Raw genomic sequence first — 113991 nt, 5'->3', positions numbered from 1 at the left:
CGGGTCTGCCCGACCCGCGAGCAGGTGCGCCGTGCCGAGGCCCTGTATGCACGCTTGCGCCAGGGCCAGTCGGCGCTGCCGAAGGGGCGCCGCCTGGCCCTGCTGGCCCAGGCCTTGGCCTTGCCACTGCTGGGTGGGTTGTTGGCGGTTGGCGCCAATCAGCTCTGGTCAGGCTGGCCCGGCCATGCGGTAACCTTGGGGTTGTTCGCGGCCTATGGGCTGTGGATGCGCAACGACCTGGGCCGCCAGTTGCGGCGGGTCATACAGGGCGCCGAAGGCACCTTCGCCGACCCGATCGCCGCCCTGACCTACAGCGACTTGCCGGGTGCGGCCGGGCAACTAGAGCTGATTTTGATCGGGGAAGAGGCGCGCCTGAAAACCGCGTTGACCCGCCTCAGTGACCTCGCCACGCAGATGGCAGTGGCGGCTCATGATGCCGGGCGTTTATCGCGCGGTACCGAAACGGCATTGCTGGAACAGCGCGCGGAAACCGACCTGAGCGCAACGGCCATGACCGAGATGACCGCATCGATCGGCGAAGTGGTCAACCATGTGCAGCTCACCGCAGCCGAGGCGCATACCGCGCACCTGCTGGCCGAGCAGGGCAGCCGGGTTGCCGATGCCAGCGGCACGGCGATCCGCGCCTTGGCCGGCACGGTGGACCAGATCAACCAGGCGGTCACCCACCTGGCCGGTCAGACCGGTGCCATCGCCGAGGCTGCCGGGATGATCCGTGGCATTGCCGAACAGACCAACCTGCTGGCCCTCAATGCGGCCATCGAGGCCGCCCGTGCCGGCGAGCAGGGGCGTGGCTTTGCCGTGGTCGCCGACGAGGTGCGGGCACTGGCCGACAAGACCCGGCAATCGACCTTGCATATCCAGGCCATCATCGATGGCCTGCGCAGCGGTGCCGAGGAAGCCGTGGCCATTGCCAGCCAAGGTATCCAGGGTGCCGAGCAGGGCGTTGCGCAGGTACAAGAGGCACAACAGGCACTGCATGGTATTCGTGCGGCGGTGCAACGTATCAGCGACATGAGCCAGCAGATGGCCACGGCCTCGCAGCAGCAGTCCGCAGTGGCCGAAGAGGTGTCGCGGCAAATCAACGGTGTGGCGGGCATTGCTCAGCACAGCGCCCAGAGCGCCAATGCCGCCGCATCGCGCGGTGCCGAGCTGGAAGAGGTGTGCGCCGGATTGCGCGCCCTCGTGGAGCGCTTCAACCGCTAGGGCAGGATGCTTATGGACGATAACTATCGCGCGGCCGTGGACGCGGCCGCGATCTTTTCCGAAACCGATCTGCAGGGTTGCATCACCTATGTCAACCAGCAGTTCTGCAGTATCTCCGGCTACAGCCGTGACGAATTGCTCGGCGCCAACCACCGTATTCTCAATTCCGGCCTGCACGAGCCGGAGTTTTTCGTCGGCATGTGGCGGGCCCTGGCTGCCGGCAAGGTGTGGAAGGGCGAGATCTGCAACCGCGCCAAGGACGGATCGTTGTACTGGGTCGACAGCACCATGGTGCCGCTGGTCGACCCACTGACTGGCAAGGTGCGCAAGTATGTGTCGATTCGCTTCGATGTCACTGAGAAACGTCAGCTGTTGCACACCCTGCAATGGCGGGTGGGGCACGATGTGCTGACGGGCCTGCCGAACCGTGCCTACCTGTCCGACCTGCTCAACCAGGCGTTGGCGTTTTCACGCCGCGAGGACATTCCGCTGGCGGTGTGCATGCTCGACCTGGATGGCTTCAAGGCGGTCAACGATGGTTACGGGCATGCCACCGGCGACCTGCTGCTGGTCGAAGTGGCGCAGCGCCTAAAGGGCATCTTGCGCGGCGGCGATGCAGTGGCGCGCTTGTCGGGTGACGAGTTCGTGCTGATTTTGCGCAATGTCAGCGACGACCGTCAGCTACACGCGGCCCTGCGCCGGGTGCTGCGCGCGCTTGCGGCCACGTATGTGGTGCGCGAGCACACCCTCTCGCTGAGCGCCAGTATCGGCGTCACGCTCTATCCGCTCGACGATGAGGACGCCGATACCCTGGTGCGCCACGCCGACCAGGCCATGTATGTGGCCAAGCAGCGTGGGCGCAACCGTTATCACCTGTTCGATGTGTCTCAGGAGCAGGAGCTCAAGGCTACCCACCAGACCGTGGCACGCGTGCGCCGGGCGCTGCGCAATCACGAGCTGTGCCTTTACTACCAGCCCAAGGTCAACTTGCGCAGCGGCCAGGTCCTGGGTTTCGAGGGGTTGTTGCGCTGGCAACGACCGGGCCGCGGCCTGGTGCCCCCCGGCGAGTTCCTGCCCTGGGTGGAGCAGACCGACCTGATCATCGAGATTGGCGAATGGGTGATCGACCAGGCCCTGAGCCAGCTGCAGGCCTGGCAACGGCTGGGGCAGCCCTGGTCGCTGAGTGTCAACATTGCGGCGCGCCATTTGCAGCGCGGTGATTTCGTCGAGCGCCTGGAGCAGTTGCTGGCGGAGCATCCGGGGGTTGACCCGACGCGGCTGGACCTGGAAATCGTCGAGTCGGTGGCGATCGACAACCTGCAGCATGTCAGCCGCTGCCTGGATGCCTGCCGGGCCTTGGGCGTGCGCTTCTCGCTGGACGACTTCGGTACGGGTTATTCATCGCTGAGCTACCTCAAGCGGTTGCCGACCCAGACGATCAAGATCGACAAGTCGTTTGTGCGCGACATCCTCCATGATCAGGACGACCTGGCCCTGACCGGGGCGGTGATCGGGCTGGCCCGTGCGTTTGGCCGAGAGGTGATTGCCGAAGGCCTGGAAAGTGTCGAGCACGGGCGGGTGCTGATGGGGCTGGGTTGCGAGTTGGCGCAGGGGTATTACATTGCCCGACCGATGCCAGCGAGCGAGGTGGTGGCCTGGGCGCAGGGCTATCGGCAGCCCGAGGAATGGCGCGGCGGGTGATGTATCAGGGCCGCGGCACGGCCCATCCCCACCGCAGAGTCCTGTGGGAGCGGGCTTGCCCCGCGAATGAGGCCATGCGGAGCATGGCACCGGCTTCGCCGGTGTTCGCGGGGCAAGCCCGCTCCCACAAAACCAATGCGTTAACTTTTGCTCTGTGGGAATTGCCTGCGAAGGGCTGCAGGCAGCCCCCGGTATTTCATGCACCAAGGCCTGCCGCCCTCGGCGCATCAGGCAACGTGGAACAGTGCCTGGGTCAATTGCCTGTAGAGCAGGTCTTGTGCCTGCTGGCGGGTACTGAGCAGCAGGCGGCCGGCGAGTGCGTAAACCTCGCTTTCTCCACGGTACCGCCCCGACACCAGGTCGATGCGCTGCAAGGTGCCTTGCACCCGCCACACCAGCCCCGGTACCGCGCGGGTTTCCTGTTCCAGCGCGGTGATGAACGCTGACGGAACAGCAGGGCCACCGTAGGCCCCAGGCGTTGAGGTGGGCTCACTCAACTCGGTGTAATACTCCGAGGCGGCCTCCCAGTCCCGTGCAAGTGTCTCGAAAGGCTCGGGCCGTAGCCGGCGAACCCAGGCGCGCCAGAAGCGCTGCTCGCTCGCCCAGCGAGTCATGAAGGCCGCATCTACCTCCCCCTCGACTGCCAGGGCAAGGCGTTGCAAGGTGGCCTCGCTTAATTGCGCAAGGTAACCGAAGGCGATCTGCCCGGGTTGTTCGGGCAGGCCCAGGCGCTCGCGCAGGGTGATGCGGGCGATGAGGGCTATTTCAATTTCGTCGGGTGGGGTTTGCGGGTCGCTCAGGTGCGCATCGCTCAAATCATCTTCTGCCACCAAGGCAGGTGCGGCCTGGCGTTCGGCGTCGTTCTGCGCAGCGCTCAAGGCCTGCCGGCGTGCACGGCGAGCGTTGTACAGTGCGCCTATGCGTTCATCCAACCGGCCTTGACGGGCCAGGCCACGGGCGACGGAAACTGCGACAGCCTCGTCCGAGGCGCCTGCCTGGGCGGTGGCCACGCTACGCCACACCGACACCTGCGTTTCAACCCGTTGGAACAGCAGGCTGGCCTGATCCACGCAGGCTTCGGCCGCGTCGTTGATGTCGGTGAGCACCTGCTCACGCAGATCGGCCAGGCCCCAGCCCGCGTCATCGACGCCTTCGTCGGTCAGCGTGCGCAGTACATGCGCGATGCGCTCGCGTGTGCGCTGCGGGTTCACCTGGTAATCCGGCGTCTGCGCCATGCGTTCGAACAGGCGGTACACAGGCGCCCACTCGGCGGCTTCGGCGTTGGCCTGCCGGTGTGCCTCAAGGTCGGCGGGCAATTCGATTAGCCAACGCTCGTCCTCCAACGCTTCCATGTCCGGGATGGCCGCCAGCCCGGCACCGAACAGGCTGCGCTGGGCGCGCTCATTGAAGGGGTTGTCATCGAAGTCGTAATAGGTGCCTTCTTCACCATTGCGTATGGCTTCGGCGAACGCTGTATCGTGAAATTCGGGGGCATTGACCAAGTGGTTACCGCTGAGATCGAGTGAGCGCAACACCAGAGGGCGTTGGTTCATCAGGCCTTGAAGGCCCTCGGGCCACTGGGCGATATCGGCGCGGTCGAGGTCAAGGGTTTGCAGGTGCTGCCAGCCGCTCACGTCAGGTGCCAGCTGCAGCGGGTTCTCCCCCAGGCGCAGGGACTGCAACCGATTGAGGCCGGCCAGGGCGGTGCGGCTTTCTACGGTAAGGGTGATCTGGCATCCGCCCAGGCTCAGATCGGTCAGCGCGGGCCAGCCTTGTAAAGCTTCGAAGTGTGCGGCCTGCAGTGCCAGGTTGTTCAAGTCGGCCTGCAGTGCATACAGGTGCTGCAACTGGCCGAGACGCTGCAGGGCGGCGACGGGCAGATTCTCCAGGGCCCCAGACAAATTGAGCCGGCGCAGGCGGGGAAGGCGTGCCAGTACCTCCAGGTTGCGGGCCTCCTCCATGGGCAGGAAGTTGTCAGCAAGGTCCAGGTGCTCCAGCTCGCTCATCGCGGCCAGCGAATCAGGCAGCCAGCGTAGCTGGTTGTTCGACAGGTCCAGATTGCGTACCCCAGGGAAGGCCTGCAGGAAGCTGTCCAGGTTGGACGCTTCGCCACTGCGTGAGTCCACCACCGTCAGCCAGCTGACGTGTTGCAGGCGTGTGGGCAGCGTTGGCAAGGCACCCAGGTGCTGTGCTTCCAGGGTCAAGTCCACCAGATCATCCTGCAAGCTCTCCCTGCGCCAGGCTTGGCGTATGCGCCGTGCGGCGTCCGTACGCGCCGCACGGCGCTGTTCGATCGCGCCCACAGCCAGGCCGTCCGGGTCGTTGACCCAGGCGTCCAGCGTCGTGTTCAAGCGTTGGTATTCTTCGCGCAAGCGTTCAAGCAGCCGGGTAAACGCGCCTGGGCTTTCCCCCGCCTCCAGGCGCAAGCGCTGGCGCAACCCTTCACGGTCACCCGGTTGTCGGCTGGGGAACAGCGTGTCGAACAGCTCGTTGTCATTCTGCCAGCCCCGGCCTCGGCCACTGAGCGGGTAGCCGATACGGCCGCTCTGCGTAACACGCGTTGGCAGCCGATAGAGTGCGCGCACAGGGGCCATGCCCAGTTGGCTGGCAGTGTGCGTGCGGTTGCCGGCGGCGTGTTCGAACAGTGCATCACGCAGGGGCAGAGGGTCATGAATCTGCAGGCCCAGTGCGTTGCGTTCGCTGTCAGGCAGGGCGTTGAGAATGGCCTGGTAGAGTGTCGTGTGGCCGGCCAGCGGTTGGCCCTGTTCGTCGTGGGGTTGGTAGCCTCGGTTATCGCGCACCACGGTCTTGCTGGGGTGCCCCTGCGCACCGGTCCCTTTGAGCCGTGGGCCAGTCAGGCTGCCCTCACGCAGTTCGATGTGCGCCTCACCTGTCCAGCCGGGTAACCGGTCCAGCAACCCCAGGGCCAGTGCGTCGCGATCCTGTACAGGGCCGCTGTCCTGATAAAAGCGCAACAGTGCGCGGTTGATGCGGGCCTCGCGCAGGTAGATGCGGGCTGTTTCGTTGATCGACAGTGGCAAGCGGCCGTTGCCTTGGCCAAGGGCCAGGCCTTGGGTGCTGGCATGGGCGATAATCTCGGCATTGGCTCTGCGGCTGAGGGCCGGGAAGTCTCGTTCAAGCAATCGCGTGGCCGCGTCGGTCGAGGCCGTCGCGGTTTTATCGGTGGCGCCCAGCGCCTGCAGGCAGTCGAGCAGCAGGGCAGGGGCGGCTTCCTGATCGACCACTACACGGCGCACGGCCGCTTCGCTCCAGCCACTGCAGCGCAGCGCTCTGAGCAGGGTCTGATCAGCGACCGCCGGGCTGCTGTTGGCGAGGCGCCGTACCAGTTTGGCCGCGTCCCATGCCAAGGGTTGTTCGTGCTCAAGCAGCCACGGCGTCTGGCCATTGCCAAACAGACGAGGTGAATACTCATGGCCTTTGGCTGGCGCCAGTTGCCAGCGGCTTTGCGAAGTTTTTTCCAGGGGCATGGCCTTGCCCTCCAGGTTGATCCAGGCTTGGCCCGGCCGGGCGTGCAAGCCTGCTGGCGCAGCCGGCCAGAGGGCTTCACGGGTGAAGGGGCGCAGGTCGCCATGCCACAGGCGCTGGCCCGCGCTACCGGGGATGCGTGTCCAGCTTTCCAGGGGGCCGGCCAGGGCGAACGCGCCGTGCAGGGCGCCCAGTGCGGCGAACTGCAGCACGCTGTCGAACACACCGAACAGATGGTCGATGGCAGCGTCGGTTTCGCCTTCGTTCAGCGCATGGATGCCTTCCAGGAACTCGCCCACGATCTGTGCACCGCCGACCACCAGCATCAGCTCGCCCAGGGCCGGCACCAAGAAACTGGCCACATTCAGCACCGTCAGGCCGACACTCAGCCAACCGAGCACGCGTGCGCGTTGCGCGGCGGCGTCCAGCTGTGCGGTGGGCACGGCAAGGGTCACGGCATCGGCCAGGGTGGTTTGCACCTGCATGCTGGCCCTGGCGTTGAAGCAGTCGCCGGTCCACGCGGTAAAATCCAGCGGCACGCGGGCGTTCTTGTCGAGGGTTTCCTGCCACAGGTCATGAGGGGAGGGGAACAGCCGCTTGATCCAGCTGAATGACTCGCCCTTTTCCAGCGTCGGCGCAGTGGGGTACAGCAACGCGTAGGGATAGCGTGGATACAGTGTTTGCCGAAGCTTTGCGGCAAAGGCGGGCTGTTGCGCATGGCTGACAAAACGTTTGAAGAACAGCCGGAACTGTTCATCCCACAACCGGCGTGTGAGCGCTGTGCCCACAGCCTGCAAGGACGAATATTGGCGTATGGCGCCTTGCGGGTCCCCAGGAAGGTAAAGCAGGCAAGGTTCGGTGTGCGCGCGCGGTTCCAGTCGCACCAGCAGAGCGCCACTCAGCGGGAAGCCGAGGACGCTCAGGTAGCCACATTGAAGCCTTCGGGCGCCACTGAGCGTCGGCACCTCCAGCGCACCGGCAAGCGCGGCCGCGCCCAGGTTTTCGCCGCGGCTGTCGATGTGCCCTTGCAGTTGGGCTGAGGCCAGTTCGGCAGAGAAGGCGGCGCTGTCCTGCTCGCGCAGCAACAGGCGAAAAGCAGCGGTGTCGATGTGTTCGTGCAGGTGGTCCAGGTAGCGCTGGCCAAGGTCGAGCCGGCGCACGCCTTTGACGAATCGCTCAGGGTCGAGGGGCTCGGGTTCGAGCGCATCCTGGTTGGCGTAGAGGTGTACCGGCGTGTCCGCTTGCAGGTTTTGCATGGCCGCTTCGAGCCAGGTCATCCGATGCGGTTGTTCAGAGGTGCGGTCCACCAGCAGCGTCGTGTCCAGTGGCGGCATCGCAACGCCGGGGTACCAGTGCGCGAGCGCGTCGTTCAAGAGCGGCCGGCAGAACGTCTCTACCGATTGCAGGGGGGCAAGCGCCTTCTGCAGTGCGCGGGTGGCCCGACGGCTCTGGCGCATCTGGGCTCTCAGGGTCTGGCGCTGGTGCTGGGTGGTCTGGCGAAGCCAGTCGGGCATACGTTGCTGAATCAGGGCTACGTGATGGGGTTGCAAATGCGTCATGGGCTGCTCCTGATGGGGTGGAGCAGTGAGGGTAATGACGAGCGGTGGCCCTGTTTGAGTACGCTGATAGCACCTTTAGTGGCCACCCTGCGGGTGCGAGGGTTCCAGCCCCTGCTCGCGCAGGCGTTTGTACAAGGTGGTACGGCTGATACCCAGCAAGCGTGCCATCGAAGAAATGTTGCCGCCGCAGGTGTGCAGCAGGTTGGCCAAATCTGTGGGGGGCGGTTGCACCGGGGTTGGTGGCGGTGTCGGGGCTGCGCCGGCTTGAGCAAGGAAACACGCTGAAAAGTGCTCGATGCCGATTGGCTGGGTGCCGGCCAGGGCCAGGGCCACCTGCAGTACGCTGTTGAGTTGGCGCAGGTTGCCCGGCCATGGGTGATGCCACAGCAGTTCGAGTGTGTCTGGGGGTAGTTGCCGGGGTTGCCCAGGGGCACGATGCCGGGCGTGTGTCTGCTCGATCAACTCGCGCCGATCACTGCGTTCACGCAATGCTGGCAAGACCAGGGTCAACCCGGCCACACGGTAGTAGAGGTCTTCGCGAAATTGACCGGTGCGCACCGCTTCGGCCAGGTCGCGATTGCTCGCCGACACCACGCGGATGTCCACTGGCACCGGCTCGCCGCTGCCCAGCGGCTGGATGCTGCGCGACTGCAGCACGCGCAGTAGCCGGGCTTGGGTCGCCAGCGGCATGTCGCCGATTTCGTCAAGAAACAGGATGCCGTGATCGGCCTTGCGGATCAGCCCCGGGTTGCCCTTGTGATGAGCCCCGGTGAAGGCCCCTTTGTCATAGCCGAACAACTCCGACTCGACCAACTCGGCGGGGATCGCCGCGCAGTTGACCGCGATCAGCGGTTGCCCGGCGCGGCTGCTGGCGCGGTGCAGGGCCTCGACGAAGACTTCCTTGCCAACCCCGGTTTCACCTTGGACCAATACCGGGATGTCTTTCTCCAGTAACAGGCTGGCTTGGGCCAAGGCTTTGCCCAGGCGTGGGTCGCCGTGAAAGGGCGCCGGGTGGGTGGGGCCGTGGCGGGGCGGTTGCCACTGGCAGTGGAAGCGGTGACGCCCGGCCGCCTGCAGGGCAAACGGCTGTTGCTGGGGCTGGGCAAGCAACTGCTGCAACGGGATCTGGAACAGGTGCTCAAGGTTTTGCCCAAGCAGGTTGTCACCGAGCAGGCTGTCGGCGCGGTGATTGGCTGCGACCACCTGGCCGCGCTCATCGAATACCAACAAGCCTGCCCAGGGGCTGTCGAGGTTGTCGCAGGCGCTGTTGAACAGCAGTTGGGCGTGGTGGTCGGCATGCTCCGCCACTATCAACCGGTTCTCCAGGCTCTGGCCCATCATCCGAACCAGGCCGAGCGTTTGGCTGGCGGGCAGGTACCCGTCGCTGGCCACATCGAGCGCGCCGACCAGTTGCCGTTCGGCATCGAACACCGGCGCTGCGGCGCTGCACAGGTAGCGGTTCTGGCGCAGGAAGTGTTCATCCGGGCCAACATGAATCGCCTCGGCGCAGACCAGGGCCGTGCCGAGAGCGTTGGTGCCCACGCCGCGTTCGTGCCAGTGGGCGCCGGCGCTAAAGCCATGGCGCTGGCGCGGGTCGACGAAGCGCCGCGACCCCCAGGTGTCGAGCAGGCAGCCACTGGCGTCAGCCAGCATCACCAGGTAGCTGGCGTTGCCCAGCAGGTGTGCGTATTGCGGCAGGACCTCATCGCGGGTCAGGCGCAGCAAGGCCTGGCGGCGTTCCAGTAGCGCGTTCAGTTCGGTTGGGGTCAGGCAATCGAAGTCGGGTGCGCTTTGCGGTTGCAGGCCATGATCGCGACAACGCGCCCAGGATGCCTGGATCAGTTGGGCATGCGGCGAAGTGGATGCGGCCATGGGCCTGTCCTGTGTGATTGTTGTTATCAGCCGACCGCTGTTCAGTGTTGTCCACGGTTGTTCATTGTCAAACCCGCGAGTGTTCAGTTGTGAACGGTCAATGGCTAACCGTGGGCGGTGAGGGCGCGCGCCAGAGCGATCAGGCCGGTGTGGCACGAAACTGGCTGTGCCCAGAGGACAACCATCACAAAAGGCCACGCCATGTCCCTGGTGCTGGAGCAGGTCAGCCGCAGTGTCGATAACCAGGCTTGCATCGTCGATGCATCCCTGCGTTTCGAACCGGGTTCGTTCAACGTGTTGTTGGGCCGCACCCTGGCCGGCAAGACCAGCCTGATGCGCCTGATGGCCGGGCTCGACCGACCGGACCAAGGCCGCGTGCTGATGGCCGACAGCGATGTCACCGGCGTACCGGTGCGCCAGCGCAATGTATCGATGGTGTATCAGCAGTTCATCAACTACCCGACCCTGAGCGTGTACGAAAACATCGCCTCACCCCTGCGCCAGGCACGCCTGGCCGAGGCGCAGATCCGCCGACGGGTGCAGGAAACCGCCGAGATGCTGCGCATCGAAGCGTACTTGCAGCGCTTGCCGTTGGAGTTGTCCGGTGGCCAGCAGCAACGTACGGCGATGGCCCGGGCGCTGGTCAAGGATGCCTCGTTGATCCTGTTCGACGAGCCGCTGGTCAACCTCGACTACAAGCTGCGCGAGGGCCTGCGCCAGGAACTGCGGGCGCTGTTTGCGGCGCGCAACTGCATTGCCGTCTACGCCACCACCGAGCCCAATGAAGCACTGGCGCTGGGCGGTACCACGACAATCCTGCATGAGGGGCGCATCGTACAGAGCGGCCCGACCGCTGCGGTCTATCAGCAGCCCAGCAGCGTGCTGGCCGCCGAGTTGTTTTCCGAGCCGCCGATCAACCTGATACCCGGACGCATCGCGGGCAATGAGGTAAGCCTTGCCCAGGCGGTGCACTTCGCCCGCAATGCCGACCTGCAACGCCTGGGCGATGGTAACTACCGCTTTGGTGTGCGCCCCAGCCACCTCACCCTGGTGCCGACCCACGACGATGACCTGGAGCTGGCGGTGCTGGTGGAGTTGGCCGAAATCAGTGGCTCGGAAACCTTCCTCCATGTGCGCAACGAGCATTGGCGGATGATTTTGCACCTGCCGGGCGTGCACGAGTACCAGGTGGACACGCTGATCCGTGTGTTCATCCCTACGCACAAGTTGTTTGTCTTCGATAATGCCGGGGCCTTGGTACAGGCCCCAGGTCTGCGTCAGGCGAGGAGTCGCTGATGGCCGAGATCCGCCTGCGCCAGCTGGCGCACAGTTACAGCCGTCAGCCGACCTCGGAGGCGGATTACGCACTGCATGCGCTGGAGCACGTCTGGGAGCAAGGAGGCGCTTATGCGTTGCTCGGGCCTTCGGGGTGCGGCAAGTCGACGTTGCTCAACATCATCTCGGGGCTGCTCACGCCTTCGCACGGCGAGGTGCTGTTCGACGGCAAGCCGGTCAACGCGCTGTCGCCGCAGGCGCGCAACATCGCCCAGGTGTTTCAGTTTCCGGTGGTGTACGACACCATGACGGTGTTCGACAACCTGGCCTTCCCCCTGCGCAACCAGGGGATGGACGAGGGCAGGGTGCGGGCACGGGTGGAAGAGATCGCCGAGGTGCTCGACCTGTCCGCTGTGCTGAAAAAGAAGGCGCGCAACCTCAGTGCCGACGAGAAGCAGAAAGTTTCGATGGGCCGTGGCCTGGTGCGCGATGACGTTTCGGCGATCCTCTTCGATGAGCCGTTGACAGTGATCGACCCGCACCTGAAGTGGAAGCTGCGGCGCAAGCTCAAGCAGATCCATGAGCAGTTCAACATCACCATGATCTACGTCACCCACGACCAGTTGGAGGCCTCGACCTTCGCCGACAAGATCGCGGTGATGCACGGTGGGCGCATCGTCCAGTTCGGCACCCCGCGCGAGCTATTCGAGCGCCCACGGCACACGTTTGTCGGCTACTTCATTGGCAGCCCCGGCATGAACTTCATCGATGTGCGCGCTGAAGCCGACGGCGTGAGTTTTGGCGGCTTGCACCTGGCCTTGCCCGAGGGCCTGCGCGAACGCTTGGCGGCAACTGCGGTGGGGCGCCTGCAAGTGGGCATCCGGCCAGAGTTCGTGCAGCTCTGGGACAGCCCGCTCGACCACGCCTTTGCGGCGCAGGTGCTGGATGTCGAAGACCTGGGCACCTACCGCATCGTCACCTTCGAGCTTGGCGGCGCCACGCTCAAGGCGCGTCTGGGCGAGGATCGGCCGCTGCCGGTGGGCCAGGCCTGGGTGAATCTACCGACCCAGTGGCTGATGCTTTACGTCGACGATGTGCTGCTGGAGGCCGGGCCATGAACAAGGTGCCCAACAACAAGGCCTGGTGGCTGGTGCTGCCGGTGTTCGTGCTGGTGGCGTTCAGTGCGGTGGTGCCGATGATGACTGTGGTCAACTATTCGGTGCAGGACATCTTCGACCAGTCCAATCGCTATTTCGTCGGCGCCGACTGGTATCGCCAGGTGCTACGCGACCCGGCCTTGCACGATGCCTTGCTGCGCCAGTTCATCTATTCGGGCTGCGTGCTGTTGATCGAGATCCCGCTGGGCATCGCCATCGCCCTGACCATGCCGACCAAAGGGCGCATGGCCTCGGTCTGCCTGATCGTGATGGCCATCCCGCTGCTGATCCCCTGGAATGTGGTCGGCACCATCTGGCAGATCTTCGGCCGCGCCGACATTGGCCTGCTCGGCGCCACGCTGGCCAAGCTTGGGGTCAACTACAACTATGCCGGCGACCCCTTCGACGCCTGGCTCACCGTGCTGGTGATGGACGTGTGGCACTGGACGTCGTTGGTGGCGCTGCTGTGCTATTCGGGCCTGCGCGCCATACCCGATGTCTATTACCAGGCCGCCCGCATCGACCGGGCTTCGGCCTGGGCGGTGTTCCGCCATATCCAGCTGCCGAAGTTGAAGAACGTGCTGCTGATCGCAGTGATGCTGCGTTTCATGGACAGCTTCATGATCTACACCGAGCCGTTCGTGCTGACCGGTGGCGGGCCCGGCAATGCCACCACGTTCCTTAGCCAGACCCTGACGCGCATGGCGGTAGGGCAGTTCGACCTGGGGCCGGCCGCAGCGTTTTCGCTGGTGTACTTCCTGATCATCCTGCTGGTGTCGTGGGTGTTCTACACCGCCATGACGCACGCCGACAAGGACTAGGCCATGAGCACGCGCAAGGCATTGCCACTGCTGCTGTATTTCTTCTTCCTGCTGGTGCCGATCTACTGGCTGCTGAACATGTCGTTCAAGAGCAACAGCGAGATCCTCGGCGGCCTGACCCTGTGGCCGCAGGCATTCACGCTGGACAACTACCGGGTGATCTTTACCGATGCCAGCTGGTACAACGGCTATATCAACTCGCTGTACTACGTGTGCCTGAACACGCTCATTTCGCTGACGGTGGCGTTGCCGGCGGCCTATGCCTTCTCGCGCTATCGCTTCCTCGGCGACCGCCATCTGTTCTTCTGGTTGTTGACCAACCGCATGGCGCCGCCGGCGGTGTTCCTGTTGCCGTTTTTCCAGCTGTATTCCTCGATTGGCCTGTTTGATACGCACATTGCCGTGGCGCTGGCCCATTGCCTGTTCAACGTGCCGCTGGCGGTGTGGATCCTTGAAGGCTTCATGTCGGGGGTGCCGAAGGAAATCGACGAAACAGCCTACATTGACGGTTACAGCTTCCCGCGCTTCTTCGTGAAGATCTTCATTCCGCTGATTGGCTCCGGTATCGGCGTGACGGCGTTTTTCTGCTTCATGTTTTCGTGGGTCGAACTGCTGCTGGCGCGCACCCTCACCTCGGTTAACGCCAAGCCTATCGCTGCGGTGATGACCCGAACGGTGTCCGCTTCGGGGATCGACTGGGGCGTGCTGGCTGCTGCCGGGGTGTTGACCATCCTGCCGGGCATGCTGGTGATCTGGTTTGTCCGCAACCATGTGGCCAAGGGCTTTGCCCTCGGCCGGGTGTGAGGAGGGTAATGCATGGAATGGATGGCCTGGACCCTGCCCACGGCGCTGTTCTTCGCGGCCGTCGGCGTGCTTCTGGTGTGCATGACCCTGCTTGAACTGCGCCGCCCCTGCGTGGAGCGGCGCGGCTTCCTGCCGATCGTCACCAGCCGTGGCGACCGGTTGTTCATCGGCCTGCTGGTCAGCGCCTACCTGCACTTGTTGGTAGTCGGGATCAGCGACTGGCCTTTGTGGGTGGCCTCGCTGCTGTCGCTGGGCTGGCTCGTGGTGGTGCTGCGCTGGGGCTGAGCGACGGCCCCGGGAATAACTCAATCGGGAGATCACAATGTTCCACAACAATGACAAACGGCGACATTTGACCCTGGCCGCGTTGCTGGTGTTGGCCAGCGTACAGGGGGTTGCATGGGCCGACCAGTACGAAGACGCGGCATCGAAGTGGATCGGCAGCGAGTTCAAACCTTCGACCCTGACGCCTGAGCAGCAGTTGGCCGAGCTCAAGTGGTTCATCAAGGCCGCTGAGCCTTTTCGTGGGATGAAGATCAACGTGGTGTCGGAAACCATCACCACCCACGAGTACGAGTCCAAGGTGTTGGCCAAGGCCTTCAGCGAGATCACCGGCATCCAACTGACCCACGACCTGCTGCAGGAAGGCGACGTGGTGGAGAAGCTGCAGACACAAATGCAATCGGACAAGAACATCTATGACGGATGGGTCAATGACTCGGACCTGATCGGTACGCACTTTCGCTATGGCAAGGTCGAGTCGATCACCGACCTGATGGCCAACGAGGGCAAGGCCTACACCTCGCCGACCCTCGACCTCAAGGATTTCATCGGCATTTCCTTCACCACCGCGCCGGATGGCAAGGTCTACCAGCTACCTGATCAGCAGTTTGCCAACCTTTACTGGTTCCGTGCCGACTGGTTCGAGCGGCCTGAGCTAAAAGCCAGGTTCAAAGAAAAGTACGGCTATGAACTGGGCGTGCCGGTGAACTGGTCGGCCTACGAGGACATCGCCCAATTCTTCACCGAAGACGTGAAGGAAATCGACGGCAAGCGCGTCTATGGCCACATGGACTACGGTAAGAAGGACCCGTCGCTGGGGTGGCGCTTCACCGATGCCTGGTTCTCGATGGCCGGTGGTGGTGACAAAGGCCTGCCTAATGGCCTGCCGGTGGACGAATGGGGGATCCGCGTGGAGGACTGCCATCCGGTGGGTTCAAGCGTCACCCGTGGGGGGGATACCAACGGCCCGGCGGCGGTGTACGCGACGCAGAAGTACGTGGACTGGATGCGTGCCTATGCGCCCAAGGAAGCCCAGGGCATGACCTTCTCCGAGGCGGGCCCGGTGCCGGCGCAGGGCAACATTGCCCAGCAGATTTTCTGGTACACCGCCTTCACCGCCGACATGACCAAGCCCGGCTTGCCGGTGGTAAACGCTGATGGTACGCCGAAGTGGCGCATGGCACCGTCGCCCAAAGGGCCGTACTGGGAGGAGGGGATGAAGCTGGGGTATCAGGACACCGGGTCCTGGACCTTCTTCAAGTCCACCCCCGAGAAGCAACGCCTGGCTGCTTGGTTGTATGCTCAGTTCGTGACCTCCAAGACGGTGTCGCTGAAAAAGACCATCGTCGGCCTGACGCCGATTCGTGAGTCGGACATCAACTCCCAGGCCATGACCGACCTGGCGCCCAAGCTGGGTGGGCTGGTGGAGTTCTACCGCAGCCCGGCGCGGGTGCAATGGACGCCCACCGGCACCAACGTGCCGGATTACCCGCGGCTGGCGCAATTGTGGTGGAGCCATATCGCCGAAGTGGCCAGTGGCGAAAAGACCCCGCAGCAAGCGCTGGATGGCCTGGCCCGCGATCAGGATCGCATGATGGAACGGTTGCAGCGTTCCAATGCCCAGGCGACCTGCGCACCGAAGCTCAACCCGGAAAAGGATGCCCAGTACTGGTACGACCAGCCGGGGGCGCCAAAACCGAAGTTGGCCAACGAGAAGCCAAAGGGCGAGACGGTGAGCTACAGCGAGTTGCTGAAGTCGTGGGAGGCGGCGCGCAAGTGATCGATTCGCGGGGCAAGCCCGCTCCCACACGTTCGGCAGCGATGAACCTGTGGGAGCGGGCTTGCCCCGCGAAGAGGCCGGTGCAGCCAAGGCGATAAACCTCAGGCAAAAAAAACGGCACCTGTAGGAGGTGCCGTTTTCATTTCACGCCATCTTACTTATGCAGCTCTTCGGCCGCATACAGCGTGTTTTCCAGCAGACACGCCCGGGTCATCGGCCCGACACCACCCGGCACCGGCGTGATCCAGCCCGCGCGCGGCAGGGCTGTCTCGTAGACCACATCGCCGACCAGCTTGCCGTCGTCCTGGCGGTTGATGCCCACGTCGATGACGATGGCGCCTTCTTTGACCCACTCACCCTTGACCAGCCCCGGTTTGCCGGCAGCCACGACCACCAGGTCGGCCCGGCCGACGTGGCCGGCCAGGTCCTTGGTGAAGCGGTGGCAGACGGTCACGGTGCAACCGGCCAGCAGCAGTTCCATGGCCATGGGGCGGCCAACGATATTGGACGCGCCGACGATTACCGCATTCATGCCGTACAGGTCCTGACCGGTGCTTTCGAGCAGGGTCATGATGCCTTTTGGCGTGCACGGACGCAGCAGCGGGATGCGCTGGGCCAGGCGGCCGATGTTGTAGGGGTGGAAGCCATCGACATCCTTGTCCGGGCGAATGCGCTCCAGCAGCAGCGAGGCGTCAAGGTGTGCTGGCAGCGGCAGCTGCAGCAAGATACCGTCGACGGCCGGGTCATCATTGAGGCGGTCGATCAGATCGGTCAGGGTTTGCTGCGTGGTTTCGCTGGGCAGGTCGAACGCCTGGGAAATGAAGCCGACCTCTTCACAGTCCTTGCGCTTGTGCGAGACATAGACTTGGGAGGCGGGGTCGGTGCCGACCAGGATCACAGCCAGGCCCGGGGTGCGCAGGCCTTGCTGGCGACGCTCCACGACACGTTGAGCGATCTGCTGGCGCAGGCTGGCGGCGATCGCCTTGCCATCGATTAGGTGTGCAGTCATAGACGCGTGATTAACCATCGAGAAGGAAACAATAAAGAAGGCACATTCTCGCACGACACGACGCGAGGGCAAAGGCGGGTGGTCGGGCAAATCCCCTAACCCCTTAAATAATTTAAATTTTTTTGAGAAAGATGTTGACGACCTAGGAGCTCGGCTATAACATTCGCCGCACTTGTCGGGCACTGCCTAGCACTGGTTGGCAAAGTCGGGCAGAATGAGTGGTTTAGCGGTTCACTGCTAAAGCATCGTTCGGTTAGGCTGATCGCTTATGCGCCCGTAGCTCAGCTGGATAGAGCATCCGCCTTCTAAGCGGATGGTCGCAGGTTCGAGTCCTGCCGGGTGCGCCATCAGGCAGCTTAGGCAAGCAAGTAGATGTACCGCAATATGGTGGGCGTAGCTCAGTTGGTAGAGCGCCGGATTGTGATTCCGGTTGTCGTGGGTTCGATTCCCATCGTCCACCCCATATTCTGCAGAGGCGCCTTGATAGTATCTGGCGCCTTTGTTTTAAGCGTTACGCGGACGTGGTGAAATTGGTAGACACACTGGATTTAGGTTCCAGCGGCGCAAGCTGTAAGAGTTCGAGTCTCTTCGTCCGCACCATGCTTCTGTAAAGTTGTACCGCAACACCGCAATATGGTGGGCGTAGCTCAGTTGGTAGAGCGCCGGATTGTGATTCCGGTTGTCGTGGGTTCGATTCCCATCGTCCACCCCATATTTTTCGAAGGCGCCTTGATCGTGAGATCGGGCGCCTTTGTTTTTTTGTGCTGCGAAAAAGCCGCTGATTGCGGCTTTTTTTGTGTTTGCTGCGATGCGCCGCGCGGGCGGCGCTCGATCTCAAAGGCGCTACAGGGCTCAAATCGAATACTTCACACTCCCGCCCCTTGCAATCCTCTGGTGACACCCCAATAAAAGCTGATAGATTTCAGCCGGTTGAAACACCGGCCCCACGGTCGGCAGAGGAAAAACGCCATGATTGCAAAAGAAGCCCGTCAGGCCCTGGCGCTGCAGCGCTTCGCCGAAGCCAATCCGCAATTGCTCGAAGAAATCCGCGAGCTGGATGCGCGTGAGCAAGCCCAGCAGATCGAATGGGCATTCGAAGATGCGGCGCAGGAGCAGGGTGTCGAGCCTTGGGAGCTGGCGCTGCAACTGATTGCCGAAAGCCCCGAGCAGCTACAGGCCATGCGCCTGGAGACGCAGCGCGAGGTTGCCGAGGCCCTGGGTATGTCGTGGGAAGAGTACTGCCAGTTCAACGAGATCGACCCTCAATAAAGGAGGCGATTTTGTAGGCTGCAGTTGTTTGACAAGTTATTACGGCTGCGCGTCGCCAGCGGTGGCGCGCAGCCTCAATTGAAAGGGGCTCGGCGCTAAGCCGTGCGGGCCTTGCAAGTTAATCGACCGGCGTGGTTTCCCGTCGTCCCGAGTGGGGTGACTTCTGCTGCGCGACTCACTAGAATGCTTGCCCTTGATTCTGGAGTCGGGCTAACGCCGGCTAACGTCTGTGCAACGAGGAATATCCATGCAAGTTTCTGTTGAAAACACTTCCGCTCTCGAGCGCCGCATGACCATCGCCGTCCCGGCCGAGCGCGTCGAGACCGAAGTCAACAAGCGTCTGCAGCAGACTGCCCGTCGCGCCAAGGTTGCAGGTTTCCGTCCTGGCAAGGTGCCGATGAGCGTGATCCGTCAGCGTTTCGAAGCTGACGCTCGCCAGGAAGTGTTCGGTGATCTGGTCCAGTCTTCGTTCTACGAAGCTGTGGTCGAGCAGAAGCTGAACCCGGCCGGCGCTCCAGCCGTCGAGCCGAAGTCCTTCGAGAAAGGCAAGGACCTGGAATTCGTCGCTATCTTCGAAGTGTTCCCAGAGTTCACCGTTGCCGGCCTTGAGTCGATCAACGTCGAGCGCCTGAGCGCCGAAGTGGCTGATGCCGACCTGGACAAGATGCTGGAAGTCCTGCGCAAGCAGAACACCCGCTTCGAAGAAGTTGACCGCGCTGCGCAGAACGACGACCAGGTCAATATCGACTTCGTCGGCAAGGTCGACGGTGAAGTGTTCGCTGGCGGTTCGGCCAAGGGCACTCCGCTGGTACTGGGCTCCGGCCGCATGATCCCGGGCTTCGAAGAAGGCCTGGTAGGCGCCAAGGCTGGCGAAGAGCGCGTTGTCAACGTGACCTTCCCAGAGGACTATCAGAACCTGGACCTGGCCGGCAAGGCCGCCGAGTTCACTATCACCGTCAACAGTGTTTCGGCACCTGTGCTGCCTGAGCTGAACGAAGCCTTCTTCGCTCAGTTCGGTATCAAGGAATCGACCCTGGAAGGTTTCCGCGCCGAAGTTCGCAAGAACATGGAGCGTGAGCTGCGTCAGGCGATCAAGGCCAAGGTCAAGAACCAGGTCATGGACGGTCTGCTGGCCGCCAACCCGATCGAAGTGCCAAAAGCCCTGCTGGAAAACGAAGTCAACCGTCTGCGCGTGCAGGCTGTTCAGCAGTTCGGTGGCAACATCAAGCCTGAGCAACTGCCAGCCGAGCTGTTCGAAGAACAAGCCAAGCGCCGTGTGGTCCTGGGCCTGATCGTCGCTGAGGTGGTCAAGCAGTTCGAACTGAAGCCGGACGAAGGCAAGGTTCGTGAAATGATCGAAGAAATGGCTTCTGCCTACCAAGAGCCAGAGCAGGTCATCTCCTGGTACTACAAGAACGACCAGCAACTGAACGAAGTCCGTTCGGTTGTGCTGGAAGAGCAAGTTGTAGATACTGTTCTGCAGAAAGCGACTGTGACCGACAAGTCGGTCTCGTACGAAGAAGCCGTAAAGCCAGCTGAGGCACCTGCCGAAGCCGAGTAATACGCTACTCTCGTAGGAAACCCCCACAAGCCAGCCTTCGCGCTGGCTTGTGCGTATTCAAGCCATGACTATTTGGGAGTGAGCGCAGGACATGTCCCGCAATTCTTATATTCAGCAGAGCTCTGACATCCAGGCCGCAGGCGGCCTGGTCCCGATGGTTATCGAGCAGTCCGCCCGTGGCGAACGCGCCTACGACATCTACTCGCGCCTGTTGAAGGAGCGAGTGATTTTCCTGGTGGGTCCTGTAGAAGACTACATGGCCAACCTCGTCGTAGCGCAGATGCTGTTCCTCGAAGCGGAAAACCCGGACAAGGATATCCATCTGTACATCAACTCGCCGGGTGGTTCGGTCACCGCTGGCATGTCGATCTACGACACCATGCAGTTCATCAAGCCGGACGTTTCGACCATCTGCATCGGCCAGGCCTGCAGCATGGGCGCCTTCCTGTTGACCGCCGGTGCCAAGGGCAAGCGTCACTGCCTGCCGAACTCGCGCGTCATGATTCACCAGCCGCTCGGCGGCTTCCAGGGCCAGGCTACCGACATCCAGATCCACGCCCAGGAAATCCTCAGTATCAAGGCGCGTCTCAACGAGTTGCTGGCCTACCACACCGGCCAGGACCTCGAGACCATCCAGCGTGATACTGAGCGTGACAACTTCATGAGCGCCTCGCGCGCGGCCGAGTACGGCCTCATCGACTCGGTATACGACAAGCGGCAACTGGCCTCCTGATCCCAGGGGCCAGAGCAGGTAGGTGCCGAAAGCGCCTACCTGCGGACTTGAAAAAGCCCGCAATTGCCTTCATCTTGTGTTGCAAGCCTACCGGATTGGATCGATCGAATGACTGACACCCGTAACGGCGAGGACAGCGGCAAATTGCTCTATTGCTCCTTCTGCGGCAAAAGCCAGCACGAAGTGCGCAAATTGATTGCCGGGCCCTCGGTATTTATCTGCGACGAGTGCGTCGACCTGTGCAATGACATCATCCGTGAGGAGGTGCAGGAAGCCCAGGCCGAGAGCAGCGCGCACAAATTGCCTTCGCCGAAAGAAATCAGCGGCATCCTGGACCAGTACGTGATTGGTCAGGAGCGCGCGAAGAAGGTGCTGGCCGTAGCGGTGTACAACCACTACAAGCGCCTTAACCAGCGTGACAAGAAGGGCGACGAAGTCGAACTTGGCAAGAGCAACATCCTGCTCATCGGGCCTACTGGCTCGGGCAAGACCCTGCTCGCCGAAACCCTTGCGCGTCTGCTGAACGTACCGTTCACCATTGCCGATGCCACCACCCTGACCGAAGCCGGTTATGTGGGTGAGGACGTCGAGAACATCATTCAAAAGCTGCTGCAAAAGTGCGACTACGACGTGGAAAAAGCCCAGATGGGCATTGTCTACATCGACGAGATCGACAAGATTTCGCGCAAGTCGGACAACCCGTCCATCACCCGTGACGTCTCGGGCGAAGGCGTGCAGCAGGCGCTGTTGAAACTGATCGAAGGCACCGTTGCTTCGGTTCCACCGCAAGGTGGGCGCAAGCACCCGCAACAGGAATTCCTGCAGGTTGATACCCGCAACATCCTGTTCATTTGCGGTGGCGCGTTCTCTGGCCTGGAAAAGGTCATCCAGAACCGCTCCACCAAGGGTGGCATCGGTTTCAGCGCGGAAGTACGCAGCAAGGAAGAAGGCAAGAAAGTTGGCGAGTCCTTGCGTGAAGTCGAGCCGGACGATCTGGTCAAGTTTGGCCTGATCCCTGAGTTCGTTGGCCGTCTGCCAGTACTGGCGACGCTCGATGAGCTGGATGAGGCTGCTTTGATGCAGATCCTCACCGAGCCGAAGAACGCGCTGACCAAGCAGTATGCCAAGCTGTTCGAGATGGAAAGCGTTGACCTCGAGTTCCGCAGCGATGCACTCAAGGCCGTTGCTCGCAAGGCGTTGGAGCGCAAGACCGGCGCCCGTGGCCTGCGTTCGATCCTCGAAGGCGTGCTGCTCGACACCATGTACGAGATCCCTTCGCAGAAGGATGTCAGCAAGGTGGTGATCGATGAGAGTGTCATCGAGGGTACTTCGCAGCCGCTGATGATCTACGAGAACAGCGAGCCGCAAGCCAAGGCCGCACCTGACGCCTGATTCAGGTGAACGTCAGTTGTTGGTTGCAAGCAAGAAAGGGGCCTACGGGCCCCTTTCTGCTTTTCCTGCGCAAGCGCTTGTAATTTCCCAGGCGTGCCCCCACATTAGGTCCAAGCATCATTTCCACCGGTTTCCGGCCATAAAGGCCGCTGTTAGAGGCGAAATCATGAAGACCACCCTCGACTTGCCTCTTTTGCCATTGCGCGATGTCGTTGTTTACCCGCACATGGTCATCCCGCTGTTTGTGGGGCGCGAAAAATCCATTGAAGCCCTAGAGGCCGCGATGACGGGCGAGAAGCAGATTCTGCTGCTGGCCCAGAAAAACCCGGCCGATGACGATCCAGGCGAAGATGCCCTGTACCGCGTCGGCACCGTTGCCACCGTACTGCAATTGCTCAAGCTGCCCGATGGCACCGTCAAGGTGTTGGTCGAAGGCGAGCAGCGTGGCGCGGTAGAGCGCTTCACGGAAGTGGAAGGGCACATCCGTGCCGAAGTCTCCCTGATCGACGAAGTCGACGCCGCCGAGCGCGAGTCTGAGGTCTTCGTGCGCACGTTGCTGTCGCAGTTCGAACAGTACGTGCAACTGGGCAAAAAAGTCCCTGCCGAAGTGCTGTCCTCGTTGAACAGCATCGAAGAGCCTGGCCGCCTGGTCGATACCATGGCCGCGCACATGGCGCTGAAGATCGAACAGAAGCAGGAAATCCTCGAGATCGTCGACCTGGCGACCCGCGTCGAGCACGTGCTGGCGCTGCTGGATGCCGAGATCGACCTGTTGCAGGTCGAGAAGCGCATCCGTGGTCGGGTCAAGAAACAAATGGAGCGCAGCCAGCGCGAGTACTACCTGAATGAGCAGATGAAGGCCATTCAGAAGGAGCTCGGTGATGGCGACGAAGGCCACAACGAAGTCGAAGAGCTGAAAAAGCGCATCGAAGCGGCTGGCCTGCCCAAAGATGCCCTGACCAAAGCCCAGGCCGAGCTGAACAAGCTCAAGCAGATGTCGCCGATGTCGGCCGAGGCCACGGTGGTTCGCTCTTACCTCGACTGGCTTGTGCAGGTGCCGTGGAAGGCCCAGAGCAAGGTGCGCCTGGACCTGGCCAAGGCTGAAGAAATCCTCGATGCCGACCACTATGGCCTCGAAGAGGTCAAGGAACGTATCCTCGAATACCTTGCCGTGCAAAAGCGCGTCAAGAAAATCCGCGGCCCGGTGCTGTGCCTGGTTGGCCCGCCTGGCGTGGGCAAGACCTCGCTGGCCGAGTCGATCGCTGCCGCCACCAACCGCAAGTTCGTACGCATGGCCTTGGGCGGCGTGCGTGACGAGGCCGAGATCCGTGGCCATCGTCGCACCTACATTGGCTCCATGCCGGGTCGTCTGATTCAGAAGATGACCAAGGTAGGGGTGCGTAACCCGCTGTTCCTGCTCGACGAAATCGACAAGATGGGCAGCGACATGCGTGGCGACCCTGCCTCCGCATTGCTCGAGGTGCTCGACCCCGAGCAGAACCACAACTTCAACGACCACTACCTGGAAGTCGATTACGACCTCTCGGATGTGATGTTCCTGTGCACCTCGAACTCGATGAACATCCCGCCGGCACTGCTGGACCGGATGGAAGTCATCCGTCTGCCGGGCTACACCGAAGACGAGAAGATCAACATCGCGGTCAAGTACCTGGTGCCCAAGCAGGTCAAGGCCAACGGTTTGAAGAAGGAAGAGCTCGAGATCGACGTCTCGGCGATCCGCGACATCATCCGCTACTACACCCGCGAAGCCGGTGTGCGGGGCCTGGAGCGGCAGATTGCCAAGGTCTGCCGCAAGGTGGTCAAGGAACATACCGGGCAGAAGCAGGTCAAGGTCAAGGTGGCCAGCGAGCAGCTCGAACACCTGTTGGGCGTGCGCAAGTTCCGCTACGGCCTTGCCGAGCAGCAGGACCAGATCGGCCAGGTGACCGGCTTGGCATGGACCCAGGTGGGTGGCGAACTGCTGACCATCGAGGCTGTGGTCATTCCCGGCAAGGGCCAACTGATCAAGACCGGCTCTCTGGGCGATGTCATGGTCGAGTCGATCACTGCCGCGCAGACCGTGGTGCGCAGCCGCGCCCGCAGCCTGGGCATTGCAGCCGACTTCCATGAGAAGCACGATGTGCACATCCACATGCCAGAAGGTGCCACGCCCAAGGATGGCCCGAGTGCCGGCGTTGGCATGTGCACTGCGCTGGTTTCGGCGCTGACGCAGATTCCGGTGCGTGCCGACGTGGCCATGACCGGTGAAATCACCCTGCGTGGCCAGGTGTTGGCCATTGGCGGTTTGAAGGAAAAACTGCTGGCGGCACACCGTGGCGGCATCAAGACGGTGATCATTCCCGAGGAGAATGTTCGCGATCTGAAGGAGATTCCGGAAAATATCAAACAGGATCTTCAGATCAAACCGGTCAAATGGATTGACGAAGTCCTGCAAATTGCGCTGCAATACGCCCCGGAGCCCTTGCCAGATGTGGCTCCGGAGATTGTCGCGAAGGATGAGAAGCGCGACAGCGATGCTAAGGAAAGAATCAGCACGCATTAGTAGTTTTTGGCTGGGGGGCTTTCCTTGACAGTTTTTTCGGGGCCTTGCTATAAAGCGGCACGCTATTGTTATCAGGCCACCCAGCGCTCGTTTCATACGCTTTTCATTACATACTTAGAAACAAACTCAATAGAGAAATAAGGGGACTTAGAGTGAACAAGTCGGAACTGATTGACGCTATCGCCGCTTCTGCAGACATCCCGAAAGCTGTAGCCGGCCGCGCGCTGGACGCAGTAATTGACTCCGTGACCGGTGCCCTGAAAGCAGGTGACGACGTGGTACTGGTAGGTTTCGGTACCTTCTCGGTCAAGGATCGCGCCGAGCGCACCGGCCGCAACCCGCAAACTGGTAAGGCAATCAAGATTGAAGCTGCCAAGGTTCCAGGCTTCAAGGCTGGCAAAGGCCTGAAAGACGCCGTCAACTAAGTCGTCTCTTTCAGCCGGACCCGGCCTGGCCAGGTCCGAGCACGTGAGGCGGGTCGCAAACGTTCCCGCCTGACACGTTTGCTAAGAAAAGGCGCATCCTCGGATGCGCCTTTCTTTTATCAGGATTCTACCCACGCTCCGCGGTTGTCGACGCAGTGGTACAGCCGTTTCTGGGGGACGCATGCTGCAAAATATCAGGGACAATTCACAAGGTTGGATTGCCAAGACCATCATCGGCCTTATCGTCGTGTTGATGGCGTTGACCGGCTTCGAGGCCATTTTCCAGGCAGCCAGCCATAGCCAGGACGCCGCCAAGGTGAACGGCCAGACCATCAGCCAGAACGAGCTGAGCCAGGCGGCCGACATGCAGCGCCGCCAGCTGGTGCAACAGTTGGGCAAGGATTTTGACCCTGCGCTGCTGGATGACAAGCTGCTGCGAGATGAGGCGCTCAAGGGCCTGGTCACGCGCAAGCTGCTGTTGCAAGGTGCCGAAGATGCCAAGTTCGCCTTCTCCGAAGCCGCGCTGGATCAAGTGATCCTGCAGACTCCGGAGTTCCAGGTTGACGGCAAGTTCAACGCCGATCGTTTCGACCAGGTCATTCGCCAGATGGGCTACGGCCGCCTGCAATTCCGCGACATGCTCGCCGAAGAAATGCTCATCGGCCAGCTGCGCACCGGCCTTGCCGGCAGCAGCTTCGTCACTGACAAGCAGGTCGAAGCGTTCGCCCGTTTGGAGAAGCAGACCCGTGCTTTCGCCTCCCTGACCTTCAAGGCCGACCCGGCCGCGGTGAACGTCAGCGATGACGAGGTCAAGGCGCACTACGACAAGCATGCCAAGGAGTTCATGTCGCCTGACCAGGTGGTGATCGACTACATCGAGCTGAAGAAGTCGGTGTTCTTCGACCAGGTCAAGGTTAGCGACGACGAGCTCAAGGCCCAGTACGAGAAAGAGATCGCCAACCTCGCCGAGCAGCGCCATGCCGCGCACATTCTCATCGAGGTCAACGACAAGGTCACCGACGCCCAGGCCAAAGCCCGTGCCGAAGAGATCGAGCAGCGCCTGGCCAAGGGTGAAGACTTCGCCGCACTGGCCAAGGAGTTCTCCCAGGACCCAGGTTCGGCCAACAGCGGTGGTGACCTCGGCTTCGCCGGCCCAGGCGTGTACGACCCGGCCTTCGAGGATGCGTTGTACCAGCTGAAGGATGGCCAGGTATCGGCCCCGGTTCGCACCGAGTTCGGTTATCACCTGATCAAGCTGCTGGGTGTTGAAGCGCCGGAAGTGCCAAGCTTCGCCAGCCTCAAGGACAAGCTCACCCGTGACCTGAAGATCCCGCTGGTCGAACAGCGCTACGTCGACGCCAGCAAGCAGCTGCAGGATGCGGCCTACGAGGCGTCTGACCTGGGTCAGCCAGCACAGGACCTGAACCTGAAGGTGCAAACCTCCGCAGCGTTCGGTCGTGAGGGCGGCGAAGGCATCACTGCCAACCGTGCTGTGGTTCAGGCGGCGTTCTCCGAGGAAGTGCTGGAGGAGGGTGCCAACAGCACCGCCATCGAGCTCGATCCGGAAACCACCGTCGTGCTGCGCGTCAAGGAGCACCGCAAGCCGGAGCAACTGCCGCTGGAAGCGGTGGCCAAGACCATCAGCGAACACCTGGCCAAAGAGAAGGCGACTGCCGAGCTCAAGACCAAGGCGGACAAGCTGATTGCCGGCCTGCGTGATGGCTCCATCGCCGCTGACAGCGTCCATGAAGGCCAGGGCTGGAAAGCCTATGAGGCGGTGACCCGTGGTGAGGACGGTATCGACCCGGCCGAGCTGCAGGCCGTGTTCCGCCTGGGCAAGCCGCAAGCCAAGGACAAGCCGGTGTACGGCAGTGTGGTCCTGGGCGATGGCAGCCTGGTCGTCTTGCAGCTTAAAGGTGTCAACGAAGGCGCCGCCGCCACCGATGAAGAGAAGCAGCAGATCCGCCGCTACCTCGCTTCGCGTGCTGGCCAGCAGGACTTCGCTGCCTATCGCAAGCAGTTGGAAGCCAATGCTGATATCACCCGTTACTGAGTGATCGTTGCATGACAAGACAGGCCGCGTAATGCGGCCTGTCTTGTTTTTGGCCCTTTGTAGGAGCGGCCTCCTAACGCTTCGCCCCTTCATAGTTGTCCAGCGTATCCCGCGCAATCTCCCGCCCCAGGGCAATCAGTTCTGGTGCCTTGTAGAACTCGAAAAACCGGCAAACCCGCTTGGGCACGTTGATCAGCACGTCGGGTGGATACCCTGCGATCTTGTACTGCGCCAATGAGGTCTGCATGACCTCGAAGCTCTGGTTGATCAGGTCCAGCAGTGAGGCAGGCCCGACGTTGTCGATGATGAATGAGCCGGTGGCTGACTTGGGCGCACCTTCGCGTTCGGGCGCCGCCGCCGGCTGCTGGCCTTCCGGGTCTGCGGTGCCCGCCAGCCAAGGGCTGGGCGGCGCCAGCCCTTCGGCAACGATCTCCTGTTCGATACGTATCAGTTCTTCTGCAGGCTTGCGCCGGAAGGGCAGGCGTGAACCCAGGGAGCTGAGCAGCGCATCGAAGCGCATCTTGAAGGCTGCCGGGCGTTCGATCACGGGCAAGTGGTACTGCTTCTGGTTGGTGGCGTTGAGGTTGACGGCGATGATCAGGTCGCAGTGGCTGGACACCACCGGCACAATCGGCAGCGGGTTGAGAATGCCGCCATCGACCAGCATGCGGTTGCCCTGCATCACCGGCGTGAACAGGCTGGGGATTGCCGCCGAAGCGCGCATGGCCTGGTGCAGGCAGCCCTCCTGAAACCAGATTTCCTGCTGGTTGGTAAGGTCGGTGGCCACTGCGGTGTAAGGGATACGCAACTGCTCGATATTGATTTCGCCGACGATCTTGCGGATCTGGCCGAATACCTTGTCACCACGGATTGCACCGAGGCGAAAGCTGACGTCCACCAGGCGCAGCACATCCAGGTAGTCGAGGCTTTCGATCCAGTTGCGATACTCCTCAAGCTTGCCAGCAGCGTAGATGCCGCCAATCACCGCCCCCATGGAGCAGCCGGCGATGCAGGCGATGTCGTAACCGCGCCGCTCTATTTCTTCGATCACACCGATGTGCGCATACCCTCTTGCACCACCCGATCCCAGTACCAGCGCCACTCGTTTGCTCATGATTTTCCCTCGGCCTGTGCAACCATGGTTTAACAATGCACCCATTGCTGCCTGTGCTTCAATGTAGACCGCGCTGATCTACGCTAAGCAAAGCCCCGCGCGGGCACTTTTTGATTGCCCGTGCGTCGAACAGCCACTCTTTTCACTTTGAGGAATTACCGATGAAAGCCTGGATCTACCTTCCACTGATTGCCCTGGCCCTTGCTGGCTGTGCGGGCAAGACGGCCTACCGTGACAGCTGCGCGACCCAGCTGGATGCCGCCTGGAAGGAGCTCGACCTGGCCAAGGCCGAAGGTTTTGCCGGTACTGTGAGTTATTCGAAGGCCTTGTCGCTGCTGACCGGCGCCAAGACCCAACAGCAGTTCGAAGGTTTTGAAGGTTGTACCAAAAAGGCCGAGAAGGCGCGTTTCTACATTCGTGAGTCGCGCGCTGGCCGCTGACCGAGGAGCGTTCCATGTCTGCCATGCTCGATCATGTGGTGTCACAGATTCTGGCCTTGCAGGTGCGCCTGCTGGCCTGCCGCGAGCGCCTTGCCGCCGACACCGACAGTGAGGCACTGCACGACCTGCGCATCGCTGTACGGCGCTTGCGCAGCCTGCTGCGGCCGCTGCAAGGGTTACCGGGTGTCGAGCAACTGGAGGACGCCGCCAAGGCCCTGGGCACGTTGACAACGCCGTTACGTGACCGTGAAGTGCTGGCGGCCGAGTTGCTCGGGCGGGGCATGACCGAGGCGGGGCTGCAACGGCTGGCGGGGCGTGGCAAGGCCTTTGCCAGTGTGGCAGGCAGCGCGCAACTGACCCGTCTGCTGGTGATCGTGGATGCGTTCCCGTTGTTCCTGCGCGCCGCTGATCGCGAGGGCCTGGTCGATGCGCTGGACAAGCGCATCGACAAGCGCCTGGACAAGCAATGGCGCAAGCTGCGCAAGGCGCTGGCTGACCCTGCCCATGATCGGCATCGGCTGCGGTTGTTGATCAAGCGTGCACGCTATGGCGATGAGGCCTATCCGCAACTTGAGCATGCCGGAAAAAAACTGCAAGGCTTGTTGAAAAAGGCTCAGGGTGATCTGGGTACGTGGCATGACCGTCTGCAATGGTTGCTGCAGGCCCGCGAGCATGCCGAGCTGGCCGCGTGCACACTCGACTGGGAGCAGCAGCTGCATGAGGCCGAAGGCAAATCCGATGTCACGCTGGATGCCTTGCAGGCAGCGTTGAAGCAGCGATAGCCCGGCAAATGACCGATTCAGGGCCTGATCGGTGCGCACTGGCTGGTTAGTATGATTCGATGCAGGGCGCGTGAACGGCGTGGCCCGGATCGACACGGTGCAGGAGCCCACTTGCCATGAATTTCACCCAATTGCTCGACGCCGTTCGAGCCAATCCTCAATCGGTTTCGGTGCCTGCTTCGTGGGCCCAGGGCCGCGCAGCCTTCGGTGGATTGATGGCCGCCATGGTCTACGAGGCGATGCGCCTGAAACTGGCCGATGACCGCCCGGTGCGTTCCTTGGCCATCAGCTTCGTCGCGCCTGCGGCGGCGGATGTGCCTATTCGTTTCGAAGTCGAAGTGCTGCGTGAGGGCAAGGCAGTCAGTACCTTGCTCGGCCGTGCGGTGCAGGACGGGCAGGTCGTAACGCTGGTGCAGGGCAATTTCGGTGCTGGCCGCCCCTCGGTGGTGGACGTCCCGGCGCAGCCTGCTTTCGCCATGAAACCGTTGGCGCAAGCCGGCCCTGAGCTTCCCTATATCAAAGGGCTGACACCGGAGTTCATGCGCCATATAGCCCTGCGTTGGGCCGTGGGTGGGCTGCCGTTCAGTGGCAACGATTCACGGCATACGGGCGGTTGGGTGAGGCTGCGGGACATCGCTGACGAGCCGCTGAACGTGTCTCACCTGCTGGCCCTGGTCGACGCCTGGCCGCCTAGCCTGTTGCCTTACCTGAAGCAACCGGCAGCGGGTAGTACGCTGACCTGGACCATCGAATTCATCCAGCCAACGCCCACGCTCTCGACACTGGACTGGTGCCGCTACTGCGTCGAGACCGAGCACGCGCGTGATGGTTATGGGCATGCCGCAGCGGCCCTGTGGTCGGCAGAAGGCGAGCTACTGGCGTTGAGCCGGCAGACGGTCACGGTTTTTGCGTAGCCCACAAGCCGGTGACAGTGTTCAGTGGCGGTGCTTGTGCCGTTCGCGCCAGGCGCGCCACCAAGCGCCGCTCAGCACAAAGCGTGGGAAGGTGATGAACTGTTCGGTCAGCAAGCGCTGCACAGCGTCCTTGCGGTTGGCGAACGGCTCGGGTTGCTCGGCCTCCAGGCGATGCCCCTGGCGCTGCAGGCCCAGGCCTGCAATCACGCAAATGACGCCCACGGCAATCTGACCCAGGTCCAGGGCGAACAGGCCGGACAGCATCAGCAGCGCGCCGAGAGCGAACAGCGGCACGGCGATCAAGTGCAGCACCAGGTTGGCCGGGTGGCGATGATTATGGTGATAGCCACGCCATTGCCAGGCGGGCAGGTTGGGCAGGCGTTTGCTCATGGGCAGTTCCTCTCGGTCATGCCCAAAGCTTAGTGCGGCCCCCGGGAGGAGGCCAATCGAGGCTGGCTATCGTGACGGGTAATGCTGACTATAGCTTGAGCTGGCCAATCGCCTTGTTCAGCTCGCCGGCCAGGGTCGCCAGTTCGTTGCTGGTGGTGGCCGAACCAACGGTCTGTTGCACGGTGTGTTCGGTGACATCGCGGATGCTGACCACGGCCCGGTTCATTTCTTCGGCCACCTGGCTCTGCTGCTCTGCCGCCACGGCGATCTGGGTGTTGCTTTCGCGCATCTGCGCGACCGCACCGGTAATCTCGGCCAGCGCCTCGCCAGCGGCCTGGGCCTGCCTGACGCAATCGTCGGCTTTGTACGAGCTCTCCTGCATGAACTCAACCGCATCGCGGGTGCCGGATTGAAGCGCAGAGACCATGGCGGTGATCTCGTCAGTGGAGGTCTGCACGCGCTTTGCCAGGTTGCGTACCTCGTCGGCGACCACCGCGAAGCCGCGGCCAAGATCACCGGCACGGGCTGCCTCGATGGCAGCATTGAGTGCCAGCAAGTTGGTTTGTTCGGCAATGCTGTGAATCACCCCGACCACGCCATTGATTTTCTGGCTGTCCTCGGCCAGTTGGCGAATCATCTCGGCGGTCTGTTGCACGCCGCTGGACAGCCCGGAAATCGAATCTTGAACGCGGCTGACCACCTCTTGGCCACTGCCAGCGAGGGTATCTGCGGTCTGCGACAGATCGCGAGTGGCACCGGCATGCTGGGCGATGTGGTGCACAGTGGCGGACATCTCGTTGATGGCGGTGGCGGCCTGGTCGGTCTCGCTCTGCTGGCCGAGCATGCCGTGGCGTACGTCGTTCATGCTCGCCGCCAGGCGCGCGGCGCCGGAGTCGAGTTGCGCGGCGGTGAGGGCCACGGTGCTGACCACGCGGTGGTAGGTGGCCTGCATGGCGTTGAAGGCGCCCGCCATCTGGCCGACTTCGTCGCCACACGCCAGGGGGACGCGCCCCGACAAATCGCCGGTCTTCTCCACGTGCAGCATGACGTCTTTGAGGGTGTTGAGCTGGCTGAGCAGAAAGCGGATCAGCAACTGCGAGGCGCCGAGCATGGCCAGCATCAGTATCAGCACACAGACGGCATAGTTGGTGAAGCGGTCGATGAACACCTGACGCACGCTCGGTGACTGGGCCAGCACGGCCACCTGCTGGTCGCCGTTGTGCAGCACCTGGGCGCCGCGCAGCGGGTTATCGCCCAGCAGCCATGCGGCGGGCAGATCGACCCAGCCCTGGGCGTTGCGCAGGGCTTCGAGCGGTTCGCCGGCAAAGCTTGGTGTCTGGCCCGGCAACCAGCTGATGACATTGGCTTGCCGGGGCAGTGCTTGCCCGGCGGGCCAGGCTGACAACAACTGGGCCTGTGCCGCGGCCTGGGCTTGAGCGGCGTCCGCGCGGGCGCGCTGCTCAAGATGCACGGCGTAGAGCACCAGCAAGAGGGTCGTGACAAAGGCCACCGCATTGACGGCCCAAAATTTGTACTTCAGGGAAACATTGCTAAGCCAGGCACCCATGGGCAGGTCTTCTCTGAGTTGAGCGGAAACAATATTGGCAAGGTGCCATCATTGTGCCTGCTCACGCTAGAAGCCCTTTTGATGTGTATCAAGAAAAATCAGAGCATGGAGCGGCTTGGCCAAGCCGAAAGAATGCCCGTGCCGCTGCGGTTGTATGGGCTGCCGTGTGTTCCACGGACTCGCCTCGGTGTAGCGCCACCTCCCTTAGCACCTGGGGCAGAAACGCTGGCTCGTTACGGCCGTTTTTCGGCTTGGGCCTCAGGCTGCGCGGCAGCAGGTACGGCGCATCGCTCTCCAGCATCAGGCGTCCCTCAGGGATGTTGCCGACCAGGGGGTGCAGGTGCGTGCCACGGCGTTCGTCACAAATCCAGCCGGTAATGCCAATGTGCAGGTCCAGGTCCAGATACGCGAACAGTGCTTCGCGTTCGCCGGTAAAGCAATGCACCACGGCGCCGGTCAAGTGGTCCCGATAATCCTTGAGGATGGCCAGCAATCGCTCGCTGGCGTCTCGTTCGTGCAGAAACACCGGCAAGCCCAGTTCGGCGGCCAGCGCCAGTTGGGCCTCCAGGGCCTTTTCCTGTAGTGGGCGAGGGGAGAAGTCGCGGTTGAAGTCCAGGCCGCACTCACCGACTGCGCGCACGCGTTGCTCATTCAGCAACTGACGCAGTTGTCGCTCGCTGCCGGCGTCCCAAGACTTGGCATCGTGGGGGTGTACGCCAGCGGTGGCGAACAGGTGTTCGGCGGCCGCGTCCAACTGCTGGCACAGCTCCAGTGCCTGCTCGCTGACCGCAAGGCTGGTACCGGTCAGGATCATCTGTGCCACGCCGGCTTCGATGGCGCGCTCGACGATGGCGGCCTGTTGGTCGTGGAAACTGCTGTTGGTCAGGTTGACGCCGATATCGATCAGTTGCATGGTGCTACCTCGTGCCGCGGGCCGGCCAGCATAACAAAATCCGCGTTTTTCGGAAAAAACCAAGAACTTCATGCTGTTGCTGTGGTCTTCTGCCGTCATTTATCACCAGGCGGCCATGCCACATGAGCGCCGCCCACCGACCTCGGACACGTTTTCGCATGCTGCGATACCTGCTGACCTTCCTGCTGATGCTTGGGCTGACCTCTGCCGGTGCCGCCCACGCACGCCTGCCAGGGCCGCAGCAGAATATCCCGCCCAGCAAGTTGCGTGACCTGCAGCAGATTCGTGCGAGCAAAGTGTTGCGGGTGTTGGTCAATCAAAGCCGCAACAGCTCTGGCGAGGTCAAGGGCGAGCCCGTCGGCATCGAATACTACCGCCTGCGTGCGCTTGAGCATTACCTGAATGCGCGCGCCGCTGACGGGCAGCAGATCCAGCTGAAACTCATCCCTCGGGCCAAGGAGCAGTTGCTCGGTGCCTTGCAGCGCGGCGAGGGTGATCTGGCTGCGCCAGGCGAACTGCTCGACCCTGTGGTGGTGCGGGGCGTCAGCAGCAGCGCGCCGGTGCTGGACCAGGTGCCGTTGTTGCTGGTCGGGCGCAAAGGCGAGCGCAGCTTCAGCCATGTCGAGCAGTTGTCCGGCCGTACAGTGGCCCTGACCAGCGCCAGTGCTGCGGGCCCTTTGATCCAGCAGGTGAACCAGCAGCTGGCACTGCGCAAGCGTGCGCCGATCAAGGTGGAGTGGGTGGACTCCACCCTGGCAGTGGAGGATGTGCTGGAGATGGTCCAGGCCGGCATCTACCACCTGACGGTGGTAGAGCGCCCGATTGCCCAGCGATGGGCCAGGGTCATGCCGCGTCTGCGCTTGGACACGCGTGTGCACCTGGGTGCGCCGCAAGCCATGCGCTGGTATGTGGGGCGCGACGCGCCGCAGTTGCTGGCCACCGTCGATCGCTTTCTTCAGGGCTATCGCGCGCCAGATAACCAGGATGCCGCGTTCGAGCGTATCTACCGCCGCCAGTACCGTGTGCACAACCCCTTGGCCAGCAAGGATCGCCAACGCCTGAGCGCGGTGCGTGCGGTACTGCAGAAGCATGGCCAGGCTCAGCAGATCGACTGGCTCAATCTGGCCGCGCTGGGCTTCAAGGAATCGACACTCAACCCTTCGGCACGCGGCACCGGTGGTGCCCATGGCCTGATGCAGATCACGCCATCGGCCGCCCAGCGGGTAGGGGTGAGCAATACCGCCACGGTTGACGGCAATGTCCAGGCCAGTGCCCGCTACCTGGCGTTGATCCGGCGCAAGTTCTTCGCCAGCCCCCAGATCAACGAGCGAGAGCGCATGGCGTTCGTGCTGGCGGCCTACAACCTGGGGCCCGAGCGCGTCCAGGCCATGCGTGCCGAAGCGCGCCGGCGTGGGCTCAACGGCAACCAGTGGTTCTTCCAGACCGAGCGCATTGCGATGGAGCAGGTGGGCATGGGGCCGGTCAATTTCGTTAACAGTGTCAACAAGTACTTCCTGGCGTTCAACCGTGAACGTGCGGTGCTGGAGCGGGTAGCCAAGCGCTGATAAATCGATTTTATCGATTGTTATCTTGGGTTTTTTGCGATTTTTATATTCATTCAATTGATTATGATGGCGCCCATTCCAACACATCTTCCCGCTTTCAAGGACGCCTCAACATGAACACCACCACCCTCAACGCAGTAATCGCTACCCGTGCAGGCGCTGGCCTCAGCGTGATCCGTATCCTGGTCGGCCTCATCTTCATGGCGCATGGCGCGCAGAAGCTGTTCGGCCTGTTTGGCGGCTATGGCCTGGAGGGCACCGGCCAGTGGATGGAAAGCATCGGGCTGGCACCGGGTTACCTGATGGCCTTGCTGTCCGGCAGTGCCGAGTTCTTCGGCGGACTGGCCCTGGTGATCGGACTGCTGGCTCGCCCGGCCGCCCTGGCACTGTCGGTGACCTTGGTGGTGGCGATCTTCTCGGTGCACATCGGCAATGGCCTGTTCATGTCCAACAATGGCTATGAGTTTGCCTTGGCCCTGCTGGCCGGCACCCTGGCCGTGATGATCGAAGGTGCGGGCCGCTTCTCCCTCGACCGCCTGATCGCCCGCTGACAAGCGCTTGGCCTCAAGCTGCAACGTGCAGCTTGAGGCTTGAATCTTTGCGCGTGTAGCTCTAGCATACCGACTGCGCCGATTTAAACAGCTACTTGCGGGGCGCAGGAGAGGCCCCTCCAGGTCATCCGAAATACCGCTAAAGCGCTGGTTCGGTGACGCCTCCCACCGCTGCCCAGCGGGATTCGCGAGGCGGAGAGAAGCACCATGAGTTGCCCACGTAGCCCACGTACTAGTGTCTGCTTAAGCCCGTTGCCTGCCAGCCAGGCTTCACGCACACCGCGCATCCTGCTCGGTGGCCAGCATCAGCCCACCCTTTTGCGTCATCTCGAAGGCCTTTCACGTCGCAAGGGCCAGGCGCGTGCCTTTCTTATTCAGTTCACCGAAGCCTGCTGCCATCTCGCGCAGTACGGCAACGACCGTTTCGATCTGGCAGTGATCCAGGCCCCGGCCTCGGCCGAGGCTGCTGAAGTCATTGGCCACCTCACCCGCATCGCTCGTCAAGGCCTGATTACCCGCCGCTGAGGCGAACGCTATTGTGCGCAACCCATGTGCTTTTCAGTATCGGCCATCGCTGCAGTCTGAAGCTTGACGTGGCGGTGGCTGGTTTGGAGGCGTTTCAGGGTTTTGAGAATCGGGGGGTGTCTTCCACCGCACTGTATTCAATTGCGGTGATTTCCCAAAAGGCATCGCCCGTTGGCGTACGTACCACAATCTCATCCCCTACTACCTTGCCAATGCACGCACGTGCCATGGGTGAGTCGATAGAAATAAAATCGTTTCTATCGTAAATTTCATCGCCGCCTACAATGCGGAATTTCTTGCTCTCATCTGCCTCGTTGACAATAGTTACCCAGGCCCCAAAGAAAATCTTACCTTCTTGAGTGGGGGAGTAAGGCACGACACGAAGGTCTTCGATCCGCTTGCGGAGGTACCGTACACGGCGATCTATTTCCCTTAGCCTTTTTTTGTTGTACTGATAGTCCGCATTTTCACTTCGGTCGCCCAAAGACGCAGCCCAGGTTACTTTTCTAGTAATCTCCGGTCGCTCTTCACGCCACAGCCAATCCAGCTCATCTTTCAAGGATTGATAGCCAGCTTCAGTAATCAGATTAGTAGCCATGCTTTGCCTGTTATCGATTCAATGTCTGGTCACAATGCACGGGCTTGCGCCATGCACAGCGTCAGGAAGATCATTTACCCCTCACAGCTTTGCCAGCAGTTGCTGAAGTTTTTGTGTGGCATCACGCCCTGAGTAGGCGCGGCTCAGCAAATCGGTGGACATCGATTTGTACATGTCTACCGCTTGAGCCGAGGAGGTCACGCTGGCAATGCCCACATGGAGATTAGGCAGTTCGCCTAGGCGGTAGGGACTGACCGCCACGTAGCGCGTGGTGGGCTGTTCGAAGATCTGGAATGTGGCGCTGGGCAGTGCTTCATCGATCAGATAAATATTTGGATGATCGCTGTTCGAATCCACAACACTGATCAGGTTCTCGATTTCTCGTCGTGCCAGCAGCGCTCGCTCCATTCGCACGCTAGGCGGCAAATCCAAACGGCCTACCAAGCCAATGTGCAGATAGCGTTCGATCTGGCGCAAGCTGACGATGGACTTTACTTGGAATTTTTGTCGGGAAAAGGTGGATTTCCGTTCGTCGAGAATACTCAGTATCTGGTCCTCCATTGCCGCTTGCGCAGCACTGAAACCCTGAGGCCTGGCTTCGTAGAGCATCGTTTTGAACAGCTCAGAATACCCCGGCGTTGTCAGCAGGTACGAGAACGGGTCGAAGTAGGAGATGATACTGCTGGACCTGGCTTCAAGCTGCCGCATGCGCTCGAAGTACCCCAACGCATTGTCGAAGTATTCCGTGTCAGAGCCAAGCAGGCTAGTTAGCGACACTTTCAACAGTTCTGCCAAGCGTTCCAGCGTTTCGAGCTTTACGATTTTGCCGAGCTCAAGACGGTAGACGGCGGCACGCGAGATGCCGAGCTTCTCTGCGACCTGATCGGCGTTCAGCTGGCGGCCTATTCGAAATGCCCGAAGACGCTCGCCGATCGCTTCGTAATCAATCTGGTTCACTGAGAATCCTTATCATTTTTGGGTGAGTGCGCGTGTCCGACCAGATCGGCTTGACGAAGCCATGCTGCAAGTGTATCAATATTTAGACAGGCAAGGTTGTTCGTCTAAAAAATACAAAAAAGGCCGGCTCATGTCTACCCAACCCACTTCGCGCCGTTCTGCGGGTATGTGTCATAGAACCCAGCTCGCACCCTGTTGTAGCACTTCCTTGCCTGATTGCTTGGCTTTGGTCATCGAACCTTACAGCTAGGCAACATTCTTCTGCCCATTCGTAACCCAACAACCTGATTGGAGCTTCGGTAATGAAGACCAGCATCGGCGTGCCCGTGTTCGCGTTTTTTTTGACCCCCGTTGTCATGGCAGGCCAACCCCCAGCCTTCAGCGACACCTTCATCGGATATCGCTACAGCAGCCATTTCTCAGACCCTGGCAAGAAGAAGGACGTGGCGAAGCACATTGCCCAGCTCACCCATGTCAGCACCTACGCATTGGGCCAGCAATTTGCGAACCTGGACGTGTTCAAGTCGGATCACAATGACCCCAAAAAGGACAGCGACAGTGGCGCCACCGAGATTTATCTGACCTACCGCAATCAACTGCAGTACGGCCGGATTTTCGATAAACCTCTAGCCTTCGGCCCGGTTAGGGATGTTGCGTTGACCATGGGGTTGGATTGGAACACCAAGAACAACGCGTTCCAGTCGCGCAAGCGAATGGTGGTGATCGGTCCAACGCTCAAGTTCGCACTGCCGGCGGGTTTTCTCGACCTCAGCCTTTACTACGCACGGGAATGGAACCACTGCGGCCTCGACATCTGTGACTTACCTGGCAACCACTCATCGATGCTGTTCGATCCGTTCTATCAGTTGAACCTGACGTGGGGTGTCCCGTTTGCGGTCGGCAGCGTGCCGATGAAATTCCAGGGCTTTTACAGCTACAACACCGAGAAAGGTGATGACTACCGGAGCAACCCCACCGCTGATGAGCAACTGATGCGTACGTCCTTGATGATCGATGCAGGACAGCTGGTCGGGGCACGGAAAAACGTGTTCTGGATCGGGCCAGGATACGAATACTGGCGTAACAAGTTCGGCAATCGAAAGGGGGAGGGTATCGATGTGGACGCGCTTTCCATCAACCTGGAATGGCACCTTTAATGCTTATATCGCTTTGGTATGACTGAATAATCTAAATATTTAGACAGTCTCACGCACTAGCTGTACCCTGAAGAAAGCCCTTTGAAGGACCGGCAGGCGTAGTCCCTGGCGATCAAAGGCGCTGGGGCGTCTAAAAAACAATACAAAAAACAAGAGGTAGGCACGATGGCTTCGTCTGACAAGGTTCAAAAAAAGGATGCGTCACCGCACAAAGCGTTGATTGCGAGCGTGACGGGTTATGCCATGGACGGCTTCGACTTACTGATTCTCGGATTCATGCTGCCTGCGATCACCATCGGCCTTGCGCTGACCTCATCGGAGGCGGGCTCGCTGGTGACCTGGACGTTGCTGGGAGCGGTGGCAGGTGGACTGATTTTCGGCCAACTGAGCGATCGCTACGGCCGGGTTCGAATGCTGACCTTGTGTATCCTTACCTTTTCTATTTTCACCGGTCTCTGTGCGGTCGCCCAAGGCTATTGGGACTTGTTGATTTATAGAACCCTCGCAGGTTTCGGATTGGGAGGTGAATTCGGCATTGGCATGGCGCTGATTGCTGAGACCTGGCCAGCTCACCGGCGCAACCGAGCGTCTTCGTACGTGGGCATGGGATGGCAAGCGGGTGTTCTTGCCGCTGCTCTTCTCACCCCATTGCTTCTGCCTTACATCGGCTGGCGTGGCATGTTCCTGGTCGGCTTGCTGCCTGCTTTCGTTTCGCTCATTGTCCGCCACACGATGAGTGAGCCGGCTGAGTTCGTGAAGGCTGCGGCTGATCCTGTTCCATTTGCCCGGCGATTCACTGACCTGTTCAAAGATCGGCAGACCACCAAGGCCAGTATCGGGGTGATGGTACTGACTTCGGTACAGAACTTTGGCTACTACGGCCTGATGATCTGGATGCCCAGCTACCTGTCCAAAAAATTCGGCTTCTCGCTCATGGCGTCTGGTACCTGGACTGCAGTAACGGTGGTGGGCATGGCATTTGGGATCTGGTTGTTTGGTCAGCTGGCGGACCGCTTCGGCCGCAAAAAGATGTTCCTCCTTTACCAAGCCGGTGCAGCCTTAATGGTCATCGCCTATGCAAACCTTGATAACCCGACGGTGATGCTGTTCGCCGGCGCACTCATGGGGGTTTTCGTAAACGGCATGATCGGCGGCTATGGCGCTTTGATTTCAGACCTCTACCCGGCGCAGATTCGGGCCACAGCGCAGAACGTACTCTTTAACATTGGACGGGCCGCAGGCGGCTTCGGTCCTCTGGTGGTGGGGGCTGTGGCGCTCCATTACTCGTTCTCTGCCGCGATCATGCTGCTCTCGTCGCTTTACGTTGTGGCGATGGCCGCTACGGTCTTTCTGCTTCCTGCCTGTCAAAGCGAACAGCTGAAAAAGCCTCAGCCGGCTTAACTATCGAAGCCGACTATCAGGATGGCTTGTCTTATTTGTATCAAAAATTAGACATGGCGGTTTGGCTTCAGTACATTAACCCCAGGTAATCCCTGGAAAATCGCTTTATCTGCCGCCTCTACGTCGAGGCGGCAATTTCTATTGACCGTGCTGTATAAAAAATTAGACAAATGCGAGGCCACTTAAATGAATGTGATTTCCGGTTGCTGCCAGGCCACTGCCATCACCCCACCTAACGACACGTTGGCAGTCGTCATCTCCAACGAATGGGTCAACGATGAGTACAAGCGCCTAGTGCTTCAAGCCGACGGCGCTGCATGCCAGTCGCTGCCGGGGCAGTTCTTCAACCTGCTGTGCCCAAACGAAGGGGAGAACAAGCCGTACTTCCGTCGACCGATGAGCACCTACAAGGCTGACCCCAGCAATGGCCAAGTCGAGTTCTTGTACAAGGTGACAGGCAAAGGCACTTACGGTCTGGAAACGCTCCGCAAATCGCAGACGTTGGAGATTCTGGGGCCACTGGGTAAGGGTTTCGAGCTGGACCCTTCCTGGGGGCACATGATCATCGTGGCTCGCGGTGTTGGCTTAGCCACGCTCGCACCACTGGCTGAGGCTGCGCATCAGATGGGTATCCGACTGACCGCCGTGCTGAGTGCCCGCAGTGAGAAAAGCCTGCTTTCACGTGACCGATTCGCCTCGCTCGGCGCTGATGTACAGGCAGTGCTGGACGAAAACGGCAGCAGCGCACCAGAGCAACTGGAGCCGCTGCTGAGACAAATCATCGCGCGAGAGAAAACCAACGCGCTCTTTACCTGCGGTTCGAAGCGGCTGACCCGTCTGCTCAAGAAACTCAGCGCCGAGCTTGGCTTGGTAGGCCAAGTGGCACTTGAACAGCAGATGGTCTGCGGTCTGGGCATGTGTCAGTGCTGCGTCGAAGTGTTCGAGGTCGATGGGCTGATGGTGGGGAAGCGGGTGTGTCTTGAAGGCCCGGTGTTTGACCTGGCGGAGGTGGTGTGATGATTGATCTCAGCGTACAAGTCGGCGGACTGCGCCTGAAAAACCCGGTAATGCCAGCGTCGGGCACCTTCGCAGAGGAGCTGACTCACCTGCTGGATTTCAACCAGCTCGGTGCCCTGGTCACCAAGACCATCACATCAGAAAAGCGAACCGGAAACCCGATGCCACGCGTCTGTGAGTTGGCGGACGGGATGATGAACGCGATCGGCATCCCAAGTAAGGGTGCTGATCTGTTCATTGACAAGGTCGTTCCGTTCTACCGGGATTTCGATTCGCCGCTGATCGTGAGCATCTCGGCCCCAACGGCTCAAGGCTTTGCCGAGCTAGCTGCCCGGCTGAGTGATGTGCCTGGTGTAGCAGGTATCGAAGCAAACATCTCTTGCCCTAACTTGGAGGCTCATGGCCAGTCGTTTGGCATGCAGGCTGAAAGTACCCGAAACGTAGTCGCACTGATGCGCCAGGTCACCTCGCTCCCGCTGTGGGTCAAGCTGACCCCTAACGCTGGAGACGTCGTTTCGGTTGCACGGGCTGCGCAAGACGCCGGTGCAGATGCCGTGGTGGTGGGTAATACGTTGCTCGGGCTCTGCATCGATATCGAGCAGGGTCGTGCAAGGCTCGGGAATTTCATGGGAGGTATCTCGGGGGCGGCTATTCGACCGCTGATGGTTCGCTTGACCTACCAATGCGCTCAGGCTCTGGAAATCCCGGTCATTGGCTGCGGCGGCATCTCCACGGCTGATGATGCGTTGGAATTCATCTATGCCGGCGCATCGGCTGTCCAGGTGGGGACGGCAACCTTCCTTCACCCCAAGACCATGAACACGATGGTGGGTGAGTTGGCGGCCTTCTGTCAGCGTAAAGGTGTTTCTTCTATTAGCGCGCTGATCGGGGCTCTGGATGACTCGCCCGCAGAACCGTTCGGAGCACTGCCATGACTGCCCAATGGCGTGAGCAGGCCGAAAAGCTGTTCAACGATGTCGCATCGCTGTCCCGCGATGCCCACGAAGGCATCACTCGGGAAAGCTATGGCCCGGGCGAAAACGACACCATTGCTTACCTGACCGATTTCGCTTTGACGCAGGGTCTTGATGTGGTGCCTGACCGCGCTGGCAATGTGATCTTCAAACGCAAAAGCGACAATGGTCAGCCTGCTTTGTGGTACGGCTCGCATCTTGATTCAGTCCCCCAAGGCGGCAATTACGATGGACTGGCCGGCGTTGTCGCAGGTCTGCTTTGCCTGTGCCGACTGGACCAGGAAAAAGTAGAAACGGCGCAACCCATTCGCGTCATTGGCCTGCGGGGCGAAGAGAGCGCCTGGTACGGCAAGTCGTACATCGGGTCGCGAGCGCTGCTTGGCGGGCTGACTGATCAGGACCTTCGCCTGACCAACCGCTTCAGTAAACGTACGCTTGCTGAAGCGATGGAGGCGGCGGGTGCAGATCTTGAGGCCATTCGGCGCCAAGAGTGGCTTATCGATCGCTCGCAGTTTGCCGGCTACCTCGAAATCCACATTGAGCAAGCCGAGTCGCTGGAGCGTATGGGGGAAGCCCTGGGTGTCGTTCCCGGCATCCGCGGGAATGTCCGTCATAACCAGGTCCGTTGCCTGGGTGAAGACGGCCACTCAGGTGCTGTCGCTCGCGAAGACCGCCACGACGCCGTGTTTGCCGTGAGTGAGCTCGTTGCTCGAATCGACGAGCTGTGGAGAGCATTCATCGCGGCCGAACGCGATCTGGTGGTTACCGTCGGTACTCTCGGAACCAATGCCGCCCACCACGCTGTCTCGCGCATCCCCGGCGAAGTCAGCTTCAGCCTCGAAATGCGCAGCCTGCATCATGAAACGCTTGAGGCGTTTTATGCGGCGGCGCTGGCCGAGACCAAAGCAATCGAAGCGTCTCGCCAGGTTCGCTTCGAATTCGACAAGCGAATCGATACGGCCCCCGCAGCTATGCATGCCCCCTGGACAGACGTTCTCGTTCGACACGCCCGTGAGAAAGGCTGGAAAGGCGTGCTCATCCCTAGCGGTGCTGGTCATGACGCAGCGGTTTTCGCGAACGTCGGCATCCCTAGCGCAATGATCTTCATCCGTAATCAGCATGGGTCTCACAACCCTCATGAAGCAATGGGGTTGGACGATTTCCTGGCGGCGACGCAGGTGCTGTATCTGTCTACATTGGAGCTGAAACCATGACCGTGCGAGATAACGCTTGGCTGATCCGTAATGCAACTTTGGTCAACGAAGGACGCAGTTGGGTCGGGGATCTTCGAGTGCGAAATGGTCGCATCGATGCCATCGGCGAAGCCTTCGAACAGCGGCCTGGAGAGGCACTGATCGACGCGACTGGCCTGTGGCTGCTGCCGGGGATGATCGATGATCAAGTGCACTTCCGGGAGCCTGGCCTGACCCATAAGGCTGACATCGCCAGTGAGTCTCGGGCCTGTGCAGCGGGTGGTATCACCAGCTTCATGGAAATGCCCAATACCAAGCCCGCCGCGCTGGATCGTGCAAGCCTGGAAGCGAAGTACGCTATTGCTGCTGAGTCGAGTGTCGTGAACTACGCCTTCTACATGGGCGCAAGCAACGACAACCTGGAAGCGATTCGTGAGATTGATCCGGCCAGCACGCCAGGTTTGAAGGTGTTCATGGGGGCATCGACCGGCAACATGCTGGTCGACAACCCAGCAGTGTTGAACGAGATCTTCCGTGTCTGCCCGGTGCCGATCATCACGCACTGTGAAGATACGCCAATGATCAACGCGGCGTTGGAGAAAGCCAAAGCGCGCTTCGGCGACGACATTCCAGCCCGTGAACACCCGCTGATTCGTTCACGCGAGGCATGCATCAAATCTACTCGTCTGGCCATTGAGTTGGCACGCAAGCACGGTACTCGACTCCATGTGCTGCACATCTCCACCGCAGAGGAGCTTGAGCTGTTTGAACCAGGGCCAATCGCAGGCAAGCGCATTACCGCTGAGACCTGTGTGCATTTCCTACACTTCACCGATCACGACTATGACCGACTGGGCTTTTTGATCAAGTGCAACCCGGCCATCAAGTCTGCGCATGACCGAGATGCCATCGTGAAGGCGCTGGCTGAAGGCCGCCTCGACGTTTTGGCTACAGACCACGCGCCGCATCTGCTTGACGAGAAGCAAGGCAATTACAGCCAGGCGCCATCAGGCATTCCGCTCGTCCAGTATGCACTGCAAAGCGCCTTGGAGCGTGTATTCCAAGGCGAGCTGACCCTCGAACGACTGGTTGAAGTCGTGAGTCATGCGCCGGCTGAACTGTTCCAGGTGAGCCGCCGCGGCTATCTGCGCGAAGGCTACGCAGCTGACCTGGTTCTTGTTGATCCTCAGCGTCCGCACTACGTGACCAACGATGAGGTGCTTTCCAAGTGCGGCTGGACGCCTTTCGATGACACCGCATTTTCTTCGAGCATCGTCGCCACCTTTGTGAATGGCGAACGAGTGTGGGATGGGGCAGCGGTAGACGGTTCGGTACGTGGCCAGCGCCTTTCTTTCACCGCCCGCGCTGAGCGTGCTTAGTGCCCAACAAGAGGTTTAGGTAAGTATGAACTTTTCAGAAATGGTGCAACGTTTCGCCGCCGCTCTCCCTGGCACCGACTCGTTCAAGCACGCCAACACGCACTGCGAAACCATCATCCAGAATGAGCCCTTCCAAGCCTGTGCAGCGTTCTTGATTGCCGGGTTCTGCCGAACCTACGTACTCATTTATGAGGACCAAGCACTGGAGGTTGATTTCGCCAGGCGTAACCACCGCCAGTTGCTGGAATACATGAATAAGCTGGACATGGCGTTGGCCACCCAAGACCACACTGTTGTTCACCAGGCGTTGATAGACGTGGTTGAAGACTACGCAAAAAGCGATCGAATTTTTTAAGCGCCTCGTTCGCTGCGTAAGGATGAAAGGGGTGCCACGCACACCCGTAACATCCTTGCGCGGCAATACCTGATAAAAACAAGTCCGCCCAGCCGTAAGCTCGGGGCCAGACCCTTGTAGGATGCCGCAATGAGTCTCAAAAACGATGCTCTCGAATACCATGCCCAGCCACGTCCTGGGAAACTCAGCGTAGAGCTCTCGAAGCCTACCGCCACCGCCCGCGACCTCTCTTTAGCCTACAGCCCGGGTGTTGCCGAACCCGTGCGCGAAATTGCCCGTGAGCCTGAGCTGGCCTACTCGTACACCGGCAAGGGCAACCTGGTCGCGGTGATTTCCGATGGCACCGCCATCCTGGGCCTGGGTGACCTTGGCCCACTGGCCTCGAAACCGGTCATGGAAGGCAAGGGTGTTCTGTTCAAGCGTTTCGCTGGCATCGACGTGTTCGACATCGAAGTCGAGTCACAAAGCCCGCAAGCTTTCATCGACACCGTTCGCCGCATTTCGATCACCTTCGGTGGCATCAACCTCGAAGACATCAAGGCCCCAGAGTGCTTCGAGATCGAACGCACCCTGATCGAGCAGTGCGACATCCCGGTCTTCCACGATGACCAGCACGGCACCGCGATCGTCACCGCCGCCGGCATGATCAACGCCCTGGAAATTGCCGGCAAGAAGCTGGAAGACGCCAAGATCGTCTGCCTGGGGGCCGGCGCTGCCGCCATCTCGTGCATGAAGCTGCTGATCAGCATGGGCGCGAGCGCTATCAATATCCTCATGGTCGACCGCAGCGGCGTGATTCACGCTGGTCGCGACGACCTGAACCGGTACAAGGCCCAATTCGCGCAGGCGACCGACAAGCGTACCCTGGCTGATGCCCTGAACGGTGCCGACGTGTTCGTTGGCCTGTCGGGCCCGAACCTGCTGAGCGCAGAAGGCCTGAAGTCGATGGCGGCCAACCCGATCGTGTTCGCCTGCTCGAACCCCGATCCGGAAATCGCCCCAGAGCTGGCTCATGCCACCCGTAACGATGTGATCATGGCCACCGGTCGTTCCGACTACCCGAACCAGGTCAACAACGTGCTGGGGTTCCCGTTCATCTTCCGTGGCGCCCTGGATGTTCGCGCCAAGCGCATCAACGAAGAAATGAAGATTGCCGCCGCCATTGCCTTGAAAGACCTGGCCAAACTGCCAGTGCCGAAGGAAGTCTGCGAAGCCTACGGCGTCGAGGGCTTGGAATTCGGCCGTGAGTACATCATTCCGAAGCCGCTGGATGCTCGTCTGATCACCGTGGTGGCCGATGCGGTAGCACGCGCTGCGATTGAGTCGGGTGTGGCCACCCTCCCGTACCCAACGCATTACCCGCTCTCATCCGTTTCTGAGGTGTTCGACGGCCTGTAAATCTCGACTTTCCAGTACTTGCGCCAAGGGCGCCTGCGTTATCGCCGGCGCCTTTTTTCTGCACGGCTTTTCACCCCTCCCGTAACACCGTCAACGGGCTGGCATTGAGCGCCCGCCTTGTGCCGAGCACCCCTGCGCCACCCACCAGCACTGCCCCTGCCAGCGGTAGCACGAGCAGCCACGGGTGTGGGGTCCACTGCAGGTCGAAGGCATAGCGGTACAACACCAGCGTGATCAGTTCGCAACCCAGTGCCGCAAGCAGCCCGCTGGCGGCACCCAGCAGGCCGAACTCGATACGCCGTGCCTTGACCAGCAATGGCCGCGCCGCGCCCAGTGCGCGCAGCAGGGCGCCTTGGCGAATCCGTTCGTCCAGCGTTGCCTGCAAGCCCGCGAACAGCACCGCTAACCCTGCCGCCAGGACAAACAACAGCACGTATTCGACCGCCAGGGTGACTTGGGCGAGGATGCTGCGCAGCTGATCAAGCAAAGCGTCTACTTGCAAGATGGTCACCGCCGGGAAAGCCCGCGACAGGGCGACCACATCCAGGTCATGGCCCGGGGCGAGGTAGAAGCTGGTGAGGTAAGTCGTTGGCAACCCTTGCAGGGTTCCAGGCTGGAAGATCATGTAGAAATTCGGCTGGAAACTGTCCCAATGCACGCTGCGCAGGCTGCTGACCCGGGCCTGGCGTTGCTGGCCGCCAATGTCGAAGGTGAGCAGATCGCCCAGTTGCAGCTTCAGGCTGGTGGCCAACTCCGTCTCCACCGATACACCGGGGATCTCGTTGCCCGAAGGCAGGGCTTGCCACCAGTTGCCTGCCGTCAGTTGGTTGCCATCGGGCAGCTCGGCGGCCCAGGTCAGGCTGAGGTCGCGTTGCACGGCCCGCTCGCCTGCGGAGTCCTTGCTGACGATTTGCTGCACCGGCTGCTGGTTTATCTGGATCAGGCGGCCGGGTGTCACTGGATAAAGCGGTGCGGAGCTTGCGTTGACCTGCTGCAGGCGTTGGGCGAAGGGCTCGCGATCATCCGGCAGGATATTCAGGGCAAAGTGGTTGGGGGCGTCCTTGGGTAGTTGCGCTTGCCAGGTGTCGAGCAGTTCGGCGCGCAGTAGCGCCACCAGCGCCATGGCCAGCAGGATCAGGCCAAAAGCCAGGGCCTGGCCCGCAGCCGCCAAGGGATGGCGCAACAGTTGCCCCAGCCCGAGGCGCCAGGCCAGTGGTGCGCCGACCAACAATTGGCGCAGGCTACGCAGGCCCAGTAGCAGCAGGCCGCCAAGTACCACCGCGGCGACCAGGCCGCCGCCCAGCAATGCAAAGGTCAGCAGCAGGTCGAGGCTCAGGCGCCACATGATCAGGCCCAGGGTCAGCAGGGCGGCGCCATACACCAGCCAACTGCTGGGCGGCACGGGCAGCAGGTCACGGCGTAGCACCCGTAGCGGGGGCACCTGGCCGAGGGCGGCAATTGGCGGCAGGGCGAAACCGGCCAGGGCCACCAGCCCAGTGCCGATGCCGGCCAGCGCCGGTACGATTCCGCCTGGTGGTACCACGCTCGGCAGCAGGCCGTGCAACAAGCGGAACAGGCCCAATTGCGCCAGCCAGCCGAGCAGGGCGCCTGCCACGGCGGCCACCAGGCCAAGCATGGCCAGTTGTAGGCAGTACAGGCCCAGTGCCTGCCGACGGGAGAGGCCCAGGCAGCGAAGTAGCGCACTGGCATCCAGGCGTCGGGCGGCGTAGCGGCTGGCCGACATGGCCACGGCGACGCCGGCCAGCAGTACCGCCACCAGGCTTGCCATGTTCAGATAGCGCTCGGCCTTGCTCAGGGCGCCACCGATCTGCTGGTTGCCGTCGCGGGTGTCGCGCAGTCGCTGGCTGGCTGCCAGGTCTTTCTCCACGGCCTGGCGATACTGGGCCAGCGCTTCGACGTCGCCGCGCCACAGGTCGCGGTAGGACACCCGGCTACCGGGCTGGATTACCCCGGTCGCCTGCAGGTCCGCCAGGTTCATCATCACCCGCGGGGTGAGGCTATAGAAGTTATTGGCGCGGTCCGGCTCGTAGGTCAGCACGCGGCTCATGCGCAAGGTTTTCATGCCCACATCGATGCTGTCGCCGATCGACAGCCCCAGTGCGGCCAGCAGCCTCGGTTCGACCCAGGCCTCGCCTGGTGCCGGGCCGCCACCGGGGGCTTCCTCGGCATAGGGTGCTGCGGCGCTGCGTACCTGGCCGCGCAAGGGGTAGGCACCGTCGGCTGCCTTGACGCTGGACAGCTGGATACCGCTATCGCCGCCCACCACACTGGTGAACTCGACCACCTGTGCGTGGCGCAAGCCGAGTGATGTGCCGGCAGTGATCTGCTCGTCGCGGGCCGGCGAGCTGCCTTGCAGCACCAGGTCGGCGCCGAGGAACTCGCTGGCGCGCAGCTGCATGGCGCCGTTGAGGCGGGCACCGAAGTAACCGATGGCGGTGCTGGCGGCAACGGCCACCAGCAGGGCGAAGAACAGCACGCGCACTTCGCTGGCGCGGATGTCGCGCAGCAATTGGCGTAGCGCCAGGCCGCACAGTCGGGAGAAGGGCATGCTGGTCATCGGGCTTAGACCTCCACCGGGGCCACCAGGCGCCCGGCGTCCAGGCGGATCAGGCGTCGGCAGCGTCTGGCCAGGCGTTCGTCATGGGTGACCAGCACCAGGGTCGTGCCGCGTTCCTTGTTCAATTCGAACAACAGGTCGCTGATGCGCTCGCCGGTATGGCTGTCCAGGTTGCCGGTGGGCTCGTCGGCGAACAGCACGGCAGGATGCGCGGCGAAGGCGCGGGCGATGGCCACCCGTTGCTGCTCGCCGCCGGACAACTGGCGCGGCGTGTGGCTCAGGCGCTTGCCCAGGCCGACCCGTTCGAGCAGGGTGCGGGCGTGCTCGCGGGCATCGCGACGGCCGTCCAGCTCAAGTGGCAGCATGACGTTCTCCAGGGCATTGAGGCTGTCGAGCAGTTGGAACGACTGGAACACGAACCCGACATGCTCGGCGCGCACGCGGGCGCGCTGGTCCTCGTCCAATGGCCCCAGGTCGTGCCCGGCGAGGATGACCTTGCCGGCGCTGGGCCGGTCGAGGCCGGCAAGCAGGCCGAGCAGGGTCGACTTGCCCGAGCCCGAAGCGCCGACGATGGCCAGGCTGTCGCCCTGGGCGAGGTCTAGGGAAAGTGCGTGGAGGATGGTCAGGTCGCCTTCCGCGCTGGGGACCACTTTGCTAAGGTTCTGCGCAACGAGAATGCTGGGGCCCATGGAGAATCCAATGCGAATGTGGTGGTTGAGTGCCGGTCTGGCCTTGTGTTGCCTGGCCCAGAGCGCCACGGCGGGAACGGTGCTGGTGGTGGGCGATAGTATCAGCGCCGGTTTTGGCCTGGATAGCCGCCAAGGGTGGGTCTCTTTGTTGCAGACCCGGCTCAAGGACGAAGGTTTCGATGATCAGGTGGTCAATGCCTCGATCAGCGGCGACACCAGTGCAGGGGGGCAGGCGCGGCTACCGGCGCTGCTTGCAGCGCACAAACCGGCAGTGGTGGTGCTGGAGTTGGGGGGGAATGATGGGCTGCGCGGGCAGCCGCCGGAGCAATTGCAACAAAATCTTGCTTCGATGATCGAGCGTGCCCGGCAAGCTGGCGCCAAGGTGCTGCTGCTTGGGATGCGCCTGCCGCCCAACTATGGCGTGCGTTACACCACGGCGTTCGCCCAGGTGTATGAGCAGTTGGCGGTGGAAAAACAGGTACCGTTGGTGCCGTTTTTCCTGGAGGGCGTAGGGGGTGTGCCGGAGTTGATGCAGGCCGATGGCATCCACCCGACGCAAGGTGCCCAGCAGCGCTTGTTGGAAAATGCCTGGCCGGCGATAAAACCCTTGCTGTGACGCTTTAAACGGGGCCGGCTTTCGGCTAAGGTTGCGCCCCCCGTTTCGAGAGCCCCCGATGCCGCGCCCTGCCTGGTCCCTTTATGCCTACCAACTGATCGAGCCTGACGAACAGCTCGACCTGTTTGCCTGCCAGGAAATCCGCGTCCACCTGGCGGCTCGCCAGCTTGAGCTGGGCGTGCCGGTCGACCGTACCCTGTGCGGCGGCCTGCTGCCCGCACAGCCGCGGTGGTCGGGTGTGCAACGCTCGATCTACCGGGACAACCGGCTGTGCACGCTTTGCCGCGCCATTCTAGACGCACAGCGGCGCGGCATGCGCCCGGTGTGGCCGCAGCTTTGACGCGTAACCTGACACACCTTTCATCATCTGAAACGCTTGCATGATGCCAATGCCTCCCGCTTGCATCGAGGCGGGTGTACAATCGATCCTCTTGACCCACCTTTCGAAGGATTTACCGGATGTTGCCGCGCTTTCCTGCCGTCACCCGTAGCCTGTCCCTGGCCACCCTGCTGGTAGCGGGCCCCGCTGCTGCGCTGGAACTGCCACTGCCACCCCCCGGTGAAGACATCGTCGGCCAGGTGCAGGTGATCAAGGCTAAGTACGAGGACACGTTCGCCGACATTGGCACTGCCAACGACCTCGGCTACCTGGAAATGATCGCCGCCAACCCGGGCGTCGACCCCTGGTTGCCCGGCGCCGGTACCGAGATCATCCTGCCGACCCGCTATGTGCTGCCGCCAGGCCCGCGCGAAGGCGTCGTCATCAACCTTGCCGAATACCGCCTGTACTACTTCCCGAAAGGGCAGAACGTGGTGCATACCTACCCGTTGGGCATCGGTCGTGAAGGGTGGGGGTCGCCGATTGCCAACACCAAGATCACCGCCAAGACCCCGAACCCGACCTGGACGCCGCCGGCCTCCATCCGTGCAGAGCACGCCGCCGATGGCGACATCCTGCCGACAGTGGTACCGGCGGGGCCCGACAACCCGTTGGGGCCTTTCAAGTTCACGCTGGGTGTACCGGGTTACCTGATCCACGGTTCGAACAAGAAGTTCGGCATTGGCATGCGTACCAGTCATGGTTGCTTCCGCATGCTCAACAACAACGTACTGGAGCTTTCGAAGATGGTCCCGGTCGGTACACCGGTGCGCATCATCAACGAGCCTTACAAGTTCGGCATCAGTGCCGGCAAGGTCTATCTCGAAGCGCACACTCCGCTGGACGATCAGGGCAACCCGTCAGTGGTGGATAAACACACGGCGGTCATCAATGCCTTGCTCAAGCGTGAAGACCTGGCGAACAACCTGCGGATGAACTGGGACATGGTGCGTGATGTGGTCGCTGCTGAAGATGGCATGCCCGTCGAGATTGCCGTGCCGGTCGAAAATCAGGGTACCGCACCGATGGTTACGAGCATCCCGCCCGAACTGCAATAAGGGTTTGCGAGCTGCCCAGGGCCTGCCGTAGTGCAGGCCTTTTCGTTTGTGCGCTGCCTGTTGAGCGGCAATAAAAAAGCCGACCCACAAGTGGGTCGGCTTCATAACAATCCGTGAGGACTATTACTTGCGGCTGGCTTTGTCCAGCATACGCAGAGCGCGCTCGTTGGCTTCGTCAGCGGTCTGCTGAGCCTTCTGAGCGGCTGCCAGTGCGTCGTCAGCCTTACGGTAGGCTTCGTCAGCACGAGCTTGAGCGCGAGCTGCTGCGTCTTCAGTCGCAGTCAGACGAGCTTCGGTTTCTTTGGATACGCTGCTGCAACCGGTAGCCAGAACTGCGGCCAGAGCCAGAGCAGAGAATTTCAGAACGTTGTTCATCGTGTTCCCCTTCAAGGACTTTCTATTAAAGAGCCATCTCTCGGAAAAGAGAAACTGGCCGGCGTACATAGTACCCATTACTTGTAGTAAGTAAACTGACTGAGCGCAAGAACTGCAAAAAAAATGTTGCTCCAGGTCACGCCGACAAGAATTGCGACGCGTTTGTGAAAAAAACGTACAGGGAGCGCAAGCGATTGTAGTGCTGAAACTTTTTTGTTGAACTAACGGTGACTTTGACTGTCCTTGAGCGTCTTAAGGCCTAGAACATCCGGCGGCTGTTGGCGTACCGGGAAGAGTCGGTTGAACCACGGTTCTCGCCAATTTTAACCGCTGCCACCTTGAGCAATCCTGCGTGCCGCGCCTACTATCTTGTGAGTGCCGGAGGCAGAACGTTTGCAATCGCCTTGCGGTCCAAGGGGCAACAGGTGGCGTAGAGGATTCTGTGCCGGATAAACCACCATCGGTTAAGGTATGGGTCTGCCGAGAAGACCTGCGAGGAGTAGTGATGAGCGAAGCGCTGACCATCCACCATGACCAGGCCGGTCATCAGTTCGAGACCAACGTGGACGGTCATCGTGCCTATCTGACGTACATGGATCTGGGCAAGCAGACGCTGGACATCTATCGCACCTTCGTGCCTAACGCCCTGCGCGGGCGTGGTATTGCCGCAGCACTGACCGAGCGGGCCCTGGAGTATGCCGAGCAGATGGGCTACACGGTGATCCCGTCGTGCTCTTATGTAGAACGCTACATGGAGCGTCAGCAGCGTCACTCGAGCAAGGTTTGATCGACTAAAAAGAAGGGGCCGTTCGCGGCCCCTTTTTTATTGCTCTTCAGCCGCGCTGGCGCTGCGGCAGTACATCCTTGAGCTTGGCGTGCATGCTGCGCAGGGTCTTCTCGGTGGCGGACCAGTCGATGCAGGCGTCGGTCACCGAAACACCATATTGCAGTTCGTTCAGGTCTTTGGGGATCGACTGGCAGCCCCAGTTCAGATGGCTCTCGACCATCAGGCCAATGATCGACTGGTTGCCTTCAAGGATCTGGTTGGCGACGTTTTCCATCACCAGTGGCTGCAGGGCCGGGTCCTTGTTGGAGTTGGCGTGGCTGCAGTCGACCATGATGTTGGCCTTGATCTTGGCCTTGGCCAGGTCCTGTTCGCACAGCGCGACGCTGACCGAATCGTAGTTCGGCTTGCCATTGCCGCCGCGCAGTACCACGTGACCGTAAGGGTTACCCTTGGTGGTGACGATGGATACGCCGCCTTCCTGGTTGATGCCGAGGAAGCGGTGCGGTTTGGATACCGACTGCAGGGCGTTGATCGCAACGGTCAGGCCGCCATCGGTGCCGTTCTTGAAACCGACTGCCGAAGACAGGCCCGAAGCCATTTCCCGGTGGGTCTGGGATTCGGTGGTACGGGCGCCAATCGCCGACCAGCTGATCAGGTCCTGCAGGTACTGCGGGGAAATCGGGTCGAGTGCTTCGGTGGCTGTCGGCAGGCCCATTTCAGCCAGGTCCAGCAGCAGTTGGCGACCGATGTGCAGGCCATCCTGAATCTTGAACGAGTCATCCAGGTACGGGTCGTTGATCAGGCCTTTCCAGCCAATGGTGGTGCGCGGTTTCTCGAAGTACACGCGCATGACCAGGTACAGGGTGTCGGACACCTCCGCCGCCAATACCTTCAGGCGTTCGGCGTACTCGTGGGCAGCCTTGATATCGTGGATGGAGCAGGGGCCGACCACGACGAACAGGCGATGGTCCTTGCCGTCGAGAATATTGCGCACCACTTCGCGGCCGGCAGTCACGGTCTGCAGGGCCTTGGCGCTGAGGGGGATTTCCTTCTTGAGCTGATCGGGGGTGATCAGGGTCTCGTTGGAGGCAACGTTTAAGTCGTCGATCGGTAAATCAGCCATCGTGTTACTCGTCAGGTCACGGGTGCCGGCCGCCAGCAATCCCCGTGCGGCCCAGCAGCAAGAATGTTCGCAGCGGGGAGCCGAACCTTAGCGCGTTACAGGGGGGCGCGACAATGGGCTTGACCCCGTCAACCCAGGGATTTTCCCTACGCTGGCGGTGCTGTGGCGCAATTGGGGTGCGCAGGGGGCACGAACCGGTGTAAAAAAGCCCACTGACATTTACCTGGAGATTGGCATGCATCCGCGCAAACCCCGTATCGGTATCATCGGCAGTGGTGCAATCGGTGGCTTTTATGGATTGATGCTGGCGCGGGCCGGTTTCGATGTGCATTTTCTCCTGCGCAGTGAGTATGACGTGGTGCGCGATCAGGGACTGGTGCTTGAAAGTGCTGTGCACGGCGCGTTGCGGATGAAGGTACAGGCGTATGCCAGTGCTGCCGACATGCCGCAATGCGACTGGTTGCTGGTGGGGGCCAAAGCCACCAGTAACGACCAGTTGGCGCCGTTGATCGTGCAGGCTGCCGCGCCCGATGCGCGGGTGGTGCTGTTGCAGAATGGCCTGGGGGTGGAGGCGCAGTTGCGTCCGGCATTGCGCGATGACATGCACCTGCTTGGCGGCTTGTGCTTCATTTGCGTCAACCGCCAGGCGCCCGGTGTTATTCGGCATCAGGCACTGGGCGCAGTCAATCTCGGCTATCACAGCGGGCCTGCCGGCGATGGCGGCGTTGCGCTGGTGCAGGAGGGGGCGGAGCTGTTCCAGGCGGCGGGGATCGAGTCGCGGGCCATGGCTAACCTGGAGCAGGCGCGTTGGCAGAAGCTTGTGTGGAACGTGCCTTATAACGGGCTTTCGGTGTTGCTTGGCGCCAGCACCACGCCGTTGATGGCCGACCCGCACAGCCGGGCACTGATCCAGGCCTTGATGGCGGAGGTGGTAGAGGGTGCCGCTGCCTGTGGGCATGTGCTGCCCGAGGGGTATGCCGAGCATTTGTTCCAGATTACCGAGCGGATGCCCGACTACTGGCCAAGCATGTACCACGATCACGCCCAGCAGCGCCCGCTGGAGTTTCATGCCATCTATGGCGAGCCGTTGGCGCAGGCTCGGGCGGCAGGTTGCAGCTTGCCGCGCATGGAGATGCTGCATCAGGCGCTGTCGTTCATCGACCGTGCGACTCGCCCCACCTGAAGGCCCCACAGCCCGCGCTGGCAGCACGCCGGACGGCAAAGCGTGCGTGCGGCGCGCTGCTAAGCTGAAGCTTGCTCTGCCGCAGCGGCAGTCGAGGAGGTCGAATGATCCGCTCCATGCTGTACGCCACCGACCTCGGTGTCTACGCCCCTTTTGTCATGCAGCACGCCTTGGCCTTGGCGCGGACGTTCAATGCAGAGCTGTATGTGATCCACGCGGTGGAACCCATGGGGCAGTTTGCCGAATCGCTCCTGCAAAGCTATCTGGATGAACAGACGCTGGACCAGTTGCACAGCCAGGGCGTCAACACGGTCATGGCCAATATTGAACAACGTGTACTTGAAAACTTTCGCGATGAACTGGGTGAGGAGGCGGACCTGGCGGTGATCAAGGCAGTACGTGTGCGCCAGGGTGACCCTGCCCAGGTGATCCTCGACCAGGCGCAGCGCTTGAGCGTCGATCTGTTGATTTTCGGAAGCCACAGCGCAGGTGCGGGCGTTGATGTACCGCTTGGGCGAACGGCAGTGCGGTTGCTGCAGCTATCGCCTGTGCCGGTGTATATGGTGCCGCTTGCACAGCATCTGGGGCGTAGGAAAACGTGAAGCTGGCTGTAGGCTATTACTGGGGCGCGTGTAACAAAATAGTTCTAGATTTATTTCCAGAACCACTAATATAGTTATATATCGTCGCTGCCTGCTGCCGCTGACTCTCCGCTGAACCGAGGGAAACCTATGAAGCTTCAACAACTGCGCTACATCTGGGAAGTGGCGCACCACGACCTCAACGTCTCCGCGACGGCGCAGAGCCTGTATACCTCCCAGCCAGGTATCAGCAAGCAGATCCGCCTGCTCGAAGATGAGCTGGGTGTTGAAGTCTTTGCCCGCAGCGGCAAGCACCTGACCCGCGTCACCCCGGCAGGTGAACGTATCATCAATACCGCTGGCGAGATCCTGCGCAAGGTCGAGAGCATCAAGCAGATCGCCCAGGAATTCTCCAACGAGAAGAAGGGCACCCTGTCCATCGCCACTACCCATACTCAGGCGCGCTATGCGCTGCCGCCGGTGATCAGCAGTTTCATCAAGCAGTACCCGGAAGTGGCCTTGCACATGCACCAGGGGTCGCCGATGCAAATTGCCGAGATGGCCGCTGATGGCACTGTCGACTTCGCCATTGCCACCGAGGCACTGGAGCTGTTCGGCGACCTGATCATGATGCCGTGCTACAAGTGGAACCGTTGCGTGGTGGTGCCGCAGGGCCACCCGCTGACCAAGCTGCCGAAACTGACCCTGGAAGCGGTCGCCGAATACCCCATCGTCACCTACGTGTTTGGTTTCACTGGCCGTTCGAAGCTGGACGAGGCCTTCAACCACCGCGGCCTGACGCCGAAGGTGGTGTTCACTGCGGCGGATGCTGACGTGATCAAGACTTATGTGCGCCTGGGGCTGGGCGTGGGTATCGTGGCCAAGATGGCGGTCGATACCAAGCTCGACAGTGACCTGGTGGCCTTGGATGCCAGCGAGTTGTTCGAGGCCAGCATCACCAAGATCGGCTTCCGCCGTGGCACCTTCCTGCGCGGTTTCATGTGCGACTTCATCGAGAAGTTTGCCCCGCACCTGACCCGTGAAGTGATGGCAAAAGCCATTCAGTGCCATAACAAGCAGGAACTCGAAGAGCTGTTCGAGGGCGTCGAGCTGCCGGTGCACTGAGCCGTTCGCGCATAAAAAAACCGGCCCTTGGGCCGGTTTTTTTGTTTGTCGATCAGCCCTTGCTGATCAGGTTGCCGGCGTGCAGGCCGCATTCCTTCTGGGTTGACTCTTCCCACCACCAGCGGCCTTCGCGCTCGTGCTGATTCGGCAGCACCGGGCGTGTGCATGGCTCGCAACCGATGCTGATGAAGCCGCGCTCGTGCAGGCTGTTGTACGGTAACTCGAGCATGCGAATGTAGCCCCAGACTTCTTCGCTGCTCATCTGTGCCAGCGGGTTGAACTTGTACAGGGTACGCTCGGGGGTGGAGAAGGCGCTGTCGATTTCCAGTGCCGCCACCTGGCTACGGGTGCCTGGGCTCTGGTCGCGGCGCTGGCCAGTGGCCCAGGCGCTTACCGTGGACAGTTTGCGGCGCAGTGGCTCGATCTTGCGGATGCCGCAGCACTCGCCATGGCCGTCCTTGTAGAAGCTGAACAGGCCCTTTTCCTTGACGAAGGGGTCGAGCTTGCTGCGATCGGGGCTGAGGATTTCGATCGGCAGGTTGTACTGTTCGCGGACCTGGTCGATGAACCGGTAAGTCTCCGGATGCAGGCGCCCGGTATCGAGGCTGAAGACCTTGACCTGCTTGTTCAGCTTCCAGGCCATGTCGACCAGCACCACGTCCTCGGCGCCGCTGAAAGAGATCCACAGGTCGTCGCCGAAGTGCTCGAAGGCGAGTTTGAGGATGTCTTGCGGGGACTTGTTGGCATAGGTCGCGGCGAGGGCGGCGACGTCAAAGGCTTGGCTCATCAGGCGGTTTCCATCTTGGCTGTGGCGCTGTGCGCTCGTAATGGTGTGATGGTAACAAAAAATGTTGGTTTAGACGCCTGGCGCCGAATCAGAGCTGCTGCAAGGTCTCCATCAAGACCCGCACCTTGGCGATCGATTCTTCATACTCTGCCTGCCAGTTCGAGTCCGCCACTACCGCGCCGCCGCCCCAGCAACTGGCCTGCCCATCCTTGATCAGCAGGCTGCGAATGGCGATGGAGCTGTCCATTTCGCCACGTACGTCGACATACAGCAGCGAGCCGCAATACAAGGCGCGGCGGGTGGGCTCCAGCTCATCGATGATCTGCATGGCGCGGATTTTCGGCGCGCCGGTGATCGAGCCACCGGGGAAGCTGTCGCCGATCAGGTCCAGGGCATCTTTGTCGGTGGCCAGTTGCCCGGTGATGCTGCTGACCAGGTGATGAACGTTGGGGTAGCTTTCCAGGCTGAACAGCTCTGGCACCTTGACCGAGCCAGTCTGGCAGGTGCGGCCCAGGTCGTTGCGCAGCAGGTCGACGATCATCAGGTTTTCCGAGCGGTCCTTGGGGCTGTGCAGCAGCTCTTCGGCATTGCGGGCATCTTCGTCGGGGTTGCTTGAGCGCGGCCGGGTGCCCTTGATTGGGCGGGTCTCGACCAGCCCTTGGCTGACGCGGATGAAGCGCTCTGGCGAGAAGCTCAGTAGTGCGCTGCCATCGGCCAGTTGCTGGTAGCCAGAGAACGGTGTCGGGCACGCCTTGCGCAGGGCCTGATAGGCGCGCCAGGGGTCGCCCTGGCAGGGCGCGCGGAAGCGCTGGGTCAGGTTGATCTGGTAGCAATCGCCGGCCTGGATGTAGCGTTGCACCTGGTCGAACGCCGCCTGGTAGTGCTCGGGTTTCAGGTCACCGGTCATGGCGGTCAGCAAGTGGAAGTCGCCATGACTGGCGTAGTCGGGCGTTTCGAACAGGGCGATCAGGCGCTCGCGCTCATCGCTTGCCAGGCTTGGGTGGAACACCAGCTGGCTGGTTGCCAGCGTGTGGTCGGTTACCAATGCCCAGTTGTACAGGCCAAGCTGCGCATCGGGTAGGCCCAGGTCATCGACCGCCAGGCTTGGCAGCTGTTCCAGGCGTCGGCCGAAGTCGTAACTGAGGTAGCCGATCAGGCCGCCGGCAAACGGCAGCGCCATCCCATCGGGCACGTCGGCGTGGCCGAGTTGCGCCAGCCCGGCTCGCAGGCGTTTGAGGAAGGCGCGGCCGTCCTCGTCTGCGTGGGCGTGCAGGTGTTGCACGGGCCAGGCGCTGAGCAGGTCGAAGCGGCCGCGTTCGGCACCGGGGCGGGCGCTGTCGAGCAGGATCGCCCCGGGCGCCTGGCGCAGGCGGGCGAAATAGGCGGCAGGGTCGGGCTGGTAGGGCAGAGGGTGGAGCGTACAGGTCGGCATCAGTGTGGACGGCGATGTAAAAGCGAGGAGGGCGATTGTAGACCTGTGTAGGAAATGCGCCTAGCGCTGGAACGACATTCAAACGTTGTGTTGAGGCCGAGGGCTGCTTTGCAGCCCATTCGCGGGGCAAGCCCGCTCCCACAGATACGGTGTTGCGCTCAAGGTGCACGCTGTACCTGTGGGGGCGGGCTTGCCCCGCGAATGGCTCGCGAAGCGGCCCCGTCGTTACTGACTCAGCGCGGATGCACGTGCCCGAACAACCCTTGTGATACACGAACGCGCTGTTCGGCATCTTCGGTCACGCCATCTTTGGCCAGCGCCTCGATGTGCGCCTCGATGGCATGGGTGCGCTGGGTCAGCCCGCAGTCGTTGGCAATCTGGATGTTCAGGCCAGGGCGGGCATTGAGTTCCAGGATCAGCGGGCCCTTTTCCTGGTCCAGTACCATGTCCACACCGATGTAGCCCAAGCCGCACAGCTCGTAGCAGCCGGCCGCGAGCTTCATGAAGCCGTCCCAGTTCGGCAGTTGCACGCCGTCCACGGCGTTGGTGGTGTCCGGGTGCTTGCTGATGATGTTGTTCAGCCAGGTACCACGCAGCGTCACCCCGGTGGCCAGGTCGACACCCACACCGATGGCGCCTTGGTGCAGGTTGGCCTTGCCGCCCGACTGGCGGGTCGGCAGGCGCAGCATGGCCATGACCGGGTAGCCCATCAGCACGATGATGCGGATGTCCGGCACGCCTTCGTAGCTGATGCTCTTGAAGATCTGGTCCGGTGTCACCCGGTACTCGATCAGCGCCCGGTCGCGGTGGCCGCCCAGCGAGTACAGACCGGTAAGGATGCTCGAGATCTGGTGCTCGATCTCTTCGTGGCTGATGATCTTGCCCGACACCGTACGGTAGCGGTCCTCGAAACGGTCGGCGATCACCAGGATGCCGTCACCGCCAGCGCCTTGCGCCGGCTTGATGACGAAATCACTGCGCCCGCCAATGATCTGGTGGAGCTTCTCGATCTGCTTCTCGGTCTCGATGATGCCGTACATTTCCGGCACATGGATGCCGGCTGCGAGCGCACGCTCCTTGGTGATGATCTTGTCGTCGACGATCGGGTACAGGTGGCGCTTGTTGTACTTCAGGACATAGTCCGCATTACGCCGGTTGATACCCATGATGCCCCGGGCCTCCAGGGCTTTCCAGGTCTTGATCAGTCCGAACATCAGGCATCAGCCTTCTTCAGGAACGCCTTGAAGCGAACGAGCTCGGTCAGGCGGTAGCCGCGGTAGCGACCCATCGCCAGCATGAAGCCCACCAGAATCAGCAGCACCGCCGGGAAGGTAAACACGAAGTACACCAGCTCCGGCACCATCATCAGCAGGTGCGCCACGGACGCTGCGAACAGGGTGCCGATGGCCACTTTCATGGCATGGCCACCGCCACGCTCTTCCCAGGTGATCGACAGGCGTTCGATGGTCATGGTCAGGATCACCATCGGGAACAGCGCCACCGACAGCCCGCGCTCCAGGCCCAGTTTGTGGCTGAACAGGCTGATGGCGGCGATCAGCACCACCACGAAGGTCAGCACCACCGACAGGCGTGGCAGCATCTGCAGCTTGAGGTGTTCGAGGTAGGAGCGCAGTGACAGGCCAAGCGCCGTGATCACCGTGAACAGCACGATGCCGAAGCCTAGCTGGGTCTCACGGAAGGCCAGGGCGATCAGTACCGGGGTGAAGGTGCCCAGGGTCTGCAGGCCGATCAGGTTGCGCAGGACCAGGATCACCAGCACGCCAATCGGGATCATCACCATGATCATGAAGGTCTGCTGGGTCTGCAGCGGCAGCCCGTACAGGGAGTATTCGAGGAAGTCGGCGTCGGTGTTCTCGTCGGTCAGCTTGGCCAGGCGGATGGCGTTCATCTCGCTGTTGTTCATGCTGAAGGTGACATTGGCTTTCTTGCCGCCATCGACGGTGATCAGGTTGTCGTCACCGGTCCACCACAGCAGGCGGTCGCTGGGCAGGCCCTGCTCGCCGGTGTCCGGGTTGAAGTACAGCCAGTCGTTGCCGTTGAAGCTGCGCAGCCACAATTCTGGGGTCTGCGGGGTATCGGCGACCAGGCGGATGGTGTGGACCTTCTCCATCGGCACGTGCGCGATGGACAGCAGCAGGTCGATGACCTGGGCCTTTTTCATGGCCGAGGTGTCACCGGCCAGCAGCAGCTTGACGTTGTCGTCGTTGAGGTTGTTGACCCGCTTGATGGTCTCGCTGACGAAGGTCTCGACGTCGGCCGAATGCTGGCGGATCGGCGCCATCAGGGCTTCGGCGGCGATTTTCTCGGGGCCTTCGACCGCCAGGCTGTCACGGAAGGTCGGGCCCTTGATGGTGGTCTTTTCGTTGCTGTAGCGCTTGGTCAGCACCAGACGGTAGTAGAGGGTCTGGTTACCGCTGGCGCGGCGTGCCGACCAGGTTACCTTGCGGTTGCCGTCGGCACGGTTGACGCTCACCCCGTAGTTGTTGGAGATGAAGCTCTCGTTGAGGCTGACGTAGTCGCGGTTCAGCGGCGGCACGAACATCTGCACCTTGACCGGGTCCTTGGTGCTGGCCACGAACTCGACCTTGGCGTCGATATTCCACAGGTCGTCGGTTTCATCCTCGGTCACCGGGATGCCGAGGAAGAAGATCTGATAAGCCGTGACCGCCACGCCCAGCAGCACCAGGACGGTGATCAGGACTTTCAGATGGAGGGTAAGAGAGCGCATCGGGATTACTCTGCTTTAGGAGCGTCGGTGGCACAGGCAGGTTTGCCGGCCGCGTATTTAAGGCTTGGGTCGACCAGCGCGTCGAAGTGCTTGAGCGCCTCGGAACCGATCAGCAGCGGGAACTGGAACGCGCTGCGGTCGGTGAGGTTGACTTCGATGGTGCGCAGGGCTTGGCCCATGCAGATTTCGAGTTCGATGACTGGGCGTGCGGTGTAGGCCTTGCCCGATTCGGCATCATAGTCGCCTGCCCGTCGCTTGATCTTGCTGACGCGCGCGAGGGGGCGCTCGATCGGGTGCGAGTGGGCGGCATCGATGGCCAGGTAGAAGCGCACCCAGCTCTCGCCGTTGCGCTTGAAGCGTTTGATGTCGCGGGCGCTGAGCGAGGCGGTCTTGGCGCCGGTGTCGAGCTTGGCGGCCACCTCAAGGTCAAGATCGCCCAGCTTTGCGTATTCGTTGAGACCGTACACGGTCTTGCCCGCCGCTTGGCCGATGGCCGGCAGCAGGGTGAGGCATAGCAGCAATAAAACGGGTGTAAGTCTCATAATCCTGGCGCGGTACTGTGCAGGGTTCGGGGCAAGGCGACTGGCAACGACTGCGCAAGCTTCCTCGTTCATCTGTCAACAACATGAATAGATGACAGACACGCTATCCATACTCCGTCGGAGGCGCGGCATTCTATCACGCCGACGTCTTGACGCCAGCGCGTCGCGATCTGACAGCGGCAGGGCGGGGTTAGTTCGTTATTAGACGATTGTCGACAATATTGATTTTGTCTTTGACTGATGGCGCTTAATTAGCTAATTTCTGGCCATGTGAATATCAGGGTGTCGACAATATGCTGGACCTTTCCACTCCCAGCCCTGCGTTGGCAGACGAAACGGAAACCTTGTCCGAAAACGTCTTTCGGCGTATCCAGGCGGCCATCGTCAAGGGCGATATCGCCCCAGGCAGCAAGATCTCCGAGCCGGAGCTGGCGCGTACCTACGGCATCAGCCGTGGGCCGCTGCGTGAAGCCATCCACCGCCTCGAGGGCCAGCGCCTGCTGGTGCGCGTGCCGCATGTCGGGGCGCGGGTGGTGTCGCTCAACCACGCCGAGCTGATCGAGCTGTACGAAATCCGCGAGTCGCTCGAAGGCATGGCCTGCCGCCTGGCCGCCGAGCGTATGAGCCAGGCCGATATCGACGAGCTGCGCCGGGTGCTCGACACCCATGAACGCGATGCGGCGTTCCAGGCCGGTGTCGGTTACTACCAGCAGGAAGGCGACTACGACTTCCACTACCGGATCATCCAGGGCAGCGGCAACCAGACCCTGGTCAAGATGCTCTGCGGCGAGCTGTACCAATTGGTGCGCATGTACCGCATCCAGTTCTCCGCCACGCCCAATCGGCCGCGCCAGGCGTTTGCCGAGCACCACCGGATTCTCGATGCCATCGCCGACCGTGATGGTGAATTGGCCGAACTCCTGATGCGCCGCCACATCGGCGCGTCCAAACGCAACATCGAGCGTCACTACCTGGACGCCAACGACAACAGCCCACGAGGTGATTCATGACTGTGAAGAGCACGCCCGGCCAACGTTTCCGCGACGCGGTTGCCGCCGAACATCCCTTGCAGGTAGTCGGCGCCATCAACGCCAACCATGCCCTGCTGGCCAAGCGCGCCGGCTTCAAGGCCATCTACCTGTCCGGTGGCGGCGTTGCCGCCGGCTCCCTGGGCTTGCCGGACCTGGGTATCAGCGGCCTGGATGATGTGCTCACCGACGTGCGCCGCATCACCGACGTCTGCGACCTGCCGCTGCTGGTGGATGTCGACACCGGGTTTGGCGCCTCGGCGTTCAACGTGGCGCGTACCGTGCGCTCGATGAGCAAGTTCGGCGCTGCCGCCATCCACATCGAAGACCAGGTCGGTGCCAAGCGTTGCGGCCATCGCCCGAACAAGGAAATCGTCACCCAGCAGGAAATGGTTGACCGCATCAAGGCGGCCGTCGATGCCCGTACCGATGACAGCTTCGTGATCATGGCGCGTACCGACGCGCTGGCCGTCGAAGGCCTGAATGCTGCCCTGGACCGTGCCGCGGCCTGCGTCGAGGCCGGCGCCGACATGATCTTCCCGGAGGCCATCACCGAGCTTTCGATGTACAAGACCTTCGCCGATCGGGTGAAAGCGCCGATCCTGGCCAACATCACCGAATTCGGCGCCACGCCGCTGTACACCACCGAAGAGCTGGCGTCGGTCGATGTGTCGCTGGTGCTGTACCCGCTGTCGGCGTTCCGCGCCATGAACAAGGCGGCCGAGAATGTCTACACCGCGCTGCGTCGTGACGGCACCCAGAAAAACGTGGTCGATACCATGCAGACCCGTATGGAGCTCTACGATGCCATTGGGTACCACGCCTTCGAGCAGAGCCTCGATGCGTTGTTTGCCCAGAAGAAAGGGTGAGTGATTGCCTGTGCTGGCCTCTTCGCGGGGCAAGCCCGCTCCCACAGGGATAGCGCAGGTTCAAGGCACCCCTGTGGGAGCGGGCTTGCCCCGCGAAGAGGCCAGCACAGGCAAACCGAATTAGCCAGCAAGAAATCCATAACAAATTCAAGAAAGGAGAAACACCATGGCCGAAGCAAAAGTACTCAGTGGCGCAGGCCTGCGTGGCCAGGTGGCCGGCCAGACTGCGCTGTCGACCGTTGGCCAGGCCGGTGCCGGCCTGACCTACCGTGGTTATGACGTCCGTGACCTGGCGGCCGGCGCTGAATTTGAAGAAGTGGCCTACCTGCTGTTGTACGGCGAGCTGCCAAACAAAGCACAGCTGGCCGAGTACAAGCATAAGCTCAAGGGCCTGCGTGACCTGCCGCAAGCCCTTAAGGAAGTGCTCGAGCGCATCCCGCGCGACGCCCACCCGATGGACGTGATGCGTACCGGCTGTTCGGTGCTGGGTACCCTGGAGCCTGAGCTGACGTTCGACGCCCAGCACGACAAGACCGACCGCCTGCTGGCGCTGTTCCCGGCCGTGATGTGCTACTGGTACCGCTTCACCCACCATGGCGTGCGCATCGACTGCACCGGCGATGAAGACACCCTCGGCGGGCATTTCCTGCACCTGCTGCACGGCAAGAAACCGAGCGAATTGCACGTCAAGGTGATGAACGTGTCGCTGATCCTCTATGCCGAGCACGAATTCAACGCCTCGACCTTCACCGCCCGTGTTTGCGCTTCGACCCTGTCGGACCTGTACTCCTGCGTCACCGCCGCCATCGGCTCGCTGCGCGGCCCGCTGCACGGCGGTGCCAACGAAGCGGCGATGGAGCTGATCGAACGCTTCCAGAACCCGCAGGAAGCCACGGCCGAACTGCTCAGGATGCTGGAGCGCAAGGACAAGATCATGGGCTTTGGCCATGCCATCTATAAAGAGTCCGACCCGCGCAACGAGGTGATCAAGGGCTGGTCGAAGCAGCTGGCTGACGAGGTGGGCGACAAGGTCCTGTACCCGGTTTCCGAAGCCATCGACAAGACCATGTGGGAGCAGAAACGCCTGTTCCCCAACGCGGACTTCTACCACGCGTCGGCGTACCACTTCATGGGCATCCCGACCAAGCTGTTCACCCCGATCTTTGTCTGCTCGCGCCTGACCGGCTGGGCGGCGCACGTGTTCGAACAGCGTGCCAACAACCGCATCATCCGCCCGAGCGCCGAGTATGTCGGCGTCGAACAGCGCCAGTTCGTGCCGATCGAACAGCGCTGAATAGATCTAGAGAGGCAACCCGTTTCCCTTGTGGGAGCGGGCTTGCCCGCGAAGGCGTCCGACCGGGCAACCGATGTGTACCTGCTGACGCCTTCGCGGGCAAGCCTGCTCCCACTGGGGCGGAGCAACCTTCCGAATCCTGTGACCGAGCCTGATTCCATGATGAACACCGCATTCCGCAAGCACCTGCCAGGCACCGACCTGGACTACTTCGATGCCCGCGCGGCAGTCGAGGCGATCAAGCCCGGCGCCTACGACGGCCTGCCCTACACCTCCCGCGTGCTCGCCGAAAACCTGGTGCGCCGCTGCGACCCGAGCACCCTCGACGCCTCCCTTGGCCAGCTGATCGAACGCAAGCGCGATCTCGATTTCCCCTGGTTTCCGGCGCGTGTGGTGTGCCACGACATCCTCGGCCAGACCGCCCTGGTTGACCTCGCCGGCCTGCGTGACGCCATTGCCGACAAAGGCGGCGATCCGGCCCAGGTCAACCCAGTGGTGCCGGTGCAGTTGATCGTCGACCACTCCCTGGCCGTCGAGTGCGGCGGTTTCGACCCGCAGGCGTTCGAGAAGAACCGTGCCATCGAAGATCGCCGCAACGAAGACCGTTTCCATTTCATCAACTGGACCAAGAAGGCGTTCAAGAACGTCGATGTGATCCAGCCGGGCAACGGCATCATGCACCAGATCAACCTGGAGAAGATGTCACCGGTGATCTACAGCGAGCGCGGCGTGGCCTATCCGGACACCTGTGTCGGCACCGACAGCCACACTCCGCACGTTGATGCACTGGGCGTGATCGCCATCGGTGTTGGCGGCCTGGAAGCCGAAAACGTGATGCTCGGCCGTGCCTCATGGATGCGCCTGCCGGAAATTGTCGGCGTCGAGCTGACCGGCAAGCTGGCGCCGAACATCACCGCCACCGACCTGGTGCTGGCCCTGACCGAATTCTTGCGTAAACAGAAAGTCGTCGGCGCCTACCTGGAGTTCCACGGCGAGGGCGCCCGCGCCCTGACCCTGGGCGACCGTGCGACCATCTCCAACATGGCCCCTGAATATGGCGCCACTGCGGCGATGTTCGCCATCGACCAGCAGACCATCGACTACCTCAAGCTGACCGGTCGTGAAGAGCAGCAGGTCAAGCTGGTAGAAACCTACGCCAAGGCCACCGGCCTGTGGGCCGACAGCCTGAGCAGTGCGGTCTATGAGCGCACCCTGAGCTTCGACCTGACGAGCGTGGTGCGCAACATGGCCGGCCCGTCCAACCCGCACGCCCGCGTGGCCACCAGCGACCTGGCGGCCAAGGGGATCGCCGGGGCCTGGGAAGACGTCCCGGGGCAAATGCCGGACGGCGCAGTCATCATCGCTGCCATCACCAGCTGCACCAACACCAGCAACCCGCGCAACGTGATCGCCGCAGGCCTGCTGGCGCGCAATGCCAACAAGCTTGGCCTGGCACGCAAACCCTGGGTCAAGTCCTCGCTCGCGCCAGGTTCCAAGGCCGTGCAGCTGTACCTGGAAGAAGCAGGGCTGGAGGCAGAGCTGGAGCAATTGGGCTTTGGCATCGTCGCCTTCGCCTGCACCACCTGCAACGGCATGTCCGGTGCGCTGGACCCGGTGATTCAGCAAGAGATCGTCGACCGTGACCTGTATGCCACTGCCGTGTTGTCGGGTAACCGCAACTTCGACGGGCGCATCCATCCTTACGCCAAGCAGGCCTTCCTGGCCTCGCCACCGCTGGTGGTGGCCTACGCCATCGCCGGGACCATCCGTTTCGATATCGAAAAAGACGTGCTAGGCGTGGTTGACGGCAAGGAGATCCGCCTCAAGGATATCTGGCCGAGCGATGAAGAGATTGACGCCGTAGTGCGTGCCTCGGTCAAACCGGAGCAGTTCCGTAAGGTCTACATCCCGATGTTCGCCATCGAGGAGGACCGCGGGCCGAAGGTCGCGCCGCTGTACGAATGGCGCCCGATGAGCACCTACATCCGCCGTCCGCCGTACTGGGAAGGTGCCCTGGCCGGCGAGCGCACCCTGCGTGGCATGCGCCCGCTGGCGGTGCTGCCGGACAACATCACCACTGATCATCTGTCGCCTTCCAACGCCATCATGATGGACAGCGCGGCGGGTGAGTACCTGGCAAAAATGGGCCTGCCGGAAGAGGACTTCAACTCCTACGCCACCCACCGTGGCGACCACCTGACCGCCCAGCGCGCCACGTTCGCCAACCCCAAGCTGTTCAACGAAATGGTGCGCAAGGAAGATGGCAGCGTGCAGCAGGGCTCGCTGGCGCGCATTGAGCCGGAAGGCAAAGTGACCCGCATGTGGGAGGCGATCGAGACCTACATGGAGCGCAAGCAGCCACTGATCATCGTCGCCGGTGCCGACTACGGCCAGGGCTCGTCGCGTGACTGGGCGGCCAAGGGCGTGCGCCTGGCGGGTGTCGAGGCGATCGTCGCGGAAGGCTTCGAGCGGATTCACCGCACCAACCTGGTGGGCATGGGTGTGCTGCCGCTTGAGTTCAAGCCGGGTACGGACCGCAACACGTTGGCGCTCGATGGCAGTGAAACCTACGATGTGCTGGGCCAGCGCACGCCACGTGCAACCCTGACCCTGGTGGTGACGCGCCGTAACGGTGAGCGGCTGGAAGTGCCCGTGACGTGCCGCCTGGATACCGCCGAGGAAGTGTCGATTTACGAGGCAGGCGGGGTGCTGCAGCGCTTTGCCCAGGATTTCCTCGAAGCATCCGCTTAACGGCTGGGGCTGCTGCGCAGCCCATTCGCGGGGCAAGCCCGCTCCCACAGGTTTGCTGTTGTATTGCATCCCTGTGCTGCATCTGTGGGAGGTTTGCTGTTGTATTGCAGGCCTGCGCTGCATCTGTGGGAGCGGGCTTGCCCCGCGAATGGGCCGCGCAGCGGCCCCAAGGGTTGGTGTATTTTCAGACAGGACAGCACAGCTATGGCACACGCACCACAAATCAAGATCCCCGCCACCTACATCCGCGGCGGTACCAGCAAAGGCGTATTCTTCCGCCTCGACGACCTGCCCGAGCAGGCGCAGATCCCTGGCCCCGCCCGCGATGCGCTGCTGCTGCGGGTCATCGGCAGTCCCGACCCTTACGGCAAGCAGATCGACGGCATGGGCGGCGCCACCTCAAGCACCAGCAAGACGGTGATCCTCTCGCGCAGCATCAAGCCCGAGCACGATGTCGACTACCTCTTCGGTCAGGTCAGCATCGACAAGGCCTTTGTCGACTGGAGCGGTAACTGCGGCAACCTCTCCGCCGCAGTTGGCTCGTTCGCCATCAGCAGCGGCCTGGTCGACCCTTCGCGTCTGCCGCGCAATGGCATCGCCACCGTGCGTATCTGGCAGGCCAACATCGGCAAGACCATCATCGCCCATGTGCCGATCACAGAGGGCGAAGTCCAGGAAACCGGTGATTTCGAACTCGACGGCGTCACCTTCCCGGCCGCCGAGGTTCAGCTGGAGTTTCTCGACCCGGCGGCCGATGAAGAGGGCGACGGCGGGTCGATGTTCCCCACCGGTAACCTGGTGGATGACCTGGAAGTGCCCGGCGTTGGCACCTTCAAGGCGACCCTGATCAATGCAGGGATCCCGACCATCTTCATCAATGCCAGCGACATCGGCTACACCGGTACCGAACTGCAGGACGCGATCAACGGCGATCCGCAAGCGTTGCTGCGGTTCGAGACCATTCGCGCCTATGGCGCCGTGCGCATGGGGCTGATCGAGCATGTCGATCAGGCGGCCGGGCGTCAGCACACACCGAAAGTGGCCTTCGTCGCGCCGCCGAGCGCCTACACTGCGTCCAGTGGCAAAGCTGTCGCGGCGGCTGACATCGACCTGCTGGTGCGTGCGCTGTCCATGGGCAAGCTGCACCACGCAATGATGGGCACTGCCGCAGTGGCCATCGGTACCGCTGCCGCCGTTCCGGGCACGCTGGTCAACCTCGCCGCAGGCGGGGGCGAGCGCAGTGCCGTGCGCTTCGGTCATCCTTCCGGCACCTTGCGGGTTGGCGCCGAGGCGCGTCTGGCGAAGGGCGAATGGACGGTGACCAAGGCAATCATGAGCCGCAGTGCTCGCGTGTTGATGGAAGGCTGGGTGAGGGTGCCTGGCGATAGCTTCTGACGCACCACTGGCGCTCGGCTTCAAGAGGGGGCTGCAAAGCAGCCCCAGTACTTCTGAAGGGAGCAGATGATGAGCGCCAACGTGGACCTGAACGACCGCCCGGATTACGACCGGGTGCTGCAAACCCTCGCCGACTATGTCCTCAGCTACCGGGTTGAATCATCCGAGGCGCTGGACACCGCGCGCAACTGCCTGATGGACACCCTTGGCTGCGGCCTGCTGGCCCTGCGCTTCCCCGAATGCACCAAACACCTCGGCCCGCTGGTGGAAGGCACCGTGGTGCCCAACGGCGCCCGTGTGCCCGGCACCGCCTACCGCCTGGACCCGGTCAAGGCTGCCTGGGATATCGGTTGCACCGTGCGCTGGCTGGACTACAACGACACCTGGTTGGCCGCCGAGTGGGCCCACCCCTCGGATAACCTGGGCGGCATTCTGGCCGTGGCCGATCACCTGTCACAAAAACACGTGGCAAGAGGTGAAAGCCCACTGCTGATGCGCGAAGTGCTCGAAGCCATGATCATGGCTCACGAGATTCAGGGTGTGCTGGCGCTGGAGAACTCCTTCAATCGCGTCGGCCTGGACCACGTGATACTGGTCAAGGTGGCGTCCACGGCGGTGTGCGCCAAGCTGATGGGCGCCAACCGCGAGCAACTGCTCTCGGCGTTGTCCCATGCCTTCGTCGATGGCCAGGCGCTGCGCACTTACCGCCATGCGCCCAATGCGGGCTCGCGCAAGTCCTGGGCTGCCGGTGATGCGTCGAGCCGGGGTGTGCGCCTGGCCGATATCGCGCTGCGTGGCGAGATGGGTGTGCCCGGTGTGCTGACTGCACCACAGTGGGGTTTTTACGACGTGTCATTCAGCCATACCAACAAGGATCTGGCGCTTAAACCCTCCGCCCAGCAGGAGTTGCGTCTGCCGCAGCCTCTGGCCAGCTATGTGATGGAGAACGTGCTGTTCAAGGTCAGTTTTGCGGCCGAGTTTCATGCCCAGACTGCCTGTGAGGCGGCCGTCCTGCTGCACCCGCAGGTGCGCAATCGCCTGCACGAGGTGGACCGTATTGTCATCACCACCCAGGAGTCGGCCATTCGCATCATCTCCAAGGTCGGCCCGCTGGCCAATGCTGCCGACCGCGATCATTGCCTGCAATACATGGTGGCGGTGCCGCTGATTTTTGGCCACCTGGTGGCCGAGCATTACGAGGACGTTTTTCACGCTGCCCATCCGAGCATCGACCGCTTGCGCGACAAGATGGAGGTGGTCGAGGACCCGCGCTTCACCCGTGAATACCTGGAGGCCGACAAACGCTCGATTGCCAACGGTCTGCAGGTGTTCTTCAAAGATGGCGGCAGTACCGAGCAGGTGGTGGTGGAGTACCCAGTCGGGCACCGGCGCCGGCGGGGGGAGGGCATACCGTTGCTGGAGGCGAAGTTCAGGGAGAACCTGGCGACACGGTTTGCACGGCAGCGGTGTGTGGAGATTTTCGAGCTGTGCGAGGATCAGCAAAAGCTGGAATCGACGGCGGTGCACAGGTTTGTGGATTTGTTCGTGATTTGAGGTTAATGCGCTTCTCTTCGCGGTCCGACTTGCCCGCGAAAAGGCCCGAAAGAACATAAAAAAACCCCGGCATTTCTGCCGGGGTTTTTTCTTACAGCTTACTGCTGATTACGCCTGAACAACCGGGATCTTGGCGTTGGCCGCAGCCTCGCGGAACTCGGCGATCTGGTCGAAGCTCAGGTAGCGGTAGACGTCGGCAGCCATGCTGTCGATGTCCTGCGCGTACTGCATGTACTCTTCGACAGTCGGCAGTTTGCCGATGATCGAAGCGACAGCGGCCAGCTCGGCCGATGCCAGGTACACGTTGGTTGCGTCGCCCAGACGGTTCGGGAAGTTACGGGTCGAGGTGGAAACCACGGTCGAACCGGTCTGCACACGTGCCTGGTTACCCATGCACAGCGAGCAGCCTGGCATTTCCATGCGCGCACCGGCCTTGCCGTAGATGCCGTAGTAGCCTTCTTCGGTCAGTTGGTGAGCGTCCATCTTGGTTGGCGGAGCCAGCCACAGACGGGTTGGGATACCGCCCTTGACCTTCTCCAGCAGCTTACCGGCAGCGCGGAAGTGACCGATGTTGGTCATGCACGAACCGATGAACACTTCGTCGATCTTCTCGCCCTGTACCGAAGACAGCAGGCGGGCATCGTCCGGGTCGTTCGGCGCGCAGAGCACAGGCTCTTTGACGTCGGCCAGGTCGATTTCGATGATTTCGGCGTATTCGGCATCGGCGTCGGCCGACAGCAGCTCAGGCTTGGCCAGCCAGGCTTCCATGGCCTGGGCGCGACGCTCCAGGGTACGGGCATCGCCGTAGCCTTCGCCGATCATCCAGCGCAGCAGGGTGATGTTGGAAGTCAGGTACTCGGCGATGGCCTTTTCCGGCAGCTTGATGGTGCAGCCGGCAGCGGAACGCTCGGCCGAGGCGTCGGACAGTTCGAACGCTTGCTCGACAGTCAGTTCGTCCAGGCCTTCGATTTCCAGGATGCGGCCGGAGAAGGCGTTTTTCTTGCCCTTCTTCTCGACGGTCAGCAAGCCCTTCTGGATGGCGTAGTAAGGGATGGCATGAACCAGGTCACGCAGGGTGATACCAGGTTGCAGTTTGCCCTTGAAGCGCACCAGGATCGACTCTGGCATGTCCAGCGGCATGACGCCGGTGGCGGCGGCGAAGGCCACCAGGCCGGAACCGGCCGGGAACGAGATGCCGATCGGGAAGCGGGTGTGCGAGTCGCCACCGGTGCCGACGGTGTCAGGCATCAGCATGCGGTTCAGCCAGCTGTGGATGATGCCGTCGCCTGGGCGCAGCGACACGCCGCCACGGGTGCGGATGAAGTCTGGCAGGGTGTGGTGGGTGGTGACGTCGATCGGCTTCGGATAAGCCGCGGTGTGGCAGAACGACTGCATCACCAGGTCAGCGGAGAAGCCCAGGCACGCCAGGTCTTTCAGCTCGTCACGGGTCATCGGGCCAGTGGTGTCCTGGGAACCGACGGTGGTCATCTTCGGCTCGCAGTAGGCACCTGGGCGTACGCCCTGGCCTTCTGGCAGACCGCAAGCACGGCCGACCATCTTCTGCGCCAGGGTGAAGCCCTTGTCGGACTCAGCTGGCTGCTCTGGTTTTTTGAACAGGTCGGAAGCACCCAGGCCCAGTTCGGCACGGGCTTTTTCGGTCAGGCCACGGCCGACGATCAGCGGGATACGGCCGCCAGCGCGGACTTCGTCCAGCAGTACTTCGGTTTTCAGCGCGAAGTTGGTGACCAGCTCGTCGCTGCCGTGACGGCGCACTTCACCTTTGTACGGGTACACGTCGATGACGTCGCCCATGCCCAGGTTGGTGCAGTCGAATTCGATCGGCAGGGCGCCGGCGTCTTCCATGGTGTTGTAGAAGATCGGGGCGATCTTGGTGCCGAAGCAGAAACCGCCGGCGCGCTTGTTCGGCACGTACGGAATGTCGTCACCGAAGAACCACAGCACCGAGTTGGTGGCGGATTTACGCGACGAACCGGTACCGACCACGTCACCGACGTAGGCGACCGGGAAGCCTTTGGCCTTGACCGCTTCGATCTGGGCCAGTGGGCCGACCGAACCTGGCTGCTGTGGCTCGATGCCGTCGCGGGCCATTTTCAGCATGGCCAGGGCGTGCAGCGGGATGTCAGGGCGCGACCAGGCGTCCGGGGCAGGGGACAGGTCGTCGGTGTTGGTTTCGCCAGGCACCTTGAACACGGTCAGGGTGTACTTGTCGGCGATGGCCGGACGCGAGGTGAACCACTCACCGGCAGCCCAGGACTCCAGCACGGCCTTGGCGTGGACGTTGCCCGCCTTGGCTTTTTCGGCCACGTCGTGGAAGGCATCGAACATCAGCAGGGTGTGCTTGAGCTTTTCGGCCGCGACGGCGCCCAGTTCGGCGTCATCCAGCAGCGCGACCAGCGTCTCGATGTTGTAGCCGCCCTGCATGGTGCCCAGCAGCTCGGTGGCGAGCTTGCGGTCGATCAGCGGGGATTTGGCTTCGCCCTTGGCCACGGCGGAGAGGAAAGCGGCCTTGACATAGGCAGCTTCGTCCACCCCTGGTGGAACGCGGTTGGTGATCAGGTCTACGAGGAAGGCTTCTTCGCCGGCCGGCGGGTTTTTCAGCAGCTCGACCAGGCCTGCAGTTTGTTCGGCGTTCAGCGGCTGGGGCACGATACCCAGGGCGGCACGCTCTTCGATGTGTTTGCGGTAGGCTTCAAGCACAGTTATTACCCTCATCAGTGGTCCCTAAAGGGAGTCCGGGACGCTCATCCAGCATTCAATGCACCCATGCGCAATCACGGCTTCTTGGGCCGCCCAGCCAGGGTCGCAGAGAATCCTTACAGAAGCTGCTTTCAAAGTTTTACGCCTGCAGAACGGGGAGCTGATGAGGGCTGGCGCGGGCATGCGAGGGTGCATGGCCCGGGCCAACGCCGTTCTACCGGATTAACTGTGCTCGTGACGCTTTGAAAACAGCTTCCAACGGACATTGTTGCCTTGAAAAGGCGGTGTGATTCTACGGCAAAAAAAGCCCGAAGGTAAGGCGGCGAAGATGACTTTAACGAGTGACCCTGGTTAGACAAAGGGCTAACATGGGCCCGTGTTCCACCGCCAAGCCGTTGTTTTTCATGTCCAACAAGTCCATCAAGACCCCTTGCGTCGGCCTGTGCTCCACCGTCTACGGAGACACGGTATGCCGTGGCTGCAAGCGTTTTCACCACGAAGTGATCAACTGGAACGGCTACGACGACGATCAGAAGCGCGCCGTGTGGCTGCGTCTGGAGCAGTTGCTGGTGCAAGTGATGATGGCCAAGCTGGAAGTCTTCGACAAAAGCCTGCTGCGCCTGCAATTGGAGCAGCGTTCCATCCGCTTTGTGGAACAACAGTCGGAGTACTGCTGGGCCTACCAGTTGATCGCCCGTGGGGCACGGATGATCCGCGATCTGGAGGCTTACGGCATGGTCTTGCTGCCCGAGTTTCGTGGCTGGGAGCTGCCGCAATTGCGTGATGCGATCGACCGGGAGTTCTTTTTGCTGTCCGAGGCGCATTACCAGCGCTATATCGCCCCAAGCTTCTTGCGCGATGCCCTGGAGAATGGGCAGGGTTGATATTTCACTGGCCTCTTCGCGGGCAAGCCCGCTCCCACAGTTAATACGCAGCCCTCAAGACGTGCGGTAATCCTGTGGGAGCGGGCTTGCCCGCGAAGAGGCCGGTGAAGCTACCGGATTAGTCCCCGGTATACTCACACCCGCTGGTGCAGGTTTCATGAATGCGCACCTTGGACAGCTCTGGCAGCAGCGGCTTGACCTGCTCCCAGATCCACTTGGCGATCACTTCGCTGGTGGGGTTTTCAAGCCCTGGAATGTCATTGAGGTAGTTGTGGTCCAACTGCTCGTAGATCGGCTTGAAGATCGCCTTGATTTCGGAAAAGTCGCGAATCCACCCGGTGTGCGGATCAAGTGGGCCGGTCAGGTGCAGGCCGACCTTGAACGAATGGCCATGCAGGCGACCGCATTTGTGCCCGGCTGGGACGTGGGGCAGGCGGTGGGCCGATTCGAATGTGAACTCTTTGAAAATTTCCACGCTGTCAGAACTCTGTATGAATCAATAATGCGCGCAGTTTATCATGGCGCCAGCTGTTTTCAGGTTGAATTAAGGACCGCTGGGTAATCTTAACCCCGTAGACAACTTGAACATTTCTCAGGAGAGAAGACACGATGAAAACCTTGACTGCCCTGTTCACCGCTGCCGCCCTTGCCCTGGGCGCCAATGCCGCTTTCGCCAAGGACGTTCAGCCCGACGAAGTGGTCAAACTGGTCAACGCCAAAACCATCAAGTCGCTGGATGAGCTCAAAGCCACCGCCGTGGCCAAGCACCCAGGTGCCACCGTGACCGATTCGGAGCTCGAAGACGAATACGGCCGCTACATCTACAAGGTCGAGCTGCGCGATGCGCAGAACGTCGAGTGGGACGTCGACCTGGATGCCAAGACCGGTGAAGTACTCAAGGACGCGCGAGACAGCTGATGATCCACTTACCGCGGCCGGCACGATATTTGGCGCTTTCGCTGCTGGCCGTCTGTTCCCTGGCGGCTGCCCGTGACCTCGATCAGGATGAAGCCCTGGCATTGCGCCAGAAAGGCGTCATCCTGCCGCTCGAACAGCTGCTGGAAACCGCCCTGGGGCGTTACCCCGGGGCGCGTTTGCTGGAAGCCGAGCTGGAACAAGACGACGATCGCTACGAATATGAAGTCGAGTTGCTGACCGCCGAAGGGGTGGTACGTGAAATCAAGCTCGACGCCAGTACCGGTGCCCTGCTCAAAGACGAGGAAGACGACTGAATGCGCCTGTTGCTTGTCGAGGACAATGTGCCGCTGGCCGATGAACTGATCGCCGGTCTGCAGCGCCAGGGCTATGCCGTGGACTGGCTGGCCGATGGCCGCGATGCGGTGTACCAGGGCCAGAGCGAACCCTACGACCTGATTATCCTGGACCTCGGCCTGCCAGGTTTGCCGGGGTTGGACGTGCTGGCCCAGTGGCGCACAGGCGGCCTGGCCACGCCGGTGCTGGTGCTGACGGCGCGCGGTTCCTGGGCCGAACGCATCGAGGGCCTGAAGGCCGGCGCCGACGATTACCTGAGCAAACCCTTCCACCCGGAAGAGCTGCAGTTGCGCATCCAGGCCTTGCTGCGCCGTGCGCGCGGCCTGGCCAATCAACCCACTCTGGAAGCTGCCGGCCTGCACCTGGATGAAAGCCGCCAATGCGTGCGCCGCGATGGGGTCGATATCCAGCTGACCGCTGCCGAGTTTCGGTTGTTGCGTTATTTCATGTTGCATCCCCAGCAGATCCTCTCCAAAAGCCACCTGGCCGAACACCTCTACGATGGCGAGACCGAGCGGGATTCCAATGTCCTTGAAGTGCACGTCAATCACCTGCGCCGCAAGTTGGGCCGCAGTGTGATCGAGACCCGCCGGGGGCAGGGCTACCTGTACGCCGGGAGCGTCGAGTGAAGTCGATCCAGGCGCGTTTGAGCCTGGGCCTGGTGGCGGTGCTGGTGGTGGTCGGCGTGGTGCTTGCGCAACTCACCTTGTGGTTGTTCGAGGCCGGCCTGCAGCGCTACCTGGAAAACGGCTTGCGCAAGGAAAGCGAGAACCTGCTGGTGGCCCTGGTGCGCGGCCCTTCCGGGTTGCAGCTGGACGAGCGACGCATTTCCGCTGCCTACCAGCGGCCGTTTTCCGGTTATTACTTTCGCATCGATTTTGACCAAGGTACCTGGCGCTCACGTTCGCTGTGGGACCTGGACATGCCCAAGCCGGCTGCGCCTGGGCTGTCTGATAGCCACGAACTAGGCCCTGAGGGGCAGCAACTGCTGGCGCTGCGTGCCGACTATCGACGCTTGGGGCAGGACATCTCGATCAGCGTGGCGCAGGATTACTCACCCGTACGCGAAGGCTTCCGGCGCATGCAGCAGATCGGCCTGGGCATGGGGCTGGTGGCGTTGATACTGGTGCTGGTGCTCCAGCGCATCACGGTGAAGCGCTCGTTGCGCCCGCTGGAGCGTGCCCGTCAGCAGATTGCCCAGTTGCAACAGGGCCAGCGCTCGCAGCTGGACGCCGAAGTCCCTGTAGAGCTGGCGCCGCTGGTGGGGCAGATCAACCATTTGCTGAGCCACACCGAAGACAGCCTGCGCCGCTCGCGCAATGCCCTGGGCAACCTTGGCCATGCGCTGAAGACGCCGTTGGCGGTATTGCTGAGCCTGGCGTCCAGCGAGCGTTTGAAAGGCCTGCCCGACGTGCGCGAGCAAATGCGCGCACAGCTTGAGCAGATTCAGCAGCGCCTGGCGCGCGAACTCAATCGGGCTCGCCTGGCCGGTGACGCTTTGCCCGGTGCCCAGTTCGACTGCGACGCCGAATTGCCAGGACTTTTGGGCACGTTGGGGATGATCCATGGCGAAGGCCTGTTGCTGGCGCGGGACGTGCCGCCTGGGCTGCTGCTGCCGTGGGACCGCGAAGACGTGCTGGAGTTGCTGGGCAATTTGCTGGACAACGCCTGTAAATGGGCCGACAGCGAAGTGCGCCTTGGGATTGCGCCGAGCGACGCGGGTTATCAGTTGTGGGTTGACGACGACGGCCCCGGCATTCCTGAAAGCCAGCGCCTGCAGGTGTTGGAGCGGGGGTCGCGGCTGGATGAGCAGGTCGATGGGCATGGCCTGGGGCTGGGCATCGTGCGCGATATCGTCGAGGCCTGGGGCGGGCGGCTGACACTGCTTCAGAGCCCATTGGGCGGGTTGCGGGTCAGCATCGACTTGCCGCGCAGGGCTAGATAATGCCGGGGCCGCTTTGCGCCCCTTTCGCGGTGCAAGGCCGCCCCCACAAAATTGCCGTGAGTCATAGAGCGACGCGCAGTGGCCCCATGACCAGATCACCACTGCAAAAAAATTGCAGTACAGCGGCATTTTTTTGAATTGGCCCTCGCCAACCCGGCCCGGCACAATCCCCTCACGAAACTTCCCAGTTTCCATCTCTCCACGGACGGAGCCCCTTGCGTTATTGCTTTGGCAATACAGGGCCCAGGCCAGCTCGGCTGGGCTTTCTTTTTAAACAGTAAAACCACGATTTCGATTATTCACATGCCTGCCTCGCGTTCCGAAAGTCGTCTGCAGCGGCTGTTGCCCGCACCCCTGAATATTCCCCCCAAAGAATGGCTGCGTGCTGGAGCGGGTGCCTTGCTCGGCCTGTTCCTGGCCGGCTGGCTCACCAGCATGGCCTACGGCCCTGGCATCGCCTTGCATCTTCTGGGCCCCTTGGCTGCCTCGGCAGTGCTGGTGTTTGCCGTGCATTCGGGGCCTTTGGCCCAGCCTTGGCCCGTGCTGGGCAGTTACGCCGTGGCGGGTGCCGTCGGCCTGGCCATGCGTCAGGGCTTCGGGCCTGAGCTGTGGGTGGCTGCTGCGGCCCTGGCGATCTCGGTGCTGGTGATGTGCCTGCTGCGCTGCCTGCACCCGCCAGGCGGTGGTGTAGCGGTGAGCGCGGTGCTGGCCGACTCGGGGCTGACGGCGCTGGGTGATCATTTGCTGGAGCCGGTGCTGCTCAATGCGTTGATCCTGGTGGCGGTGGCGGTGATCTACAACCGCCTGACCGGCGTGCGCTACCCCAAGGGCGTTGCCCCACGCAAAGAGTTGCATCACACCCATGACCCGCTGCCCAGCGAGCGTGTCGGGGTCAGCGGCGCCGACCTGGACCAGGCGCTTGAAGAATTGGGCGAGTTCGTCGATGTCACCCGCGACGAACTGGAACGCATCATCCTTGCCACCGAACAGCATGCCCTGAAACGCAGCCTTGGCGGTATCACCGCGGCATCCGTGATGTCCCGCGATGTGCAGTTCGCGTCACCGGACACCACCCTGGAGCAGGCGTGGAAAATGCTGGCCAGCCATCACCTGAAAACCCTGCCGGTGCTGCAAAACGGCAAGCTGGTGGGCATCGTCAGCCTCAGCGACTTGGTCGGGCCGGCCATGCAGCGGGGGCAGTTCCGTTGGCGCGGCCTGTTGCGGCGCAAGGCGGTGCGCATGGAGCAGGTGATGAGCCGACGGGTGATCAGTGTCGGCAGTCAGCACCCGCTGGAGCGCCTGTTGCCACTGCTGTGTGAACAAGGGCTGCACTGCCTGCCGGTACTCGACAGTGGCAAGCTGGTCGGGGTGATCACCCAGACCGATCTGATCGCTGGGCTCAAGCGCCAGTTGCTCAGTGCCGCTGGCAACGCCTCAGATAACCGGGTCCCAGCGCTGTGACCAATCGCTGGCGCCGGCGGCCACCAGCCGGCGCAGTATCGCGAACGCCTGTTGCAGCGCTTCGCTGTCGCGCTTGCGTGGGTACACCAGGAACGTCGGGTAGGTGAATTCCGGCGCCTGGGGCACCCGCTCGAAGACACCGTTGTCCAGGTAGGCCTGCACCACGCGGGTGCGGAAGTAGCCACTGCCGCCTTGGTCGAGGATGAACTGCAGGGCGAGCGGGCCGAGGTTGAAACTCAGTGCCGGGCGTGCGCAGTCGGGCAGGGCGGCGTCGTGCTGGCGGCGGAATGCCTCTCCCCAGTCGATGTAGATGTACGGATCTGGTTGGTCGACCCGGCGCACCCGGATGAGCTTCTCCTCCATCAACTGCTCAACCTGCAAGCCTGGGCCGTAGGTCGGCTGATAGACCAGCGCAGCGTCCAGCAGGCCCATTTCGACCTTGCGCAGCAGCGATTCGCCATCGCTCACCTCGCTGCGGATGGCATGGCTGGGCAGCTCCCGGTGCAGCGCACTGACCCAGTCGAGCATCATCGGGTTACCCAGGCTCACTTCGCCGCCAACATGCAGCACTTGCTGGCAACCTTCGGGCAGCGGCAGGTCGCGGCGTGCCGCTTCCCAGGTCTGCACCAGCTGGTTGGCATAACTGACGAAGGCCTCGCCATCGCTGGTCAAGCTGGCGCCGTTGCGGCTGCGCACGAACAGCTGACAGCCCAGTTGCTGTTCCAGGCGCTGCACCCGTGCTGTGATCGCAGTCTGTGACACGAACAGGCGTTCGGCGGCGGCGACCAGGCTGCCGCAGCGCACGATTTCCAGAAAGGTACGGGCCTGATCGATATCCATGGGCTGCTCTGTGGCTGAAGGGGAGGCCTATTCTAGAGAATTTGCACTGTTATGGGGCGTATTCGCGTTGTCTGCAAATTTGCAGGTCGGTTGTGACTTTAGTCCCATGGCGGGCCCGGCGTGGCGGTCCATACTCAAGTTTCGCCCTTCAATAACAACAAGTACCGGGTTCTCTTCGACATGACTTATCAGCACAGCTACGCCCATTCCATCGCCGACCCTGCCGCTTTCTGGGCCGAACAGGCCGCGCACCTGGCCTGGCATCGCAAACCTTCCCTGACCCTGCAGGAAAACCCTGACGGCACCCACCGCTGGTTTGCCGACGGCCGCCTGAACAGCTGCCACCTGGCCCTCGACCACCAGATCGAGCAGGGCCGTGGCGAGCAGTTGGCGCTGATCTATGACTCGCCTGTGACCGGTCAGCAACAGACGTACACCTACCGCCAGTTGCGCGATGAGGTGGCACGCCTAGCGGGCCTGCTGCGGCAGTTGGGGGTGAGCAAAGGGGACGGGGTGATCATCTACATGCCCATGGTGCCTCAGGCCGCCATGGCCATGCTGGCGTGCGCGCGGATTGGCGCGGTGCATTCGGTGGTGTTTGGCGGTTTTGCCGCCAACGAGCTGGCCTTGCGCATCGATGATGCCCGGCCCACGTTGCTGCTTACTGCCTCCTGTGGCTTGGAATTCGACCGGGTGATCGAATACAAGCCGTTGGTCGATCGCGCCCTGCAACTGGCCCGTCACCAGCCCCGCAATGTGCTGGTACTGCAACGGCCCCAGGCCCGCGCCCAACTGCAGCCAGGCCGTGACCTGGACTGGCTGCAGGCGCTGGCAACGGCCGAGCCGGTCGCCCCTGTCGAGCTGGATGCCGGTGACCCGCTGTACATCATGTACACCTCCGGCACCACCGGAAAGCCCAAGGGCATTGTGCGTGAAAACGGCGGCAACGCGGTCGCCCTGTGCTATGCCATGCGCCACATCTATGGCATGCAGGCAGGCGATGTGTGGTGGGGTATTTCCGACGTGGGCTGGGTGGTCGGCCATTCGCTGATCGTCTACGGGCCGTTGATGAGTGGCTGCACCACCGTGTTTTACGAAGGCAAGCCGATACGCACCCCAGACGCCTCCGCCTACTGGCGCGTGGTCGAGCAGTACAAGGTTAACGCGTTGTTCTGCGCGCCGACCGCCATGCGTGCGATCCGCAAGGAAGACCCGGACGGTGAGCGGATCAAAGGGCACGACCTGAGCTCGCTGCGTCAGGTGTTCCTGGCCGGGGAAAAACTCGATTCGAGTACCCATGAATGGCTGGAGCGGGTCAGCGGCAAGCCGGTGCACGATCATTGGTGGCAGACCGAGACCGGCTGGCCGGTCACTGCGCCCTGCGTCGGGCTGGAGGGTAGCGCGGCGCGACCGGGTTCAAGCAACCGTGCAGTGCCGGGGTACAACGTGCGTGTGCTGGACGATGATGGCCATTTGCTGGGGCCGAACCACCAGGGTTCGATTGTGATCGCGCTGCCGTTGCCGCCTGGTTGCAGCCAGACGCTGTGGGGGGATCACGAGCGCTACCTGCAGGCGTACCTGCGCACCTACCCCGGCTATTACCACACCGGCGATGGTGGCTACCTGGACGATGACGGCTTCGTCTACATCATGGGGCGCACGGATGATGTGATCAACGTTTCCGGGCATCGCCTGTCCACCGGTGAGATGGAAGACCTGGTGGCGCGTCACCGGGCGGTGGCCGAGTGCGCGGTCATCGGCGTGCATGACGATATCAAGGGCCAGGTACCGCTGGCACTGGTGGTGCTCAAGGATGGCGAGGGCATTGCCGAATCGCAGCTGCTGGTGGACCTGGTGGGCAGTGTGCGCGAGGAAATCGGCGCGCTGGCGTGTTTCAACCGGGTGCGGTTGGTCAAGCGGTTGCCCAAGACCCGGTCGGGGAAAATTCTGCGGGCGGTGCTGCGCAAGATTGCCGATGGGCAGGATTATGTGCCGCCGTCGACCTTGGATGATCCGGCGGTGCTGGGGGAGATCGAGGCGGTGTTGGCGGACCTGCCACGGGCGGGCTGATTGGGTGGCATTGATGGCCCTTTCGCGGGGCATGCCCGCTCCGACAGGAATCCCTCGGTTTTCAGGTTCTGTGGGAGCGGGCTTGCCCCGCGAATGCGCCAGTTCAGCCAATAATGTACTCAGGCCCCACCTGATGCAACTGCCCCAACCGGCTGCGGGTGCGCATCAGGTCGGCAATCGCCCCGCCCAGGCTCTCGTCCAGCGGCCGTCGCCCGATCACTGTCACCTGTTTGTCCTGGTCATACAGCACATCCACCAGGTTCACGAACCGCTGTTGCGCCGCCAGCGAACATTCCGACAAGTCGTCCAGCCCATCGATGATCCACGCATCGTACTGCGCCGCCAGCGCCAGGTAATCAATCACAGCGGTTGGCTGCTCGCACAGGTCATCGAAGGCGAACATTAACTGCCGGCCCTCATGGGCCAGTGCGCGCAGGCTGCGTTTATTGATGTCCAGGGTGGTCGGCTGCGCACTCGGTACATTCAGCGCCTGTCGTTGCTGGGCAGTGCCGGGCCACACATAGTGCCCCTGGGTGAACCGCTGGTGCTCGCGGTTGGCCGGCAGGCTGCGAAAGTCAGTGTCGCCGCCAACTTCCAGTACTTGCATCCGCCCCTTGATCAGGCGGATCACTGGCAGAAAACGTTCGTGGTACAGCGGGTTGGGCAGCAGCCCTTCAGGTGCGTAGTTCGACGTCACCAACAGGAATACCCCACGCTCGAACAGCGCGGTGAACAGCCGGGTGAGCAGCATGGCATCACCAATGTCATGCACATGGAATTCGTCGAAACACAGTACCCGGCACTGGCCCAGCAACTCGTCCAGGGTTGCCCCCAGCGCGTCGTCCAGCGCCCGGTGGCGGTGCATGCCCTGGTGCAGGCGGGCAAAGAAATCATGGAAGTGCAGGCGCCGCTTGGCCTCTACCGGTACGGCCTGGAAAAAACCGTCGAGCAGCCAGCTTTTGCCACGACCGACTGAGCCGTACAGGTACAGGCTGCGCGGTTGCCCCTGATCAAGCTGCGCCAATTGCTCGGCCATGCACTGGATGACCCGGCGCTGGCCGTCACTGAGCTGATAGCCACGGCTGCTGGCCTTGTCTTCGAACCAGGCCAGCAATTCGCTCTCGGGGGCAGTGCTTGCGCGCAGGCGCTGGCCGAGCTGACGCAGCGGGGTAGGGATCCAGGCAGGCAAATCGATAGCTCCTTGGTCGATGGCGGTGCAGGGCGCAGCTTGCGCGAGGGGCGCCATTTTGACCAATAGAGAAAGCAGGGGGCAATGATCGCCTGACGAGATAGGTCGGCTGGCATTCAGCCTTTACGTTCCGGTTGGCGCTGCGGCCTTGCCCGGGGGAAGGGACTAACTTGCTGTTTTAAAGCATTTTTTTTACATCGGGGGGTTCACAGACGCAAATAATGTTGTTAAAGTGCCGCGCATTCCAAGACAACAACCCAGTTGTCACACAGTTGGAATTGTCAGAGCAGCATTAGCTGCATCCGATACAGGGGCGTCGCCAAGCGGTAAGGCAGCAGGTTTTGATCCTGCCATGCGTTGGTTCGAATCCAGCCGCCCCTGCCATTTTCTGAATCAAACACTTATTTCTACTCGGTGCTTAGCAAGATAAGCGCTGAGTTTTGTCGTTTCTGCCGTTTGTAACCCCGTCGCCGGCAAGCCGGCGAGGGGAACTACACCTGGGCGCCCAACAAGTCACCCAGCACCCGCGCCAGTTCATCAGCCTGCACCGGCTTCTGAATCACCAGGCTACCCGGCAACTCCAGCCCTTCCAGTTCTGCGTAACCCGTCAGAAATACCACCGGCAACCGCGGGTGCCGCTCGCGAGCGGCCAAGGCCAATTGCGCGCCGTTGAATTCGGGCATGGCGAAGTCGGTCAGCAGCAGGTCAATGCCGTCGTCGAGTAACGCCAGGGCCTGCTCGCCACTGTGCGCCTGGCGTACCTGATAGCCATACTGGCGCAGCACATCGCCGAGCATGTCGCGAACCAGATGGTCGTCATCTACCAGCAGCACCGTGTGGTTGTGGCCATTGTCGCCGATCGGCTGGCCAGCCACGTGCGCCACCGGCTCGCTCTGCTCGTCACCCTTTACCGCGGGCAGGTACACCGCCACCTGGGTGCCGCGCCCAGGCTCGGTATCGATACGCACGCCGCCGCCCGACTGCTTGGCAAAGCCAAACACCTGGGCCAGGCCAAGCCCCGAGCCCTTGCCGATGTCCTTGGTGGTGAAAAACGGCTCGAACACTTTGGCCAACACGTCTTCGCTCATGCCGCAGCCGGTATCGCGGATGCTCAGCATCACGTACTCGCCAGGGTCAGGGTCTTCCGGGCGCTGCGGGCGGGCCTCGATGTGGGTGTTGCGGGTGTAGAGGGTCAGTTGGCCACCGTCCGGCATGGCATCGCGGGCATTGATCGCCAGGTTGAGGATGATCATCTCGGTCTGGGTCGGATCGGTCAGTGCCTGCCACAGGTGCTGGTCCAGGTCCAGGCGCACCGAAACGTTACCGCCAAGGGTGCGGCGCAGCAGCTCCTCAAGGCCGGCCAGGGTCCGGTTCAGGTTCAGTGGCACCGGTTCCAGGCGTTGGCGGCGGGAGAACGCCAATAGCTGCGAAGTCAGCTTGGCACCGCGTTCGCCGGCTTCGCGGATGTGCGTGAGGCGCGTGAGCGCTTTGTCCAGGTCGGCCTTGTTGAGGTCGCGTTCAAGGAAGCTGGCACCGGTCAGGATGACCGTCAGCAGGTTGTTGAAGTCGTGAGCCACACCAGCGGTCAGCTGGCCGACCGCTTCCAGGCGCTGCATCTGTTGCAGCGCCGCCTCGATACGTTCGCGTTCGGTGATTTGCTCACGCAGGCGGGTGTTGGCCTCGGCCAGCCCCAGCGCGGCCTCACGCTCGCTGGTGATGTCGCGGGCCACCACATACAACAGGGTGTCCTCCGGTACCACCACCCAGGACAGCCAGCGCTGTTGACCGCCGGCATGCAGGATGCGCCCGACAAAGCGCGCGCTGGTACGGCCATGGGCGAGGGCGGCCAGTTCGGTGAGCAACAGCGCCTGATCAGGCTCGGGTAGCAGGTGCAGCAGCGAGGTCTGGCTCAGCCGCTCGCGAGAAAAGCCCAGGCTGGCTTCCCAGGCCGGGTTGAGCGCAACCGGGGTCAGGTCTTTGTTCAGCACCGCCAGCAAGTCCTGTGACAGCTCCCAGGCGCGGTCGCGTTCTCGGGTACGGCGCTCGACCCGTTCACCGAGCATCTCGTTGAGTTGCTTGAGGGCCTGGGTCGCCTGGCGCTGGGCATGAATGTCCTGCAGTACGCCGGAAAAGCGCACGCATTGGCCATCGACGAACTGGCTCTGGCCGCTGCTGAGCAGCCAGCGGGGCTCCAGGCCGTTGGGTTGCGCGATACGGAACTCGACCCGGTAGTGGCCGTCGCTCTCGGGGCGCATGGCATGCTGCACGGCGTCGTGGACCATGGCCAGGTCTTCGGGGTAGATGCCGGCAAAGAACACGTCCAGGGTCATCTCGGTGCTGGTGGGCAGCCCGAACAAGGTCTTGCAGCGGTCGTCCCACAGCAGCAGACCTTCCTGTGGGCGCAGGTCCCAGGTGCCCATGCCGGCGGCGTCGATGGCGATGCGGGCGCGCGCTTCCACATCTGCCAGCGCTTCTTCGGCGCGACGCCTGCGCTGGCGTTCCTGCACTTCGGTCAGCGCCCGGCGCACGGCCTTGGGCAGCAGTGGCAGGTTTTTCTTCAGTACATAATCGGTGGCACCCAGGCGGATCATCTCCACTGCGTGCTCTTCGCCGTAGATACCGGAAAGGAAGATGAACGGGGTGTCCGGCGCCAGGCGCTGGGCAATGGCCAGCACGTCGGTACCGGACGAGCCGGGCAGCACGCAGTCGCAAAGGATCAGGTCGTAGTGAGCCTCACGCAGGGCGTGTTCGACACCGACATGGTCGAACACCAGGTGCGACTGGACGTGCAGCCCACTGCGCTCCAGGCGCAGCAAGGTCAGCTCGGCGTCCATCGAGCTGTCTTCGACCATCAGCAGTTTCAGCGGCGTTGGCAGCATCTTGGCGGTGGCCCTCAGTTGCTGCCGCGACGGGTCAGACGCAGCGAGCCGGGTGGCGGTTCGTTGAGCACGGCCCAGAATACCCCCAGGTCGGAGATGGCGGCGACGAATTCCTTGAATTCCACGGGTTTGACCACGTAGGCATTAACCCCCAGTTCGTAGGCGCGCAGCAGGTCGGGCTCCTCCCGCGACGACGTCAGCATCACCGTCGGGATGCTGCGCAGGTCAGGGGTGGCGCGTACTGCCTTGAGTACTTCCAGGCCATCGACCTTGGGCAATTTCAAGTCCAGCAACAGCACCGCGGGGTTGCCACCGTCGCGTTCGGCATAGGCATTGCGGCGCAACAGATAGTCCAGTGCATCGGCGCCGTCACGCAGCACGATGACTTCGTTGGCCAACTGGCTGCGCTCCAGAGCCAGCAGCGTCAGCTCCAGGTCCCGGGGGTTGTCTTCTACCAGCAGGATGGGTTTGAGCATGATGGTACAGGGGCCTCATGTAGTCGCGGCGGGGCGCGGGAGGGTGAAATGAAAACTGGCGCCCTGGTCGATCTGGCCTTCGGCCCAGACGCGGCCGTCATGGCGCTCTATGATACGCCGCACGCTTGCCAGGCCGATCCCGGTGCCTTCGAAATCTTCCATGCGGTGCAGGCGCTGGAACACGCCGAACAGCTTGTTGGCGTAGGCCATGTCGAACCCCACGCCGTTGTCGCGGATGCACACCTCGACTTCGCCCTGGTGTTCCTGGGCGCGGATCGCGATGCGTGCGGGGTCGCGGCCGCGGGTGTACTTGATGGCATTGCTGATCAGGTTTTGCAGTGCCAGGTTGAGGAATGCAGGGTCGGCCATCACCTTGGGCAAAGGGGCGATGTCCCAGACGATGTCGCGGCCCTGGTAGTCCGGTGCCAGCTCGGTGCGAATGGCGTCGACCAAGGCATTGAGGTCGACATCCGACAGGCGCAGGGCCGAGCGGCCCATTTGCGAGAAGTTCAACAGGTTGTCTACCAGGCTGCCGGCAAAATGCGCGGCTTCGCCAATATGCTGCAAAAAGCGCCGACCGCGCTCGCTCAAGCCTTGGCCCTCGATCTCGCCAAGCAGCTCGGTGTAACCGGCGATATGCCGCAAGGGCGCACGCAGGTCGTGGGACACACTGTAGGAGAAAGCCTCCAGTTCCTTGTTCGAGCGGCGCAGTTCGCCGGCCAGTTGCGCCAGCTCCTCGGCCTTGCGCAGGACGATGCCGAGCACGGCAGCGCGCAGCTCCAGCACGCCTTCAACGATCAACGGGTCCCACGGCTGGCAAAAACCGCGCACCTCCTCCTGCCAGCGCTCGAAGCTGTGCCGCGGGTCCAGCTGGCCCTGTGGGCCGACCTGTTTGCTCGGCTGCCCAGCCCAGTTCACGGTGCGCACGTGTTCTGGGCGGAACCACAGCAGGTAGTGCGAATGAATTTGTGAGATAGCCACCGCCAGCACACCACCCACATGGGCTGCCAGTTCGGGCAGCTCGTCGATGTCGCGGCGTACGTTGTCGCTGTGGAACACCGTGTCTTCACCGCGCCGGGCCAGCCAATGGACCAGCGCCGTGACTTGCGCTTGCGGTGGTGTCTTGCCGATCAGGTCGCAGCGGTCGGCAGAGATTACCGCGGCGCCGCTGGCGCCGGCGAACTGCAGCAGGACGTCGGGCAGGTCGAGCAGGCCGTCACTGACGCTGTCGCGGTCGGCCATCGACGAGATCAATCGCACGATGTGCTGGCGCAGGTCGAGCAATGTGCGCGTGCTGGCGTGGGACTCACGCGATTCGATCTGCAGCGACAACACGCTGGCCAGCAGTTCGCAGGCGGTGCGGGTGCGCAGGTCCACCGGGCGCGGTTGAGCGTGGTGGCAGGACACCAGCCCCCACAACTGCCCGTCGACCACAATCGACAGCGACATTGACGCCAGGGTGCCCATGTTGCGCATGTATTGCAGGTGCACCGGCGACACGCTGCGCAGTGCAGCGAAGCTCATGTCCAGCGCCTTGCGGGTGCGAGGGTTGGTGGCGGGCAGCAGCTTGGAGGGCTGGTAGTTGGCGTCTTCGATCACGCGGATACGGTTGACCCGATACAGCTCGCGTGCCTGGCGCGGGATGTCCGAGGCGGGGAAGCACAGGCCCAGGTAGCTGGGGTAGCTTGGGTCGGCCACTTCGGCCAGCACTTGACCATTACCTTCGCTATCGAAGCGGTACGCCTTGACCCGGCCGAACCCGGTAATGCGCTTGAGTTGTTCCACCGACTGCTGCAGCAGCTCCTCAAGGCTGGCAGCCAGGTGCAGGCTGCCGACAAAGCTGCGCACCAGCGGGTAGTAGTCGCCTTGTTCCGCAAGGTCCGCAGGCACGCGCACGGGCTCGAACTCGATGATCAGCACCTGGTCGTGACGGTGGGCGAGCACCCGCAGCCTGTCACTGCAGGGGGCGCCATGGCGCAGGTGCACGTCGCCGATATGAAAAGGAAAGCCCTCGTCGTCAGGCAGGCGCGCAAGGTGCGCGCGCATGTCGAAGGTGTCGCTGACCAGGCCGGCAAATGGGCAGCCCAGCAGTTCTTTGGCTGGCAGGCCCAGCCAGTGCTCGGCGTTTTCGCTGGCCTGGAGGATATGCAGGTCCGTTTCATCCAGCACCAGCAGAAACCCGTGGGGCTGAATGCTGCCAGGCACCTGGATCGGCTCCTGGGCACAGCGCTCTAAGGCCTCGGCGAGTGGCTTGTCTGCAGTCATCAATGAAAACGCTCCTGTCCTGCCTGTCCATGTGTGCCGCTTGTGTCTGGTGCAGGACGATGGTTGGCCTGCACCGTACCAGAATGTCGGCTGATTTGCCGGCTCATGGCCATTTGAGGCACTGTGTGACGAGGGGTTCGCTGACGTTGAAGATTTTTTCCTGGCAACTGTCGGCGTGGCTTGAAGTACGCGCTATCGCTTTATTGCTAATACAAAAAAATGGCTTGAGGCCATCACTGTTATTCCACCTCGCTGCTACGCTCAGGTCAGCACACAGCGACAAGGATTATCAAGTGACGGAACGCTTTTTGGCCGCGTTGTTGGGCCTGTTGTTTAGCGGCAGTGCCGTAGCCACGGACTTTCTCGTTGAAGTGCGGGTGCTGGTGCAGTGCGGCTGCCTGCTGGTCAACCAAACGCCGGATGCCGGGGCACAAGCGCTGGGTCGGATCGACCTGGGCAGTGCTGCGCGGCTGGATGGCCCAGGCGCGCCTTTGAGCGGTGCACTGTTCAGCCAGCGGCCGCCACGCCTGGAATGCAACCCCGACACGCCTTATCAGGTGCGGGTCGATGGCGGCCAGCACGGCGGCGCAGGTGAACTGCGATTTTTGGCCAGCGAAGACGCCACAGCCCGGCCCATTCCTTACCGCTTGTACCGTGACGCCGCCTGGCGCGAACCGCTGGCGGTCGATGTTGCGCACTCGGCGCGGGTGCCGAGCAGCGGTTCCATCGAACTCCCGTTGTACGCCCGTATCGACACGATGGCCTGGGTACCTCAGGCAGGCCTGTATGGCGACCTGCTCAAGATCACGGTCACCTGGTAAGGACACCCATGCACAAGGACGCGACGCCATGAACCGCACCTCGATCCTGCTGCTTACGCTCGGCCCGCTGCTGCTGCCCGGGGGGGCGGCCCATGGCACCACCAGCGGGTTCATCCAGGCACGGCTGGTGATCAGTGCGGCCTGCCAGATCAGCAGCGGCACCGATCAGCCCGCGACCCTGGGCAACCCTGGCCTGATGGACTTCGGCGAACGTGGCCCGAGCTGGGATCAGCCGCTGCGCAGCCGGGTCGACGAAGTGGCCGGGGAGGGCAGCTTGCAGATCAGTTGTACGCCCGAGGTCCGGGCCTTCAATGTGCGGATCAACGGTGGCCTGAATGGCGGTGACGGTGTGCGGCGCCTGAGCAACGGCCGCGAACTGATCCCTTATCAACTGGCGGTGGACCCGGGTGGCAACAGCCGCTACGGCATCGGTCAGGCGCGTGCCTTTACCATCAGCAGCACCCAGCAGATTCCGATTCCGATCTACGGCGTGGTAGTGGCGCAACCGCGCGCGCTGCCTGCCGGGCTGTACCGCGACACCCTGAGAGTGACCCTGGACTGGTAACCACGCAAGGAGACTCCGATGCGAACGAACCTCACCCACTGCATCCTCGCCGGCCTGGGCCTGGCCTTGGCCTCCCAGGCCCAGGCGGCCACGGTGACCGGCAACATCACCTCGACGCTGACACTGATCGCGGCCTGCCAGGTCAACGGCAGTTCCGCGAGCTCAGGGTTGAACTTCGGTACCCTCAACTTCGGTACCCAGGATGCCCTGTTCAGTAGCGCCAATGCTCAAGTGCTAGGCGGCACGGGTAGCGCCCTGAGCATCCTGTGCTCGGCGGGCAGCATCCCGGCGATCCGCGTGCGGGCCGGTAGCCACGATGGCCAGTCGAGCGGGGGTACACGCGCACTCGCCGACGGTGCCGGCAACTTCGTACCGTATGACTTCTACACCGATACCGGGCGCACCCAGGTACTGGTCATCGACGCCACCATCACCTTGCCGACCAGCACCGGCGTGGCCCAGAGCGTCAACCTGTACGGTCAGGCACGGGGCAAGGCGGGCCTGCCGGCGGGGGTGTACACCGACACCGTGGCGGTCGAGCTGACGTTCTGAGCCATGCGCGGTTGGCTCGCAGGTGGCCTCACGGGTATCGGTGTGCTGCTGGCTACGCCGCTGGGCGCGGTGCCCACCAGTACCTTCCAGGTGGCTGCGCAGATCGTCGCCGGATGCCTGGTGGTCGGTGGCGTGACCAACTACGGCGTGCTCGACTTTGGCACCCAGTCAGCGCTGGCCAGCGGCACCCTGAGCACCTCGCTAGGGGGCGCCACCGTGACCTTCCAGTGCACCCCGGGCGTGGCGCTGAGCATGAGCCTGGACGGCGGCCAGAACAACGCCAGCGGTGTCCGCAACCTCAAACGTACGGGGAGCACGCACGTGCTGGCCTACCAGTTGTACCGCGATGCGGCCTACAGCCAGGCCTTCGGCATCGGCCAGAGCGTGGCGGTCAGCTACACCGACCCCACGGCCATCAAATTACCGGTGTACGGCCGCGTTCAGTTGACCGGCACACTGCCGGCAGGCACCTACACCGATGTAGTGCAAGTGACGGTGACCTGGTGATACCGCCAGCACCAATGACATCAATCTAAGGAGAGTGGCATGGGGGCAGGCGCGAAGTGGGCGCGTGGATTGATCGGGTTGTTGCTGCTGGCAAGCCTGCCGGCGGGGGCCGCCACCTCGGTGCTGATCTGGCCGATTGACCCAGTACTGGAGGCCGACCAGAAGGCCGGCGCACTGTGGCTGGAAAACCGTGGCAGCGCCCCGGCAAACCTGCAAGTGCGGGTGTTCGCCTGGCGCCAGGGGGATTACCAGGAGCAGTTTCAGCCGCAGCGCGACATCATTGGCAGCCCGCCCGTGGCCAACATCGCCCCTGGGCAAAAGCAGTTGATCCGCCTGACGCGCACCGGCAGCTCGCCCGCCGGCCAAGAACAGGCCTACCGCATCATCATCGACGAAATCCCCCCCGCGATACCGGCAGACAGCGCCAGCCAGGGCGCCACCGCCGCAATCCGCCTGCAGATGCGCTATTCGGTGCCGCTGTTCGTCTACGGCGAAGGGTTGTGGGGCAAGGCTGACCCTGAAGGCAAGCGCAACGCCGAGGGCGTGGGCAAGCCGCAACTGAGCTGGCGCGCGGTGACGGTGCAGGGCAAGCCCTATGTGGAGCTGCGCAACACCGGCCCGGTGCACGCGCGCCTGACCGATATGGTGGTGCAGCAGGGCAGCCAGAGCAAACCGTTGGCCGAAGGCCTGCTGGGCTATGTGCTGCCCGGTGCCAGCATGCGTTGGCCTGCACCGCTGGCGCCGAGCGCCGGCAGTGTGCTGAAGGGGCGGGTCAATGGCCAGAATGCGGCGGATGCCATCCGCCAAGGCCAATGAGTCGGCGGCTGAATGAAGGGCAGGGGCCAGGGAGGACCCGGCAATGGTTGGAAGCCGTGTGTGAAATGGCTGTCGGCGACGACGCGCCGCTGGTGCCTGGGGCTGGCCCTGTTCGGCCCCGGCCTGGTGCTGGCCGACGACTTGCCGCCGCCGCCCACGGAGATGTCCGTCAACGCCGACGCCACGCTGTACCTCGACCTGATGGTGAACCAGATGCCCAAGGCTGAGCTGGTCCCCGTGCAGCAACGGGCCGGGCACCTGTACCTGGGCAGTGATGTGCTGCGCGCTGCAGGTATCAGCCTGCCGGGTGACCCCCAAGGCGAACTGGCCCTGGATGAGGTGCCAGGCCTGCACACCGACTACGACAGCCAGAACCAGCGCTTGTTGCTGCAGGTGCCACCGGCCTGGCTGCCGGGCCAACAGGTCGGCGATCGCAACCTGTACCCTGCCAGCGATGCGCGCAGCAGCTTCGGCGTCTTGTTCAACTACGACCTGTACCTCAACGATACCGATGAGGGAGGCACCTACCTGGCAGCCTGGAACGAACTGCGCCTGTTCGACGGCTGGGGTACGTTCTCCAGCACCGGTCAGTGGCGCCAGTCGTTCAATGGTGCGCAGGCCGACCAGACGCGCCAGGGTTTCCTGCGTTACGACAGCACCTGGCGCTTCACCGATGAACAACGGCTGCTCAGCTATGAAGCCGGTGATTTCGTCACCGGCGCCTTGCCCTGGACCGGCTCGGTGCGGGTCGGCGGCCTGCAACTGTCGCGCGACTTTGCTGCCCGCCCGGACCTGGTCACCTATCCGTTGCCCGCCTTCGCCGGTGAAGCAGCCGTACCCACCTCGCTCGACTTGTTTATCAACGGTTACAAGTCCAGCACCACCGAATTGCAGCCAGGCCCTTACACCCTGACCAACGTGCCGTTCATCAACGGCGCCGGCGAGGCGGTGGTGGTGACCACTGACGCCCTTGGCCGGCAGGTGTCGACTACGCTGCCGTTCTATGTCACCAGCAGCCTGCTGCAAAAAGGCCTGTCGGACTTTTCGGTGGCTGCCGGTAGCCTGCGCCGCGATTATGCGGTGCGCGATTTCAGCTACGGCCCAGGCGTCGCCTCGGGTAGCCTGCGCTACGGCCTCAGCGACAGCTTTACCCTCGAAAGCCACGTCGAAACCGCCGAATCGCTGTTGCTGGGCGGCCTGGGTGGCAACATGCGCGTGGGCAACTTCGGGGTGCTCAATGCGGCCTTGGCGCAGAGCCAGTTCGAGGGCGAGAAGGGCCATCAAGTCGCGCTCGGCTACCAGTACAACAGTCAGCGCATCGGTTTCAGCTACCAGCGCCTGCAGCGCCATGGCGACTATGCCGACCTGTCGCGGGTCGACAGCCCCGACATGCAGTTGAGCCAACGCAGCGAGCAAGTCACCGTCAGCCTCAACCTCAACGAATACGGCAGCCTCGGTGCCGGCTACTTCGATGTACGCGCCGCAGACGATTCGCGCACGCGCCTGATCAACCTGAGCTGGAGCAAATCGCTGTGGGGCAACAGCAGCATCTACCTGTCGGCCAACCGCGAAGTCGGTGACAGCCAGTGGGCCGTGCAGGCGCAACTGGTCATGCCGTTCGACTTCAATGGCACCCTGGCGTTGAGTGCGGAGCGCAGCAAGGAAGGCGAGGACCTGCAGCGGGTCAACTACAGCCGTGCGGTGCCGGTGGGCGGTGGTGTGGGTTACAACCTGGGTTACGCCACCGGTGGCAACCGCGATGCCTATCGTCAGGCCGATGTCACCTGGCGCCTGCAGTCGGTGCAGTTGCAGGCCGGTGTGTATGGCAGCAGTGGCGCGATGACCCGTTGGGCAGACGCCAGCGGCTCGCTGGTGTGGATGGACGCCGGGGTGTTCGCGGCCAACCGCATCGACGACGCCTTCGTGGTGGTCAGTACCAACGGCTATGCCGATGTGCCGGTGCGCTACGAGAACCAGCAGATCGGCCGCACCGACAGCGGCGGCCACCTGCTGGTGCCGTACAGCAGCGGCTACTACCGGGGCAAGTATGAAATCGACCCGATGGACCTGCCGCCCGACATCCTGGCGCCGGAGGTGGAGCAACGCGTGGCGGTGCGCCGGGGCAGCGGCTACCTGCTGGAGTTCCCACTCAAGCGGGTGCTGGCGGCGAGCATCGAACTGGTGGATGGCAACCAGCAGGTGATCAAGCTCGGCAGCCGCGTGACCCATGAGCAAAGCGGCAGCCTGGCGGTCGTCGGCTGGGATGGGCTGGTGTACCTGGAGAACCTGTCGCCGCACAACCGCTTGCAGGTGGAGCTGGAAGGCGGCGGGCATTGCCAGGTCGAATTCGACTTGCCCGAAGGCACGGGCTCGGTCCCCTTGATTGGCCCGTTGGTGTGCCGATGAGGGCCTGGCAGCGAGGGTTGTGGGCGTGCGCGTTGCTGCTGCCGGCAGGTACGGTGTGGGCCAAGTGCACGTCGGTGCCAACCTCGCCCGCGGCGTTTGGCACCATCAGCTCGACCCTGGTGCGCAGCACGGTACAGACCGCCTCCAGCAGCAATTCGGGGTTGCAATGCAACGGCTCGGTGCTCAATGTGCTCGGTACCGGCGATACCTTCAAAGCAACTATTCTGCCGGCCACCGGTGGTTTGGTCGGCCCCACCGGTGACGTCATTCCCTACACGCTGTATGCCGACAGCAGCACCAACTACCCGATTACCCGTGGCGTGGCCTACGACTTCGCCCGTAACGGTATCCTCGACCTGCTGGGGCTGCTCAACGGTACGCCCAAGGCGGTGCCGATTTACATGCGTACGCAAATCAACAGTAACGTCGCGGCGGGGCTTTACGAGGAGACGCTGAGCGTCAGCTGGGCCTGGAACTACTGCGAAGGGATAGGCATTGGCGGTTTGTGCATTGGCAAAGACAACAGCGCCGGCACTCAGCCCCTCACGGTCAGCTTGACGGTAAGCAACGACTGCCAGATCACCACACCCACTATCAGCTTCGGCAGTGCACCGGTGGTGTCCGGATTCGCCACGGTAAACCAGGGGGTGAGCCTTATTTGTACCAAAGGCACCAGCTACACGGTGGGGCTGGATGACGGGCAGAACGTGTCGGGCGGGCGGCGCAGAATGAAGTCCTCAGCCAACAACTACCTGGCCTACGATATCTTCAAGAGCGCCAGTGCGGTGCGCTGGGGCTCGGTCACCGGTGCCCGGCGGTCGAGCAGTGATGCCGATATCAACCCCGGGGCGGGGACCGGCGCGGGCAGCCAGGTGTTCAACTACAACGCCAAGGTCTACACCGACCAGGCCACACCGCCGGCGGCGACCTATACCGACAATGTGACGCTGGATGTGCAGTTCTAGCGTTGTTCTGTGCCGGCCTCTTCGCGGGCAAGCCCGCTCCCACAGGTAAAACACTTGTCTGCCACAGGTGAGCCGCTTGTCTGCCACAGGTGAACCACTTTTCTGCAGCCAGTGGTTCACCTGTGGGAGCGGGCTTGCCCGCGAAGAGGCCTAGAAGATCAACGCAGATCGTCAACCATATTCAGCAACGTCTCCAGCACCGCCCCCGCCAGTGCCTTCGACCGCGCCCCCGACCATCCGGCAACCGGATCAGGCGCATCGTCATGGTCCTTGAACGGCATCTCCAGCGTCAGTGACAGGCAGTCATGGGCCATGCCCACGGCATTGCAGGCCAAGGTCGTGTTCGCCTGCCCTGGTTCATCGCGCGTGTAGCCATGCACCGTCTGGAAGTCCCGCGTTACGCCGCACAGCGTGCTACGGAATTGCGCTTCCAGTTTGGCCAAGCGGGGCGTGTAGCCCGGATTGCCTTCACATGCTGCCGTGAACACATGCGGGATTTCTTCATCCCCATGCACATCGATGAACGCATCCACCCCATGTTGTTTCATCTGCGCCTGGGCAAAGAACACCTCTGGGCTGAATTCGACGCTGGCGTCCTGCCAGGCGCGGTTGAGGTCCTTGCCCTTGAAGTTGGTGCGCAGATGCCCGAGGAAGGCGCCGTCCGGGTTCATGTTGGGTATCAGGTACAGGTCGGCTTTTTCCAGCAGTTGCCGCACCTCCTCTTCGTTGGCTTGCAGGCAGTCGATCACGCCTTCCATGAACCACTCGGCCATGTGTTCGCCCGGATGCTGCTGGGCGATCAGCCATAGTTTGCGCTTGCCGGGTGCGCCATTACCGGCCCGCAGCAAGGGGATGTCGCGCCCCTGCACGCTACGGCCGTTGGCCAGCAGCTCGACACCGGGGATTTGCCTTGCACGCTCGATCAGTTGGTTGTGGCGGGCGCGAGGGTAGGGCTCGAAGTAGGCGAACCAGATCTGATCCTTTTCAGCCTTCACTTCGAATGACAAGGCTTTGCCATCGAACTGGCTGGGTACGCGGAACCAGGTTTGCTGGTCGTAGGAGGCCACGGCGTTGTACCCGGCCCAGGCGTTCTGGTAGGAGGATTCGAAGGCGTTATCCAGGCTGAAGCGATGGGCCTGCCCAGGCGTGAGCCCGCTGACCTTGAAGTGAAACCACTGGAAGTGGCCGCTGTTGGAGTCTGGCCGGATGGCCAGGTGTACCTGGGCAGGGTTGCTGGCATCCAGGACCTGGATGTTGCCGGAATCGAAATCGCAGTCGATCTGCAGGGGGGACAGCGTCACGGTCATCGCCGGGCTCCTTGACGGGCATTGTTGTGGGGTTACTGTACACCGGTTGCGGGCTTGAGTGATGCAGGTGGGCTGTTGCGCCAGGTGTCGAGGGGCTAGCAGTAGGTCGCGAGCTCTTTAGTTTGCATATTAGGTTATTACTAAAATCACTTTTATTTATTGATTGGCAGCCGCTACAGTCGTGGTTTTCCAGGACCTGCGAGGAGCAGTGGATGTCCATTCGATCCCGACTCTTGATCATCGCCGCCAGCACGTTGCTGGCGACCCAGGCATTGGCCGCCGACCGCCTGACCCTGCGCATCGGTGACCAGAAAGGCAACATGCGTGCTCAGCTGGAGGCCGCCGATGCCTTGCGTGACCTGCCATACGACATTCAGTGGGCCGAGTTCCCCGCTGCTGCGCCCTTGGCCGAGGCACTGAATGCCGGGGCGATCGACGCGGGCATCATCGGTGATGCACCGTTGCTGTTTGTGCTCGCCTCGGGGGCGCCGGTCAAGGCCGTTGCCGTCGACAAGTCAGACCCGTACGGCACCGCGCTGCTGGTGAACCCGGACGCCCCGTTCAGCAGTGCCGCCGACCTCAAGGGCAAGCGCATCGCCACGGGGCGAGGGTCGATTGGCCACCACCTGGCGCTCAAGGCGCTGGACCAGGTCGGCCTGACGGAAAAAGACGTCGAGTTCCGCTTCCTTGGCCCGGTCGATGCCAAGATTGCCTTGGCCAATGGCTCGGTGGACGCCTGGTCGACCTGGGAGCCCTACACGGCACTCTCGCAGGTGAGCGGGCAGGGCCGGGTGCTGGTCAATGGGCGTGGCCTGTCCAGCGGCAACAGCTTCCTCGCCGCCACCGACAAAGCGCTGGAGGATGCGCCACGGCGCGCCGCGCTGCAGGACTACCTTGCGCGTCTGGCCAGCGCCCAGGTGTGGGCCTATCAACACCTGGACAGCTATTCGAAAACCCTCGCAGCTATCATCGGCTTCCCTGAAGACGCCGCGCGCCTGCAGTTCGAGCGCCGTCAACTGCGCTGGCAGGCCATCGACGCCAAGACCATCGCCGAGCAACAGGAAACCGCCGACTTCTATCAGGCTCACGGCCTGATGAGCCAACGGCTGGATGTCGCGCCAACCTTCGCCAGCGGCTTCAAGGTGCCTTCTGCCGAGGCGCTGGCTGCTCAACGCTGAGCACCCGCTACTTGAAGAACTGGCTCGGTGTGGTGCCGAACTGGCGCTTGAACATGCTGGCGAAAGCGCTCGGGCTGTCGTAGCCGAGCGTGCCGGCGACATCAATGATGCGCTCGCCCAGGGCGATCCGCTCCAGCGCTTGCATCAGCCGCGCCTGCTGGCGCCATTGGCCGAAGGTCATGCCGGTCTCCTTGCGGAACAGGCGCTGGATGGTCTTCTCGTCCACCCCCAGGTGGATGCCCCAGTCGGCGACGGTCGAGGGGGCGTCGGGCCGTGCTTGCAGGGTCGCGCAGATGGTCTGCAGGCGCTTGTCGCTGGGCTGCGACAACTTCAGCGGCAAGGTCGGCAGCACGCAGATCTCGTCGAGGATCAGGCGCATGATCCTGGCTTCGCGTGAGTCTTCGGCGAACGGCGCGATGAAGCCCACGGACGCCTTGATCAACTCGGTGAGCAAGGGCGAAATACTGATGGCCTTGCTCTGCAGCGGCAGGTTTGCCGCGGCATCCGTGCGCACGAACACGCTGCGCATCTTCACGTCGCCCACACAGCGGATGGCGTGCACCTGGCCGCAAGGCATCCAGATGCCGCGGCTGGGTGGCACCGTCCAGCGCTCGCAGTCGGATTCGACGATCATCAAACCTTTGATGGCATAGATCAGTTGATGCTTGGCATGTGAGTGCGGCGCGATGAACCAGTCTGGCGGGTAGTCGGTCGCACGGCTACCCACCTCCCAGGTCCACTGATCCACCTCCACCAGCATTTCATTCAACGGTTTGACCATCACGACCTCGTGCCAACGCAGGCTAGCGCGGCCATTTTAGCAGCAGGTGGCGGGGCGGGCTTTCGAGCGGGTCGCCGGCAGCAGCGCCGTGGCCAGCCCCAGCAGCGGCAGGAACGAGATCGCCTGGTAGACCCATTCGATGCCATGCAGGTCGGCCAGCTCTCCGAGCCCAGCGGCACCAATGCCGCTGATGCCGAACATCAGGCCGAACATCACCCCCGAGACCATACCGACTCGACCTGGCACCGCTTCCTGGGCATACACCACCAGCGCTGCGAAAGCTGAGGACATCACCAGGCCGATGGCAACTGCCAGCACCGCTGTCCAGGCCAGGTTGGCGTACGGCAGGGCGAGGGCGAAGGGCGCAACGCCGAGGAACGAGACCCAGATCACCGCCTTGCGCCCGATGCGATCCCCGACCGGGCCACCGGCGAAGGTGCCCAGGGCCACGGCGGCGAGGAACACGAACAGGTAAAGCTGGCTTTGCTGCACGCTCAGGCCGAAATGCTCGATGAGGTAGAAGGTGAAGTAATTGGTGAACGAGGCGATATAGACGAACTTGGCGAACATCAGCAGCGCGATCACGCCCACCGCGCGCCACATGGCGCCGCGTGACAGCCCGGGTGCCTGTTGGCCGGCAAAGCGCTTGAGCTGGGTCTGGCCGTGGCGGATGCTCCAGCCGGTGACGCGCAGCAGCACACACACGGCCAGTGCGGCGGCCAGCATGAACCAGGCAATGGCGGACTGGCCGTGCGGGATGACGATGGCCGCGGTCAGCAAGGGGCCGATGGCCGAGCCGGTGTTGCCACCGACCTGGAACGTCGACTGCGCCGTGCCGAAGCGTCCGCCGGATGCCATCCTGGCCACGCGGGAGGCTTCAGGGTGGAAGGTCGCTGAACCGACACCGACCACGGCAGCGGCCACCAGCAGCATCTGGTAGCTGTCCGCGAAGGCGAGCAGGCCGATGCCCACCAGGGTGACCAGCATGCCGGCAGGCAACAGGTAGGGTTGCGGGTGTTTGTCGGTGTACAGGCCAACCCAGGGCTGCAGCAGCGAGGCGGTGACCTGGTAGACCAGGGCAATCCAGCCGATTTGCGCGAAGCTCAGTGAGAAGTCGCTCTTGAGCATCGGGTAGATCGACGGCAGCACGGCCTGGATCAGGTCGTTGAGCAAATGGGCGAAGGCAGCGGCGCCGACGATGCGGACGAGAAACCCTTGCGGCGGGTCGGCGGGCGCGGTGGAGGAGGCCAAGGTGGCGGCAGAAGTCGTCATAAGCGAGGCTCTTTTGTCGAGTGATAGCAAGGCATTGCAGGCGGAGGATAGCCAGCGGTGCTTTTGTCTGTCTCACGTCGAACAGGCACTCACTAGCGCGTTTCGGACATCAAGGATCGCTGCGTCATTGACGGCCACGGCGGTTCCGACGGCCAACCGCGCAAACCGCCGCAGCACTGCTATGCCTAAACATGGCGCATTCACTCACCGCTGGCAGCGGTACCCCAGGGCGAGCGTAACGCACAGGTGCCGAGCAACTGGGAGGTGCCACATGCTTTTCATCATTCACTGGACCATCGCCCCGGAAAACCGCAATGCGGTCATGGCCCGTTTCGCCAAGAACGGCGGCGCCGCGCCCGCCAGCCTGAAAGTACTGGGCCGCTGGTATGCCGTGGGGCAGTTGCAGGGGTTTGCCGTGGTTGAAGGCGACGACCTGAACCCCGTGCTGGAATGGACATTGGATTGGACCGACCTGATGCAGATGCAGGTCTGTCCGGCGATGACCGACGAACAGATGGCGCCCTTGCTGCTGGCTGCAGTCAGCAAGATGACGCTCTGAAACCCGCCCTCAGGATGGCTCGTGTCGCCTGCCTTCGCGGGCCATCCACTTCAGCAGCGTTGCGATGGGCACCCGGCGGTGTACTTCGTGGCGCTGTGCAGCGTCGCCGTACCGTTCGCGATAACGGCTCACGATCAGGTGTCGGCCATCATCGGACACGCGTGCTTCAAGCTCGTGCAGCAACTGTTGCCGGGTGTCATTCTGCAGGCGTCTGAACAGCACCACCGGGGCCTGGGTATCATTCATCGTTTTGCACGCCTTGGCAGCTCGCCGGCCGTTTGCCAGGCGCGCCTGCCTTGCCCTCGGCGACCCGCTCGGCCCGCTGTTGGGCGGTGTAGTCGCGCACGGCCAGGTAGTAATCAGGCAGGATGCGCAAGGTGTCGGTTACCGGCAGCGCTTCGGCGCGGCCATCTACCACACCGCCTGCCATTGCCACGTTGCCCAGGGTATCGACCGTATCGCTGTTGTCGCCGAACGGGTCGATCGCCAAGTCCAGCACCTTGCCGGTCGCATCCCGCAGGTTGTGCGTGCCCAGTAACGGCAGCTCGACGATCGGGCCGTCGGCAATGTTCCACACGCCGAAGGTCTGGCCAAAGTCCGACGTGTGTCGGGCCAGCCCCATCTTCCCGGACACGTCGATCAGGCCTGCCACGCCCAGGGTCGTGTTGAAGATGAAACGCGTGAGGCTGGTCATCGCCCGCTCGCCATTGCCTTGCAGCAGGTCGTTGACCAGGACCTTGGGCTCGCCGAAGTTGGCCGCGAAGTTGTGCACGCCCTGCTGGGTGAAATCAGGCAATGCGCTGTAGCCACGGGCGACCGGTGCCAGCAGATAATCATCGACACTTCGGTTGAAGGCAAACACGGCGCGGTTGGCGGGTTCGGCCGGGTCGCTGAGCTGATAGGCCACAGGGCCACAGGGCCACAGGCACTGGCAGGTGGCCGCTGGCTACAGCCTCCGGCTGCGAGCAGTGACAAGGCGAGTAGGGCGTTGCGGGCTGAAAACCAGGCATAGAGGCGGGTGGGCATGGGCACATTCCTGACAAGAACTGGCGCCGATGGTGTGGCCGGTTGATTGCCTGGGAATGTCTGGATTATTGCCCGGCTGACACTTTGTTTCCGGGTTGAAATATATGACGGCAGCCTTGGGATGGCCTTAAAGTAAGCCTTTACTCCCTCTGTTCGCGGTGCCCTGGTGTGAGCCATTTGCTGATTGTCGACGATGATGTCGAAGTACTCGACCTGCTGCAGAAGTTTCTCCGTCAACACGGTTATGAGGTCGATGTGGCCAGTGATGGCCAAGGCCTTTGGCAGGCACTCGAACGTCGGGTACCGGACCTGGTCATTCTTGATGTCATGTTGCCAGGCGACAGTGGCCTGGTGCTTTGCCAGCGCTTGCGGGCCGAGTACAAAGTGGCGGTGATCATGCTCACTGCCATGGGCGAACTGAGCGACCGCGTGGTCGGCTTGGAGCTGGGCGCGGACGACTACCTGACCAAGCCGTTCGCGGCCCGTGAGTTGCTGGCCAGGGTGCGAGCGGTGTTGCGCCGGGCAGGCGAAAATGTGAGCAGCCCAGCCTCCACGCCGCGCGGGGTACTCGAGTTCTCTGGCTGGCAGCTGGAAGTGCTGCGCCGTGAACTGCGCTCGCCGGAGGGCGTGATGATCCCGTTGTCCAACGGCGAGTTTGAGCTGTTGCTGGTGTTTGTCGAGCACCCAAGGCGCGTGCTCAGCCGTCAGCAACTGCTGGACCTGGCCCGTGGCGAAGCGCACGAAGCCTACGACCGCAGCATCGATGTGCAGGTAAGCCGGCTGCGGCGCAAGCTTGAGCGCGATGACGGCAACGAACCGTTGATCCGCACCTTGCGCAACGTCGGCTATCTGTTCAGCGCCAATGTGACCAAGCAATGAGCCCGCTTGCCTGGGCGCGCAAGGCTCTGCCTCGGCCACGCGTCACCATCGCCCGCTGGATCGCCCTCACTACCCTGGCGGCCATGCTCAGCCTGCTGTTGCTCAAGTGGGTGTTCAGTGTGCTGCTCAGCGTATGGGCGCAACCTCCGTTGCTGGAAAGCGGCCTGATCGAGAAGGTCGCCTCGGTCGCCCGTATCATCGACGCCGCGCCTGCCGCGCAGCGGCAGGCTCTGGCCCGTGCGGCGGGGGATGCGTCGTACAGCGTGCAATGGCTGCGCCAGCGTGGCGAAGCCGGGTTGCCGGCACTGGCCGACAGCGAATTTCGCGAGGGCGCGCCGACATTGCGCGCCCTGTTGAAGCGCGCGGATGCGCAGATCGAGGTCTTCGGGCCGTCCGATTTGCCCGCCCAGGCGCAGCCGCGCGGTTACGCCCTGCTGATCGAGCTGACGGACGGGTCGTGGTTGCTGTATCGCGCCATCGACCGCAGCTGGGGGCTGGATGAACTGCCGCGCAACCTGATCATCCTGGCGCTGATGATCGCTTCCAGCCTGGCGCTCGCGTTGTTCGCCACGCGTTATCTGGCCCAGCCCTTGGAACGTTTCGCCGAAGGGGCGCGGCGCTTTGGCAAGGACTTCAATGCGCCACCGATTCCCGTGGTCGGCCCCTATGACCTGCGCCAGGCCATCCTTGCGTTCAACGCCACTCAGGCCCAGCTCAAGCATTTTCTCGATGACCGTACGCAAATGCTCGCGGCGATCTCTCACGACCTGCGCGCGCCATTGACCCGCATGCGCTTGCGCGCCGAGTTCATCGAGGACGGCGAACTGCAGGCCAAGTTGTTCAAGGACGTGGACGAGATGCAGGCGATGGTTGACGCCGCTTTGCAGTTTTTCCGTGATGATGCGCGGCTGGAGCCGACCACCGCGTTTGACCTGGGTGAACTGCTGTTGACGGTGGTGGATGATTTCAAGGATGCGGGCATGGACATCAGCCTCAGCGGCCCGCGCCGCTGCGTCTATGTTGGCCGGCCCATTGGCATCAAGCGGGTAGTGGTGAACCTGATCGACAATGCCGTGAAATATGGCGGTGAGCCGACGGTGCTGCTGGAGGTCACTGACGAGCAGATCGTCATCCGTGTCCTTGACCGAGGGCCGGGCATCGCGGAGCCTCTGCAGGAACGCGTTTTCGAGCCGTTCTACCGCATCGAAGGCTCGCGCAACAAGGACACTGGCGGGGTCGGCCTGGGCTTGCCAGCGGCGCGTGCCATCGTTCTCGAGCAGGGCGGTAGCGTGACCCTGAGCAACCGCCAGGGCGGCGGGCTCGAGGTCAGGGTCACGCTGCCTGCCGGTTGACCGGCCGTGGCGATCAGAGCCCCAGGTCACTGAGGCTGGGGTGATCGTCCGGGCGCCGGCCCAAGGGCCAGTGGAACTTGCGCTCGGCTTCGGCTATCGGTTGCTCATTGATACTCGAATGGCGGTTCTGCATCAGGCCGTCTTCGGCGAATTCCCAGTTCTCATTCCCATAAGCACGGAACCACTGGCCGCTGTCATCGTGGTACTCGTAGGCGTAACGCACGGCAATTCGGTTGCCGGTGAAGGCCCACAGCTCCTTGATCAGGCGGTACTCCAGCTCATGGTTCCACTTGCGTGTCAGAAAGGCCTCCACCTGGTCACGGCCACGGGGGAACTCGACACGGTTACGCCACACGGTATCGGGCGTGTAGGCGAGCGCCACCTTGGCGGCGTCGCGGCTGTTCCAGCCGTCTTCGGCGAGACGGACCTTTTCGATGGCGGTTTCGCGGGTGAAGGGGGGCAGCGGTGGGCGGGGCATCGTAGGGACTCCTCAGGTGGTTTACACCTAGGAGCGTAGTCATGGAGGGCGGTGCGGGGAATGGGCATGCCCGGCACTTCATAATTACGGTGGGCGGAACAATGGTGCTGTGGGAGGTCGCAATCGCGTCGCTGACGTTGTGGGGCCGGCAAGCCGGCACCCAGCGCAAAGGTTCGAGGGCTGATCAGTCCCAGACTGGCGCCAGACCATCGGGGCTGACTTCGCGGCCGTTGCGTTCAAGCGAGGCGATGCGTGCGATGTCGTCGGCGTCCAGGCGCAGGTCGCGGGCGAGCAGGTTGCTGGCCAGGTTTTCGCGCTTGGTCGAGGACGGGATCACTGCGTAGCCCAGCTGTATGGCCCACGCCAGGGCTACCTGGGCGACGGTGGCTTTATGCTTGGCGGCGATTTCGGCCAGCACCGGGTCCTTCAGCACCTTGCCATAGGCCAGGGTCATGTAGGAGGTGACGGTGATGCCTTGATCCTTTAGGAAGGCAGCCAGCTCGCGGTTCTGCAGGTAGGGGCTGAGCTCGATCTGGTTAGTGGCGATCTCACCTTTGCCGACCACGTCGATGGCCTGGCGGGTCAGCTCGATGTTGAAGTTGGAAATACCAATCTGCCGGGTCAGGCCCAGTTTTTTGGCTTGAGCCAAAGCTTGCATGTACTCGGTCAGCTCGACGCCATTGCCCGGTGCCGGCCAGTGGATGAGCAACAGGTCGACGTAATCGGTGCGCAGTTTGGTCAGGCTTTCGCGCAGGCTGGGGATCAGCTTGTCGGCCGCGTAGTTGTCGACCCAGATCTTGGTGGTGATGAACAGCTCGCTGCGCGGTACGCCGCTTTCGGCAATGGCCTGGCCTACTTCGGCTTCGTTCTTGTAGATCTGCGCGGTGTCGATGACGCGGTAGCCCAGTGCCAGGGCCGACTTGACCGAATCGATGACGGCTTGGCCGGTGAGGCGGAAGGTGCCCAGGCCGAAAACGGGAATGCTCATGAATGTGCTCCTGTTGAGTGAGGCGGGGATCGAATGACGGACGGTAGCGTGCTTCGATACCTGTTCGAGTGAGGATCAGTGTGCGGGTTTCAACTGAAATGATTAAGGCGAGTCTGGGCGAAGGTCATTTGACTTGTAGTCACGAATGGATGGGATGACCGTGATCGAGGCGCGCGCTCATGCCCTGGTTGACATAAGTACTGCGGCTGCGCAGTGCAACACTGTTTAGCTGCGGGCTGAATTCCCAACCGGAAAAGCCGCCAATGACTGCCCCAACGCTGCAACCCAATCTGACCGACACCCTGATCGCAAGCCGATTACCCACCTGGCTGGGCACGGCGTCCCTCGACCGACTTGGTACGTTGCGGGCAAGTCTGCAGCAGCAGCAACGCATCCAGCACCGGCTGGCAGCGCTGTTCTCCCGCATTACCCCATTGGATACCTTTGCCAAGACGTTGCTTGACCAGGCCTTGAGCGAACGGCAGATGCCTGGGCTTGATGTGCGTCAGGCGAAGCTGCGCCACACGACCCTCATTCCCGCATCCTCCGCAGTTCCTGGCGGGCTGGGCCAGGCGCTGAGCGAGGTCAGCGACGTGACGTTGCTGGCCGCGGCGCTGCACAACTTCGCCGAACAGCACACCCCGCCCGCAGGCGCGCTGCAAACCCAGGTAATCGTGGACGCTCAAGGAGCGGTGCAGGTGCTGAGCCCGGAAACCTACATTGCGCTTTGCCGAAGCGTGGATGTCGGGGGGCAGTACCAGGGCCATCTTGAGTCGATCCTGCTTGCGCCGGGGTATGAGGGCACGCAGGTCGCATCGCTGCTCGAAGAAGGTGCGCGCGTCAACCTTGAGGCTGACGTGCGCCTGGCAGCCGCCAGGGGTGACATCGATGAACGCACGTACTTGCAGTACCTTCCGGTTATCTCGAAAGTCGCCGTGGTGGCCGCCGACACCACCCGATTGAAGCCATTCGAGCTGCGGGTGCTGGGCAAGTTGCTGCGCGGGGTAGTGGCGTTCGAGGCGCGCCGAGAGGGGCGGTCGAGCGCGCCGCTTGAGGGGGTCGTGCTGTGGGTGCCTGATGATGTTCAGGGGGCGCTGCGGCGTTTTGATTCCTGGGATGATCTGTGGCGCAACCTGGGCCAACGGTGCCGGACGAATGGCTATCCCTCCTTTATTCAGCGGTTTATCAGCGAGCGTGATCGGTGCGCCTTTAGCCTCACCCTGCAACGTTTGTTGCAAGCCAGAGCGGGCGGCCCGTCCCTCCAACTCGATGGCCGCAGCCACGCGATCGCAGGGCCGCTGTTTCAGCACGTTCGTCAGGTGCGCCTCGACACGCTGCTTGACGATGCGTGCGTGTTGGCCACGCCCACCGCCAAGGCCAACCAGGTCGAGCGCGAGCGACGCATGAGCGACTATGCCAGTGCAGGGTTTGACCTGTTGGGGTTGGCCAGCCTGTTCGTACCCGCACTTGGCCTGCCTCTGCTGGGCATCGCTGCGCTGCAGATCACGGACGAGGTCTATGAAGGCTATGCCGACTGGCAGCTCGGTGATCGGGAGGGTGCGCTGAACCACCTGTGGTGCGTTGCTGAAAACCTGGCAGCGGGGGGCGCATTGGCGTCGATCGGTGTGGTCGCCGGGCGCTTGATCGAACGCTCTGCCTACGTGGATGCGCTGCTGCCGATAATGACCGAGCGCCACGAGCTGCGGCTGATCGATGCAGCCTTGCCAGGCTATGCGCTGCCCGACCAGGGGCTGGCCGTTGGCGAGCGTGCCGTAGTGGCCGGGCAGAGCCGTTTACGCACCCACCTGGCGACCTACCAGGTTGTTGAGGATGCTCAAGGGGCGGGCTTGCGCATCCGCCACCCCAGCAGGGCGCAGGCCTATTCACCTTGGCTCGACGACAATGGCGAGGGCGGCTGGACCCATCAGTTGGAAAGCCCACAGCATTGGCAGGGTGCGACGCAACTGATGCAACGCTTGAACAGTGCCTGGGCGACGCTCGACCCGCTGACGGCCGAGCGTGTGATGCGCATAACCGGCTTCGATGAAGGGCGTCTGCGTCGCTTGCACCTGGATCATGCACCGGCGCCGGCACGGTTGCAGGATGCCTTGCAGCGCTACCAGTTACATGCGCAGCACCCTGAGTTGCACGGCGCCGCATTTGAGCTGCACTTGAGCGGGCTGCAGAGCCCCACAGGGGCAGCAGAGCGTGTGTTGAAACGCGACTTCCCCGGCCTTACACCGCGCTGCGCGCGGGAAATTACCTTGCGTGCTGGGCCTGATGTGGTCGACGCCATGAATAGCAGCCAGCGTGTGCCCCTGGCATTGGCCAGCGAAGCACGCTGGTTGTTGCGTGACAGCCGCCTGGATCGCGCCTGCGCGGGGTTCTATCAGGCGGCGGCGGTGAATGCTGACACCGAGCGGCTGGCGCTGGGCTTGACTGCTGATGTGGCACCGTGGGCGCAAACCGAGCGGGTCGAGCTGCGCAGCGAGCGCTTGAGCGGTGATCTGCTGGCCCAGTCCGGAGCACAAGATGCCACCCGAGTGAAGTACATCGTCAAGCGTGGCCAGGGCTACCAGGCTTTGGACACGGCGGGGGTGACGCTGCCCTCAGCGAGCGAAAACGACAGCGTGGTCCAGGCACTGTGGTGGCACCTTGATGAGGCACAGAAGCAGAGGCTGGGTGAGGGGGGGCGAGCGGCAGAGCAGCTCGGTCATGCCTTGGCCATTCGGGCTGGCGAGCAACGGGAGCGCGTTGCAACACTGCTTGGCATGGCCCCGGTAGAGGGTGCGATACGCCCGCCGGTGCGCCTTGGCGATGGTCGGCTGGGCTACCCACTGAGTGGTGGCGATGCCTCGCGCCCGCTACGCGGCCAGGTTGTCACCACGGCGGACCTGCAGGCCCGCCAGTCCATTCGCGCCGGGCTGCACCAGTTGTTCCCGCACCGCCCAGCACAGGACGTGATGTGGCTGGCCCTGCAACTGGCGCAGAGGCCTGGGCGGACGATCTGGACGGCGTTCAGTGAACTGGCCAGGCAGGTAGAGCGGCTCGACCTCAGCCTGCGTGCCTGGCGGGGGCAAGCCACGGCTGAAAACTACCATCGCCGCCAGCGTGTCGGGCAACTGATCCGCGAGGCATGGCAGCCTGACTTCTACGGCCCGGGCGGGGTGGAAGCGTTGGTGGTGCGCAATGACCCGGTAGGGAATTTGCCCATGTTGCCGCCAGGTCTTCACTTCGGGCACCTGCAACGCTTGTGCTTGAGCAATGTCGGATTGACCTCGCTCCAGAGCGATTTCCTTGGCCGTTTCAGCCATTTGCGAAGCTTGCAACTCAGTGGCAACAAACTGACCGCAGTGCCTGGCTTGGGTGACCTGCACCGCTTGATCCGCCTGGATCTGCAGCACAACCGGCTGGCTACCCTGGATGAGGTGCAGCACCTGTCGTCACTGACCCAGCTGGCCTTGAACGACAACCAGCTCACTGCCATACCCGGCTTGGCAACCCTCACCCGGCTCACGCGCCTGGACCTGCGGCGCAACCGCCTAACTGCGCTTGACGGTGTACAGGGCCTTACGCTGCTGACGCAACTGGACTTGAGTGACAACCTGTTGTCAGCCCTTCCCGAGCAGATTCGCAGGCTCGTGCGGCTGCAGTACCTGAATGTGAGCAACAACCAGTTCACAACACTGCCAGCGGGTATTGAGCACATGGTTGGCCTGACCCAGTTGAACCTTGCCGGTAATCGCCTTACCGACCTGCCGGACACCGTGGGCGGGCTGAGCAGGCTGTTGCAGTTGCACCTGGCAGAGAACAGATTGACGCGTGTACCAGCGGCGCTGAGCAATTTGACGGGCTTGAGAATCCTCAACTTGCGCGGCAATCGCCTCACGGCCATACCCGAGGGCCTGGAACGGCTGCGGCAGCTGGTCGAGCTGTACCTGGCTGACAACCAGATCATCATCGATGCGCCAGGTGGCCAACGGCTGGAAGCCTTCAGCGCCTTGCGAACGCTCAGCTTGAATGGCAACCCTATTGGCATGATTCCGCCACTGCGCAACCTCGACCACCTGCTTCATCTGTCGCTTTGCTCGACAGGGCTGAGCGAATTTCCCCTGGCGTTTATGGAGCGCCATGCGGGCGTGTATGTGGATCTTGCCGACAATCTGATAGTCGAGCTGAGCGAGCGGGCATTGGGCTGGATTCGGCAACACCCCAACCGACTCAATTTGAACAACAATCCCCTTGATGAGGAGGTGCTGGCGCGTTGGCGGGCGGCGCGCATGCAGTTTGACACGCTGAGCCAACGGGGCTGACGCAATAGTTACCGCAAGCGCCCCGCTGTGCAGTGGTGCAATCGCGGCTTCAGCCTTGAGGAGCCTGCGATGCAGAACTCGCCTTTCCCCGACGATTCCACCGATGCTTTGGTTGCCAGTCGCCTGCCTGGCTGGTTGACCAAGGCCTCGCCAGAAACCCTCTACAGCCTGCATGAGAGCCAGCGACGGCAACAGCAGGTACAGCAGCAGTTGCACAGCTGGCTGGCGCAGATCACGCCGCTGGATGCCTTTGCTGCCCCGTTGTTGCAAAACGCTTTGCAAACGCAACATCAGCTGACGCTCGATGTGCGCCAGGCCAACTTGCGACGCAGGACGTTGCAGCGTTTCCCTTCACACATTGCTCACATCCCGGATGGCATCAAAGAGCGGATCTACCAGCACAGCCTGTTGCAGTCGGCCCTGCACAACTTCACTGAAGGCGAAACACTCGCCAGCGCGATCTTGCCGGGCACCGCCGTGCTGGATGCGACCGGGCAGGCGTGTGCCCTTTCTGCCAAGGCTTTTTTCACGCTGTGTCGCTCGCTTGACCTGGGTGGCCAGTATCAGTCCTACCTGCGGGCGCAACTGGTGCCGAACGGGGAGGCTGGCCGACAACTCGAGGCGCTGGTTGAGGAAGGGTTTCGCGCAAGCCTGGAGGCGGCGCTGAAGCTGTCCCTGGTCAACGGGGAAATCCCGCAGCACGCCTACGCGCATTGTGCTCCGCTGTTTGCCCTGTTTACCCCGGGTGCTTCTTCGGTGCCGGGGTTGCGCCCAATGCAACTGTGCGTATTCGGCCAGTGGGTGCGCGGTGCAGTGGCGTTTGAAGTCACCCATCAGGGGGCAACCGGTGCGGCGTTAGAGGGGGTCTTGTGCTGGATCCCCGATGACCCTCAAGGCCCCTTGACCTGGTACCCATCCTGGGACGTCTTGTACGTGACCCTGGGCAAGCAGTTTCGCTTGCCAGGCTACGTCGAGTTCTTTCAGCGGTTTATCGGCGCCCGCGACCTGGAAACCTACACGCGTGCCTTGGACAAGGCGTTGAAAGCCAGCGGCCTGGATGTCCCGGTCCAGCTTGATGGGCGTCATGAAGCCATCGACGTGCCGCTGTTCGAACACTTGCGCAAGCAGCAGATCGACACCTTGCTGGACAATGCCAAGGTGCATGCGGTGCCTACTGCAGAAGTGGATGCGCAGGTGCGTGACAGGCGCCTGCATTTCTACCTGAGTTTTGCGCTCGATGCATTGGGCCTGGCAAGTTTCGCGCTACCCGTGCTGGCGTTGCCGCTATTGGGTATTACTGCGCTGCAGGTGGCGGATGAGGTCTATGAGGGTTATGCCGATTGGTATCTGGGTGACCGTCAGGGCGCGTTGGAACATGTGTATGCGGTTGCCGAGACCGTGGTAATGACCGCTATCAACGTAGGCGCTGGCGCAGCATCGCACCGTCTGGCACGAGCCGCACGGGTCGATGACTTGGTGCCTGTGCACACGGATGAGGGGGCGTTGAGGCTGTGCGACCCCTATTTGCCAGGCCACATCGCTGCCGGTGCCGGGCAGCATGGGCTTGAGATGCCCCATGAATGGCATGGCAGTGTCGAGCTGCTGCAGGATCTTGACCCTCAATGGACACAGCTGGATCAGCAGGCCGTGCACACCGTGATGCGCGCCACGGGCTTCAACGAGGACCAGCTGCGCCGTCTGCACGTGGAACAGGCCCCGTCTCCGGCGCGTTTGAAAGACGCCGTGCAAAGGCAGCAGTTACACGCTGAATTGCCGTGGCTGCAAGACGAGGGTTTTGAGCGTCATCTGCAGGCGCAGCAACCTTTGCCATCGGACGCTGAAGCGCAGCTTTGCCGGGACTTCCCCGGGCTGTCCGTCAACGGGGCACGTGAAATTCTCGAACACAGCGCCGAGGGGCTCGTCGAGCAGTTGCAAGCGCGTCAGCGAGTACCGCTGGCCTTGGCTGAGCAGGCGCGCTGGTATCTGCGCGATGCACGCTTGGACCGTGCGTGCGCGGGTCTGCTGCAAAGCGCTGCAATCAACCGGGATACCGAGCAATTGGCCTTGGGCCTGATCGCGGAGCGCGCGCCCTGGCGCGGGTTGCGGATAGAAATGCGCAAGGGGACGCACTTGGGTGAACGAACAGCCTGGATAGGGCCGCAAGAGGCCAGTGAAGTGCGTACCGTGCTCAAAACGGACGAGGGTTATCAGGCTCTGGATGCAGAGGGCCAGCCGATGCCGTCGGCCAAGGCCGACGACAGCCTGTTCCAGGCATTGCTGTTGCAGCTGGACCCGTGGCAGAAGAGGGCATTGGGCAATGCCGGGGATTCTCCGCAAGCGTTGGCCGATAACCTCTCGCAATGGGCCAGCGAGCAACGCGACAAGGTCGCCTCTTTATTGGCTATGGCGCCGATCGGGCTGGGCTTCCGGCCGCCGGTAAGGTTGGGGGACGGTCGCCTGGGCTACCCGTTGAGTGGGCGAGGCGAAAGCAGTAACCGCGCATTACGGCGCGGTGTTCAGCGGCTGTTTCCTGACGTTGACGAGAATGCCATGGTGCGTTTCGTCGCTGAAGCCCGCAGCCTTGGACGGCCCCCCTGGAACCATTACCTGCGGCTGTGTGACGACTTGCGCGCCTTGGATCAGGCGTTAGGGGCGTGGCGTCGGCAATCCTCCGGGCCCATCCAACTGATCAGACGCGCGCGCATTGCCCGGCGCATTCGCCATGCCTGGCAACGGCGCGTTCGCGATACGCACGGCAATCTTGCGCTGATACTGGACGGGACACGCCTGGGCACACTGCCGGCATTGCCCGAGTCGGTACGCTTCGAGCGCGTGACCACGCTGACCTTGAGCAGCCTCGAACTCACCGCGGTCGATCAGGGTTTTCTCGCCCGTTTCCCCAACGTGCGGCATCTGGACCTGTCGTCGAACAGGCTGGTATCAATACCCGATACCAGCACGTACACGCAACTGGAGCTGATCGACCTACGCGATAACCGTATCGTCGATATCAGCGAAGTGCAGGCTGGTTTGTTGCGCGCTAACCCAGACCGCGTGCGTTTGCAGGGCAACCCGTTATCAGCCGAAGCGCGCGAACGGTTGGCCATCGAGCCTGTGGCGCCGCGCGCGCAGGCCGATGAGCCGTGGTTCGACGGGTTGAGCGATGAGGAGGCTGCACACCGGCGTAGCCAGTGGCAGGCGCTTGAGCAGGAAGCTGGCAGCGATGGTTTCTTTGTGTTTCTTGAGGCATTGTGGCCCTCCGAGGCCTCTGCACTTCAACCTGCCGAGATGCGCCGGCGGGTGGGGGAATTGCTCAATGCCATGTACCACCATGCGCATATCCGTCGGGCCATTTTCCGCCAGGCCGCTGTACCACAACGCGGCATTGATCTTGATGCACTGATCATCAGCCTTCAGGTGGCATTACGTACAGACGGCCTGCGGGGCAGGGCGCTGGAACGGGCGTTGCGTAGCCTGGGGCGTGAGCTGTTCAGGCTAGACCAGGTCAACCGCTATGCAGCGCAGCACATCGAAGCCTTGCGCTTGCGCGCTGTACCCTTCAATCCAAGCGAAGTTTTTTTGGCCTTCCGCGTTCAGCTTGCAGAGCCACTGGGCATTTATGGCCAGCCCACGTACATGAGTTTCAGGCACGTCGAACAAGTGACGGCTGATGACCTGATCGCAGCCGAAGCTGCGGTGTACGACGCCGAGAACTCCGAGGCACTCAGCCAGTACCTGGCACAACAAGCGTTCTGGCACGATCATGTGCGGGTCGCCTATGCCGATCAGTTTTCGGCCGTTCGGCAGGCGTACGCTGATCGGCTAGCTGCATTGGCTGTAGACCCGGCGACAGGGCAAATGCCGGAAGGTGACGCTGACCGCCTCGTCGAGCAGCGCAAGGAAGAGGAGCAGGCACTGAGGCTGAGCTTGGCCCGTGGCAACGCTTGGACATGGTATCGGCTCGAACCGCCCCATGGCCCGGGTACCCGCGCCTATGCTCATTTGTCGAGGCGCCTTGAGATGAGCCTGGATACCTGGCGCGGGCTGCCCGGTGACCCGGAACATGATGCTCGATCTCATATTGCAGACGTCCTGCGGGCGTTTTGGCAGTCCAATTACCGCGAGGAGGGCCCCTCTCTGGGCTCGTCCAGTGTTGGCTCGGCCATCAGCTCGTTG

At 62.4% G+C, this 113991-nt stretch carries 93 protein-coding genes, 5 tRNA genes and 1 pseudogene (1 of these 99 only partly in view); 67 read left to right on the top strand and 32 right to left on the bottom strand.

Annotated features, from left to right (window positions below):
* Positions 1–225 precede the first annotated feature (225 nt).
* Both ACSSU5_RS01710 and ACSSU5_RS01705 read left to right on the top strand, forming a co-directional pair.
* Entirely contained in the window at positions 226–1224 is a 999-nt protein-coding gene (locus ACSSU5_RS01710; RefSeq protein ID WP_492561296.1) for a methyl-accepting chemotaxis protein, read from the top strand.
* A gap of 12 nt (positions 1225–1236) precedes the next feature.
* Positions 1237–2925 (top strand): putative bifunctional diguanylate cyclase/phosphodiesterase, encoded by a 1689-nt coding sequence (locus ACSSU5_RS01705; RefSeq protein ID WP_264312563.1) that lies wholly within the window; start codon positions 1237–1239, stop codon positions 2923–2925.
* Positions 2926–3152: 227 nt separating this feature from the next.
* Here ACSSU5_RS01705 and ACSSU5_RS01700 read toward each other — a convergent pair whose 3' ends face one another.
* On the bottom strand, positions 3153–7970 hold the full coding sequence (locus tag ACSSU5_RS01700) for a dermonecrotic toxin domain-containing protein (RefSeq protein WP_492560464.1): 4818 nt from the start codon (positions 7968–7970) through the stop codon (positions 3153–3155).
* 75 nt (positions 7971–8045) lie between these two features.
* Positions 8046–9842 (bottom strand): sigma-54-dependent Fis family transcriptional regulator, encoded by a 1797-nt coding sequence (locus ACSSU5_RS01695; RefSeq protein WP_492560463.1) that lies wholly within the window; start codon positions 9840–9842, stop codon positions 8046–8048.
* Positions 9843–10043: 201 nt separating this feature from the next.
* On the opposite strand from ACSSU5_RS01695, the gene ACSSU5_RS01690 reads away from it, so the two are divergent.
* The 6 genes from ACSSU5_RS01690 to ACSSU5_RS01665 are packed head-to-tail and all read left to right on the top strand — an operon-like array spanning position 10044 to position 15961.
* Entirely contained in the window at positions 10044–11138 is a 1095-nt protein-coding gene (locus tag ACSSU5_RS01690) for an ABC transporter ATP-binding protein (protein ID WP_492560462.1), read from the top strand.
* Positions 11138–12235, top strand: coding sequence for an ABC transporter ATP-binding protein (locus ACSSU5_RS01685; protein ID WP_264312567.1), 1098 nt, complete (start codon positions 11138–11140; stop codon positions 12233–12235). The genes ACSSU5_RS01690 and ACSSU5_RS01685 overlap by 1 nt, the downstream gene beginning before the upstream one ends.
* Positions 12232–13095: a carbohydrate ABC transporter permease gene (locus ACSSU5_RS01680; protein ID WP_264312568.1), complete on the top strand. Its 864-nt coding sequence runs from the start codon at positions 12232–12234 to the stop codon at positions 13093–13095. The genes ACSSU5_RS01685 and ACSSU5_RS01680 overlap by 4 nt, the downstream gene beginning before the upstream one ends.
* 3 nt (positions 13096–13098) lie before the next feature.
* Entirely contained in the window at positions 13099–13899 is an 801-nt protein-coding gene (locus tag ACSSU5_RS01675) for a carbohydrate ABC transporter permease (RefSeq protein WP_264312569.1), read from the top strand.
* Between the two features lie 12 nt (positions 13900–13911).
* Entirely contained in the window at positions 13912–14184 is a 273-nt protein-coding gene (locus ACSSU5_RS01670; RefSeq protein WP_264312570.1) for a DUF2160 domain-containing protein, read from the top strand.
* A gap of 37 nt (positions 14185–14221) precedes the next feature.
* Positions 14222–15961, top strand: a complete 1740-nt coding sequence (locus ACSSU5_RS01665) for an ABC transporter substrate-binding protein (protein WP_264312571.1) — start codon at positions 14222–14224, stop codon at positions 15959–15961.
* Between the two features lie 154 nt (positions 15962–16115).
* Here ACSSU5_RS01665 and folD read toward each other — a convergent pair whose 3' ends face one another.
* Positions 16116–16970 carry a bifunctional methylenetetrahydrofolate dehydrogenase/methenyltetrahydrofolate cyclohydrolase FolD gene (gene folD, locus ACSSU5_RS01660; protein WP_264312572.1) on the bottom strand — a complete coding sequence of 285 codons (855 nt, stop codon included), beginning with the start codon at positions 16968–16970 and terminating at the stop codon, positions 16116–16118.
* Positions 16971–17240: 270 nt separating this feature from the next.
* Between folD and ACSSU5_RS01655 the strand changes: the two genes are divergently transcribed.
* The 11 genes from ACSSU5_RS01655 (at position 17241) to ACSSU5_RS01605 (ending at position 26966) form a co-directional block, all read left to right on the top strand.
* A tRNA-Arg gene (locus ACSSU5_RS01655) sits at positions 17241–17317 on the top strand.
* 40 nt (positions 17318–17357) lie between these two features.
* Positions 17358–17433, top strand: a tRNA-His gene (locus ACSSU5_RS01650).
* 52 nt (positions 17434–17485) lie between these two features.
* Positions 17486–17570, top strand: a tRNA-Leu gene (locus ACSSU5_RS01645).
* Positions 17571–17606: 36 nt separating this feature from the next.
* A tRNA-His gene (locus ACSSU5_RS01640) sits at positions 17607–17682 on the top strand.
* Between the two features lie 257 nt (positions 17683–17939).
* On the top strand, positions 17940–18239 hold the full coding sequence (locus ACSSU5_RS01635) for a DUF6388 family protein (RefSeq protein ID WP_264312573.1): 300 nt from the start codon (positions 17940–17942) through the stop codon (positions 18237–18239).
* Between the two features lie 247 nt (positions 18240–18486).
* A complete protein-coding gene (tig, locus tag ACSSU5_RS01630; RefSeq protein WP_492560461.1) occupies positions 18487–19800 on the top strand; it encodes a trigger factor in 1314 nt (437 codons plus the stop codon).
* A 91-nt stretch (positions 19801–19891) separates the two neighbouring features.
* Positions 19892–20533 (top strand): ATP-dependent Clp endopeptidase proteolytic subunit ClpP, encoded by a 642-nt coding sequence (clpP, locus tag ACSSU5_RS01625; RefSeq protein WP_012271562.1) that lies wholly within the window; start codon positions 19892–19894, stop codon positions 20531–20533.
* Positions 20534–20641: 108 nt separating this feature from the next.
* Positions 20642–21925, top strand: a complete 1284-nt coding sequence (gene clpX / locus ACSSU5_RS01620) for an ATP-dependent Clp protease ATP-binding subunit ClpX (protein WP_033699106.1) — start codon at positions 20642–20644, stop codon at positions 21923–21925.
* 166 nt (positions 21926–22091) lie between these two features.
* The gene (gene lon, locus ACSSU5_RS01615; RefSeq protein ID WP_264312575.1) at positions 22092–24488 is read left to right on the top strand and encodes an endopeptidase La; all 2397 of its coding nucleotides are present in this window, start codon (positions 22092–22094) and stop codon (positions 24486–24488) included.
* 152 nt (positions 24489–24640) lie between these two features.
* Positions 24641–24913, top strand: a complete 273-nt coding sequence (locus ACSSU5_RS01610) for an HU family DNA-binding protein (RefSeq protein WP_172220696.1) — start codon at positions 24641–24643, stop codon at positions 24911–24913.
* Positions 24914–25094: 181 nt separating this feature from the next.
* Entirely contained in the window at positions 25095–26966 is a 1872-nt protein-coding gene (locus ACSSU5_RS01605) for a SurA N-terminal domain-containing protein (RefSeq protein WP_492560460.1), read from the top strand.
* A gap of 73 nt (positions 26967–27039) precedes the next feature.
* On the opposite strand, the gene ACSSU5_RS01600 is transcribed toward ACSSU5_RS01605, so the two are convergent.
* On the bottom strand, positions 27040–28080 hold the full coding sequence (locus ACSSU5_RS01600) for a patatin-like phospholipase family protein (protein WP_264312577.1): 1041 nt from the start codon (positions 28078–28080) through the stop codon (positions 27040–27042).
* A gap of 161 nt (positions 28081–28241) precedes the next feature.
* Here ACSSU5_RS01600 and ACSSU5_RS01595 point away from each other — a divergent pair, with 161 nt between their 5' ends.
* From ACSSU5_RS01595 to ACSSU5_RS01585, 3 genes are all read left to right on the top strand, one after another.
* Complete coding sequence (locus tag ACSSU5_RS01595) at positions 28242–28520, top strand: hypothetical protein (protein WP_264312578.1); 279 nt, start codon at positions 28242–28244, stop codon at positions 28518–28520.
* Between the two features lie 14 nt (positions 28521–28534).
* The gene (locus tag ACSSU5_RS01590; RefSeq protein WP_264312579.1) at positions 28535–29302 is read left to right on the top strand and encodes a CHAD domain-containing protein; all 768 of its coding nucleotides are present in this window, start codon (positions 28535–28537) and stop codon (positions 29300–29302) included.
* Between the two features lie 116 nt (positions 29303–29418).
* Positions 29419–30216 (top strand): acyl-CoA thioesterase, encoded by a 798-nt coding sequence (locus tag ACSSU5_RS01585; RefSeq protein WP_492560459.1) that lies wholly within the window; start codon positions 29419–29421, stop codon positions 30214–30216.
* A 21-nt stretch (positions 30217–30237) separates the two neighbouring features.
* On the opposite strand, the gene ACSSU5_RS01580 is transcribed toward ACSSU5_RS01585, so the two are convergent.
* From ACSSU5_RS01580 to ACSSU5_RS01570, 3 genes are all read right to left on the bottom strand, one after another.
* The gene (locus ACSSU5_RS01580) at positions 30238–30606 is read right to left on the bottom strand and encodes an Mpo1-like protein (RefSeq protein WP_492560458.1); all 369 of its coding nucleotides are present in this window, start codon (positions 30604–30606) and stop codon (positions 30238–30240) included.
* An 88-nt stretch (positions 30607–30694) separates the two neighbouring features.
* Positions 30695–32173: a methyl-accepting chemotaxis protein gene (locus tag ACSSU5_RS01575; RefSeq protein WP_492560457.1), complete on the bottom strand. Its 1479-nt coding sequence runs from the start codon at positions 32171–32173 to the stop codon at positions 30695–30697.
* 88 nt (positions 32174–32261) lie between these two features.
* On the bottom strand, positions 32262–33086 hold the full coding sequence (locus ACSSU5_RS01570; protein WP_264312583.1) for a TatD family hydrolase: 825 nt from the start codon (positions 33084–33086) through the stop codon (positions 32262–32264).
* Between the two features lie 158 nt (positions 33087–33244).
* Between ACSSU5_RS01570 and ACSSU5_RS01565 the strand changes: the two genes are divergently transcribed.
* From ACSSU5_RS01565 to ACSSU5_RS01555, 3 genes are all read left to right on the top strand, one after another.
* Positions 33245–34651 carry an MltF family protein gene (locus ACSSU5_RS01565; RefSeq protein ID WP_264312584.1) on the top strand — a complete coding sequence of 469 codons (1407 nt, stop codon included), beginning with the start codon at positions 33245–33247 and terminating at the stop codon, positions 34649–34651.
* A 113-nt stretch (positions 34652–34764) separates the two neighbouring features.
* A complete protein-coding gene (locus tag ACSSU5_RS01560) occupies positions 34765–35202 on the top strand; it encodes a DoxX family protein (protein WP_264312585.1) in 438 nt (145 codons plus the stop codon).
* 207 nt (positions 35203–35409) lie between these two features.
* On the top strand, positions 35410–35727 hold the full coding sequence (locus ACSSU5_RS01555) for a hypothetical protein (RefSeq protein ID WP_264312586.1): 318 nt from the start codon (positions 35410–35412) through the stop codon (positions 35725–35727).
* Positions 35728–35821: 94 nt separating this feature from the next.
* On the opposite strand, the gene greB is transcribed toward ACSSU5_RS01555, so the two are convergent.
* Both greB and ACSSU5_RS01545 read right to left on the bottom strand, forming a co-directional pair.
* Entirely contained in the window at positions 35822–36325 is a 504-nt protein-coding gene (gene greB / locus ACSSU5_RS01550) for a transcription elongation factor GreB (RefSeq protein WP_492560456.1), read from the bottom strand.
* Between the two features lie 81 nt (positions 36326–36406).
* Positions 36407–37282, bottom strand: a complete 876-nt coding sequence (locus ACSSU5_RS01545) for a helix-turn-helix domain-containing protein (protein ID WP_264312588.1) — start codon at positions 37280–37282, stop codon at positions 36407–36409.
* 302 nt (positions 37283–37584) lie between these two features.
* On the opposite strand from ACSSU5_RS01545, the gene ACSSU5_RS01540 reads away from it, so the two are divergent.
* From ACSSU5_RS01540 to ACSSU5_RS01505, 8 genes are all read left to right on the top strand, one after another.
* The gene (locus ACSSU5_RS01540; RefSeq protein ID WP_492560455.1) at positions 37585–38439 is read left to right on the top strand and encodes a hypothetical protein; all 855 of its coding nucleotides are present in this window, start codon (positions 37585–37587) and stop codon (positions 38437–38439) included.
* Positions 38440–38604: 165 nt separating this feature from the next.
* Positions 38605–39840 carry an MFS transporter gene (locus ACSSU5_RS01535; RefSeq protein WP_264312590.1) on the top strand — a complete coding sequence of 412 codons (1236 nt, stop codon included), beginning with the start codon at positions 38605–38607 and terminating at the stop codon, positions 39838–39840.
* 186 nt (positions 39841–40026) lie between these two features.
* On the top strand, positions 40027–40857 hold the full coding sequence (locus ACSSU5_RS01530) for a dihydroorotate dehydrogenase electron transfer subunit (protein WP_492560454.1): 831 nt from the start codon (positions 40027–40029) through the stop codon (positions 40855–40857).
* Complete coding sequence (locus ACSSU5_RS01525) at positions 40857–41792, top strand: dihydroorotate dehydrogenase (protein ID WP_264312592.1); 936 nt, start codon at positions 40857–40859, stop codon at positions 41790–41792. The genes ACSSU5_RS01530 and ACSSU5_RS01525 overlap by 1 nt, the downstream gene beginning before the upstream one ends.
* On the top strand, positions 41789–43045 hold the full coding sequence (locus tag ACSSU5_RS01520; protein ID WP_492560453.1) for a Zn-dependent hydrolase: 1257 nt from the start codon (positions 41789–41791) through the stop codon (positions 43043–43045). Before ACSSU5_RS01525 ends, ACSSU5_RS01520 begins: the two co-directional genes overlap by 4 nt.
* Positions 43042–44403, top strand: coding sequence for a dihydroorotase (locus ACSSU5_RS01515; protein ID WP_492560452.1), 1362 nt, complete (start codon positions 43042–43044; stop codon positions 44401–44403). The genes ACSSU5_RS01520 and ACSSU5_RS01515 overlap by 4 nt, the downstream gene beginning before the upstream one ends.
* Positions 44404–44428: 25 nt before the next feature.
* Positions 44429–44758, top strand: a complete 330-nt coding sequence (locus tag ACSSU5_RS01510) for a hypothetical protein (protein ID WP_264312595.1) — start codon at positions 44429–44431, stop codon at positions 44756–44758.
* A gap of 129 nt (positions 44759–44887) precedes the next feature.
* Positions 44888–46156 carry a malic enzyme-like NAD(P)-binding protein gene (locus tag ACSSU5_RS01505; RefSeq protein WP_492560451.1) on the top strand — a complete coding sequence of 423 codons (1269 nt, stop codon included), beginning with the start codon at positions 44888–44890 and terminating at the stop codon, positions 46154–46156.
* Positions 46157–46226: 70 nt separating this feature from the next.
* On the opposite strand, the gene ACSSU5_RS01500 is transcribed toward ACSSU5_RS01505, so the two are convergent.
* Both ACSSU5_RS01500 and ACSSU5_RS01495 read right to left on the bottom strand, forming a co-directional pair.
* On the bottom strand, positions 46227–48734 hold the full coding sequence (locus ACSSU5_RS01500; RefSeq protein WP_264312597.1) for an ABC transporter permease: 2508 nt from the start codon (positions 48732–48734) through the stop codon (positions 46227–46229).
* A 5-nt stretch (positions 48735–48739) separates the two neighbouring features.
* The gene (locus ACSSU5_RS01495) at positions 48740–49423 is read right to left on the bottom strand and encodes an ABC transporter ATP-binding protein (protein ID WP_492560450.1); all 684 of its coding nucleotides are present in this window, start codon (positions 49421–49423) and stop codon (positions 48740–48742) included.
* 10 nt (positions 49424–49433) lie between these two features.
* On the opposite strand from ACSSU5_RS01495, the gene ACSSU5_RS01490 reads away from it, so the two are divergent.
* From ACSSU5_RS01490 to ACSSU5_RS01480, 3 genes are all read left to right on the top strand, one after another.
* A complete protein-coding gene (locus ACSSU5_RS01490) occupies positions 49434–50039 on the top strand; it encodes an arylesterase (protein ID WP_264312598.1) in 606 nt (201 codons plus the stop codon).
* 58 nt (positions 50040–50097) lie between these two features.
* Complete coding sequence (locus ACSSU5_RS01485) at positions 50098–50379, top strand: hypothetical protein (RefSeq protein WP_264312599.1); 282 nt, start codon at positions 50098–50100, stop codon at positions 50377–50379.
* Positions 50380–50498: 119 nt separating this feature from the next.
* Positions 50499–51476 (top strand): L,D-transpeptidase family protein, encoded by a 978-nt coding sequence (locus tag ACSSU5_RS01480; RefSeq protein WP_264312600.1) that lies wholly within the window; start codon positions 50499–50501, stop codon positions 51474–51476.
* Between the two features lie 123 nt (positions 51477–51599).
* Here ACSSU5_RS01480 and oprI read toward each other — a convergent pair whose 3' ends face one another.
* Positions 51600–51851: an outer membrane lipoprotei OprI gene (oprI, locus tag ACSSU5_RS01475; protein WP_003259780.1), complete on the bottom strand. Its 252-nt coding sequence runs from the start codon at positions 51849–51851 to the stop codon at positions 51600–51602.
* A 505-nt stretch (positions 51852–52356) separates the two neighbouring features.
* Between oprI and ACSSU5_RS01470 the strand changes: the two genes are divergently transcribed.
* Entirely contained in the window at positions 52357–52638 is a 282-nt protein-coding gene (locus ACSSU5_RS01470) for a GNAT family N-acetyltransferase (RefSeq protein WP_025338432.1), read from the top strand.
* A 46-nt stretch (positions 52639–52684) separates the two neighbouring features.
* Here ACSSU5_RS01470 and ACSSU5_RS01465 read toward each other — a convergent pair whose 3' ends face one another.
* Positions 52685–53761: a 3-deoxy-7-phosphoheptulonate synthase gene (locus ACSSU5_RS01465; RefSeq protein WP_492560449.1), complete on the bottom strand. Its 1077-nt coding sequence runs from the start codon at positions 53759–53761 to the stop codon at positions 52685–52687.
* A gap of 235 nt (positions 53762–53996) precedes the next feature.
* Here ACSSU5_RS01465 and ACSSU5_RS01460 point away from each other — a divergent pair, with 235 nt between their 5' ends.
* The 3 genes from ACSSU5_RS01460 to cysB all read left to right on the top strand — a co-directional run bounded on the left by ACSSU5_RS01460 (position 53997) and on the right by cysB (position 56650).
* On the top strand, positions 53997–54944 hold the full coding sequence (locus ACSSU5_RS01460; RefSeq protein ID WP_492560448.1) for a putative 2-dehydropantoate 2-reductase: 948 nt from the start codon (positions 53997–53999) through the stop codon (positions 54942–54944).
* A gap of 104 nt (positions 54945–55048) precedes the next feature.
* Complete coding sequence (locus ACSSU5_RS01455) at positions 55049–55546, top strand: universal stress protein (RefSeq protein ID WP_027593929.1); 498 nt, start codon at positions 55049–55051, stop codon at positions 55544–55546.
* A gap of 129 nt (positions 55547–55675) precedes the next feature.
* On the top strand, positions 55676–56650 hold the full coding sequence (cysB, locus tag ACSSU5_RS01450) for an HTH-type transcriptional regulator CysB (RefSeq protein WP_027593928.1): 975 nt from the start codon (positions 55676–55678) through the stop codon (positions 56648–56650).
* Between the two features lie 52 nt (positions 56651–56702).
* On the opposite strand, the gene ACSSU5_RS01445 is transcribed toward cysB, so the two are convergent.
* The 5 genes from ACSSU5_RS01445 to rloA all read right to left on the bottom strand — a co-directional run bounded on the left by ACSSU5_RS01445 (position 56703) and on the right by rloA (position 62160).
* Entirely contained in the window at positions 56703–57437 is a 735-nt protein-coding gene (locus ACSSU5_RS01445; protein WP_264312602.1) for a phosphoadenylyl-sulfate reductase, read from the bottom strand.
* Between the two features lie 88 nt (positions 57438–57525).
* On the bottom strand, positions 57526–58869 hold the full coding sequence (gene pabB / locus ACSSU5_RS01440; RefSeq protein ID WP_492560447.1) for an aminodeoxychorismate synthase component I: 1344 nt from the start codon (positions 58867–58869) through the stop codon (positions 57526–57528).
* Between the two features lie 233 nt (positions 58870–59102).
* Positions 59103–60083 carry an alpha-L-glutamate ligase-like protein gene (locus tag ACSSU5_RS01435; RefSeq protein WP_264312604.1) on the bottom strand — a complete coding sequence of 327 codons (981 nt, stop codon included), beginning with the start codon at positions 60081–60083 and terminating at the stop codon, positions 59103–59105.
* Positions 60083–61618 (bottom strand): osmotic stress tolerance membrane protein RloB, encoded by a 1536-nt coding sequence (rloB, locus tag ACSSU5_RS01430; RefSeq protein WP_264312605.1) that lies wholly within the window; start codon positions 61616–61618, stop codon positions 60083–60085. Before rloB ends, ACSSU5_RS01435 begins: the two co-directional genes overlap by 1 nt.
* Positions 61619–61623: 5 nt before the next feature.
* Positions 61624–62160: a retropepsin-like aspartic peptidase RloA gene (gene rloA, locus ACSSU5_RS01425; protein ID WP_027593923.1), complete on the bottom strand. Its 537-nt coding sequence runs from the start codon at positions 62158–62160 to the stop codon at positions 61624–61626.
* 293 nt (positions 62161–62453) lie between these two features.
* Between rloA and ACSSU5_RS01420 the strand changes: the two genes are divergently transcribed.
* The 6 genes from ACSSU5_RS01420 (at position 62454) to prpD (ending at position 71051) form a co-directional block, all read left to right on the top strand.
* The gene (locus ACSSU5_RS01420; RefSeq protein ID WP_027593922.1) at positions 62454–63170 is read left to right on the top strand and encodes a GntR family transcriptional regulator; all 717 of its coding nucleotides are present in this window, start codon (positions 62454–62456) and stop codon (positions 63168–63170) included.
* On the top strand, positions 63167–64057 hold the full coding sequence (gene prpB / locus ACSSU5_RS01415; protein WP_264312606.1) for a methylisocitrate lyase: 891 nt from the start codon (positions 63167–63169) through the stop codon (positions 64055–64057). The genes ACSSU5_RS01420 and prpB overlap by 4 nt, the downstream gene beginning before the upstream one ends.
* Before the next feature lie 166 nt (positions 64058–64223).
* On the top strand, positions 64224–65351 hold the full coding sequence (prpC, locus tag ACSSU5_RS01410; RefSeq protein ID WP_492560446.1) for a bifunctional 2-methylcitrate synthase/citrate synthase: 1128 nt from the start codon (positions 64224–64226) through the stop codon (positions 65349–65351).
* Positions 65352–65513: 162 nt separating this feature from the next.
* Complete coding sequence (gene acnD / locus ACSSU5_RS01405) at positions 65514–68102, top strand: Fe/S-dependent 2-methylisocitrate dehydratase AcnD (protein ID WP_264313894.1); 2589 nt, start codon at positions 65514–65516, stop codon at positions 68100–68102.
* A gap of 204 nt (positions 68103–68306) precedes the next feature.
* Positions 68307–69497 (top strand): 2-methylaconitate cis-trans isomerase PrpF, encoded by a 1191-nt coding sequence (gene prpF / locus ACSSU5_RS01400; RefSeq protein ID WP_264312608.1) that lies wholly within the window; start codon positions 68307–68309, stop codon positions 69495–69497.
* A gap of 69 nt (positions 69498–69566) precedes the next feature.
* Positions 69567–71051, top strand: coding sequence for a 2-methylcitrate dehydratase (prpD, locus tag ACSSU5_RS01395; RefSeq protein ID WP_492560445.1), 1485 nt, complete (start codon positions 69567–69569; stop codon positions 71049–71051).
* 108 nt (positions 71052–71159) lie between these two features.
* Here prpD and acnB read toward each other — a convergent pair whose 3' ends face one another.
* Positions 71160–73769, bottom strand: a complete 2610-nt coding sequence (gene acnB / locus ACSSU5_RS01390) for a bifunctional aconitate hydratase 2/2-methylisocitrate dehydratase (protein ID WP_492561295.1) — start codon at positions 73767–73769, stop codon at positions 71160–71162.
* Between the two features lie 404 nt (positions 73770–74173).
* Between acnB and ACSSU5_RS01385 the strand changes: the two genes are divergently transcribed.
* Positions 74174–74653 (top strand): DUF1289 domain-containing protein, encoded by a 480-nt coding sequence (locus ACSSU5_RS01385; protein ID WP_264313896.1) that lies wholly within the window; start codon positions 74174–74176, stop codon positions 74651–74653.
* A gap of 118 nt (positions 74654–74771) precedes the next feature.
* Here ACSSU5_RS01385 and queD read toward each other — a convergent pair whose 3' ends face one another.
* Positions 74772–75128: a 6-carboxytetrahydropterin synthase QueD gene (queD, locus tag ACSSU5_RS01380; protein ID WP_033699061.1), complete on the bottom strand. Its 357-nt coding sequence runs from the start codon at positions 75126–75128 to the stop codon at positions 74772–74774.
* Between the two features lie 134 nt (positions 75129–75262).
* Between queD and ACSSU5_RS01375 the strand changes: the two genes are divergently transcribed.
* The 5 genes from ACSSU5_RS01375 (at position 75263) to ACSSU5_RS01355 (ending at position 79331) form a co-directional block, all read left to right on the top strand.
* Positions 75263–75571 carry a PepSY domain-containing protein gene (locus ACSSU5_RS01375; protein WP_264312610.1) on the top strand — a complete coding sequence of 103 codons (309 nt, stop codon included), beginning with the start codon at positions 75263–75265 and terminating at the stop codon, positions 75569–75571.
* Complete coding sequence (locus ACSSU5_RS01370) at positions 75571–75885, top strand: PepSY domain-containing protein (RefSeq protein ID WP_264312611.1); 315 nt, start codon at positions 75571–75573, stop codon at positions 75883–75885. Before ACSSU5_RS01375 ends, ACSSU5_RS01370 begins: the two co-directional genes overlap by 1 nt.
* Positions 75886–76554: a response regulator transcription factor gene (locus ACSSU5_RS01365; protein WP_264312612.1), complete on the top strand. Its 669-nt coding sequence runs from the start codon at positions 75886–75888 to the stop codon at positions 76552–76554.
* Positions 76551–77870 carry an ATP-binding protein gene (locus ACSSU5_RS01360; protein WP_264312613.1) on the top strand — a complete coding sequence of 440 codons (1320 nt, stop codon included), beginning with the start codon at positions 76551–76553 and terminating at the stop codon, positions 77868–77870. The genes ACSSU5_RS01365 and ACSSU5_RS01360 overlap by 4 nt, the downstream gene beginning before the upstream one ends.
* Positions 77871–78173: 303 nt before the next feature.
* The gene (locus tag ACSSU5_RS01355; RefSeq protein WP_492560444.1) at positions 78174–79331 is read left to right on the top strand and encodes an HPP family protein; all 1158 of its coding nucleotides are present in this window, start codon (positions 78174–78176) and stop codon (positions 79329–79331) included.
* Here ACSSU5_RS01355 and ACSSU5_RS01350 read toward each other — a convergent pair.
* Positions 79305–80171, bottom strand: coding sequence for a LysR family transcriptional regulator (locus tag ACSSU5_RS01350; protein WP_264312615.1), 867 nt, complete (start codon positions 80169–80171; stop codon positions 79305–79307). The genes ACSSU5_RS01355 and ACSSU5_RS01350 overlap by 27 nt on opposite strands.
* 180 nt (positions 80172–80351) lie before the next feature.
* Here ACSSU5_RS01350 and ACSSU5_RS01345 point away from each other — a divergent pair, with 180 nt between their 5' ends.
* Positions 80352–82241 carry a propionyl-CoA synthetase gene (locus ACSSU5_RS01345; protein WP_492560443.1) on the top strand — a complete coding sequence of 630 codons (1890 nt, stop codon included), beginning with the start codon at positions 80352–80354 and terminating at the stop codon, positions 82239–82241.
* Positions 82242–82344: 103 nt separating this feature from the next.
* On the opposite strand, the gene zapE is transcribed toward ACSSU5_RS01345, so the two are convergent.
* Positions 82345–83430, bottom strand: a complete 1086-nt coding sequence (zapE, locus tag ACSSU5_RS01340) for a cell division protein ZapE (protein WP_492560442.1) — start codon at positions 83428–83430, stop codon at positions 82345–82347.
* 309 nt (positions 83431–83739) lie between these two features.
* Here zapE and ACSSU5_RS01335 point away from each other — a divergent pair.
* A tRNA-Gln gene (locus tag ACSSU5_RS01335) sits at positions 83740–83814 on the top strand.
* A 107-nt stretch (positions 83815–83921) separates the two neighbouring features.
* Here ACSSU5_RS01335 and ACSSU5_RS01330 read toward each other — a convergent pair.
* The 3 genes from ACSSU5_RS01330 to ACSSU5_RS01320 are packed head-to-tail and all read right to left on the bottom strand — an operon-like array spanning position 83922 to position 89050.
* Complete coding sequence (locus ACSSU5_RS01330) at positions 83922–86309, bottom strand: hybrid sensor histidine kinase/response regulator (protein ID WP_492560441.1); 2388 nt, start codon at positions 86307–86309, stop codon at positions 83922–83924.
* 14 nt (positions 86310–86323) lie between these two features.
* Positions 86324–86785, bottom strand: coding sequence for a response regulator (locus ACSSU5_RS01325; RefSeq protein WP_264312619.1), 462 nt, complete (start codon positions 86783–86785; stop codon positions 86324–86326).
* Between the two features lie 15 nt (positions 86786–86800).
* Positions 86801–89050 (bottom strand): ATP-binding protein, encoded by a 2250-nt coding sequence (locus tag ACSSU5_RS01320; RefSeq protein ID WP_492560440.1) that lies wholly within the window; start codon positions 89048–89050, stop codon positions 86801–86803.
* A 293-nt stretch (positions 89051–89343) separates the two neighbouring features.
* On the opposite strand from ACSSU5_RS01320, the gene ACSSU5_RS01315 reads away from it, so the two are divergent.
* The 7 genes from ACSSU5_RS01315 (at position 89344) to ACSSU5_RS01285 (ending at position 95682) form a co-directional block, all read left to right on the top strand.
* Positions 89344–89871 carry a Csu type fimbrial protein gene (locus tag ACSSU5_RS01315; RefSeq protein ID WP_492560439.1) on the top strand — a complete coding sequence of 176 codons (528 nt, stop codon included), beginning with the start codon at positions 89344–89346 and terminating at the stop codon, positions 89869–89871.
* Positions 89872–89899: 28 nt separating this feature from the next.
* Positions 89900–90436 (top strand): Csu type fimbrial protein, encoded by a 537-nt coding sequence (locus tag ACSSU5_RS01310; RefSeq protein ID WP_264312622.1) that lies wholly within the window; start codon positions 89900–89902, stop codon positions 90434–90436.
* Between the two features lie 18 nt (positions 90437–90454).
* A complete protein-coding gene (locus tag ACSSU5_RS01305) occupies positions 90455–90988 on the top strand; it encodes a Csu type fimbrial protein (protein WP_264312623.1) in 534 nt (177 codons plus the stop codon).
* 3 nt (positions 90989–90991) lie between these two features.
* Entirely contained in the window at positions 90992–91495 is a 504-nt protein-coding gene (locus ACSSU5_RS01300; protein ID WP_264312624.1) for a Csu type fimbrial protein, read from the top strand.
* A 39-nt stretch (positions 91496–91534) separates the two neighbouring features.
* Complete coding sequence (locus ACSSU5_RS01295; protein ID WP_264312625.1) at positions 91535–92311, top strand: fimbrial biogenesis chaperone; 777 nt, start codon at positions 91535–91537, stop codon at positions 92309–92311.
* A 162-nt stretch (positions 92312–92473) separates the two neighbouring features.
* Positions 92474–94717 (top strand): fimbria/pilus outer membrane usher protein, encoded by a 2244-nt coding sequence (locus tag ACSSU5_RS01290; RefSeq protein ID WP_492561294.1) that lies wholly within the window; start codon positions 92474–92476, stop codon positions 94715–94717.
* On the top strand, positions 94714–95682 hold the full coding sequence (locus tag ACSSU5_RS01285; RefSeq protein WP_492560438.1) for a Csu type fimbrial protein: 969 nt from the start codon (positions 94714–94716) through the stop codon (positions 95680–95682). The genes ACSSU5_RS01290 and ACSSU5_RS01285 overlap by 4 nt, the downstream gene beginning before the upstream one ends.
* A gap of 158 nt (positions 95683–95840) precedes the next feature.
* On the opposite strand, the gene ACSSU5_RS01280 is transcribed toward ACSSU5_RS01285, so the two are convergent.
* Positions 95841–96989 (bottom strand): M14 family metallopeptidase, encoded by a 1149-nt coding sequence (locus ACSSU5_RS01280; protein ID WP_264312627.1) that lies wholly within the window; start codon positions 96987–96989, stop codon positions 95841–95843.
* Positions 96990–97201: 212 nt separating this feature from the next.
* Between ACSSU5_RS01280 and ACSSU5_RS01275 the strand changes: the two genes are divergently transcribed.
* Positions 97202–98167 carry an ABC transporter substrate-binding protein gene (locus tag ACSSU5_RS01275; protein ID WP_492560437.1) on the top strand — a complete coding sequence of 322 codons (966 nt, stop codon included), beginning with the start codon at positions 97202–97204 and terminating at the stop codon, positions 98165–98167.
* Between the two features lie 7 nt (positions 98168–98174).
* Here ACSSU5_RS01275 and ACSSU5_RS01270 read toward each other — a convergent pair whose 3' ends face one another.
* Positions 98175–98948, bottom strand: a complete 774-nt coding sequence (locus tag ACSSU5_RS01270; RefSeq protein ID WP_492560436.1) for an AraC family transcriptional regulator — start codon at positions 98946–98948, stop codon at positions 98175–98177.
* 36 nt (positions 98949–98984) lie between these two features.
* Positions 98985–100220 (bottom strand): MFS transporter, encoded by a 1236-nt coding sequence (locus ACSSU5_RS01265; protein WP_492560435.1) that lies wholly within the window; start codon positions 100218–100220, stop codon positions 98985–98987.
* Between the two features lie 271 nt (positions 100221–100491).
* Between ACSSU5_RS01265 and ACSSU5_RS01260 the strand changes: the two genes are divergently transcribed.
* Entirely contained in the window at positions 100492–100779 is a 288-nt protein-coding gene (locus tag ACSSU5_RS01260) for a DUF3303 domain-containing protein (RefSeq protein WP_264312631.1), read from the top strand.
* A 9-nt stretch (positions 100780–100788) separates the two neighbouring features.
* On the opposite strand, the gene ACSSU5_RS01255 is transcribed toward ACSSU5_RS01260, so the two are convergent.
* Both ACSSU5_RS01255 and ACSSU5_RS01250 read right to left on the bottom strand, forming a co-directional pair.
* Positions 100789–101025, bottom strand: a complete 237-nt coding sequence (locus ACSSU5_RS01255; protein WP_264312632.1) for a hypothetical protein — start codon at positions 101023–101025, stop codon at positions 100789–100791.
* Positions 101018–101805 (bottom strand): annotated as a pseudogene (locus ACSSU5_RS01250) (MlaA family lipoprotein). The gene ACSSU5_RS01255 and the pseudogene ACSSU5_RS01250 overlap by 8 nt, the downstream one beginning before the upstream one ends.
* Before the next feature lie 168 nt (positions 101806–101973).
* Between ACSSU5_RS01250 and ACSSU5_RS01245 the strand changes: the two are divergent.
* Both ACSSU5_RS01245 and ACSSU5_RS01240 read left to right on the top strand, forming a co-directional pair.
* Positions 101974–102684: a response regulator gene (locus ACSSU5_RS01245; RefSeq protein WP_264312634.1), complete on the top strand. Its 711-nt coding sequence runs from the start codon at positions 101974–101976 to the stop codon at positions 102682–102684.
* Positions 102681–104036, top strand: coding sequence for a sensor histidine kinase (locus ACSSU5_RS01240; RefSeq protein ID WP_492560434.1), 1356 nt, complete (start codon positions 102681–102683; stop codon positions 104034–104036). The genes ACSSU5_RS01245 and ACSSU5_RS01240 overlap by 4 nt, the downstream gene beginning before the upstream one ends.
* Positions 104037–104049: 13 nt before the next feature.
* On the opposite strand, the gene ACSSU5_RS01235 is transcribed toward ACSSU5_RS01240, so the two are convergent.
* Together ACSSU5_RS01235 and dkgB are read right to left on the bottom strand one after the other, a co-directional pair.
* Positions 104050–104514 (bottom strand): nuclear transport factor 2 family protein, encoded by a 465-nt coding sequence (locus ACSSU5_RS01235; protein ID WP_492560433.1) that lies wholly within the window; start codon positions 104512–104514, stop codon positions 104050–104052.
* 184 nt (positions 104515–104698) lie between these two features.
* A complete protein-coding gene (gene dkgB / locus ACSSU5_RS01230; RefSeq protein ID WP_492560432.1) occupies positions 104699–105502 on the bottom strand; it encodes a 2,5-didehydrogluconate reductase DkgB in 804 nt (267 codons plus the stop codon).
* Between the two features lie 263 nt (positions 105503–105765).
* Between dkgB and ACSSU5_RS01225 the strand changes: the two genes are divergently transcribed.
* Both ACSSU5_RS01225 and ACSSU5_RS01220 read left to right on the top strand, forming a co-directional pair.
* Entirely contained in the window at positions 105766–109815 is a 4050-nt protein-coding gene (locus ACSSU5_RS01225; RefSeq protein ID WP_492560431.1) for a leucine-rich repeat domain-containing protein, read from the top strand.
* A 69-nt stretch (positions 109816–109884) separates the two neighbouring features.
* A protein-coding gene (locus ACSSU5_RS01220; RefSeq protein WP_492560430.1) for an NEL-type E3 ubiquitin ligase domain-containing protein crosses the window boundary here: on the top strand, positions 109885–113991 show its 5' portion. 954 nt of this gene lie beyond the right edge of the window; 4107 of the gene's 5061 nt are visible here — the first part of the coding sequence; it begins with the start codon at positions 109885–109887; its stop codon lies beyond the right edge, outside the window.

It is taken from the genome of Pseudomonas sp. E1MeOHC2 (assembly GCF_058745025.1).
This window is presented reverse-complemented; position numbering and strand designations above follow the sequence as displayed.

Excerpts from the sequence above, each read along its gene's own strand:
- ACSSU5_RS01710 (WP_492561296.1), top strand. The coding sequence starts at position 226 with ATGCGCAACGACCTGGGCCGCCAGTTGCGGCGGGTCATACAGGGCGCC.
- ACSSU5_RS01705 (WP_264312563.1), top strand. The coding sequence starts at position 1,237 with ATGGACGATAACTATCGCGCGGCCGTGGACGCGGCCGCGATCTTTTCC.
- ACSSU5_RS01700 (WP_492560464.1), bottom strand. The coding sequence starts at position 7,970 with ATGACGCATTTGCAACCCCATCACGTAGCCCTGATTCAGCAACGTATG.
- ACSSU5_RS01695 (WP_492560463.1), bottom strand. The coding sequence starts at position 9,842 with ATGGCCGCATCCACTTCGCCGCATGCCCAACTGATCCAGGCATCCTGG.
- ACSSU5_RS01690 (WP_492560462.1), top strand. The coding sequence starts at position 10,044 with ATGTCCCTGGTGCTGGAGCAGGTCAGCCGCAGTGTCGATAACCAGGCT.
- ACSSU5_RS01685 (WP_264312567.1), top strand. The coding sequence starts at position 11,138 with ATGGCCGAGATCCGCCTGCGCCAGCTGGCGCACAGTTACAGCCGTCAG.
- ACSSU5_RS01680 (WP_264312568.1), top strand. The coding sequence starts at position 12,232 with ATGAACAAGGTGCCCAACAACAAGGCCTGGTGGCTGGTGCTGCCGGTG.
- ACSSU5_RS01675 (WP_264312569.1), top strand. The coding sequence starts at position 13,099 with ATGAGCACGCGCAAGGCATTGCCACTGCTGCTGTATTTCTTCTTCCTG.
- ACSSU5_RS01670 (WP_264312570.1), top strand. The coding sequence starts at position 13,912 with ATGGAATGGATGGCCTGGACCCTGCCCACGGCGCTGTTCTTCGCGGCC.
- ACSSU5_RS01665 (WP_264312571.1), top strand. The coding sequence starts at position 14,222 with ATGTTCCACAACAATGACAAACGGCGACATTTGACCCTGGCCGCGTTG.
- folD (WP_264312572.1), bottom strand. The coding sequence starts at position 16,970 with ATGACTGCACACCTAATCGATGGCAAGGCGATCGCCGCCAGCCTGCGC.
- ACSSU5_RS01635 (WP_264312573.1), top strand. The coding sequence starts at position 17,940 with ATGATTGCAAAAGAAGCCCGTCAGGCCCTGGCGCTGCAGCGCTTCGCC.
- tig (WP_492560461.1), top strand. The coding sequence starts at position 18,487 with ATGCAAGTTTCTGTTGAAAACACTTCCGCTCTCGAGCGCCGCATGACC.
- clpP (WP_012271562.1), top strand. The coding sequence starts at position 19,892 with ATGTCCCGCAATTCTTATATTCAGCAGAGCTCTGACATCCAGGCCGCA.
- clpX (WP_033699106.1), top strand. The coding sequence starts at position 20,642 with ATGACTGACACCCGTAACGGCGAGGACAGCGGCAAATTGCTCTATTGC.
- lon (WP_264312575.1), top strand. The coding sequence starts at position 22,092 with ATGAAGACCACCCTCGACTTGCCTCTTTTGCCATTGCGCGATGTCGTT.
- ACSSU5_RS01605 (WP_492560460.1), top strand. The coding sequence starts at position 25,095 with ATGCTGCAAAATATCAGGGACAATTCACAAGGTTGGATTGCCAAGACC.
- ACSSU5_RS01600 (WP_264312577.1), bottom strand. The coding sequence starts at position 28,080 with ATGAGCAAACGAGTGGCGCTGGTACTGGGATCGGGTGGTGCAAGAGGG.
- ACSSU5_RS01595 (WP_264312578.1), top strand. The coding sequence starts at position 28,242 with ATGAAAGCCTGGATCTACCTTCCACTGATTGCCCTGGCCCTTGCTGGC.
- ACSSU5_RS01590 (WP_264312579.1), top strand. The coding sequence starts at position 28,535 with ATGTCTGCCATGCTCGATCATGTGGTGTCACAGATTCTGGCCTTGCAG.
- ACSSU5_RS01585 (WP_492560459.1), top strand. The coding sequence starts at position 29,419 with ATGAATTTCACCCAATTGCTCGACGCCGTTCGAGCCAATCCTCAATCG.
- ACSSU5_RS01580 (WP_492560458.1), bottom strand. The coding sequence starts at position 30,606 with ATGAGCAAACGCCTGCCCAACCTGCCCGCCTGGCAATGGCGTGGCTAT.
- ACSSU5_RS01575 (WP_492560457.1), bottom strand. The coding sequence starts at position 32,173 with ATGGGTGCCTGGCTTAGCAATGTTTCCCTGAAGTACAAATTTTGGGCC.
- ACSSU5_RS01570 (WP_264312583.1), bottom strand. The coding sequence starts at position 33,086 with ATGCAACTGATCGATATCGGCGTCAACCTGACCAACAGCAGTTTCCAC.
- ACSSU5_RS01565 (WP_264312584.1), top strand. The coding sequence starts at position 33,245 with ATGCTGCGATACCTGCTGACCTTCCTGCTGATGCTTGGGCTGACCTCT.
- ACSSU5_RS01560 (WP_264312585.1), top strand. The coding sequence starts at position 34,765 with ATGAACACCACCACCCTCAACGCAGTAATCGCTACCCGTGCAGGCGCT.
- ACSSU5_RS01555 (WP_264312586.1), top strand. The coding sequence starts at position 35,410 with ATGAGTTGCCCACGTAGCCCACGTACTAGTGTCTGCTTAAGCCCGTTG.
- greB (WP_492560456.1), bottom strand. The coding sequence starts at position 36,325 with ATGGCTACTAATCTGATTACTGAAGCTGGCTATCAATCCTTGAAAGAT.
- ACSSU5_RS01540 (WP_492560455.1), top strand. The coding sequence starts at position 37,585 with ATGAAGACCAGCATCGGCGTGCCCGTGTTCGCGTTTTTTTTGACCCCC.
- ACSSU5_RS01535 (WP_264312590.1), top strand. The coding sequence starts at position 38,605 with ATGGCTTCGTCTGACAAGGTTCAAAAAAAGGATGCGTCACCGCACAAA.
- ACSSU5_RS01530 (WP_492560454.1), top strand. The coding sequence starts at position 40,027 with ATGAATGTGATTTCCGGTTGCTGCCAGGCCACTGCCATCACCCCACCT.
- ACSSU5_RS01525 (WP_264312592.1), top strand. The coding sequence starts at position 40,857 with ATGATTGATCTCAGCGTACAAGTCGGCGGACTGCGCCTGAAAAACCCG.
- ACSSU5_RS01520 (WP_492560453.1), top strand. The coding sequence starts at position 41,789 with ATGACTGCCCAATGGCGTGAGCAGGCCGAAAAGCTGTTCAACGATGTC.
- ACSSU5_RS01515 (WP_492560452.1), top strand. The coding sequence starts at position 43,042 with ATGACCGTGCGAGATAACGCTTGGCTGATCCGTAATGCAACTTTGGTC.
- ACSSU5_RS01510 (WP_264312595.1), top strand. The coding sequence starts at position 44,429 with ATGAACTTTTCAGAAATGGTGCAACGTTTCGCCGCCGCTCTCCCTGGC.
- ACSSU5_RS01505 (WP_492560451.1), top strand. The coding sequence starts at position 44,888 with ATGAGTCTCAAAAACGATGCTCTCGAATACCATGCCCAGCCACGTCCT.
- ACSSU5_RS01500 (WP_264312597.1), bottom strand. The coding sequence starts at position 48,734 with ATGACCAGCATGCCCTTCTCCCGACTGTGCGGCCTGGCGCTACGCCAA.
- ACSSU5_RS01495 (WP_492560450.1), bottom strand. The coding sequence starts at position 49,423 with ATGGGCCCCAGCATTCTCGTTGCGCAGAACCTTAGCAAAGTGGTCCCC.
- ACSSU5_RS01490 (WP_264312598.1), top strand. The coding sequence starts at position 49,434 with ATGCGAATGTGGTGGTTGAGTGCCGGTCTGGCCTTGTGTTGCCTGGCC.
- ACSSU5_RS01485 (WP_264312599.1), top strand. The coding sequence starts at position 50,098 with ATGCCGCGCCCTGCCTGGTCCCTTTATGCCTACCAACTGATCGAGCCT.
- ACSSU5_RS01480 (WP_264312600.1), top strand. The coding sequence starts at position 50,499 with ATGTTGCCGCGCTTTCCTGCCGTCACCCGTAGCCTGTCCCTGGCCACC.
- oprI (WP_003259780.1), bottom strand. The coding sequence starts at position 51,851 with ATGAACAACGTTCTGAAATTCTCTGCTCTGGCTCTGGCCGCAGTTCTG.
- ACSSU5_RS01470 (WP_025338432.1), top strand. The coding sequence starts at position 52,357 with ATGAGCGAAGCGCTGACCATCCACCATGACCAGGCCGGTCATCAGTTC.
- ACSSU5_RS01465 (WP_492560449.1), bottom strand. The coding sequence starts at position 53,761 with ATGGCTGATTTACCGATCGACGACTTAAACGTTGCCTCCAACGAGACC.
- ACSSU5_RS01460 (WP_492560448.1), top strand. The coding sequence starts at position 53,997 with ATGCATCCGCGCAAACCCCGTATCGGTATCATCGGCAGTGGTGCAATC.
- ACSSU5_RS01455 (WP_027593929.1), top strand. The coding sequence starts at position 55,049 with ATGATCCGCTCCATGCTGTACGCCACCGACCTCGGTGTCTACGCCCCT.
- cysB (WP_027593928.1), top strand. The coding sequence starts at position 55,676 with ATGAAGCTTCAACAACTGCGCTACATCTGGGAAGTGGCGCACCACGAC.
- ACSSU5_RS01445 (WP_264312602.1), bottom strand. The coding sequence starts at position 57,437 with ATGAGCCAAGCCTTTGACGTCGCCGCCCTCGCCGCGACCTATGCCAAC.
- pabB (WP_492560447.1), bottom strand. The coding sequence starts at position 58,869 with ATGCCGACCTGTACGCTCCACCCTCTGCCCTACCAGCCCGACCCTGCC.
- ACSSU5_RS01435 (WP_264312604.1), bottom strand. The coding sequence starts at position 60,083 with ATGTTCGGACTGATCAAGACCTGGAAAGCCCTGGAGGCCCGGGGCATC.
- rloB (WP_264312605.1), bottom strand. The coding sequence starts at position 61,618 with ATGCGCTCTCTTACCCTCCATCTGAAAGTCCTGATCACCGTCCTGGTG.
- rloA (WP_027593923.1), bottom strand. The coding sequence starts at position 62,160 with ATGAGACTTACACCCGTTTTATTGCTGCTATGCCTCACCCTGCTGCCG.
- ACSSU5_RS01420 (WP_027593922.1), top strand. The coding sequence starts at position 62,454 with ATGCTGGACCTTTCCACTCCCAGCCCTGCGTTGGCAGACGAAACGGAA.
- prpB (WP_264312606.1), top strand. The coding sequence starts at position 63,167 with ATGACTGTGAAGAGCACGCCCGGCCAACGTTTCCGCGACGCGGTTGCC.
- prpC (WP_492560446.1), top strand. The coding sequence starts at position 64,224 with ATGGCCGAAGCAAAAGTACTCAGTGGCGCAGGCCTGCGTGGCCAGGTG.
- acnD (WP_264313894.1), top strand. The coding sequence starts at position 65,514 with ATGAACACCGCATTCCGCAAGCACCTGCCAGGCACCGACCTGGACTAC.
- prpF (WP_264312608.1), top strand. The coding sequence starts at position 68,307 with ATGGCACACGCACCACAAATCAAGATCCCCGCCACCTACATCCGCGGC.
- prpD (WP_492560445.1), top strand. The coding sequence starts at position 69,567 with ATGAGCGCCAACGTGGACCTGAACGACCGCCCGGATTACGACCGGGTG.
- ACSSU5_RS01385 (WP_264313896.1), top strand. The coding sequence starts at position 74,174 with ATGTCCAACAAGTCCATCAAGACCCCTTGCGTCGGCCTGTGCTCCACC.
- ACSSU5_RS01375 (WP_264312610.1), top strand. The coding sequence starts at position 75,263 with ATGAAAACCTTGACTGCCCTGTTCACCGCTGCCGCCCTTGCCCTGGGC.
- ACSSU5_RS01370 (WP_264312611.1), top strand. The coding sequence starts at position 75,571 with ATGATCCACTTACCGCGGCCGGCACGATATTTGGCGCTTTCGCTGCTG.
- ACSSU5_RS01365 (WP_264312612.1), top strand. The coding sequence starts at position 75,886 with ATGCGCCTGTTGCTTGTCGAGGACAATGTGCCGCTGGCCGATGAACTG.
- ACSSU5_RS01355 (WP_492560444.1), top strand. The coding sequence starts at position 78,174 with ATGCCTGCCTCGCGTTCCGAAAGTCGTCTGCAGCGGCTGTTGCCCGCA.
- ACSSU5_RS01350 (WP_264312615.1), bottom strand. The coding sequence starts at position 80,171 with ATGGATATCGATCAGGCCCGTACCTTTCTGGAAATCGTGCGCTGCGGC.
- ACSSU5_RS01345 (WP_492560443.1), top strand. The coding sequence starts at position 80,352 with ATGACTTATCAGCACAGCTACGCCCATTCCATCGCCGACCCTGCCGCT.
- ACSSU5_RS01330 (WP_492560441.1), bottom strand. The coding sequence starts at position 86,309 with ATGCTGCCAACGCCGCTGAAACTGCTGATGGTCGAAGACAGCTCGATG.
- ACSSU5_RS01325 (WP_264312619.1), bottom strand. The coding sequence starts at position 86,785 with ATGCTCAAACCCATCCTGCTGGTAGAAGACAACCCCCGGGACCTGGAG.
- ACSSU5_RS01320 (WP_492560440.1), bottom strand. The coding sequence starts at position 89,050 with ATGACTGCAGACAAGCCACTCGCCGAGGCCTTAGAGCGCTGTGCCCAG.
- ACSSU5_RS01310 (WP_264312622.1), top strand. The coding sequence starts at position 89,900 with ATGAACCGCACCTCGATCCTGCTGCTTACGCTCGGCCCGCTGCTGCTG.
- ACSSU5_RS01305 (WP_264312623.1), top strand. The coding sequence starts at position 90,455 with ATGCGAACGAACCTCACCCACTGCATCCTCGCCGGCCTGGGCCTGGCC.
- ACSSU5_RS01300 (WP_264312624.1), top strand. The coding sequence starts at position 90,992 with ATGCGCGGTTGGCTCGCAGGTGGCCTCACGGGTATCGGTGTGCTGCTG.
- ACSSU5_RS01295 (WP_264312625.1), top strand. The coding sequence starts at position 91,535 with ATGGGGGCAGGCGCGAAGTGGGCGCGTGGATTGATCGGGTTGTTGCTG.
- ACSSU5_RS01290 (WP_492561294.1), top strand. The coding sequence starts at position 92,474 with ATGTCCGTCAACGCCGACGCCACGCTGTACCTCGACCTGATGGTGAAC.
- ACSSU5_RS01285 (WP_492560438.1), top strand. The coding sequence starts at position 94,714 with ATGAGGGCCTGGCAGCGAGGGTTGTGGGCGTGCGCGTTGCTGCTGCCG.
- ACSSU5_RS01280 (WP_264312627.1), bottom strand. The coding sequence starts at position 96,989 with ATGACCGTGACGCTGTCCCCCCTGCAGATCGACTGCGATTTCGATTCC.
- ACSSU5_RS01275 (WP_492560437.1), top strand. The coding sequence starts at position 97,202 with ATGTCCATTCGATCCCGACTCTTGATCATCGCCGCCAGCACGTTGCTG.
- ACSSU5_RS01270 (WP_492560436.1), bottom strand. The coding sequence starts at position 98,948 with ATGGTCAAACCGTTGAATGAAATGCTGGTGGAGGTGGATCAGTGGACC.
- ACSSU5_RS01265 (WP_492560435.1), bottom strand. The coding sequence starts at position 100,220 with ATGACGACTTCTGCCGCCACCTTGGCCTCCTCCACCGCGCCCGCCGAC.
- ACSSU5_RS01260 (WP_264312631.1), top strand. The coding sequence starts at position 100,492 with ATGCTTTTCATCATTCACTGGACCATCGCCCCGGAAAACCGCAATGCG.
- ACSSU5_RS01255 (WP_264312632.1), bottom strand. The coding sequence starts at position 101,025 with ATGAATGATACCCAGGCCCCGGTGGTGCTGTTCAGACGCCTGCAGAAT.
- ACSSU5_RS01240 (WP_492560434.1), top strand. The coding sequence starts at position 102,681 with ATGAGCCCGCTTGCCTGGGCGCGCAAGGCTCTGCCTCGGCCACGCGTC.
- ACSSU5_RS01235 (WP_492560433.1), bottom strand. The coding sequence starts at position 104,514 with ATGCCCCGCCCACCGCTGCCCCCCTTCACCCGCGAAACCGCCATCGAA.
- dkgB (WP_492560432.1), bottom strand. The coding sequence starts at position 105,502 with ATGAGCATTCCCGTTTTCGGCCTGGGCACCTTCCGCCTCACCGGCCAA.
- ACSSU5_RS01225 (WP_492560431.1), top strand. The coding sequence starts at position 105,766 with ATGACTGCCCCAACGCTGCAACCCAATCTGACCGACACCCTGATCGCA.